The following is a 112,146-nucleotide window of genomic DNA, read 5'->3' on the forward strand; positions in this document are numbered from 1 at the left end:
CGTCGTCGGGAATCAGCCGCCCCATCTCGAAGATGACCTCCGCACGCGCAAACGCGGCCTGGCCCGCGTCGGTCATCGTGACGCCGCGCCCGGCCGGGCGCAGTAACTGGTGCCCGAGCGATTTCTCGAGCTCGCGCACCTGCGCGCTGATCGTCTGCACGGCCATGTCGAGCCGGCCGGCGGCGCGCGCGAAGCCGCCTTCCTTCACGACGACCCAGAAGTAGTACAGATGTCGGAAATTGAGCATCGGATCGATATATCGAAAAAACCGAACTTAAAGTCAGATTCTCTCTGATTTTTACGAAGTTCGGGGCGGCATATCATCTGGCTTTCCACTTTCGTATCGGCCCATTTCATGGACTACCTGCTGACGCTTGCCGCCGACCCCGCCGTCTGGGCCGCGCTCCTGACGCTCGTCGTGATGGAAGTCGTGCTCGGCATCGACAACCTGATCTTCATCTCGATCCTCAGCAACAAGCTGCCCGAGGCGCAGCGCGCCCGCACGCAGCGCCTCGGCATCGCGCTCGCGCTGGTGATGCGTCTTGCGCTGCTCGGCAGCGTCGCGTGGATCGCGAGCCTGACCGAACCCGTGTTCACGCTGTTCGACCACGCGTTCTCGTGGCGCGACATGATCCTGCTGTCGGGCGGCCTGTTCCTCGTGTGGAAGGCGACCACCGAGATTCATCACCACGTGTCGCATGACGGCGGCGCGGGCGGGGCGAGCGGCGCGGCCAGCCTGACGGTATGGGCCGCGATCGGCCAGATCGTGATGCTCGACATCGTGTTCTCGATCGACAGCATCGTGACCGCGATCGGCATGACCGAGCACATCCCGATCATGTTCGTCGCCGTGATCGTCGCCGTGGCCGTGATGCTGTTTGCCGCACAGCCGCTCGCACGCTTCATCGATCGCAACCCGACCATCGTGATGCTGGCGCTGTCGTTCCTGGTCGTGATCGGCATGACGCTGATCGCCGAAGGTTTCGGTTCGCATGTGCCGAAGGGGTACATCTACGCGGCAATGGCGTTCTCGGCATTCGTCGAGGGCATGAACATGCTGGCGCGGCGCGCGAAGGCGAAGCGTGCGGCGCAAGGGGAAGGTGACTGAGCCGCTGCGCGTGACGCCGGCCGCCGCGGCGGCCGGCTCGCGCGCCTCGTACGGAATCCAGACGAAATTCGCACGGAAAGGAGAAACGCGATGAAATGCCCTGTCTGCAAGACGCCCGACCTGCTGATGGCCGAGCGCCAGTCGATCGAGATCGACTACTGTCCGACGTGCCGAGGCGTGTGGCTCGATCGCGGCGAGCTCGACAAGCTGATCGCCCGCGAAACCGGCGATGCGCCGGCCCGCCGCGACGATTCGCCGACGCAGCACAACGCACCGGCGCAGCGCGGTCGCGACGATGGCTGGGGGCGCGACGGCCGCTCGCACGACGATCGTCACCGGCACGACGGCCAGCGGCGCAAGAAGTCGGTGTTCGACCTGTTTGACTTCGATTGAATCCGGATACGGCGTGCCTGCACGCGCGCCGGTCGATAAAAAAGCCCCGCCCGGCGCGATGCCGGGCGGGGCCTTTTTCATGCGCGTCGCGACACGTCACATCGCGACCCGCACCAACGCTCACGCGTTGCCGGCCGTCACGTCGATGCGGCGCGGACGCGTTTCCTCGCGGCGCGGAATCGTCAGGGTCAGCACGCCGTCGCGCAGGTTCGCGTCGATCCGCGACGTGTCGAGATCGGCGCTGAGCACGAACGACCGCGCATAGCGTGTCGAGCGCATTTCGGCGTGTCGCACGCGCAGGTCTTCCGGCGTATCGAGGTGCGTACCGGCTTCGATCGTCAGCGTCGTGTCGTGCACCTTCACGTCGAGGTTCTCGCGCGGCACGCCGGGCAGGTCGGCGCGCAGCGTGACGCCGCGATCGTTCTCGACGATGTCGACGGCCGGCGTGATCGCGGGCCGGTGCGCGGCTTCGGCAGCAGCAGGGTGAACGGTGTTCGTGTGGCGCTCGACCAGGGTCGGGTTCGTATTCATGTCGGTATCCTGAAGATTACTGAACGGTGATCGCACGCGGCTTCGCGGCTTCGCGCCGGCCGACGCGTATCAGCAGGCAGCCGTTTTCGTAGCGCGCGCTGACCTGGTCGGGATTCGCGTCGCGAGGCAGTTCGACGACGCGGCGGAACGCGCCGTGAAAGCGCTCCTGCGCGTAGGTCCGCACGTCTTCGCCTTCGGTACGCGGCACCGGCTTGCGCTCGCCGCTGATCGTCAGCAGGTCCTTGTCGATCGACACGTCGAAATCGCCTGCGGCCATGCCGGGTGCGAATGCAACGATCTCGATCGCGTCGTCGGTGGCGCCGACGTTGAGTGCGGGAAAGGCGCCCGGACGCACCGCGCGGATGCCGGACGGGCGCTCGCCGAGCAGGTTCGCCACTTGCCGCTGCACGCGGGCGAATTCGTCGAACAGGTCGTTGCCGAAATGGATACCGCTCATGTTGGTCCTCCTGAACAGGGAACACGGGAGACGTGACGGCGCGACGCCTGCGGCGGGCGCGACGGGTGGCTCCACTGGATCGAAACGGGGGCGCTGCAAGAGATGAAGCACGGCCCGACGACGGTTAATTAGTGGCCGCTGCCGCGTATTTCAAGAGGGAATCTGCAATCTGCGTCAACGCATGCGCACAGGATTCGATGCGACAATCGCCGCGAGATATCTGCAGACCAACCACACGGGACAACCATGGACATTCGACGTATCGCGATCGTCGGCGCCGGCGTGATCGGCGCGAGCTGGGCGGCTTTCTACCTGACGCAGGGTTTCGACGTTGTCGCGACCGATCCGGCGCCGCAAGCCGACGCGCGGCTGCGCGACGCGCTGGCCGCGTTTCTCGGCGAGCGGGCCGCCGAACTCTCCGCGCGGCTGTCGTTCGACGCCGATCTCGTGCGCGCGCTCGCCGGCGTCGATTTCGTGCAGGAAAACGGCCCTGAGCGCCTCGATCTGAAGCGCGCGCTGTACCGGCAGATGGACGACGTGCTGCCGGCACACGTGCCGATCGCATCGAGCTCGTCGGGGCTGAAGATGTCCGACATCCAGACCGCGTGCGCGAAGCATCCGGAGCGCTGTCTGATCGCGCATCCGTTCAATCCGCCGCACCTGATTCCGCTCGTCGAGCTGGTCGGCGGCGATGCGACCGGCCAGGACGTGATCGCGCGCGTGAAGGATTTCTACGATGCGCTCGGCAAGCAGACGATCGTCCTCAACAAGGAGATGACCGGCCATGTCGCGAACCGGCTCGCGGCCGCGCTGTTCCGCGAGGTGTATCACCTCGTCGGCGAAGGCGTCGTGAGTGTCGCCGATGCGGACAAGGCCGTCGCGTGGGGGCCCGGCCTGCGCTGGGGGCTGATGGGGCAGTGCCTGACCTACCACCTCGGCGGCGGCGCGGGCGGGATCGCGCACTTCCTCGAACACCTGTCGGGGCCGATCACGAGCTGGTGGGACGACCTCGGCACGCCTTCGTTCGATCCGGACGTCGATCGCAGGCTGAACGACGAACTGCGCGCGATCCAGGGCGAGCGTTCGATGCAGGAACTGGCGGCCGAGCGCGACCGTCTGCTCGTCGAATTGATCGACGCGCGGCGCCGCAGCTTCCTGCCCTGAGCGCGCCGGAGCGTCAGCGGTCCGGCTATTGCTGCGACGTCGATTGCGGCGCGGGCGGCGTCTGGGCCAGCCACGCGGGGCTCGCGGCCTGCACGAGTTCGCGGTTGCGTGCTCGCGTCGCGGCATTCGGCGGGTAGTTGCTGTCGTTCGTCGGCAGCTCGCCGTCGAGATAGGCCTGCTTGAGCTGGGCGATGACTTCCGCGCGGGTCAGGCCCGGCGCGGACGCAGCGGCGTCGGTCTGGGCAAAGGCGGGGGACAGCAGGGCGGCTGCGGCGGTCGCGACGGCGAATCGCAAAACGTTCATGGCGGGCTCCGATCAAGGGGACGGGGAACCGGAGGTGCGCGGCGGTTTGCCGTGCATTCCGATGGGTCCCATTGTCGCGAGCGGGTGCTGCGCGGACGATGACGCGTTCCGGGCAAAGCTGTCAGGTGCGGGCGCGGCCGCGCAGGCGTGCGGCGCCCGGTGTCGTCACAATTCGGCCGCCGCCGCGATCAGCGTCGCTTCGAGCGCGAGTGTGGAGCGCGATGCGGCCGCCGGCCGGTCGATCACGTATTCGAGTTCGCCGAGCTCGGGCAGCCCCGCGTCGAGCCGCGCGAGCCCGGCCGGGATCACGTAGCCGGCAAACGCGCTGACCCCGAGCCCCGCGCTCGCGGCCGCGCGCAACACCGCGACGCTGCTGCTCACGACCGCAATCCGGTACGGCCGTCCGACGGCCTCGAGCGATTCGAGCACGCGGCGGCGCGACACGCTCGGTTCCGGATGCATCGCGAGCGGCAGCACGGTCTCATGGCCGGTGAGCCGCGATTCGGGGCCGGTGCACCAGTACAGCGGTTCGCTGCGGATCACGCGGCCGCGCCGGCTGCCGGCGATGCGCTTCGCGAACACGAGATCGTGCCGGCCTTCGTCGAGCGCGTCGAACAGGTCGCCCGACAGCCCGGTCGAGATCGCGAGCTCGACGTCCGGGTTGCGCTGCACGAAGCTCGCGAGCGCGGCAGTCAGGTGCGCCGAAGCGAAATCCTCCGACATCGCGAGCCGCACCTTGCCCGACAGCGGCGGCCCGCACACCGACGTGACGGCTTCGTCCATCAGTTCGAGGATGCGCACCGCGTAGCGGAACAGCGCGTCGCCGTGCTGCGACAGGTGCACGTTGCGCGTGTCGCGCTCGAACAGCGGCCGGTCGAGCAGCTCCTCGAGGCGGCGGATGTGCTGGCTGACGGTCGATTGCGACAGGCTCACGCGCTCGGACGCGGCGGTGAAGCTGCCGGACTGGGCGACGGCGACGAAGCTGCGCAGCAGCTCGGGCGGTAACGGGCGCATTGCTAAATCCACTGAATCGGTTTCGACAACTTCATAAATGGCCGGATTGGGCGGCGCTAGTATCGGATCACGCGCCGGTGCGTGCCCGCAGCGGGGCGTACCGGACGCGTAGCCCGCGTCGTGCCGGCGGCTGCTTCGTTCAGTCTACGGCATCCGGCGTCCGGGCCGAAACCGCATCATCCCATCGACCGCCCGAGAACGGGCCCGCCAGACGGGCCGCCGGGCCGCGGCGCACCGCCGCAGGAGACAAGTCCGCGCCCGGGACCGGCGTGCGGGCCCGGTTCCTGCACGCGTCCGGCGCCCGTCACGAAGAGACTGGAGACGACTCATGATCATCTACGGAACCGCGCTGCTGGCGTTTTGCCACCTGGCCGGACTGTTCCTCGGCGACCTGCTCGGCAGCGCGATCGGCGTGAAGACCAACGTCGGCGGCGTCGGCATCGCGATGCTGCTGCTGATCTGCCTGCGCCTGTGGCTGCACCGGCGCGGCTGGATGCCGAAGGAGACCGAGGCCGGCGTCGGTTTCTGGGGCGCGATGTACATCCCGGTCGTCGTCGCGATGGCCGCGAACCAGAACGTCGTCGCCGCGCTGAAGGGCGGCCCCGTCGCGCTGCTGGCGGCGGTCGGCGCGATCGCGATCTGCGCATGCTGCATCGCGGTACTGGTGCGCACCGGGCGCGACGACACGGCCTTCGCGGGCGTGCCGCAATTCGAAGAACAGTAACGGAGGCCGCCATGCTGCAGATGCTCGAAAAAACCGTCGCCCACAACGGGCTCGTCGCGTCGTTCGCACTGGTCGGCCTGATCATGTGGCTGTCGTCGATCGCGTCGCGCAAGCTCACGTTCGGCCGCGTGCACGGCTCCGCGATCGCGATCGTGATCGGTCTCGTGCTCGCGTACGTCGGCGGCGCGTTCACCGGCGGCGAGAAGGGAATCGCCGACGTGCCGCTGTTCGCGGGCGTCGGCCTGATGGGCGGCGCGATGCTGCGCGATTTCGCGATCGTCGCGACCGCGTTCGAAGTGCAGCCGGCCGAGGCGCGCAAGGCCGGGCTCGTCGGCGTCGTGTCGCTGCTGCTCGGCACCGTGCTGCCGTTCATCGTCGGCGCGTGCATCGCGCGCGCGTTCGGCTATACCGATGCGGTCAGCATGACGACGATCGGCGCGGGCGCCGTCACCTACATCGTCGGGCCCGTCACGGGCGCGGCGATCGGGGCGAGCTCCGACGTGATCGCGCTGAGCATTGCGACCGGGCTCGTGAAGGCGATCATCGTGATGGTCGGCACGCCGGTCGCGGCGAACTTCATGGGCCTGAAGACGCCGCGTTCCGCGATGATCTTCGGCGGCCTCGCGGGCACCGTCAGCGGCGTGAGCGCGGGGCTCGCCGCGACCGACCGCCGGCTCGTCCCGTACGGCGCGCTGGTCGCGACGTTCCATACGGGCGTGGGCTGCCTGCTCGGCCCGTCGGTGCTGTACTTCACGACGCGCGCGCTGGTCGGCGCATGAGGCCAGGCGGTGCGGCCTGCGCGTGCGGGCCGCATCCATCGCGGCGTCCTCTGAGTCGCATTCGTCAACATCATCAATCGGCGGCGGCGCCAGGCTTAGAATGCCGCTGAACCATCGAAGCGGGAGAACTGTTCATGACGGGATGGAATCACGCGCGGCAGGCGCGCGATGCACGGCTCGCGGCCGGCGCGGCTTACGCGCAGGGCAAGCGGGTCGATGCGCGCGACACCGTCGCGTTGCTCGAAGCGGTGCTGCGGCCCGGCGACCGCGTCTGCCTCGAAGGCGACAACCAGAAGCAGGCCGACCTGCTCGCGACGGCGCTCGCCGACGTCGACAGCGCGAAGATCCACGACCTGCACATGGTGCAGTCGGGCGTCGTGCTGCCCGAGCATCTCGATGTGTTCGAGCGCGGCATCGCGAAGCGTCTCGACTTCGCATATTCGGGCCCGCAGTCGCAGCGCATCGCGAAGCTGCTGTTCGGCGGCAAGATCGCGCTCGGCGCGGTGCACACCTATCTCGAGCTGTTCGCGCGCTACTTCATCGACCTCACGCCGCAGGTCGCGCTGATCGCCGCGGTCAGCGCCGATCGCGACGGCAACCTGTACACGGGCCCGAACACCGAGGACACGCCGACCGTCGTCGAAGCCACCGCGTTCAAGGACGGCATCGTGATCGCGCAGGTCGACCGCATCGTCGACAAGGTGCCGCGTGTCGACATCCCGGGCGACCGCGTGCACTTCGTCGTCGAGGCCGGCCGGCCGTTCTACGTCGAGCCGCTGTTCACGCGCGATCCGGCTGCGATCACCGAAACGCAGATCCTCACCGCGATGCTCGCGATCAAGGGCATCTACCAGCCTTACGGCATCAAGCGCCTGAACCACGGGATCGGCTTCAACACGGCCGCGATCGAGCTGCTGCTGCCGACCTACGGCGAGAAGCTCGGGCTGAAGGGCAAGGTCTGCACGCACTGGGCGCTCAATCCGCACCCGACGCTGATTCCCGCGATCGAGTCGGGCTGGGTCGAGCAGATCCACTGCTTCGGCTCCGAGGTCGGGATGGACGACTACATCCGCGAACGTTCCGACGTGTGGTTCACGGGCCCCGACGGGTCGCTGCGCTCGAACCGCGCGTTCTGCCAGACGGCCGGCCTCTATGCGTGCGACATGTTTATCGGCTCGACGCTGCAGATCGACCTGTGCGGCCATTCGTCGACGGTCACGGCCGAGCGGATCGCGGGCTTCGGCGGCGCGCCGAACATGGGCAGCGACGCACGCGGCCGGCGCCATCCGAGCGAGCCGTGGCTGAAGGCCGGCGCGGAAGCCGACCCCGACACGCCGGCGGCGCTGCGGCGCGGCCGCAAGCTCGTCGTGCAGATCGGCGAGACGTTCGGCGACAAGAACGTGCCGATGTTCGTCGAGAAGCTCGACGCGCTGAAGCTTGCCGACAAGCTGCAGCTCGACCTCGCGCCGATCATGGTCTACGGCGACGACGTCACGCACATCGTCACCGAGGAAGGGATCGCGAACCTGTTGATGTGCCGCGACAAGGACGAACGCGAGCATGCGATCCGCGGCGTCGCCGGCTATACGGACGTCGGCCGCGGCCGCGACCGGAAGATGGTCGAGCGCCTGCGCGAGCGCGGCGTGATCCGCCGCCCGGAGGATCTCGGCATCGATCCGCTCGACGCCGACCGCCGCTGGCTCGCCGCGCGTTCGATCAAGGATCTCGTGCACTGGTCGGGCGGGCTCTACGCGCCGCCGGCCCGGTTCCGCAACTGGTGAGGAAGAGGGCATGGAACAGTTGAACTATCGCTTCACCGCGCGCGAACGCGCGAAGGGCGAGCAGGCCGCGGCGCTCGTCGGCGTGGTCGCGTCCGGCAATCTCGAGGTGCTCGTCGAGCGCGTGCTGCCGGGCAACGAATGCGAGATCGACATCCGCACCGCGGCGGTCGGTTTCGGCGCGGTATGGCAGGCCGTCGTGTCGGATTTCGTCGAACGGCGCACGCCGGGCGGCCTGAAGCTGTCGATCAACGACGGCGGCGCGCGGCCCGACATGGTGTCGTTGCGGCTCGCGCAGGCCGTGCGCGCGATCGAGGGGGAGGCATGATGAGCGACGTGATCCACGACGCGCCGGCGTTCGTCGCGAACGGCGCGAGCTGGTACGAAGCGTCGGCGCGGCAACGCATCGACGGGCTGCTCGACGCGGGCAGTTTCAGTGAATTCCTCGGGCCGGCCGAGCGCGTGACGAGCCCGCACCTGCCGCTGTTCGACCTGCCGCAGCAGTTCGACGACGGGATGGTGGTCGGCCACGGCCGGCTCGACGGCCGGCCGGTGTTCGTCGCCGCGCAGGAAGGCCGCTTCATGGGCGGCGCGTTCGGCGAAGTGCACGGCGCGAAGCTCACCGGGCTGCTGCGCGCCGCACGCGAAGTCGGCAAGCCGGTGCTGATCCTGTTCGATACGGGCGGCGTGCGGCTGCAGGAAGCGAACGCGGGCGAGCTTGCGATCGCCGAGATCATGCGTGCGCTCGTCGAAGCGCGGGCAGCCGGCGTGCCGGTGGTCGGGCTGATCGGCGGGCGTGCGGGCTGTTACGGCGGCGGCGGATTGCTCGCCGCGTGCTGTTCGGCGCTCGCGGTGTCGGAACAGGGGCGCATCAGCGTGTCGGGCCCCGAAGTGATCGAGACCAATCGCGGCGTCGAGGAATTCGATTCGAAGGATCGCGCGCTGATCTGGCGCACGATGGGCGGCAAGCACCGGCGGCTGATCGGCGGTGCCGATCGTTACGTGGCCGATACGCCGGACGCGTTCCGTGCGGCGGCGCTCGACCTGATCGGCCGCGCGCCGGCGTTCGACGCGGCGATGCTGCGCGCGGAACAGGCGCGTCTCGAAGCGCGTGTCGAACGGTTCGGCGCGTGCAAGGATGCGCGCGACGTGTGGCGTACGCTCGGGGCCGACAAGCCGGAAGCGATCCCGGGCATGCCCGACGACGCATTCGCGAAGCTCGCCGACCAGTTACAGGAGCCGCAGCATGACGCTCGATGAAGTCCTGAATTCGCTGTTTCCCAACGGTCATTCGATCGCGCGCGATGGCGGCCTGCTGACCGGCCACGCGGAACTGGCCGGCACGCGCGTCGACGTGATCGGCGTCACCGACCGCTTGCCGTTCGGCATCGACGAAGCGCTGACGCTCGCGTCGCGCGTGCTCGACACGATCGCGCGCGGCGGTGACACGCCGATCGTCGTGCTCGTCGACAGCGACAGCCAGCGGATGAGCAAGCGCGACGAACTGCTCGGCCTGAACGAAGGGCTGTCGCACCTCGCGAAGTGCCTGATGCACGCGGATCTCGCCGGGCACCGGACGATCGGCGTGCTGTACGGCCATACGGCGGCCGGCGCGTTCATCGCGACCGCACTCGCGACGCGCACGCTGCTCGCGGTGCCGGGCGCCGAGCCGGAGGTGATGGACCTGCCGTCGATGTCGCGCGTGACCAAGCTGCCGATCGACGTGTTGAAGGAGATGTCGCGTTCGACGCCGGTGTTCGCGCCGGGGCTCGACAACCTCGTGAAGATGGGCGCTGTCGACGCCGTGCTCGATCCGGCCCGCGCGCTCGACGCACAGGTCGGCGAATGGCTCGGCAAGCCGTTGGATCGCGTCGACCGGCGTGCGTCGCGCGGCCGGCCGGTTGCGACCGACGTCGCGCAGCGCGTCGAGGCACTCGCGCGTGCCGCACGCTGAGCCGCCGCTGCGCCGTCACACGCTCGTCACGCTGACGGCGGCCGGGTGGGGCGCGGCATTCGCGCGCGACCCTGCACTTGCGGGCGATCCGCTCGTGCGCGCATGGGCCGAACGCGGCTGGCCGTTGATCGTGCGCCGTGCGTCGCCGGATGAAGCCGATGCCGGCCGCGTGCCGCTCGGCCTGCCGCTGCCGCCTGCGGCGGGCAAGCGGCGCATTGCGCTGAACGTCGCCGCCGACGCGCTCGCGACGGTCGGCCCGCTGCCCGCGCTGGCCGGCGTGCTCGCCGCCGCGCCCGACGCATGGCACGTGCCGTTGCGCGCGCTCGACGCGCTCGGCGCGCGCTGCGGCGTGCCGGGCCGCGTGTTCGGCAGTCTTGCGTGGCAGGCGCTGACGGGCGAGCCGTACCTGGCCGCATCGTCCGATCTCGACATCGTGTTTCCGCTGCCGGCCGCCGAGTCGCTCGCCGCGCTGCTCGACGGCCTCGCGGCGATCGACGCGCGTGCGCCGATGCGGATCGACGGCGAGTTGCTGCGCGCCGACGGCGCGGGCGTCAACTGGCGCGAACTGCACGCGCGGCTGCCCGACGTCGCGGTGAAGACCGCGATCGGCGTCGAATTGATGACGGCCGACGCATTCACCGGAGCCGCACGATGAGCGCATGGGCTGCCTGTCGCGTACCGGCGCCGTCCGATGCGGAGCGTATCGCCGCGCTGGCCGAGCGCAGCCTCGTGCTCGAGATCGAAACCTTTCCGAAGCCGGGCCTCGTCAGTCACGTCGACAGCGGCAGTCACACCGACATGGACGCTGCGACGTTCGCGCGCAGCGCCGCCGTGCTGCGGCCGTACTTCGCGGAGCTGGCCGACGCGGGCGCGCGCGACGCGGACATGACCGTGCTGCGCAAGATCGGCCTGCGTGCCGAACACGCGATGCTCGCCGCGACCGGCGGCGTCAATACGCATCGCGGCGCGATCTTCGGGCTCGGGCTGCTGTGCGCGGCCGCGGGCCGGCGCGCGATGCCGGGCGCCGTACCGGACGGGACGACGCTCGGCGCGTTCGTCTCCGGCCGCTGGGGCACCGATATTCTCGGCGGCCCGCGCTTGCCCGACAGCCACGGCGAGCGGGCCAGCCACCGCTACGGCGTCGGCGGCGCGCGTCGTGAAGCGGCAGACGGCTTCGCGACCGTGTACGCGGTCGGGTTGCCCGCGTTGCGCCGCGCGCAGCGCGATCTGCCGGACGACCCGGAGGCCGCGCGCGTGGCAGCGTGCTTTGCGCTGATCGCCGCGCTCGACGACACGAATCTGCTGCACCGGGGCGGGCAGGGTGGCCTCGATTTCGCGCGGGCGACCGCTCGCGCGTTCGTCGCACGCGGCGGCGTGCGGGCGCGCGACTGGCGGCTGCGCGCGGCCGCCGCGCACCGTGCATTCGTCGCGCGCCGGCTGAGCCCGGGCGGCGCGGCCGACCTGCTTGCGATGAGCGTATTCGTCGATGCGCTCGAAGCCGACGGGGGCCCGCGATGACGCTGGCCATCCTCTGTTCAGGACAAGGCGCGCAGCGCGCCGACATGTTCGACCTGACGGGGGCCGCGCCGCAGGCCGATGCATTGTTCGCGTACGCCGGCCGGCTCCTTGGCGACGATCCGCGCACATGGGTCCGGCAGGCCGGGCCGGACGCGCTGTGCGAGAACCGCGCTGCGCAGATCCTCTGTACGGTCCAGGCGCTCGCGGCCGCCGCGCTGCTCGACGCGGCGTGGCCGCGCCGGCGCTGCGTCGCGGGCTACAGCGTCGGCGAGGTCGGCTCCTGGAGTGTGGCGGGGATGATCGAGCCGCACGACGCGCTCGATCTGGCCGACGCGCGTGCACGCGCGATGGATGCCGCAAGCGGCGGCGACGAGCGGATGGTGTTCGTGCGCGGCCTGACGCGCGCGCAGCTTGCGCAACTGTGCGACGGCCGCGATGCGGCCATCGCGATCGCGAACCCCGGCGATGCGTTCGTGGTCGCGGGGCGGCACGCGGATGTCGAGGCAGTGGCCGACGACGCGGCGCGTGCCGGCGCACAGCGCGTGGCGCCCGTCTGCGTGCGGATCGCGTCGCACACGCGCCGGCTCGCGGCGGCCGTGCCGGTATTTCACGCGTCGCTCGCCGCGGCGCACGTGCGGCGGCCGTTGCCCGGCACGCGGCTGTTCTCGGGGATCGACGGCGCGTCGGTGCTGGATATCGACGCGGGCCTCGACAAGCTCGCGCGGCAGATCGCGGAGCCGGTCGAGTGGGCGGCCTGTCTCGCCGCCTGCGTGGAGGCCGGCGCCACCGCGTTTCTCGAACTCGGCCCCGGGCGGGCGCTGGCCGAGATGGCCGGCGGCGCGTATCCCGCGTTGCCCGCGCGCAGCCTCGCGGATTTTCGGTCCGTCGACGGCGTGACGAGCTGGCTCGCGCGCGTCGCGGCCGGTTGATCGACCGTCTGAAATACGGCCCGGAACACAGCCGCCAGGCCCTCGTTCCGCATTGGGTGTTGCGCCGGCGCAGCAGCGTCGCAGGCGCCCCTTGCCACGCGAATTGGCGCCGCTACAATGGCGCCCGCCATGAGACCAGCCGCCTTCTTTTTCGCCGTGTTCTGCTGCGTGACGAGCGTCCACGCGAGCCAGATTCCGTCCGACGCCGCATCGGTCGGCACGTACTTTTCGTATGACAACGCGGCGGCCGACGCGACCGTCGACCTGATCGAACAGGCGCAGCGCCGCGTGTTGCTGGCCGGCTATACGCAGGTGCCGCCGGTTGTCGCGAGCGCGCTGCGCGCGGCCCGCGCGCGCGGGATCGAGGTACGCGTGGTGCTCGTGCGCACGCCGCGCGCGGGCCGGTACAGCGGCGCCGGCTATCTGAAATCCGCGGGCATCGACGTCGCGATCGATTCGCGGCATGGCGACCCCGCACCGCGCTTCGTGATCGTCGACGACAGCGTCGCGCTGACGACGCTGTCCGACGGCGCGGCCGCGCATGCCGAGACGGTGAACGTGTTCCGGCGTGCCCCCGAACTCGCGCAATCCTACGCGCAGTCTTTCTGGCGGCTATACCGGCAGGCCGGCGGCCTCTGACCCTTGCCTGCGGCGTGTCCTGCGCCGGTGTGACCCTGCTTGCATCGGCGCGGCCGATGAACCATGCTCGATGACAGGCGCCGGCGCGGGTTCCGCGCATCCGGCGCAACGGCAGGGAGCCGATCGTGACCGAATATTTTGCCGATCGCGCCGATGCCGGCCGCCAGCTGGCCGACGCGCTGCGCGAATACGCGGGGCGCAGCGATGTCGTCGTGCTCGCGTTGCCGCGCGGCGGCGTGCCCGTCGCGTATCCGGTCGCCTGCGCGCTGCGCGCGCCGCTCGACGTGCTGGTCGTGCGCAAGCTCGGCGTGCCGCACGATCCCGAGCTCGCGATGGGCGCGATCGCCACGGGTGGCGCGATTCACCTGCAACGTTCGGTGCTCCGCTCGATGGGGGTCTCCGACTCGCAACTCGCCGACGTGATCGTGCGCGAAACGGTCGAACTGCATCGTCGCGAAGCGTTGTATCGCGGCGCCGTGCCGCCGTTGCCGGTGGAAGGGCGCATCGCGATCGTCGTCGACGACGGTGTCGCGACCGGCGCATCGATGTGCGTCGCGCTGCAGGCATTGCGCGCGCGGCGCCCCGCGCGGGTCGTGGCGGCTGCGCCGGTTGCGCCGGCGGGTACGCGGCACGTGTTCGACGGCCTGGCCGACGCGTTCGTCACGGTGTCGCAGCCGCTGCGGTTCTTCGGGATCAGCCAGTTCTACGCACGCTTCGAGCAGACGAGCGACGACGAGGTGCGCGCATGGCTCGACGCGGCCCGGTCCTGACGCGTCGTCACGTTCGCCGGATGCGGCGCGGGCGCGGGCGCGGCCGGCCGGCCTCGGCCAGCGCGAACACGCGCTGCAGCGCCGGATGGACGGTGCCGTGCCAGCGCGCCCCGATAAACAGCCCGTAGTGATCGCAATCGTCGACGTCGATACGGTGACGCTCGCCGGCCGACAGGCCGCTGCACAGGTCGAGCGCCGCGTGCGTCTGGCCGGCGCCCGTGACCGTGTCGCAGGCGCCTTCGACGGTCAGCAGCGCGACGCCGCGCAGCCTGGCCGGTTCGACGCGCCGGCCGCCCACGTCCCACGTGCCGGTCGCGAGACGCATGCGCTGGAACACGATGTCGACCGTATCGAGGAAATAGTCGGCCGGCATGTCGAGCAGCGCCGTGTATTCGAGCAGCGCACGCCGCGCGCCGGCGAGCCCGGCCAGGTCGAAGCGCGATGCGGCCAGCGCGTAGGCCTCGATCAGCGTCAGGAAGCGTTTCGGATACAGCAGCGCGATCTCGCCCTGCTGCAGATAGGTCGGGAACACGTGGCGGCCGTGCCCCGCGAAGCCGGGCGGCACGATGTCGATCAGATGACGCCGGCACCAGTCGAGCGAATGGCTGGCGGCGGCGGTGCCGAGCGCGCTCGGATTCAGGCGCGCATCGAGCGGGCCGCCGATCAGCGTGACGCTCGCGGGCGGCGCGAGGCCGCGCGCGGCACGCAGTGCGAGTGCGCCGAGCGCCGGTACGGTTGCCTGGCACACGGCGACGACGTGCAGCGGCCGGCCGTCGTGCTGGAGTGCGTCGACGAAGCCGTCGAGCATCGCGACATATTCGTCGAGCCCGAAACGGCCTGCCGCGAGCGGCACGTCGCGCGCATTGCGCCAGTCGGTCACGCAGACGTCGCCGTCGGCGAGCAGCGTCTCGGCGGTTTCCCGCATCATCACGGCCGCGTGCCCGGCGAGCGGCGCGCACAGCAGCACCGTGCGGCGCGCATCGGCGTGCGCGAAGCGCCGCAGGTCGCAAAACGGCGTATGCGCGACGATCCGCTCGCCGATGGCGGGCCAGTCGATGTCGAAGCACGGCGGGGCGGCCGGCGGCCCGAGCAGCGGTTCGAACAGGTCGTCGTAGCACGACGACGCGGCGTGCGGCAGCGAGGCCGCGGGCCACGCATCGAAGGCGTACCGTGTCGCCGCGCGCCAGGCGCGCATCCATTCCCGCTGCTGCTCGACGAGGGCATACCACATGGCGGACCTTGGGGCGGAAGGGGCGTGAACTTGCATTATGGTCACTGTGGCCGGGCAGCGGGAGCCGGATGAGGCCCTAGGCGGCACCGCGCGACGCTGCTACAGTCGTCGGTCCCATTCTCCTCAAGCGGAGCGTTTGCGATGAAGCTGATCGGCATGCTGGATTCCCCGTTCGTGCGCCGCGTCGCCATTTCGGCGAAGCTGCTCGACCTGCCGTTCGAACACGAGTCGATCTCGGTGTTTCGCCATTTCGAGCAGTTCAGGACGGTCAACCCGGTCGTCAAGGCGCCGACGCTCGTGACCGGCGACGGCGCGACGCTGATCGATTCGTCGCTGATCGTCGACTATCTCGATCACCTGGTGGCGCCGGAGCGGCGCCTGCTGCCGGACGCCGCCGAGCCGCGGCTGCGAGCGCTCGTGCCGGTCGGCTTCGCGCTGGCGGCCGCCGAGAAAACCGTGCAGGTCGTCTACGAGCAGGCGCTGCGCCCGTCCGACAAGCAGCACGCGCCGTGGATCGAACGCGTACTGAGCCAGCTGGAAGGCGCGTACGGCGCGCTGGAGCCGCTCGTCGCGGCCGCGGATGGCTGGTTCGGCGGCGCGCGGCTGCTGCAATCCGACGTGACGGTCGCGGTGGCCTGGCGTTTCACGCAGTTCATGGCGGCCGATTATCCGGTGCTTGCGCGGATCGATCCGGCCCGTTATCCGGCGCTCGCCGCACATTCGGCGCGGGCGGAAGCGCTGCCGGCATTCGTCGAAACGCCGCTCGTCTAGGCGCTGCAGTGCGGCGCAATGCCGCGCCACGCCGCGTTTCGTCGTCCGTCCGGCCTTGTCCGGCAGGCCGCTGCCGATTGTTCGCAGCGGCTGACAAGTGACTTCGCATTCGCGCTGTTTATCCGGAAGCGGCCGGTCCCTAAAATCCACTCCATCGAATCACGCCTTGCCAGATGGAGCCGATGATGAAAGCCTTGATCGAATCGAGCCTGTACCACCCGTCCGTCGTGTTGCCGCTTGCCGCGCTGACACAGCTGATGGTCGAGCGCGACTTCAATCTCGGCCAGGTCGGGTTGATCATGGTGACGCGCGGCGCCCAGGCGGCCGTGTCGCGTTCGCGCGCGCTGATCTTCTGCCGTCATTGCGAAGTGCGCGCGTGAAAGCGTTCGCGTCGAAAGGATAAAAAAATGCCCGGCCGGCGCAAGCCGGTCGGGCGGATCGGGTTCGATCGGGCCCCGGCTTCGGCCGGGGCTTTTTCATGGGGCGGCGCTCAGGCGCGTGCCGGCGTCGCGACGCCATACATCTCCGGCGCGTCGTCCTCTTCGCGCAGCTTGCGCGCAAGCTGGTGCGCCTCGCGGCGCGTCGCGACGGCGGGCGGCGAGCCCTTCAGCGGCTGGCGCGCGGTTTCGGCGAGCGCGACGACCGATACGATGCCGATCACGGCGGCGCCCATCATGTAGTACGCGGGCATCATCAGGTTGTGCGTCACGTCGACGAGCCACGCGGTCATCAGCGGCGTCGTGCCGCCGAACAGCGACACCGACACGTTGAAGCCGATCGCGAGCGCGCCGTAGCGGATCTCGGTCGGGAACAGCGCGGGCAGCGCCGACGGCATCACGCCGGTGAAGCACGACAGCAGCACGCCGAGGATCAGCAGACCGCCGAACACCGACGCGGTGGTGCCCGCATGGATCAGCATCATCGCCGGCATCGACAGCACGAGCAGGCCGACGCAGCCGGCGAGCATCACGGGCTTGCGGCCGATCTTGTCCGACAGGCGGCCCGCGTACAGCGTCATCGGCATCATCAGCACCATCACGATCAGCACGAGCACGAGGCTGTGCGATTCGTCGAAGTGCAGCGTCGACGACATGAAGCTCGGCAGGTACGACAGCACCATGTAGTCGGTCACGTTGAAGATCAGCACGAGGCCGACGCACAGCAGCAGTGCACGCCAGTTGCGCATCAGCGTTTCGCGGAAGCGCGCTTTCGGCACGGCCTTGTCCTGGGCTTCACGTTCTTCGGCCTGGCGCTTGAACGCCGGCGTTTCCTCGAGCTTCATCCGGATGTAGAGGCCGATCAGGCCGAGCGGGCCCGCGATCAGGAACGGCACGCGCCAGCCCCACGACAGCAGCGCTTCCTGCGACAGCGACGCGGTGAGCAGCGCGACGACGCCGGCGCCCAGCACGTACCCGATCAGCGTGCCGAATTCGAGGAAGCTGCCCATGAAGCCACGGCGCTTGTCGGTCGAGAATTCGGCGATGAAGGTGGCCGCGCCGCCGTATTCGCCGCCGGTCGAGAAGCCCTGCACGAGGCGGGCGACCAGCAGCAGCACGGGCGCCATGATGCCGATCGACGCGTAGCTGGGGATCAGGCCGATCGCGAAGGTGCCGACGGCCATCATGATCATCGTCGCGGCGAGCACGCGCTGGCGGCCGATACGGTCGCCGAGCGGGCCGAACACCATGCCGCCGAGCGGGCGCACGAGAAACGCGGCCGCGAACGTGCCGAAGGTCGCGAGCAACTGCGCGGACGGGCTGCTGGACGGGAAGAACACCTTGCCGAGCGTGACGGCGATGTAGCTGTAGACGCCGAAGTCGAACCATTCCATCGCATTGCCGATGGCCATCGCGCTGACGGCGCGCTTGAGCAGGCTCTGGTCGACGACGGTAATGTCGTCCGCGGCGAGCGGAGCTTCACCGGACGGCGAAGCGGAGGAAGAAGCAGCGGTCGGGCTGACGTGTGTTGCGGTCAAGGTCATGCACTCCTTTGACTGCGCCGGAACGGGCGGGCCGTCCGACACGGTTTGCCGGCGAGCGCGGTGTCGCGTGCTGCGCGTCGGGGCAAACCTTTAAGCACTTACTGCACAACGGGCGGTAAAGGGCCGTAAGGGGCTGCTTCGACGCGGGCCCGATGGGCCGTCGCGACAGTGCGCTCATGAAGAATGGGCCGCGTGATGCAGGCGGCAGATGCCGGTGCGGACGATGTGTCCGGCGCTCCGGCAACGCCCCGGAGGGGCAACGAAACGAGAAAAGCGGGCCTGTCGGGCGGGCTTTCCTGTGGATGCAATTTCGGTCGAAGCGCCGGCCCGCAACGCGCGGACGGACTTCTCTCGAAATCGAATAGACAGAGATTGAATGTTGAAACAGGCGACATGATAGCACGATGACGGATGATCGTGCAAATTGCCGGGAAACGCCCGTCTGGCGGGGCGTTCGGCGCGGCCTGCTCGGGTATGATCGGCGGCGCGCGGCGGGGCCGTGCGGCCCCCGGGAGCAGGGGGCGAATTCGCGAGAAACCGGATGACCGAACTGATGAAGATCGCGGCGCTGTTCGCCGCCACCGCGCTGGCCGAAATCGTCGGCTGCTACCTGCCGTGGCTCGTGCTGAAGGGCGGCCGCCCGGTCTGGCTGCTGGTGCCGGCCGCACTGTCGCTCGCGCTGTTCGCGTGGCTGCTGACGCTGCACCCGAGTGCGGCGGGGCGCACCTATGCCGCGTACGGCGGCGTGTATATCGCGGTGGCGCTGGTCTGGCTGCGGGTGGTCGACGGCGTCGCGCTGACCCGCTGGGACGTGGCCGGCGCGGTGCTCGCGCTCGGCGGGATGGCCGTCATCGCGCTGCAGCCGCGCGCGTAAGCGCGGCCGCAGTGCGTGCGGCGGGCGTCAGGCCGATTCGGCGGCGCCCGCGTCGGCGGACTGGCGCCACACGCAGGTGCCCTTGACCGACTTGTCGAGCTCGTCGAGCTGCGCCTGGTGCGCGGCGAGCTCGTCGTCGCTCGCGGCCACCACGGCCAGGTCGAGCGCGGCGAGCGATACGCGCTGCCCGCTCGCGGCGCCGCCGCCCGCGCCCGCGTCGTCGAGCATGTCGATCACGAGGCTTTCCTGGCCGCGCGTCATCGCGAGATACACCTCGGCGAGCAGCTCCGAGTCGAGCAGTGCGCCGTGCAGCGTCCGGTGCGCATTGCTGATGCCGAAGCGGTCGCACAGCGCGTCGAGCGAGTTGCGCTTGCCGGGGAACATCTGCTTGGCCTGCACGAGCGTGTCGATCACGCCGCCGCACTGTTCGGTGAACGGCGGCAGGTTGAGCCGCGCGAATTCGGCATCGAGGAAGCCAAGGTCGAACGGTGCGTTGTGGATGATCAGCTCGGCGTCCTTCACGAAGTCGCGGATCTGGTCGGCGACTTCCGCGAATTTCGGCTTGTCGCTGAGGAATTCGGTCGTGAGGCCGTGCACGGCCAGTGCCCCCGGATCGCTGTCGCGCTCGGGGTTCACGTAGAAGTGCAGGTTGTTGCCGGTGAGCTGCCGGTTCAGCAGCTCGACGCAGCCGATTTCGATGAGGCGGTCGCCGGTGCGGGCGTTCAGGCCGGTGGTTTCGGTATCGAGAATGATCTGGCGCATGTCGGGGGAAACGAAGAAAACAGGGGAGCGGCCGGCGTTCAGGCCGTGAGCGATTCGACGCCGCGATTCGCGAGCGCGTCCGCGCGCTCGTTTTCGGGATGGCCCGCGTGACCCTTGACCCAGCGCCACTCGACCTCGTGCTGCGCGACGAGCGCGTCGAGCCGCTTCCACAGGTCGGAATTCTTCACGGGCGTTTTCGCCGCGGTGACCCAGCCTTTCTTCTTCCAGCCGTGGATCCACTCGCTGATGCCTTTCTGCACGTATTGCGAGTCGGTATGCACGACCACCTGGCACGGCCGCTTCAGCGCTTCGAGCGCAGCGATCACGCCCATCAGCTCCATGCGGTTGTTGGTCGTGTTCGGCTCGCCGCCGAACAGTTCCTTCTCCTGGTTGCCGTAGCGCATCAGTGCGCCCCAGCCGCCGGGGCCGGGGTTGCCCTTGCAGGCGCCGTCGGTATAGATGTCGATGGTATCGGTAGTCATGAATGTTCTTGATGGGTAGTCGGGGAAGCCGCCGGCGTCAGGCCCGGTGCGAGCACGGGCTTCTTCATCTTGATCTGGCCGACGAGACGCATGCCGCGCACGCGCTTGACGGCCGTCACCATGTAGACGGCGCCGAAGATCGGCCACCAGCGGTCGCCGGCGGCCTCCATGAAGCCGTAGCGGCCCAGCCACTTGTCGGTGACGAGCGGCGGCCGGTAACAGCCGAAGCGGCCGCGTTCGAGGTCGAAGCCGAGCAGCTTGATCCAGTCCTTGAGCCGGATGAACGCGATCTGGTCGCGCGTGGCCGGCACGAACGGGCGGTTCGCCATGCGCCCGAACGATTGCCGCATGCCCCACAGGCTGAGCGAGTTGAAGCCGGTGATCACGAGCTGGCCTTCCGGCATCAGCACGCGCTCGGCCTCGCGCAGCAGGCGGTGCGGATCGGACGTGAATTCGAGCGTGTGCGGCATCACGATCAGGTCGACGCTCTGCGACTCGAACGGCAGGTCGAGCAGGTCGCACCAGGTCGTGCTGCGATCGGCGGGTGCGTGCTCCGCCGCGTGCGCCTCGCGCGCCCACGGAAACTGGTAGGGCGCGCTCGCGCCGCTCGCCGGATCGAGCACGAGGCCGCGATACGGCATGCGGTTCTCGCGCAGCGCGTCGAGTTGCGGCAGGCCGAGCTGCAGCGCATGAAACCCGAAGACGTCGGACACGATCCGGTCGAGCTGCGCCTGCTCCCAGTCCAGCACGTAGCGGCCGGGAGGCGAGTCGGTCCAGGCGGGCCAGTCTATAATTTGACGATCAGACATAACGATGATTGCGCGCCCATGAACGAGCTGGAATACGTGCCGGTTCCGGCATTCGATGACAACTATATCTGGCTCGTCTCGGACGGCCGCGATGCGATCGCCGTCGATCCGGGTGAAGCCGCGCCTGTACGCCGGGTTCTTGCCGAACGTGGCTGGCGGTTGACCGCTATTTTACTCACGCACCACCACGCCGACCACGTCGGCGGTGTCGAGGCGCTGCGCAATAGCCAACCGGACAATGCTCCGCTGACCGTTTACGGCCCTGCGGCCGAAGCGATCGGTGTGGTCACGCGGCCGCTTGCGGGCGGCGATCGCGTGACGCTCGACGCACCGGCCGTCGAATTCGACGTGCTCGACGTACCGGGTCACACGCGCGGCCACATCGCCTATTTCCAGGCGGCCGGGCAGCGCAACGCGGCGCCGCACGTGTTCTGCGGCGACACGCTGTTCTCGTGCGGCTGCGGCCGCCTGTTCGAGGGCACGCCCGCCCAGATGCTCGCTTCGCTCGACGCGCTCGCGGCACTGCCGGGCGACACGCGCGTGCATTGTGCACACGAATACACGCTGTCCAATATCCGCTTCGCGCTCGCGTGCGAGCCGGGCAATGCGGCGCTTGCCGCGTGGCGCGACGAAGCGCAGGCGCTGCGCGCGCGCGGCGTGCCGACGCTGCCCACTACGATTGCACACGAGCGTGCCGTTAACCCGTTCATGCGGGCGGACAGCGCGGCCATTCATGCCACGCTCGAGGCCGAGCTGCACGAAACAGTGCCGGATCGTCTGGCGGCATTCACGCTGATGCGCGAGTGGAAAAACCGGTTCCGATGATGATTTCCGGAGGACTCCAAAGCTCAAGCGGTGTCTGTAAAAATTGCTCCAAATGTAGGATTTCGCTGAGTTTTCGGTGTTTTTATTGACGTGAAGCACGCACTTCCGTAGTATCGCCTGCAATTTCCAGCCGTCGGAAGCCGAGATTTTCATGCGACTTATATTGAGTGCGATGGTGGTCCTGCTACTCGCCGCTTGTGCGAGCCAGGCCCCTGTCGCCAACAACGCCGCCGATTCGCAGGCGACGTCCAACTACCTCCGTAAATCAGCCACCGCCAAAGAAACTGTCGACGTCGACAAGCAATCGGTCGGCGATCTGACCAGTGCCGACTCCGATCTGTGGGGGCGCATCCGCCGCGGCTTCCAGATGCCCGACCTGCAGAGCGACCTCGTCGACATGCAGACGACCTGGTACACGCAGCGGCCCGATTACGTGCAGCGCATGACCGAGCGCTCGCAGAAGTACCTGTATCACATCGTCGAGGAGCTCGAGGCGCGTCACATGCCGACCGAGCTCGCGCTGCTGCCGTTCATCGAGTCCGCGTACAACCCGCAGGCGCTGTCGGTCGCGAAGGCGGCCGGCATGTGGCAGTTCATGCCCGGCACGGGCCGCACGTACAACCTGAAGCGCAACATGTGGCAGGACGAGCGCCGCGACGTGCTCGCGTCGACGAGCGCCGCACTCGACTATCTGTCGCGCCTGCATGACATGTTCGGCGACTGGTATCTGGCGCTGGCCGCGTACAACTGGGGCGAGGGCAACGTGCAGCGCGCGATTGCGCGCAACCAGGCGGCCGGCCTGCCGACCGACTACCAGAGCCTGCGGATGCCGAACGAGACGCGCAACTACGTGCCGAAGCTGCAGGCGGTGAAGAACATCATCGCCAGCCCGCAGCAGTACGGGCTGGCGCTGCCGGATATCCCGAACCACCCGTACTTCGTGACGGTGACGACGTCGCGCGACATCGACGTGGCGGTGGCTGCGAAGCTCGCGAACCTGTCGCTCGACGAGTTCCGCTCGCTGAACCCGTCGTTCTCGAAGCCCGTGATCCTCGGTGCGACCGATCCGCAGATCCTGCTGCCGTTCGACAACGCGTCCGCGTTCGAGAAGGGCCTGAAGGCCTACAACGGCCAGCTGTCGACGTGGACCACCTATACGGTCAGCGAACGTGCGCGCCCGGCCGCGATTGCCGAAAAGATCGGCGTCGACGCCGATACGCTGATGTCGGTCAACAAGATTCCGGCGGGCATGCGCCTGAAGCCGGGCTCGACGATCGTCGTGCCGCGCGGCGATGACGACGACGAGGACATCAGCGCAGACGTCGCCGAAAACGGCGCGCTCGCGATGGAGCCCGACGTACCCGATACGCGCAAGATGCTGATCCGCGTGCGCCGCAAGCAGTCGATGGCGGCGATCGCCGGCCGCTACGGCGTGTCGGTCGGTCAGCTGAAGGCGTGGAACCGCACGCACCGCGATCTCGCGATGCCGGGTCAGGCGCTCGTGCTGCACGTGCCGGTCGGCCGTTCGGTGCCGGCGGAACCCGGTCCGGAGCGGATCGCGACATCGGCCGGCGGTGCGCACATCGAGCGCGCAAGCCTGGCAGTGGGCGGCAAGTCGCACGGCGCGAAGCGCGGTGCTGCAAAGCCGGCCGCCAAGTCGGCGAAGGCAGCGCCGGCCAAGGCTGCTACCCACAAGGGCAAGAAGAAGTAACGCGGCGGCCACGCGCAGCGGCCGGCCGGTCCGGTTCCCGCAATTGCGCTATCATCCGACGAATTGCGACGAAACGCCGTCACCGAGGTGACGGCGTTTTCGTTTGTGCGCGGCGCGGGGGCGCCGCGTCGCGCGTCTTCATATGACAAGGGGAAGTGATGTCGTCGGTGCAGGTGAGGGTGCTCGCGCTGTTTTCGGTCGGGTATTTCGTGTCGTATGTGTTCCGCGGCGTCAATCTGGGCTTCGCGCCGTTCGTCACGCACGAGCTCGGGCTGTCGGCTGCCGATCTCGGCCTGCTGACCAGCCTCTATTTCCTCGGCTTCGCGGGTGCGCAGATTCCGGCCGGCGTGATGCTCGACCACTTCGGCCCGCGCCGCGTGACGGCCGGCATGCTGCTGTTCGCGGCGGCCGGCGCGGCGGTGTTCGGCGCCGCGCACAGTCTCGGCACGATGATGGTCGGCCGGCTGCTGATCGGTGTCGGCGTGTCGGTGTGCCTCGGCGCGGCGTTCAAGGCGCTCGCGCAGCATTTCCCGGTCGGCCGGCTGCCGCTCGTCAACGGTCTCGTGATGGCCGTCGGCGGCCTCGGCGGCGTGATGGTCGGCTCGCCGCTGACCTGGCTGCTCGGCTGGACGAGCTGGCGCGCGATCTGTTTCGGTCTCGCGGTGCTGACGGTGGTCGTCGCGGCGTCGATCGGCCTGGCTGCGCCCGAGGCGCCCCGGGTACGCCACCAGGGCAGCCTCGTCAGCCAGTTCAAGGGCACGTGGCACATCCTGAGCAGCCGCGCGTTCTGGAGGATTTCGTCGTTCTCCATCGTCACGCAGGGCGTGTTCTATGCGATGCAGTCGCTGTGGGTCGGGCCGTATCTGCGCGATGTCGCCGGGTTCGATGCGCCGCACGCCGCGCGCCTCGTGTCGGTGCTCGGCTTCGCGATGATGGCCGGCTGCGTCGGCTTCGGCGCGGCGGCGCGCGTGCTCGAGCGGCGCGGCGTGTCGGTCTACGCATTCTGCGGCGTCGGGATGGCGCTGTTCGTCGCGACGCAGGTCGCGATCGTCGCGCGCGTGCCGCTGCCGCCGGCCGTGCTGTGGGCGGCATACGGGATGTTCGGCGGGGTTGGCATACTGACCTATGCGGTGATGGCCGGGCACTTTCCCGCTCACCTGATCGGCCGCGCGAACACGACGCTCACGCTCGTGATCTTCCTGCTGATTTTCGCGTTCCAGATCGGTGTCGGCGCGGTGCTGTCGCACTGGCCGGCGGTCGACGGCCGCTATCCGGCCGCCGCGCACTTCACCGCATGGGGCGTGCTGCTCGCGCTGCAGCTCGCGAGCGCGGTCTGGTACGTGTGGCCTGCGCGCGGCACTGGCCAAGCGCACTGATCCGGCGGTACGCTGACGGGTAGGGCGGCCGCGGAAACGGGGCCGCAGCGCGTTGCGCCGCGCGGCGCGTGCATGATCGGACGGCCATATCGATTGAAGATAAGGCCATTTTCAGGCTATAATTTGAAAGTTTGTGCTGATCAACCTCGCACCCTAGCGCCTACCTCATTCATCCCGTTCATCCGCCGCACGCCGCCTGCCGGGCGATGCCGCGAAGCCTCGTGCGCCACGCGCCGGGTTCGCGACTCGACAGCGCAGGCCGCGTCCAGCAAGCGACCACGCGCGCCCACGCAGCGCGGCGCTCGCGCGGCAGGGTAAACAGGTCGGCAGCAGGGTGTTCCCCAAGGAGCCTCCCGTGTTGCCGTCTTTTTCTCCCGCCTTGCTTGCACTCGCCGACGGCACGGTCTTTCGTGGTTATTCGATCGGGGCCGAAGGCCACACGATCGGCGAAGTCGTGTTCAATACCGCGATCACCGGCTATCAGGAAATCCTGACTGATCCGAGCTACTCGCGCCAGATCGTCACGCTCACCTACCCGCATATCGGCAACGTCGGCGTCAACGCCGAAGACGTCGAAGCCACGAAAGTCCATGCCGCCGGCCTGATCATCCGTGATCTGCCCACGCTCGCATCGAACTTCCGCATGGACCGCACGCTCGGCGATTACCTGCGCGACGAAGGCATCGTCGCGATCGCCGGCATCGACACCCGCAAGCTGACCCGCATCCTGCGCGACAAGGGCGCGCAGAGCGGCTGCATCCTGGCGGGCTCCGATGACGAAGCGAAGGCGATCGAGCTCGCGCGCTCGTTCCCGGGCCTCGCGGGCATGGATCTCGCGAAGGTCGTGTCGACCGCCAAGCCGTTCGAATGGAAGCAGACGGAATGGCGCCTCGAAGGCGGCTACGGCATGCAGGAAGCGCCGAAGTACCGCGTCGTCGCGTACGATTTCGGCGTCAAGTACAACATCCTGCGCATGCTCGCGGAGCGCGGCTGCCACGTGACGGTGCTGCCGGCACAGGCCAGCGCGGAAGATGCGCTCGCGCTGAATCCGGACGGCATCTTCCTGTCGAACGGCCCCGGCGATCCGGAGCCGTGCGATTACGCGATCGCGGCCACGAAGCAGTTCATCGAACGCGGCGTGCCGACCTTCGGCATCTGCCTCGGCCACCAGATCATGGGCCTCGCCGTCGGCGCGAAGACGCTGAAGATGAAGACGGGCCACCACGGCGCGAACCATCCGGTGAAGGATCTCGGCGACGGTCGCGTGGTGATCACGTCGCAGAACCACGGCTTCGCGGTCGACGCCGATTCGCTGCCGGCCAACGCACGCGTGACGCACGTGTCGCTGTTCGACGGCACGCTGCAGGGCTTCGAGCTGACCGACAAGCCGGCCTTCTGCTTCCAGGGCCACCCGGAAGCGTCGCCCGGCCCGCACGACATCGGCTATCTGTTCGACCGTTTCACCGCGCTGATGGACGCGGCGAAGCAGCGCAACGCTTAAGTCACTGACGCAACCGAAGGACGGGAGATTCGCATCATGTTCGGCCACGCACTCGGCATCACGGATATCTGGACCTACGTGTTCGGCGTGATCTTCATCATCCTGCTGCCGGGGCCGAACTCGATGTACGTGCTGTCGCTCGCGGCGCAGCGCGGCGTGAAGGCCGGTTATCGCGCGGCCTGCGGCGTGTTCGTCGGCGATACGGTGCTGATGGTGCTGTCCGCCGCGGGCGTCGCGTCGCTGCTGAAGGCGAACCCGCTGCTGTTCTCCGTCGTCAAGTACGGCGGCGCCGCGTATCTGCTCTACATCGGCATCGGCATGCTGCGCAGCGCGTGGCAGAAGCTGCGCGCGCCGGCGAATGCGCCGGCCGGGGCAGCGCCCGCGGTGGACGGCGAACGGCCGTTCCGCAAGGCGCTGATCGTGAGCCTGCTGAATCCGAAGGCGATCCTGTTCTTCATCTCGTTCTTCATCCAGTTCGTCGACCCGGCATTTCCGCATCCCGCGCTGTCGTTCGTCGTGCTCGGGGCGATCGCGCAATGCGCGAGCTTCCTGTACCTGAGCACGCTGATCTTCGCGGGCGCGCGGCTCGCCGAGCATTTCCGCCGCCGCCGCAAGCTTGCGGCAGGCGCGGCGAGCAGCGTGGGCGGCCTGTTCATCGGTTTCTCGGTGAAGCTTGCGCTCGCGACCATGAGCTGAGCGCTGCCGGCCGACCCACGACAACGATTACTTATTGAATTCACAAGCCATGCCAAAACGCACAGACATCAAGAGCATCCTCATCATCGGCGCCGGCCCGATCATCATCGGCCAGGCGTGCGAGTTCGACTATTCGGGCGCGCAGGCTTGCAAGGCGTTGCGTGAGGAGGGCTACAAGGTCGTTCTCGTCAACAGCAACCCGGCGACGATCATGACCGACCCGAACACGGCCGACGTGACCTACATCGAGCCGATCACGTGGGAAGTCGTCGCGCGCATCATCGAGAAGGAGCGCCCGGACGCGATCCTGCCGACGATGGGCGGCCAGACCGCGCTGAACTGCGCGCTCGACCTGCACCACCACGGCGTGCTCGAGAAGTTCGGCGTCGAACTGATCGGCGCGTCGCCGGAAGCGATCGACAAGGCGGAAGACCGTCAGAAGTTCAAGGAAGCGATGACCAAGATCGGTCTCGGTTCCGCGAAGTCGGGCATCGCGCATTCGCTGGAAGAAGCGACCCAGGTGCACGCCGAGATCATGGCGCTCACCGGCGGCAGCGGCTACCCGGTCGTGATCCGTCCGTCGTTCACGCTCGGCGGCTCGGGCGGCGGCATCGCGTACAACCGCGAAGAGTTCGAGGAGATCTGCAAGCGCGGTCTCGACCTGTCGCCCACGCGCGAGCTGCTGATCGAAGAGTCGCTGCTCGGCTGGAAGGAATACGAGATGGAAGTCGTGCGCGACCGCGCCGACAACTGCATCATCGTCTGCTCGATCGAAAACCTCGACCCGATGGGTGTGCACACCGGCGACTCGATCACGGTCGCGCCGGCGCAGACGCTCACCGACAAGGAATACCAGATCCTGCGTAACGCATCGCTCGCGGTGCTGCGCGAGATCGGCGTCGATACGGGCGGCTCGAACGTGCAGTTCTCGATCAACCCGAAGGACGGCCGCATGGTCGTCATCGAGATGAACCCGCGCGTGTCGCGTTCGTCGGCGCTCGCATCGAAGGCGACGGGCTTCCCGATCGCGAAGGTCGCCGCGAAGCTGGCGGTCGGCTACACGCTCGACGAGCTGAAGAACGAAATCACCGGCGGCCAGACGCCGGCGTCGTTCGAGCCGACGATCGACTACGTCGTCACGAAGATCCCGCGTTTCGCGTTCGAGAAGTTCCGTGAAGCCGATTCGCGCCTGACGACGCAGATGAAGTCGGTCGGCGAAGTGATGGCGATCGGCCGCACGTTCCAGGAATCGTTCCAGAAGGCGCTGCGCGGCCTCGAAGTGGGCGTCGACGGTCTCGACGAGAAGTCGACCAACCGCGACGAGATCGCGATCGAGATCCACGAGCCGGGCCCGGACCGCATCTGGTACGTCGGCGATGCATTCCGCATCGGCATGACGGCCGCGGAAATCTTCGCGGAAACCGCGATCGACCCGTGGTTCCTCGAGCAGATCGAGCAGATCATCCTGAAGGAAAAGGCGCTGTCGGGCCGCACGCTCGCGTCGCTGACGTTCGACGAGCTGCGCTACGTGAAGCAGAGCGGCTTCTCCGACCGCCGCCTCGCGAAGCTGCTCGGCGCGACGCCGGAAGACGTGCGCAAGCGCCGCGTCGAACTGAACGTGCGTCCGGTCTACAAGCGCGTCGATACCTGCGCGGCCGAGTTCGCGACGAAAACGGCGTACATGTACTCGACCTACGAGGAAGAGTGCGAGGCGCAGCCGACCACGAACAAGAAGATCATGGTGCTGGGCGGCGGCCCGAACCGGATCGGCCAGGGCATCGAGTTCGACTACTGCTGCGTGCACGCGGCGCTCGCGATGCGCGAGGACGGCTACGAAACGATCATGGTCAACTGCAACCCGGAAACGGTGTCGACCGACTATGACACGTCCGACCGCCTGTACTTCGAGCCGCTGACGCTCGAAGACGTGCTCGAGATCGTCGACAAGGAAAAGCCGGTCGGCGTGATCGTCCAGTACGGCGGCCAGACGCCGCTGAAGCTCGCACTCGACCTCGAGGCGCACGGCGTGCCGATCGTCGGCACGTCGCCGGACATGATCGATGCGGCCGAAGACCGCGAACGCTTCCAGAAGCTGCTGCAGGACCTCGGCCTGCGCCAGCCGCCGAACCGCACCGCGCGCGCCGAAGACGAAGCGCTCGCGCTGGCAGACGAAATCGGCTACCCGCTCGTCGTGCGTCCGTCGTACGTGCTCGGTGGCCGCGCGATGGAAATCGTCCACGAGCCGCGCGACCTCGAGCGCTACATGCGCGAGGCCGTGAAGGTGTCGAACGATTCTCCGGTGCTGCTCGACCGCTTCCTGAACGACGCGATCGAATGCGACGTCGACTGCATCTGCGACGGCGAAGCCGTGTTCATCGGCGGCGTGATGGAGCACATCGAGCAGGCTGGCGTCCACTCGGGCGACTCGGCATGCTCGCTGCCGCCGTACTCGCTGTCGAAGGAAACCGTGGCCGAGCTGAAGCGCCAGACGGGCGCGATGGCGAAGGCGCTGAACGTGGTCGGCCTGATGAACGTGCAGTTCGCGATCCAGCAGGTGCCGCAGGCGGACGGTTCGAAGCAGGACATCATCTACGTGCTGGAAGTGAACCCGCGCGCGTCGCGCACGGTGCCGTACGTGTCGAAGGCAACCAGCCTGCCGCTCGCGAAGATCGCGGCGCGCGCGATGGTCGGCCAGAAGCTCGCGCAGCAGGGCGTCACGAAGGAAGTCGAGCCGCCGTACTTCAGCGTGAAGGAAGCCGTGTTCCCGTTCGTCAAGTTCCCGACCGTCGATCCGGTCCTCGGGCCTGAAATGCGTTCGACCGGCGAAGTGATGGGCGTTGGCCAGACGTTCGGCGAAGCGCTGTTCAAGTCGCAGCTCGCGGCCGGTTCGCGCCTGCCGGAGTCGGGCACGGTGCTGCTGACCGTGATGGACGCAGATAAACCGAAGGCCGTCGAAGTCGCGCGCATGCTGCACGACCTCGGCTACCCGATCGTCGCGACGAAGGGGACGGCTGCCGCGATCGAAGCGGCCGGCGTGCCGGTGAAGGTCGTGAACAAGGTGAAGGACGGCCGTCCGCACATCGTCGACATGATCAAGAACGGCGAGATTGCCCTCGTGTTCACGACGGTCGACGAGACGCGCCAGGCGATCGCCGATTCGCGTTCGATCCGCATGAGCGCGCAGGCGCACAAGGTCACGTACTACACGACGATGTCGGGCGCGCGCGCGGCTGTCGAAGGTTTGCGCTACCTGAAGGATCTGGAAGTCTATGATTTACAAGGTCTTCACGCTCGCCTAAACTAAGCAGTCAGTTACCTGTCGAAGCAACACGTGCCGCGATTAGGCGGTGTTTCCAGTGCATCGGAAACGCGCTTAATCGCGGTGATTTTTTTTAAAGCCGTTTTTAGCGATTGAGCCGTTTATGAGCACCATTCCGTTGACAAAGCGTGGCGCAGGGCAACTGCGCGATGAATTGCAGCGCCTCAAGTCCGTCGAGCGGCCGGCCGTGATCAACGCGATCGCGGAGGCACGCGCACAGGGCGATCTGTCCGAAAACGCCGAATACGATGCCGCGAAGGAAAAGCAGGGCTTCATCGAGGGTCGCATCGCGGAACTCGAATCGAAGCTGTCCGCCGCGCAAGTCATCGATCCCACGGTGCTCGACGCCGATGGCCGCGTGGTGTTTGCCGCGACGGTCGAACTCGAGGATCTCGAGTCGGGCGACACCGTCAAGTACCAGATCGTCGGCGACGACGAAGCCGATATCGATCACGGCCTGATCTCGGTCAGCTCGCCGATCGCGCGCGCACTGATCGGCAAGTCCGAAGGCGACGTCGCGGCCGTGCAGGCGCCGAGCGGCGTGCGCGAGTACGAAATCATTTCGGTCAGCTACGTCTGAGACGGGGCGACGTGATGCCGCATCGCGTGTTCCGTCTGCTGTCGGCCGTGTGGGTCGGCAGCCTGCTGACGATCGGGTATGCGGTCGCGCCCGTATTGTTCAAGACGCTGGAGCGGATGACGGCCGGATCGGTCGCCGCCCAGCTGTTCCGTATCGAGGCGATCCTCGGTGTCGTGTGCGGCGTGCTGCTGCTCGCGTTGTCGAACCAGCAGGTGCGGCGCGGCAGCAGCGAATATCGCCGCGTGCGCTGGGTCGTTGCCGCGATGGTCGTGTGCGTGCTGGTCGGGTATTTTGCGCTGCAGCCGTTCATGAACGCGCTGCGGGTGGCCGCGATGGATGCGGGCACCGATATCGCGAACTCGCCGTATGCAAGCCGCTTCGGGATGCTGCACGGCGTCTCGAGCGTGTTCTATCTCGTCGAGAGCGTGCTGGGGCTGATGCTGATCTGGCGTCTGCCGGCGCGCGACGCCTGAGCGCCGCGCGGGCAGGGCGGCACGGGATGCCCCGTGCCGCATGCGTGATTACTTGTCCTGGAACGGCCGCTTGGTGCTGGCCTGGCGCTTTTTCGCACGCTTCACGGTGCCGCCGGCCGTCACGCGCTCGTTGCCGCGCACGACGACCTTCGTCGGCTTCGGGCGGCGCACGGGGCTCGCGTTCGGCGACACCTTGACGACCTTGACCGTGCGCGGTGCGCGGCCTTTCTTGTCGTCGACGGCTTCGGCCGCGCTCGGCAGCGTGCCGGCACGACGGCCGCGGGCCGGGGCCGCTGCGGCGGCTTCCGGCTTCCAGATCACCAGCAGCTTGCCGATGTGCTGGATCGGCGCCGCGCTCAGACGGTCGCAGATCTCGTCGTAGATCGCGATGCGTTCGTCGCGTTCGTCGCCGAACACGCGGATCTTGATCAGCTGGTGCGCATTGAGGTGCACCTTGATTTCCTTCAGCACGGCATCGGTCAGCCCTTCGGCGCCGATCAGCACGACGGGCTTGAGCGCATGGGCCTGGGAGCGCAGCGCGGAGCGCTCGGCGGGAGAAAGCGAAAGGGCGGGCATGGAAATGTCGAAATCTAAATAAGGGCGCGCTGACTGAATGGCGATTGCGGGAAGTTACCGCGTCAGCCGTGCGCCGAAACCACGTAAAATCGCGGCTTGGGCCCGAAAAGGGGCCGCAGCCGCGCGAAGAAGACGCGTATTATCCGCTAAAAGCGCGGCTTCACGAAGCAATTGGCAGCAATCTCTCTCTCGAATGGCAAAAAACCGCTTCAACCAGCACTGGCTGCACGACCACATCAACGACCCGTACGTCAAAATGGCGCAGCGGGAGGGCTATCGCGCGCGTGCCGCGTACAAGCTGAAGGAAATCGACGAACAGGACAAGCTGATCCGTCCGGGCCAGGTGATCGTCGACCTTGGCGCCACGCCGGGCAGCTGGAGCCAGTATGCCCGCAACAAGCTCGCGCAGGGCAAGAAGCGTGACGCGGAGCGCGAAGGCGGCATCGACGGCACGATCGTGGCGCTCGACATCCTGCCGATGGAGCCGATCGCCGACGTTCACTTCCTCCAGGGCGACTTCCGCGAGGACGACGTCCTCCAGCAACTCGAGGAAGTGCTCGAAGGGCGCGAGGTGGACCTTGTTATTTCCGACATGGCCCCCAACCTCTCCGGCGTGGCCTCGGCAGACGCGGCGCGCATCGAGCATCTCTGCGATCTGGCGCTCGAATTCGCGCAGAACCATCTGAAGCCGGACGGTGCGCTGCTCGTGAAATGCTTTCACGGCAGCGGCTACAGCCAGATCGTCGAGAAGTTCAAGCAGCAGTTTAAGGTTGTCGCGCCGCGCAAGCCCAAGGCATCCCGCGACAAATCGTCCGAAACGTTCATTTTGGGTCGGCAGCTGAAGCATCCGCGTTGATGCGGGGCACGATGCCGCAAACGGGCTCCGGCCCTTGCCAGACAAGCGAAGCGCTATCGCGCCGGTTGTCAATGCTTATGGCGAGGGTGGTCGGACTGGATTAGAATGACCGAGGGGCGCCGCAAGGAAAATGTAGGCGCTCGTCTACGAGTGAAGGAGTGGTGCTTTGAACAACAATATGTTTTCGAAGGCAGCGGTGTGGCTGGTGATCGCACTGGTGCTGTTTACGGTGTTCAAGCAGTTCGACAAGCCCCGCGTCCAGGAAGGCGTGTCCTATTCGCAGTTCATGGACGACGCCAAGAGCGGCAAGGTCAAGAACGTCATCGTTCAGGGGCGTAACCTCACCGTCACTCCGGCTGATGGCCAGAAATACCAGATCGTGTCGCCCGGCGACATCTGGATGGTTGGCGATCTGATGAAGTACGGCGTGCAAGTCAGCGGCAAGGCCGACGACGAGCCGAACGCGCTGATGTCCGCGCCGTACTACCTCGGGCCGACGATCCTGATCATCGTGTTCTGGTTCTACATGATGAGGCAGATGCAGGGGGGCGGCAAAGGCGGCGCATTCTCGTTCGGGAAATCGCGTGCGCGGCTGATCGACGAGAACAACAACGCGGTGAACTTCTCCGACGTCGCGGGCTGCGACGAAGCGAAGGAAGAAGTGTCCGAGCTCGTCGACTTCCTGCGCGATCCGCAGAAATTCCAGAAGCTGGGCGGTCGCATTCCGCGCGGCGTGCTGCTCGTCGGTCCTCCGGGTACCGGCAAGACGCTGCTGGCCCGCGCGATCGCGGGTGAAGCGAAGGTGCCGTTCTTCAGCATCTCGGGTTCGGACTTCGTCGAAATGTTCGTCGGCGTCGGCGCGGCCCGCGTGCGCGACATGTTCGAGCAGGCGAAGAAGCATGCACCGTGCATCGTGTTCATCGACGAAATCGACGCGGTCGGCCGTCATCGCGGCGCCGGCATGGGCGGCGGCAACGACGAACGCGAACAGACGCTGAACCAGATGCTCGTCGAAATGGACGGCTTCGAGGCGAACTCGGGCGTGATCGTGATCGCCGCGACCAACCGTTCCGACGTGCTCGACAAGGCGCTGCTGCGTCCGGGCCGTTTCGACCGCCAGGTCTATGTCGGCCTGCCGGACATCCGCGGCCGCGAGCAGATCATGCGCGTGCACCTGCGCAAGGTGCCGATCTCGAACGACGTCGATGCCGCAGTCATCGCACGCGGTACGCCGGGCTTCTCGGGCGCCGATCTCGCGAACCTCGTGAACGAGGCAGCGCTGTTCGCCGCACGCCGTGGCAAGCGCATCGTCGAGATGCAGGATTTCGAGGACGCGAAGGACAAGATCTTCATGGGTCCGGAACGCAAGTCGGCCGTGATCCGCGAGGAAGCGAAGCGCGCAACCGCCTATCACGAGTCGGGCCACGCGGTGATCGCGAAGCTGCTGCCGAAGGCCGACCCGGTGCACAAGGTCACGATCATTCCGCGCGGCCGTGCGCTGGGCGTCACGTGGCAGCTGCCGGAGCATGACAACGAGACGTACTCGAAGGACTACCTGATGGATCGCCTCGCGATCCTGTTCGGTGGCCGCGTGGCGGAAGAGCTGTTCATGAACCTCGTCAGCACCGGCGCGTCGGACGACTTCAACAAGGCAACGCAGACGGCGCGTGCGATGGTCGCCCGGTTCGGCATGACCGATGCACTCGGGCCGATGGTCTACGTCGACGACGAGAACGACGCATCGCCGTTCGGCCGTGGTTTCACGCGCACGATTTCGGAAGCGACGCAGCAGAAGGTCGACTCGGAAATCCGCCGCGTGCTCGACGAACAGTACAGCCTTGCGCGGCGCCTGCTGGACGAAAACCGCGACAAGGTCGAAGCGATGACGGCTGCGCTGATGGAGTGGGAAACGATCGACGCCGATCAGATCAACGACATCATGGAAGGCCGTCCGCCGCGCTCGCCGAAGAGTTCGCCGGCTGTTGGCGGCGATTCGTCGGGCGGTGGCAGCAGCGCCGAGGTCAAGCCCGGCAACGCGCCGGCGCCGGCTTCGCCGGCGGCGTAATCCCTCCGCTTTAGCACCGTTCACGGGCTGGTGTGGCTTCACACCGGCCCGTTTTGCATTCATCCACGCCAGTCGCTCGTGTCCGATTCCGCAGTGTCCCCGTCCATTCCCGCGCCACTCCAGTGCGGCCGCTTCGAGCTGACGTTCGAACGCCCGCTCGTGATGGGCATTCTCAACGCTACGCCCGATTCGTTTTCCGACGGCGGCCGCTTCCTTGCGCGCGACGATGCGTTGCGCCAGGCCGAGCGGATGATTGCCGAAGGTGCGGACCTCCTCGACATCGGCGGTGAATCGACGCGCCCCGGCGCGCCGCCCGTGCCGCTCGACGAGGAGCTCGCGCGCGTGATCCCGCTCGTCGAGGCGCTGCGACCGCTGAACGTGCCGCTGTCGATCGACACCTACAAGCCGGCCGTGATGCGCGCGGCGCTGGCCGCCGGCGCGGACCTGATCAACGACATCTGGGGGTTCCGCCAGCCGGGCGCGATCGACGCCGTGCGCGACGGCAACAGCGGGCTGTGCGCGATGCACATGCTCGGCGAGCCGCAGACGATGCAGATCGGCGAACCCGACTACGGCGACGTCGTGACCGACGTGCGCGACTTTCTCGCCGAGCGCGCGCAGGCGCTGCGCGATGCAGGGGTGGCGGCGGAGCGGATCTGCGTCGATCCCGGCTTCGGGTTCGGCAAGGCAGTGGTCGACGACAACTATGCGCTGCTGGCCGCGTTGCCGGACACGGCGCCTGCGCGGCCCGACGGGCGCGCGTATCCGATACTCGCGGGCATGTCGCGCAAGTCGATGCTCGGCGCGGTGATTGGCGGCAAGCCGCCGCTGGAGCGCGTCGCGGCGAGTATCGCGGCCGCATTGTGCGCGGTCGCGCGTGGCGCCGCGATCGTGCGCGTGCACGACGTCGCGGCGACGGTCGATGCACTGAAAGTCTGGAATGCCGTGCGCGAAGCCGCGCGGCAACGATAAGTCAGAAAACGAAGGAGGAAGGACCCCATGGGACGTCGATATTTCGGCACGGACGGCATTCGCGGCACGGTGGGCGACGCGCCCATCACGCCGGATTTCGTATTGCGCCTCGGCTATGCGGCCGGCAAGGTACTGGCCGGCTCGGCCGACGTCGCGGCAGGCTCGCGTCCGACCGTGCTGATCGGCAAGGACACGCGGGTGTCGGGCTACATGCTCGAAGCCGCACTCGAGGCCGGGTTCTCGGCGGCCGGCGTCGACGTGATGCTGGCCGGCCCGATGCCGACGCCGGGCGTCGCCTATCTGACGCGCGCGCTGCGCCTGTCGGCCGGCGTCGTGATCAGCGCGTCGCACAACCCGTATCACGACAACGGAATCAAGTTTTTCTCGGCTGACGGCAACAAACTGCCCGACGACACCGAAGCCGCGATCGAAGCGTGGCTCGACAAGCCGCTCGAATGCGCGTCGTCCGACGGTCTCGGCAAGGCGCGCCGCCTCGACGACGCAGCCGGACGCTACATCGAGTTCTGCAAGAGCACGTTCCCGGCCGCGTTCGACCTGCGCGGGCTGAAGCTCGTGATCGATTGCGCGCACGGCGCCGCGTACCAGATCGCGCCGCACGTGTTCCACGAACTCGGCGCGGATGTCATCCCGATCGGCGTCGCGCCGAACGGCTTCAACATCAACGACGGCGTCGGGGCGACCGCGCCGGACGCGCTGGTGCGTGCGGTGCGCGCGAACCACGCCGATCTCGGCATTGCGCTCGACGGCGATGCGGACCGCCTGCAGGTCGTCGACGCGGCAGGGCGCCTGTACAACGGCGACGAGCTGCTCTACGTGCTGGTGAAGGACCGGATCGCGACCGACGGCAAGGTCGACGGCGCGGTCGGCACGCTGATGACGAACCTCGCCGTCGAAGTCGCGCTGCAGCGCGAGGGCGTGAAGTTCGTCCGTGCGGCGGTCGGCGACCGCTACGTGCTCGAGCAGTTGCGCGAGCACGGCTGGCAGCTCGGCGCGGAAGGGTCGGGGCACATCCTGTCGCTCGACCGGCACTCGACCGGCGACGGCATCGTGTCGGCGCTGCTCGTGCTGGCCGCGCTGAAGCGCAGCGGCCGCACGCTCGCGCAGATGCTCGACGGCGTCACGCTGTTCCCGCAGAAGCTGATCAACGTGCGGATGAAGCCGGGTGCCGACTGGAAGGGCAGCGCATCGATTCGCGCGGCGATCGATGCAGCCGAAGCCGCGCTCGCCGGCAGCGGCCGCGTGCTGATCCGCGCCTCGGGCACGGAGCCCGTGCTGCGCGTGATGGTCGAAGCGCAGCAGGCCGCCGATGCGGTGCGCCACGCAGAGACGATCGCGGACGCGGTGCGCGCTGCGACAACCTGAAGCAGGTTGCCGGTGCGGGGTGGGGTTGCCGCCCGCGCACCGGCATCTCGCGAGACGGCAAGCGGCGCCCTCGAGGCGCCGTCATTTCGTCAGACGCAAAGGTTTGCGATATTAATAGAAGCGTGTTTCCACGCACGCATTCGTTCGACCAGATAAATACTCCGACCCCGAATCTCCGGCCGCTGCCGGCGGGGGCTTCCCGCGCTGCCGACGCTGCGCTACGATCCGCCGGCGCACCCGCGAAACGGGTGCCCGCGACGTCCTTCCCGGGCAGGCAATTCTTGCCGCCATTGCCGCTTCGCCGCCGTCCAGACAGCGCCCGCGCAGCGCCCGCTACTCCCTTTCAACCAGTCATGTTACTGTCACGCCAGTTTCATCGATTGTCACATTACCGTCATGAGCAGCCCCTAACCTTCGCGGTGCCGTAGTCATCCGCTCACACACTGGAGGTCTCATGAAATTGATGCAAACCGCGATTGCCGGCCTGGCTGGCGCGCTTTTCGCCGTCGCCGCCCACGCTGCCGACATCACGGGCGCAGGCAGCACGTTCGCGATGCCGATCTATACGAAATGGGCTGCCGACTACCAGCAGTCCGGCGGTTCGAAGGTCAACTACCAAGGTATCGGCTCGTCGGGCGGCCTGAAGCAGATCGTCGCGAAGACGGTCGATTTTGCCGGTTCGGACGCTCCGCTGAAGGATGACGAGCTCGCGAAGGAAGGCCTGTTCCAGTTCCCGACGGTGGTCGGCGGCGTGGTGCCGGTCGTCAACGTGCCGGGCCTGAAGGCCGGCGAACTGACGCTGTCGGGCCCGGTGCTCGGCGACATCTACCTCGGCAAGATCAAGAAGTGGAACGACCCGGCGATCGCCGCGCTGAACCCGAAGGTCAAGCTGCCGGATACGGACATCGCCGTGGTTCGCCGCGCTGACGGTTCGGGCACGAGCTTCATCTGGACGAACTACCTGTCGAAGGTCAACGACGAGTGGAAGTCGAAGATCGGCGAAGGCACGACGGTCAACTGGCCGACGGGCACGGGCGGCAAGGGCAACGACGGCGTCGCAGCCTTCGTGCAGCGCCTGCCGGGCGCGATCGGCTACGTCGAATGGGCGTACGCGAAGAAGAACAACATGGTCTACACGGCCCTGAAGAACTCGACGGGCACGGTGGTCGAGCCGAAGACGGAAACGTTCAAGGCCGCTGCTGCAGGCGCGAACTGGTCGAAGTCGTTCTACCAGATCCTGACGAACCAGCCGGGCAAGGAAGCATGGCCGGTCGTCGGCGCGACGTTCGTGCTGCTGCACGCGAAGCAGGAAAAGCCGGAGCAGGGCGCCGAAACGCTGAAGTTCTTCAGCTGGGCGTTCAAGAATGGCGAGAAGGCTGCTGACAGCCTCGATTACATCTCGCTGCCGTCGGCTGTCGAGACGGAAATCCGCAAGCAGTGGAAGGCGAAGGTGACGGACGCTTCAGGCAAGCCGGTCGCCGCCGAGTAAGCAATGCAGCGGTTCGCTGCCCGGCCGTGCCGGTCGGGCAGTGTGTGCGGTAAAGCCGGGCGTTATGGCGCCCGGCAATCAAAAGCAGGCACCCATGTCTGATATTTCCTACACGTCCTCCCGATCGCCCGACGGTGCGCAGCACGCGCCGAGCCGTCTCGGGGATGTCCTGTTCGGCGGCCTCGCTCGGCTCGCCGCGATCGTGACCCTGCTGCTGCTGGGCGGGATCATCGTTTCCCTGATCATTGCGTCGATGCCGACCATCCAGAAGTTCGGCCTCGGCTTCCTGTGGCAATCCGAGTGGGATCCCAACTCGGACGTCTACGGCGCACTCGTGCCGATCTACGGCACGATCGTGACGTCGGTCATTGCGCTCGTCATCGCGGTGCCGGTCAGCTTCGGCATCGCACTGTTCCTCACCGAATTGTCGCCCGTCTGGCTGCGCCGTCCGCTCGGCATCGCGATCGAGCTGCTCGCCGCGATTCCGTCGATCGTGTACGGCATGTGGGGCCTGCTCGTGTTCGCGCCGATCTTCGCCGAATACTTCCAGAAGCCGCTCGGCCGCCTGTTCAAGGACGTCTGGGTGCTCGGTCCGCTCACGTCCGGCCCGCCGATCGGCATCGGCATCCTCGCGGCCGGCGTGATCCTCGCGATCATGATCATCCCTTACATCGCGTCGGTGATGCGCGACGTGTTCGAGGTCACGCCCGTGCTGCTGAAGGAATCGGCGTACGGGATCGGCTGCACGACCTGGGAAGTGATGTGGAAGGTCGTGCTGCCCTATACGAAGACCGGCGTGATCGGCGGCGTGATGCTCGGCCTCGGCCGCGCGCTCGGCGAGACGATGGCCGTGACCTTCGTGATCGGCAACACGAACCTGCTCGACAGCGTGTCGCTGTTCGCGCCGGGCAACAGCATCACGTCGGCGCTCGCGAACGAATTCGCCGAAGCGCAACCGGGCCTGCATACGTCCGCGCTGATGGAACTGGGCCTGATCCTGTTCGTGATCACGTTCATCGTGCTGTCCATCTCCAAACTGCTGTTGCTTCGTCTCGAGAAGGGAGAGGGCAAGAAATGAGCGAGCCCATCATGAATTTCCCGGGGGCCGACGGCGCCGTGCTCGAAGCGATGCGCAACCGCCTGCAGCGCAAGCGCAAGGCCGTCAACGCGATCGCGCTCGCGGCGGCGCTCGGTGCGATGGCATTCGGCCTGCTGTGGCTCGTGTGGATTCTCTACACGACGATCCACCTCGGTATCGGCGGTCTGTCGCTGCAGCTGTTCACCGAATCGACGCCGGCACCGAACACGGAAGGCGGCGGTCTCGCGAACGCGATCGTCGGCAGCCTGCTGCTGTGCGGTTTCGGCACGCTGGTCGGCACGCCGATCGGCATCCTCGCGGGCGTCTATCTCGCCGAATACGGCCAGAAGAACCTGCTGGCAAGCACGATCCGCTTCATCAACGACATCCTGCTGTCGGCGCCGTCGATCGTCATCGGCCTGTTCGTGTACGCGATCGTCGTCGCGAAGTCGGGGCGCTTCTCGGGCTGGGCCGGCGTGATCGCGCTCGCGCTGCTGCAGATTCCGATCGTGATCCGCACGACCGAGAACATGCTGAAGCTCGTGCCGAACGCGCTGCGCGAAGCGGCCTTCGCGCTCGGTACGCCGAAGTGGCGCATGGTGCTGAAGATTACGCTGCGCGCATCGGTCGGCGGGATCGTGACGGGCGTGCTGCTCGCGGTCGCACGGATTGCCGGCGAAACGGCGCCGCTGCTGTTCACGGCCCTGTCGAACCAGTTCTTCTCGTGGGACATGAGCCAGCCGATGGCGAACCTGCCCGTCACGATCTACAAGTTCGCGATGAGCCCGTTCGCAGAATGGCAGTCGCTCGCATGGGCGGGCGTGTTCCTGATTACGCTCGGGGTGCTCGGACTCAACGTCCTGGCGCGCTCGATCTTCTCGAAAAAGTAACGGCGGAGCAATCCGATGAATATGGCAGAGAGCCACCTGAATCCCGTCGAGCGCACCGCTGCGCCCGCCGGCACGCATGACGCGGCGAACGATCGCCCGCTCGCGCCGCTGAACGCGAAGATCGAGGTCAACAACCTCAACTTCTTCTACAACAAGTTCCATGCGCTGAAGAACATCAACCTGCGCATTCCGGACGGCAAGGTGACCGCGTTCATCGGTCCGTCGGGTTGCGGCAAGTCGACGCTGCTGCGCACGTTCAACAAGATGTTCGCGCTCTATCCGGAGCAGCGCGCCGAAGGCGAAATCCTGATGGACGGCGAGAACCTGCTGACGACGAAGCGCGACATCTCGCTGCTGCGCGCGCGCATCGGCATGGTGTTCCAGAAGCCGACCCCGTTCCCGATGTCGATCTACGACAACATCGCGTTCGGCGTGAAGATGTTCGAAAAGCTCACGCGTTCGGAAATGGACGATCGCGTCGAGTGGGCGCTCACGAAGGCCGCGCTGTGGAACGAAGTGAAGGACAAGCTGGGCCAGAGCGGCTACGGCCTGTCGGGCGGCCAGCAACAGCGTCTGTGCATCGCGCGCGGCATTGCAATCCGTCCGGAAGTGTTGCTGCTCGACGAGCCGTGCTCGGCACTCGACCCGATCTCGACGGGCCGCATCGAAGAGCTGATCGCGGAGCTGAAGAGCGACTACACGGTCGTGATCGTCACGCACAACATGCAGCAGGCCGCACGCTGCTCGGATTACACGGCCTACATGTACCTGGGCGAACTGATCGAGTTCGGCGAAACCGAAAAGATCTTCATCAAGCCGGTACGCAAGGAAACGGAAGACTACATCACCGGCCGTTTCGGCTGATGACGGAGAACAACAGCCATGTCGGATAAACATCTGTCGAGCCAGTTCGACGCGGACCTGAATGCCGTGTCGTCGAAGGTGCTGGAAATGGGCGGGCTCGTCGAGTCGCAGATCGTCGGCGCGATGCACGCGCTGAACGAATTCGACCGCGATGCCGCCGAGAAGGTGATCGCGAACGAAGAGATCCTGAATACGATGGAAGTCGACATCGACCAGGAGTGCGGCAACATCATCGCGCGGAGGCAGCCTGCTGCGCGTGACCTGCGCCTTTTGATGTCGATTTCGAAAACGATTACGAACCTCGAGCGCGCCGGCGACGAAGCCGAGAAAATTGCGAAGCGCGTGCGCCGCCTGGTCGACGAGCCGGCCGCGCGCACGGTCAACATCGCCGAGATCAAGGTGTCGGGCGAGATGGCCGTGACGATCCTGCGCCGCGCGCTCGACGCGTTTGCACGCCTCGACACGGTCGCGGCCGCGCAGATCGTCAAGGACGACAAGGAGATCGACCTCGAATTTCGCGCGTTCGTGCGCAAGCTCGTGTCGTACATGCAGGAAGATCCGCGCACGATCTCGGTCGGTCTCGAGTACCTGTTCATCGCGAAGGCGATCGAGCGGATCGGCGACCACGCGAAGAACATCGCCGAATTCATCATCTACATCGTGAAGGGCACGGACGTGCGGCACCAGCCGCGCGACACGCTCGACCGTGAAGCCAATAGTTAACACGACCCAGCACAGGAAAAAAGAGGTGCCGATGCCCAGCAACATTCTCGTCGTTGAAGATGAGCCCGCGATTTCCGAACTGATCTCGGTGAATCTCCAGCACGCCGGTCACTGCCCGATCCGTGCGTACAACGCCGAACAGGCGCAGAACCTGATCAGCGATGTGCTGCCCGATCTCGTGCTGCTCGACTGGATGCTGCCGGGCAAGTCCGGTATCGCGTTCGCGCGCGACCTGCGCAACAACGAACGGACCAAACACATTCCGATCATCATGCTGACTGCTCGCGGCGACGAGCAGGACAAGGTGCTCGGCCTCGAAATCGGCGCGGACGACTACGTGACGAAGCCGTTCTCGCCGAAGGAGCTGATGGCGCGGATCAAGGCCGTGCTGCGCCGCCGCGCGCCGCAGCTGACCGAGGACGTCGTGTCGATCAACGGCCTGCGTCTCGACCCGGCCACGCATCGCGTCGCCGCGCACGGCGACGGCAGCGAGATCAAGCTCGATCTCGGTCCGACCGAGTTCCGCCTGCTGCATTTCTTCATGACGCATCCGGAACGCGTGCACAGCCGCACGCAACTGCTCGACCAGGTGTGGGGCGACCACGTGTTCGTCGAGGAGCGTACCGTCGACGTGCACATCAAACGATTGCGCGCGGCCTTGAAACCGGCCGGTTGCGATGCGATGATCGAGACCGTGCGCGGCAGCGGCTACCGGCTCGCCAAGCACGCGTAACGTATCCGGACATGCCGTGTGCCGCGGCATGCCGTTCATTCTTTCGGACGCTGAATCATGAACATCATCTGGGCGCGCTTTCTGGTGTCGCTCGTGCTGCTCGTGCTGATCGGCGTATTGGTCGGCGTCTTCGCCGGCCCGACCGCGGGCCTCGTGTTCGTGGTCGTGATGCTGATCGCGCAGGGCTTTTTCAGCACCTTCCATACGCAGCGTCTGTGGCGCCTGCTCGACGCGCCGGTCTACGGCGAAGTGCCGAGTGCGCCGGGCATCTGGGGCGAGATCTACTATCGCCTGCACAAGCTCGCGAAGCAGTGGCATGCGCAGGTGCGGCAGGTCGAACAGCAGCATTCGCGCTTCATCCAGGCGATCCAGGCGTCGCCGAACGGCGTCGCGATGCTCGACGACCACGACCAGATCGAGTGGTGCAACGCGATCGCCGAGGTTCATTTCGGCCTCGATGCGAAGCGCGACCTGCGCCAGCACATCACGAACCTGGTGCGCCATCCCGATTTCGTCCGCTACCTGAATGCGCAGCATTACGACGAGACGCTCTTGATGCGCGGCATGGGCGATTCGCGACAGAACGTGCTGGCCGTGCAGGTGTTCCCGTACGGCGAGAACCGCAAGCTGCTGCTCACGCAGGACATCACCGAGCTCGAGCGGACCGACGCGATGCGGCGCGACTTCGTCGCGAACGTGTCGCACGAGCTGAAGACACCGCTCACCGTGCTGTCGGGCTTCCTCGAGACGATGCGCGAACTGCCGCTGAACGAGGAAGACCGCGCGCGCTATCTCGACATGATGGAGCAGCAGGCGTCGCGGATGCGGCACATCGTGACCGACCTGCTGGTGCTCGCGAAGCTGGAAGGCGAGAGCAAGCCGCCGCTCGATCGCGCGATCGACATGCGCGCCGTGTTCGATCATCTGAAGGAGGACGCGCAGACGCTGTCGAACGGGCATCACGACATCGCGTTCTCGATCGACGAGACGCTCGGCGTCACGGGTGCGCAGACGGAGTTGTTCAGCGCGTTCGCGAATCTCGTCACGAACGCGATCCGTTATACGCCGGACGGCGGCAAGATCGTCGTCACGTGGCGGCGCGAGGGCGCGCAGGGCGTGTTTTCCGTCACGGACAGCGGCTTCGGGATTCCGGCCGCCGACCTGCCGCGGCTCACCGAGCGCTTCTACCGTGTCGATCGCAGCCGCTCGCGCGATACGGGCGGCACGGGCCTCGGGCTCGCGATCGTCAAGCACGTGCTGCAGCGGCACGACGCGCATCTGTACGTGCAGAGCGAGGAAGGACGCGGCAGTACGTTCACCGCGCGGTTCCCCGGTTCGCGCATCATCGCGATCCGGCCGGCGGCTTACGAAGCATGATTGCGTAGCGGCATGTCCGGTCAACAAAAAAGCGCAGCCCGCGGGCTGCGCTTTTTTTTCGATGGCCGTGCGGCGCGCGACCGGCGCGCCGCGGCCGCATTACGAGCAGAATTTCGCGAGCAGCCCGAGTTGCGCGTTGCGGATCGTCTTGCCGGCGCGGCGGCGGCGGTAGTGGCCGTCGCTGTGCATCTGCCACGCCGACTGGTTGTCGCCGAGGCACACCGACAGCCCTTCGGCGATCACGCGCCGCTTGAGCTTGCGCTCGCGGATCGGGAATGCGACTTCGACGCGGCGGAACAGGTTGCGGTCCATCCAGTCGGCACTCGACAGATAGACGTCTTCGGCGCCGCCCGCGTGGAAGTAGTAGATCCGGTGGTGCTCGAGGAAACGGCCGACGATCGAGCGCACCGTGATGTTTTCCGACAGCCCCGGCACGCCGGGCTTCAGCGCGCAGACGCCGCGCACGATCAGGTCGACCTTGACGCCGGCCTGCGACGCTTCGTACAGCGCGGCGATCACCGACGGCTCCAGCAGCGCGTTCATCTTCGCGACGACGCGCGCGCGCTTGCCGGCGCGCGCATTGTCGATCTCCACGCGGATCGCGTCGATGATGCGCGGATGCAGCGTGAACGGCGACTGCCACAGCTCGTGCAGCGTGAGCTCGCCGCCGATCCCCGTCAGTTGCTGGAACACGTGATGGACGTCCTCGCAGATCTTCTGGTCGGCCGTCATCAGCCCGAAGTCGGTGTAGAGGCGTGCGGTGCGCGGATGGTAGTTGCCGGTGCCGAGGTGCACGTAGCGGCGCAGCGACGCCTTGCCGGCCTGAACGACGCGCCGCACGATCAGCATCATCTTCGCGTGGCACTTGTGGCCGACCACGCCGTACACGACATGCGCGCCGACGGCTTCGAGCTGCGACGCCCAGTTGATGTTGGTTTCCTCGTCGAAGCGCGCGAGCAGCTCGACGACGACGGTCACTTCCTTGCCGTTGCGCGCGGCTTCCATCAGCGCGTCCATCAGCGGCGAGTCGGTGCCGGTGCGGTAGATCGTCTGCTTGATCGCGACGACGCTCGGGTCTTTCGCGGCCTGCTGCAGCAGTTCGAGCACGGGCTGGAAGCTCTCGTACGGGTGGTGCAGCAGGACGTCGCCGTTGTCGATCGCGTCGAACATCGTCGGCGCGTTCGTGACCGCGGCCGGAATCGACGCGGTGAACGGCGTGAACTTCAGGTCGGGGCGGTCGACGAGATCGGGAATCTGCATCAGCCGCACGAGGTTCACGGACCCGGCCACGCGATAGCAGTCCTTGTCGCCGAGCTCGCTTTCCTCGAGCAGGCGCCGCACGATATGCGGCGGCGTGTCGGCCGACACTTCGAGGCGCACCGCGTTGCCGAGGTGGCGCGCGGGCAATTCGCCCTGCAGCGCGACGCGCAGGTTCGTGATTTCGTCTTCGTCGACGAACAGCTCGCTGTTGCGCGTGATGCGGAACTGGTTGCAGCTCTTCACGACGAGTTGCGGGAAGAGTTCGCCGACGAAGCGCTGCATGAACGAGCTCAGCAGCACGAAGCCGTGCTCGAAACCCGACAGCGCATGCGGCATGCGCACGACGCGCGGCAGCGCGCGCGGCGCCTGCACGATGCCCATCACGGCCTGGCGGCCGAACGCGTCGCGGCCTTCGAGCTCGACGACGAAGTTCAGGCTCTTGTTCAGCACGCGCGGGAACGGGTGGGCCGGATCGAGGCCGATCGGCGTCAGTACGGGCAGCAGCTCGTCGAGGAAGTAGTGCCGCGCCCATTCGAGCTGCTCGTCGTTCCACGTGTCGCTCGCGTGGAAGTAGATGCCTTCCTGTTCGAGCGCGGGCAGCACGGTTTCGTGCAGCATCGTGTACTGTCGATGGACGAGCCGCTGCGCGCGTTCGACGACGAGGTCGTAAGCATGCTGTAACGACATGCCGTCGGGCGTCAGCGCGCCGGGGTTGTCGCGGATCTGCTCCTGAAGGCCGGCCATGCGGACTTCGAAGAATTCGTCGAGGTTGCTGCTGGTGATGCAGATGAAGCGGAGGCGCTCGAGCAACGGGACTTGAGGATCGGCCGCTTGGGCCAGCACGCGCTCGTTGAAACCGAGGATGCCGAGTTCACGATTGAGAAGCGGGTAACGGACGGACATCGGCAGAGTAGGGGGTGATTCAGGCGATGATTCGAAAGGACGCTCGGAAACTCTCACGGTACGATGACGTGCTGATGACAATAATGGTTTTATATCGGCAAATTCTACGCTGTAACCCTTTCGTCTCATAAATGTTTCGGCGATATGGAATCAAGCAGTGTGCATGCCCGTGAAGCGTGGCAACGGCAAGCGTTCCACGCTTAAAATGTCGCCTTTGATTGATCGCCCTGGGCTGCCGGTCCGGCTGCCGCGGGTGAACGCGCACGGAGCCCCCTTCTGATGGTTACAACTCCCCACTTGCTGGCTGCCGTGGATCTCGGCTCGAACAGCTTCCGGCTGATCGTCGGCCGCGTCGAGGAAACGCCGGCGGGCAGCCAGATCTATCCCGTCGACGCGCTGCGCGAGCCCGTTCGGCTGGCCGCGGGCCTGTCGAGCGACAAGATGCTCGATCGCGCGTCGCAGGAGCGTGGCTGGGAGGCGCTCAAGCGGTTCGGCGAGCGCCTGCGCGATTTCCATCCCGACCACGTGCGCGCGGTGGCGACCAATACGCTGCGCGTCGCGAAAAACGCGGGCGAATTTCTCGGCGAGGCCGAATCGGCACTCGGGTTCCCGATCGAAGTGATCGCGGGCCGCGAAGAAGCGCGGCTGATTTATGCGGGCGCCGCGCACTCGGTGCCGGCGAGCGCCGGCAAGCGGCTCGTCGTCGACATCGGCGGCGGCTCGACCGAATTCATCATCGGCTCGCACTACACGCCGATCGTGATGGAGAGTCTGTATATCGGCTGCGTGAGCCACAGCCGCACGTTCTTTCCGGCCGGCAACGTCGACGAATACACGATGCGGCAGGCCGAACTCGCGGCCAAGCGCGAGATCCAGATCATTTCGAGCGAGTACAAGAAGGCGGGGTGGGACCAGGCGATCGGTTCGTCCGGCACCGCGCGTGCGCTCGCGGAACTCGTCGAGGCGAACGGCTTCAACGATCCGGGCATCACGCACGGCATTTCGCGCGGCGGCCTCGAGCGCCTGAAGCGTGCGCTGATCAAGTCGGAGAACGTCAACCGGCTGAAGCTGATCGCGCTGAAGCCCGATCGCGTGCCGGTGCTCGCGGGCGGCCTCGCGATCATGCTCGCGGTGTTCGAGGAACTCGGCGTCGACTATGTCGATACGACCGACGGCGCGCTGCGCCTCGGCGTGCTATACGACCTGCTCGGCCGGACGCAGCACGAAGACATGCGCGCCGTAACCGTCGAGGGCTTCACGCGCCGCTACGGCGTCGATCGTGCGCAGGCCGAGCGGATCGGCGCGCTCGCGGGGCGTTTCTACGACGAGCTCGAGGAAGACGACGAGGCGCGCGAGGAAGGGCGGATGTTCATCGGCTGGGCGGCCGCATTGCACGAGATCGGCCTGTCGATCTCGCACAGCGCGTATCACAAGCATTCTGCCTATATCGCGAGCAACGCGGACATGCCGGGTTTTTCGCGTACCGACCAGGCGCGGCTCGCCGCGCTCGTGCTCGGTCATGCAGGCAAGCTCGGCAAGCTGTCGCAGGCGCGCGAGGTCGAGTGGCCGCTGCTGTTCTGCCTGCGGCTCGCGGCGCTGCTGTGCCGGCGCCGGACCGATGCGGGGCTGCCCGACATTTCCGTTTCGCAGATGAAGAAGGGCGGGTATGAAGTGCGTTTGCCGAGCGCATGGGTCGAGCAGAACCCGCTGACCGACTACAGCCTCAGCCAGGAGGCGGCGGAGTGGGAGAAGGTCGGTATCCCGTATCGCGTGGTGTACACGGGCGCGTAACGGGCCGATTGCAGGGCCGCGAGGCCGTTGAACGGAAGGGTGGTGGCGGCGCCCTCAGGCGTGCCGCACGGCCGTCCTGACGGCGCGCTCAATCCGACGAGCAGACGATCGCGGTCAGGAACGGGAACGCCTGCTTGACGGTCGCGTCGCTGCCGGCCTTGCGCACGGCTTCTTCCACCGAACTCTTCGTGCCGCGCACCACGACGCCGTAGGCCCAGTCGCCAATCGGCGTGCCGTCGCCCGGGCGGAAGATCGGGTCGTTCGCCTGATAGCCCAGCACGACATAGACGCCGAAACCGTATGCGGTCAGCGAGCGGTTCGTGCGGAACGCGTTCACGGAATTCGATTCGACGTGCATCGGCTCCGACTGGATGTCGCCGGCGGCGAGCAGCGGCGCGACGAACTTGTGGCCGGTCGAATGGCAGTCGAGCGCATCGTCGAGCGCCTTGGCCGACGCGTGGCCGGCGGTCGCCAGCGCGAGCAGCGACGCGCAGAGGGCGGTCTTGAGAATGTTGTTTTTCATGCGCGGGTGCGGGTTGTTCACGCGCATTATCGCGTGTTCCCGAAAGTGCCGCGCGCGGGTTGCGGGCAGAGGCGCGTGCGTTGTCGCGTCGGCGCCCCAATGAATCCCTACAATGAATTGAAGTGCGCGAGCCGGGAATCCGTGCGGGTGGTTCAGGGCCCAGAAACGGAAAAGGGGCTACGGTGTTTAACCGTAACCCCTTGATTCCTTGGTCGGAGCGATAGGATTCGAACCTACGACCCTCTGATCCCAAATCAGATGCGCTACCAGGCTGCGCTACGCTCCGACGAGCCAAAGATTATATCGGTACATATCCGATTCGGTCAATCACCGTCTGCGGGTAAATGCCGCGGCGGCGAACCGGCCGCGATTTGGCCGCAATTTGCGACAATCCACCGGATGATCGGCCGGCCCGTGCGCATCGGCGCGCGGCCGCTCGCCGAAGCAAGGAGAACATCATGATGAACCTGATCCTGTGGCGCCATGCCGAAGCCGAAGACTACGCGACGAGCGATCTCGCGCGCCAGCTGACCGTCCGTGGCCGCAAGGACGCGCAGGCGATGGCCAAATGGCTGCGCGGCCGGCTCGAAACGAACAGCGTGATCCTCGCGAGCCCGGCGGCCCGCACCGTGCAGACGGTCGAGGCGCTGACCGACCAGTACCGGACCGTCGACGCGCTCGCCCCGGGCGGCAGCGTCGACGACGTGCTGGCGGCGGCCGGCTGGCCGGAGGGGATCGCACCGACGGTCGTGATCGTCGGACACCAGCCGACGCTCGGCAGCGTCGCCGCGCAGCTGATCGCCGGCGGCGACGACAGCTGGAGCGTCAGGAAGGGCGGAATTGTGTGGCTCGCAAGCCGCACGCGCGACGGCAGCCGGCAGGCCGTTTTGCGGGCGGTATTGACGCCCGAACTGGTGTGAAGCCCGGCTGAATTGGTTTGAAGGGATTGATCATACGGTTTCGCAAGCTTTCTGCTAAAGTCATTTCGGCGACACGTCATTGAAAGGACACGGTCGTGCCACATAACGGTCACGGCCGATTACTACATTGGCGGGCATGTCGCCTTATTCCTTACGACCAGGAAAGCCTAATGCGAGAACTGCCGACGCCTACGCTCCCTTTTGCCTCGCTGCCCCTCGACACGTCGCGGCGCCACCTGCCGCGCGCCAGTGAAACCGTCACATCGGAGTATCGCCTGCGCGCCGCATGGGCGCGTACGGAAGACGAGTTGCGGGAAGCCCAGCGCTTGCGCTACAGCGTGTTCGCCGAAGAGATGGGCGCGCAGGTCAGTGGCCCCTCCGGTCTCGACGTCGATCCGTTCGACGCGTACTGCGACCACCTGCTGGTTCGCGATCTCGACACGCTGAAGGTTGTCGGCACGTACCGCGTGCTGCCGCCGCACCAGGCGGCGCGTGTCGGCCGTCTGTACGCCGAAGGCGAATTCGACCTGTCGCGCCTTACGCACCTGCGCGGCAAGATGGTCGAGGTCGGCCGCTCGTGCGTGCATAGCGATTACCGCAGCGGCGCCGTCATCATGGCGCTGTGGGGCGGTCTGGGCGCGTACATGATGCAGAATGGCTACGAGACGATGCTCGGCTGCGCGAGCGTGTCGATGGCCGACGGCGGCCATTATGCGGCGAACCTGTACCAGTCGCTGTCGGCCGGGTCGCTGACGGCGCCCGAGTACCGCGCGTTCCCGCACACGGCGCTGCCGGTCGACGAACTGCAGACGGGCACCGTCGTCGCACCGCCGCCGCTGATCAAGGGCTACCTGCGTCTCGGCGCGAAAATTTGCGGCGCACCGGCCTGGGATCCCGATTTCAACTGCGCGGATTTCCTGACGCTGTTCCGCCTGTCGGACATCAACGCGCGCTACGCCCGCCACTTCCTGGGCTGAGCCGTCCGAATCGCGTCGCGCCCGTCGTGGCGCGCGCAAGCGAACGCCGCCGCGCGGTCAGTGCCGCGCGGCGGCGTTCGTGTATCCGGTTGGCGAGCGCGTATCGGGCCCCGTTAATTTCCGCGATACGCAGCCGCTATCGTGCCGCAGGACGGCACGTTTGCGAACGGCCCGAGGACGGGCCGGACCGCAGCGCGGCTCGCTCAGTGCTTGCGCCGCCAGTCGAGCAGGTGATGCTCCGCCATCCAGTGGTGGATCATCCCTTCGCCGTCATGGCTCCGCTTGTATTCGCGCGACTCGAAGTACGACAGCGCGACCAGCACCATCAGGCCGATGAACAGGCCGATCAGGCCTGCAATTTCCTCAGACGACATGGCAGCCTCCTTTCCACGGCACAGCGCCATGCGTACATAGTAGGACATGCGCGGCGCGACCCTGAAACCGGATTTCCGCTAGACTCGGCGCGGTCCGGCGCGCGATAAGGCACGCCGCTTTCCGGAGCCATACCCGATGACCCGTTTCATGCTGGCCGTGCTGGCCGCATCCCTCCTTGCCGCCTGCACCAGCGATCCTCGTCAGGCGCGCCGTGGCCACCCGCCGGAAGATCCGGCCGACTATCACGGCGTGCCGACCGACATGACGCCGCCGTCGATGCTCGACGCGCCGCCGCCGAAGCCGGTGCAGTAACGCTCGCCGGGCCCGGTGTCAGGCGCGTGCCGTTGACGCGGCATGCGCGTCGGCGCCGATGTGCCGCAACAGCCCCGGCAGGTAGCACGCGAGCGTTGCGCCGCGCGCGGCCATGAACAGCAGCAGCGCGAACCAGAGTCCGTGATTGCCGAGCGTGCTGACGGCGGCGAGCGTGGCCGCGATGAAGATCGAGAACGACACGACCATCGCGCGCATCAGCGATTGCGTCTGCGTCGCGCCGATGAACACGCCGTCGAGCAGGAAGCCCCAGACCGACACGATCGGCGAGATCGCGGCCCACGGCAGGTAGCGCAGCGCGACGGCACGGATCTCGGCCTGGTCGGTCAGGCGCGCGACGATCCAGCCGCCCGCCGCCCAGTAGACGAGCGCGAACAGCAGCGCGCCGAGTGCCGACCAGAACAGCGTGACGCGCACGGCCTGCCGGAATGCGCGACGGTCGCGCGCGCCGGCTGCCGCGCCGACGAGCGCCTCGGCCGCATGCGCGAAGCCGTCGAGGCCATACGCCATGAAGGTCTGGAAATTCAGCAGCAGCGCGTTCGCGGCAAGCGTCGCGTCGCCTTGTTTCGCGCCGAGGTGCGCGAACCAGCCGAAGGCGCCGAGCAGGCACAGCGTGCGCAGGAAGATGTCGCGATTGAGTACGATCAGCCGCTTGAGCGCGACGCGGTCGGCGAGCGCGCGTACCGCGAGCGGCGCCAGGCCGCGCGGGCGCAGCCGCCACAGTATCCACGCGCCGAGCGCGAAGCCGCATGCGTCCGCGGTGGCGGTCGCGGCGCCGATGCCGGCGATGCCCCAGCCGAAGCCGTACACGTAGAGCAGCACGGCGCCGATGTTCACCGCATTGATGAACACCTGCGCGACGAGCGCGAGCCGCACGCGCTGCATGCCGAGCAGATAGCCGAGCACGACGTAGTTCGCGAGCGCGAACGGTGCGCTCCAGATCCGTGCATGGCTGTACGCGAGCGCCGTCGCGCGCACGGCATCGCTGCCGCCGAGCGCGGACAGCGCGAACGACAGCAGCGGCACCTGCAGCGCCAGCACCGCGGCGCCGAGCGCGAACGCGACGATCAGCGCGCGCAGCAGGTTCAGGCGGATCCCGGCGTCGTCGCCGGCGCCGTGCGCCTGGGCGACGAGGCCGGTCGTCCCCATCCGCAGGAAGCCGAAACCCCAGAACACGAAATTGAAGAACAGCCCGCCGAGCGCGACGCCGCCGAGGTACTGCGCGCCGTCGAGGTGGCCGGCGACGGCCGTGTCGACCGCGCCGAGGATCGGCTGGGTCAGGTTCGCGAGGACGATCGGGAACGCGAGCGCGAGGACGCGCCGGTGCGTGACGGTGGCCGAGCCGGTGCCGGCCCCGTGCGGTAACGCGGATTCGGACATGGCGGACGCGTCAGGCGCGTTCCTGCACGCAGACCCATGGCGAGACGACGACCGCCCACAGCTCGGGGTTGCGCGCCGCGTAGTCGGCGGCGGTTTCGGACGGCATGCGCGCGACGAGGCCGGCCGACAGCCAACGCGTGACCTGTTCGGCATCGTCGCTGGCGACCGCTTCCGCGACGCTGACGAGATCGAGGTCGCGCGCGACGGACAGCAGCTTGCCCTGCGCGAAGAAGCGTTCGAGATCGCACCAGTCGATCTTGGCGGTCTCGCCGAGGAGTTTGGCGTAGAGCGGGCTGTGCGACGCGCCCGCGGCGGCGTGGTGTTCGGAGGACATCGGATTCTTGGAAAGACTGCGTGGCGCCACTATAAACCATCCGGCCGGGCAGGCCGAGCGTGCGGCGGGCCGCTCACGCGTCGCGCAGCGCGCGGCGCACGATCTTCCCGGTCGAGGTCATCGGCAGGCTGTCGACGAACGCGATCGCGCGCGGATACTCGTGCGCGGCGAGCCGCGTGCGCACATGCGCCTGCAGCGCGCCGACGAGCGCGTCGTCGCCGGCGTGGCCGGGGTTCAGCACGACGAACGCCTTGACGATTTCGGTACGCGTCGCGTCGGGCACGCCGACGACGGCCGCCATCCGCACCGCCGGATGCGTGAGCAGGCAGTCCTCGATCGGCCCCGGGCCGATCCGGTAGCCGGCGCTCGTGATCACGTCGTCGTCGCGGCCGACGAAGCGCACGAAGCCGTCGGCGTCGATCGTGCCCGTATCGCCGGTGAGCAGGTGGTCGCCCGCGAACTTGTCGCGCGTCGCGTCCGGGTTACGCCAGTATTCGATGAACATCACCGGGTCCGGGCGGCGCACCGCGATGCGGCCTTCCATGCCGGGCGGCAGCGGCGTGCCGTCCGCATCGACGATCGCGACCGCGTGCCCGGGCACTGCCTTGCCGATCGCGCCGGGCTGCGCGTCGAACAGCGCCGCGCACGACGACAGCACCATGTTGCACTCGGTTTGCCCGTAGAACTCGTTGATCGTCACGCCCAGCGCGTCGCGGCCCCAGGCGGTCAGCTCGGTGCCGAGCGATTCGCCGCCGCTCGCGACCGATTTCAGCGACAGCGCGTAGCGTTCGCGCGGTGCCTCGACGGCGCGCATCAGCTTCAGCGCGGTGGGCGGCAGGAAGGCGTGGGTGACGCCGTGACGCGCCATCAGCGCGAACGCTGCGTCACCGTCGAATTTTTCGAAGCGGCGCGCGAGCACCGGCACACCGTGATGCCATGACGGCAGCAGCACGTCGAGCAGTCCGCCGATCCATGCCCAGTCGGCGGGCGTCCAGAACAGGCGCGCGTCGCGCGGGAAGCATTGCTGCGACATCTCGACGCCCGGCAGATGGCCGAGCAGCACGCGATGAGCGTGCAGCGCGCCTTTCGGTTTGCCCGTCGTGCCGGACGTGTAGATGATCACCGCCGGATCGTCGGCGGCCGTATCGGCCGGCACGAAGTCCGGCGTTTCGGCGGCAAGCGCCGTGTCGTAGCGCTGTACGCCCGGTGCGTCGGGCGCGTCGTCGCCGATGCAGTAGACGGTGTGCAGCGCCGGCAGTTGCGCGCGCAGCGGCGCGATTTTCGCGTAGCCGGCCGCGTCGGTCACGAGCGCGGCGGCCTCGCTGTTCGCGAGCCGGTACTCGAGCGCATCGACGCCGAACAGCGTGAAGAGCGGCACCGCGATCGCGCCGAGCTTGTAGGCGGCGAGGTGCGCAATGGCCGTTTCGGGACCCTGCGCGAGAAAGATGCCGATCCGGTCGCCGCGTCGCAGGCCGGCTCGCGCAAAGCTGTTCGCGAGCCGGTTAGAAGCATTCTTCAGGTCGTCGAACGTGATCCGAAAAACGTCGCCTTGCGCCGTTTCGTGGATCAGCGCGAGGCGTCCGCTGCCGTCGGCCCATTTGTCGCAGACGTCCACGCCGATGTTGTAGCGCGCCGGAATGTCCCACTGGAAGCGGGAGAGCAGGTCGTCGTAGCGGTCGGCGTCGGGCAGCATCGCGTTGTCTCCTGGGTGTCGAACGTCGCGTCGGTCGCGCGGCTTACATCAGCGTTTCACGCAGACGAACCCACAATGGTGTCTGCTGATAGGGAATGTTCGGACTCGTCCAATAGCCAAGGCTCAGTGCACGATTCCACAATGACGCATAAGATCACGACAAAACAGTGATGTGACCATGGATTTGCTTCTGATAGCTGCGGGGTTCAGCCTGATCGGAATCGGTGTGCTGGTGGCGTTTGCTCGTCACGTCGATCCGTTGTCCGGCCGTTTCACCGGACGTCTGCGCAAGCGCTGACTCAACTTTTCCCGTTTTTCGCCGCGACGGCACGCGATGCGCGCCGGCATCGCGTGTCGCCTGTCGGGCGCTCAGCGCGCCGGCAGGTAGCGTGACGGGTCGATCGAGCGGCCGCCGTAGCGCAGCTCGAAATGCAGCGCGACGCGCTCGCTGTCGCTGTTGCCCATCTCCGCGATCGACTGCCCCTGTGTAACCGACTGGCCTTCCTTCACCAGCAGCGCGCGGTTGTGCGCGTAGGCGGTCAGGTAATCCGCGTTGTGCTTCAGGATGATCAGGTTGCCGTAGCCGCGCAGCCCGTTACCGGCATAGACCACCACGCCGGGCGCGGCCGCAACCACCGGCGTGCCCGGCGCGTTCGCGATGTCGATCCCCTTCGATTTCGAGCCGTCGAACGTGCGGACCACATTGCCGGCCGCCGGCCAGATCAGCGCAATGCTCGTGGCCGGCTTGACGGCCGATTCGACCGGCGCGGAAGGTGCCGGGCGCGCGCGGCCGGCGCTGCCGGTGCCGGTGGTCGACGGCGTCGATGCAGTGGTCGTGCCGGGCGGCGGCGCGACGCGCAGCACCTGGCCGACTTCGATCGCGTCGGGGTTCGCCATCTGGTTCCAGCGCACGACGTTCTGTACCGACGTGCGGTTGTCGCGCGCGATCTTGTAGAGCGTGTCGCCACGTTCGACGCGATAGAAACCGGGGCCGACGGGTGCGGAGCCGCACGCGGCGAGCAGGGCGGCGCAGGCGGCTGCGAAGAGTCGCTTCGTTGTTGTTCCGAACATTGAACCTCGCAAAACCCTGCCGCGCGTGACGCGGCAGGCAACACAAAACGTCCGATTTTAACGGGTTCGACCCGCGCACCGCAGTTTCGGTCGTTGCCGGGGCCGTCGCGTGCCGGTTCGGCGCGCGGCAAATCAGCCCGCGAGCGGGGTCACGCGAATCCGCAGCGCGGCCGTTTCGGTCGCGCCCGGCGCGAGCATGCGCAGCCCGAGACCGTTGTGGATCGCGTCGGGCAGGCCGAGCCACGGCTCGACGCAATAGAAGTCCGACTCCGGTTTTTCGGTCCAGGTCGTGACCGCGTACCACGGGATCGAGCCCGGTACGTCGAGCGCGATCTCGATCGTGCGGCGGCGGCCCGGCATCACGATGCGCACCGGCGTGGACGGTTCGCCGTCGAGGCAGTGGAAGCGGTCGAGGATGTCCGGATTGTCGAGGCGGTAGTGCGCTTCGCCGGGTTCGAGCGGGCTGATCGAACCGCCCGGGCGCTGCTGGCAACGGCGGGTCGGCGGCAGCTCGAGCGTGGTGTCGGCCCGTTCGCCGTGCGGCAGCGCGAAATAGAAGTGGTGGCCGGCGTAGTAGGGCAGCGGTGTGTCGCCGCGATTGGTCGTCGTCAGCGCGACGTCGAGCGTGTGCGCGTCGGCCAGCCGGTAGGTCGTCTCGAACCGGAAATCGAACGGATAGCTCGCGCGCAGCGCGTCGGTTGCGTCGAGCGTCATCGACAGGGCGGCGCCGTCGGTCGACGGGTGCGCGTCGAACGGCAGGTCGCGCGCGAAGCCGTGCATCGGCAGGTCGCGGACCACGCCGGCGGTGTCGCGCCAGCGGCCGAGTTCGCCGTCGACGCGGTGGCGGCCGAGGAACGGGAACAACAGCGGATTGCCGCCGCGTACGCGTGCGAGGTTGCTCCAGTCGGCCGTTTCCGGCCAGAAGATGACCGGTTCGCCGTCGACGTGCCAGGACAGCAGGCGGCCGCCGAATTGCGGAGCGACCCGGACGAGCGACGGGCCGGCGTGAAGTTCGTGGATATCGTGTTGCTGGAAAGTCGGCATGGCGAATCGGGTTGGGCGGGTGGACGGAGCAACGCGCGTTCCATTATCGGGCCGCGACGGCTCGGGGAAAACCCTTCTCGGGAAATTGCGAGTTTTTAACATTGTCAACGGTCCGGATAATGCCTCTAAACCGGTGAGGTTGCCGGGTCATGACACTTCGAGGAGGGGGCCATGGATCTGGCAATGGCAATGGGTATCGCACTGTTCGGGATGTTCACCGGCAGCACGGTATTATTTTTCTATCAGCTCGGCCGCTGACGGCAATTCCTGCCGAAGTCGACAGGCCCGCCATGCAAATGGCGGGCTTTTTGCTTTCTACATGCTTACAAATTGCAAGCGTTTGTGTGCATTGCCGCAATAACCTGCCAAATGCCTTGGCGCAGTAATCCTGGCTCGGCATAATCGGGGCGCGTTTTTTCGGACGCGCATCGCGTCGTCCGTCTTTCTTCCCGCTTAATCTCGACTAAAAGGACCGACGCGTGAGTCTCTGGTTTCTGGTATTCCTGAGCGTCCTGCAGGGCGTCACCGAACTCTTTCCCGTCAGCAGTCTGGGCCATACGCTGCTCGTGCCGGCGCTGTTCGGCATGCATATCGACAAGCACGCGCCGCAACTGCTGCCGTTCCTCGTCGCTCTTCACCTCGGCACCGCGCTGGCGTTGCTGTGGTACTTCCGTGCGCGCTGGATCGCGTTGATCGGCGGCTTCTTCGCGCAGCTCGGCGGCCGCAAGAACGACGACGGGCACCTGATGTGGGCGCTGATCATCGGTACGATCCCGACCGGCATCGTCGGGCTGCTGCTCGAGAAGCGTATCGAACGCGTGTTTCACGACCTGCGGATCGTCGCGATCGCACTGATCGTGAACGGCGTGCTGCTGTGGCTCGGCGATCGCATCCAGCGCAGCCGCGCGCACCAGGCGCCCGAAAAAATGACCTTCAAGCAGGCGTTCTTCGTGGGTCTCGCACAGATCGGCGCACTGATTCCGGGTTTTTCGCGTAGCGGGCTGACGATGATCGCCGGCAATGCGGCCGGGTTGACGGCCGAGAAGGCCGCGGAATTCTCGTTCCTGCTCGGCACGCCGATCATCTTCGCGGCGGGTGTGCTCGAACTGCCGAAGCTGTTTCATGCGCGCGGCCAGCTCGCCGATGCGCTGCTCGGCGGCGTGCTGACGGCGATCGCCGCGTACCTGAGCGTGCGGTTCCTGATGCGCTACTTCGAAGGGCGTGGCCGGCTCGCGTCGTTCGGCGTGTATTGCGTGATCGCCGGCGTGTTCTGTCTCGGCTGGTTCATGCTGCATCCGCAGCCGCTTTAAGGGTGGGATGGCTCGCCTCGCGTGATGTGGCGCGATGATCGGGTATAATTTCGGGCTCGGTTCCATACCGGGCCCGTTTTGTTTCGGGGCTTCGAGTGAGGTGGTGCGGTTGCCTTTACGCGCGACTCGAATGCCCGACGCCGAATGCGGTCCGCGTCAGGCCGTGTCTTTTCTCCCCGACCGCCCTTAGCTCAGTTGGATAGAGCAACGGCCTTCTAAGCCGTAGGTCACACGTTCGAATCGTGTAGGGCGGGCCAGTCAGATCAATGGGTTGCGGCGGTTTTCTTCCCGCGATGATTCAACGCATGTTGTCGTGTAAGCGTCGTGTCGGCATTTCGATCAACGCGAGCTAGTGCGCGTCGGCTTAGCGAACGCTGTGTAGGGACTTTCTGTTGGCAACGGCGGCGCGTCGATAGCGTGCTGGCCGCGCGGACTCATGCCAAATGCGTCGGGCAGGCCGGTGGCTTTCTCGTGCATCGCTCACTGCGCGTAGCGTCCGATGCGCGTTGCTACCGTTCGTCCCGGTTGAAATTGCCCATCCTTCGCGATCCGGCATTTCGCGTAATTGCACCTCTGCAGCGAAGTTTTCGGCGAGCCGTTCGAGCACGCGCAAATCAGACGCCGTCAACAGACCCTGGCCCACCACAAGCGACGCGATTCGCATTAACGACGCTGCTTATTGCAGACTTTTTCTTGACTCGCCGACGAGGAAAATGGCGGGCGCATCTCGAAACCCGGGGGAAACTGCTTTACGCGAACCGGCTGAATTTGGGGGCGCAAGTTGACCTGCTGAACCGCCGCGCATGGATCCACGCGATTCCGGCAAACTGCCGGAAGCTCATGGATCGGTGAGCAACAGACGCGTGTTTACTTATCCAGATAGATATAGAGTGAAACAAGTGCGGTTGCCATTATCGCCGCGGCCATGAGCAAGCGGAACCGTGGAGCGAGCCGCACGGTTGCGTGCATGAAGCCGGTGTTCAGGCGGGCCGGCGATATGAGAAAGGATGTGTACCAGATCAAGAAATTCAAGCAGAACGCCATCGCGAACATCAGGCCTGATACCGTCACACGCACATAGGTGTGCAGTGTGCTGGCATCCTGCGGGGCGGTGAAGCAAATCCATTGGCCGAGAAGAAGCCCGAGCATCAACGCCCCGAGTGCGTAGGTATTCTGTAGCACCTGATATGCGGCGATCGCAAGCCACCTCTGACGAGGAAGCGCAATCAGCAGGCCGACAAGGATCATCCCAAGCACCGCAAAGACGTTCCAGATATGTGGCCCGATGCCTTCCTGGATTGCTGTTTGCAGATATTTGACTGATCGATGGCTACCGAGCCAGTCAGTTAAGACTACTCCGGTTATGGCTGGTAGCGTCCAAGCTGCGAGAACAATGGCGGCTTGCTTCCAAGCGCAACGGGGCAAGAAGTCCGAACGTTTGAAGTCGCGGGTGTGATGCCGAATCCAGCTTCGGGTTCGATTCAGCAGTGTCCGAAAAACTGACGGGGTTGTCGTGCTTTGCATTGGGTGTGTCGTTCGGAAGAGCGACGGCGAGAGTGGTCAATGGCGTTTGTGCAATCCGTCGCGCGTGAGATCACGCCGATTATCCATAAAAATATCGCGTGATCCAAGCTGGAGTCTGAATTCGTTTGGAATTCCCAAGGTCTCTCTCTTGCCTGTTGCTGGAGAGGCCGTTATGAAAAAGACAATCAGGGCCGAAATTCGTGGTGTCACTCTCGCGACATCTTGCTCGGCGTACTCGACCTGCATCAGCTGTCCGAGTTTGCAAGCATGCACGGGCCAGAGCGGTAACTCATATAGCGTCGACAGGTTGGGCGGCTTGACGGCCGTGAGCGGTTACAACGGGCAGACGGGCAGTTCGTGGCGTGAGACGGCGAGCACGCGTGGCAACACGACTACGATCAATGGCACCGACCGCCGCGAACGGACAGAGCTGAAACGAAACCGTCCAGAATTTCGGAAACGGAAATCGATCGATATCCGGTGTCAATTCGAAAGGGAATACATTCAACCGCTACTGCACGACGTACGGCGGTCACTGATCCTGCGTATACCTCGCGGCAAACGATGTATCGGCGGTGCTTTGGTCATGCAGTGTGCTCAATGAGCCCAGTGCGACATTACGCACCGTCGTGTATTGAGCGGCAGAAGGTATCGCGAAATTTCAAGCTCTAATGCTTCGCGTCGAGCGCCGTTTCGTCTGATGAATTCGAGTGTTGGTTTGCGGCAGTTTCTTATTGATTTGACTTATTGCGCAGCATTCGCGCGACGTGTAGTCTCGGTCCCGGAGATCTGGCGATTAGTCCAAACATGGCATCGCACGGGGAAAATAATGAATATCAATATCAAGAAGGGATGCTCGAGCACATCACTTGCTGTTGTCGCATCTGCAGTGGTGTTTCTGTCGGGCTGTGCTTCCTCGTTTATCGTCAGGCCGCAGGCGTCTTCCAGTTCCGACGGCAATCCACGAAATTCGGCTCTATCTGCAGGCGCCGCAGCCGACTTCGACGCAAGCAAGCTATCTCCACCCTCTGGATATCAGCCCCTTGATCCAGCTCCCGTAGCGGTCAGGCCCATCGGCGGGAAGGCTGCCAAGCCAGAAGACATTCTGAATGCCTTGCCCGACGAAACGATGAGGCTCGCCGTTGGACAAATCGACGTAAATGGAAATGTAACTTACGGCCCCGTGAGCATGAGTGTCGAGAATGGTAGATATATCGTCACGGTCGACTACATAAAATCCAATACCTATCCGCTGTTCGTAAAGAAGACCGACGCACGTCCGGACGGGTCATTTCGCGCCACCTTCGTTGACGATGGAAAGCTAGCTGACCTCGCCGTGCCTGTCTATATCGGTGTGGGATTGCGCGTAACGGCGACGCTCAATACCACGAAAGCCGGGGTTAACCTTGGCAACCTGATCGCGATCGGTGCCGCTGCGCAAGCCAGCCAATTGTCAGGAACGCTCGTCGTGCAGACACTTGGCCTGACGGGAGAGAACATCTCTACTGCATTGCCCATTCCATCCGATATTAGTCTCGCCTCGATTCAAAGTGCGATCCAGGCACTCGGCACAATGAAAGCCAAGTTGTACGACACGTCCAAAACCCATGTCGAGCCGCGTGTGGTCGGCGTCTACAACAACATCGGGGGTAGCACGAACGAAACCATCAACGGGATCATCTCCGGCGTCCTTGCCAAGCCACTGCCGCTTGATGTCCCGGTCGAACGGCCAACCAAGGCGAAGGTCGCTGCAAAATAGGATCCCATCAGGTATCCGCAATCGAGTCCGACACCTTGTTGGCCTTTTACTCCACCGTCACCGATTTCGCCAGATTCCTCGGCTTGTCGATATCCGCGCCGCGCAAGCACGCCGCGTGATACGCGAGCAACTGCAACGGCACGACGTGCAGGATCGGCGACAACAGGCCGTAGTAATCCGGCATCCGCAGTACCGACACGCCTTCGCTGTTGTCGATTCGCGTATCCGCATCGGCGAACACATAAAGCTGCCCCCCGCGCGCCCGCACTTCCTGCATGTTCGACTTGAGCTTTTCGAGCAGCGCGTCGTTCGGCGCGATGGTCGCGACGGGCATCGTATGCGTCACGAGCGCGAGTGGCCCGTGCTTCAGCTCACCGGCCGGATAAGCTTCCGCGTGGATATACGAAATCTCCTTCAGCTTCAGCGCGCCTTCGAGCGCGATCGGGTAGTGCAGCCCGCGCCCGAGAAACAGCGCGTTTTCGTGCTGCGAGAATTCCGCCGCCCAACGCTCGATTTGCGGCTCCAGCCCGAGCACGTCTTCGAGCGCACCGGGCAGTCGCCGCAACTGCATCGTGTAGCGCGCGAGCTGTGCGTCGTCGACGTAGCCGCGCAGCCGTCCGAGCGTCACGGCGAGGATGAACAGCGCGACGAGCTGCGTCGTGAATGCCTTGGTCGACGCGACACCGATTTCCGGGCCGGCCCGCGTCAGGAAGCGCAGGCCGGTCTGGCGCATCATCGCGCTGGTCGGCACGTTGCAGATCGCCAGCGTATCGATATGGCCGAGCGCCTGCGCGTACTTGAGCGCGGCGAGCGTGTCGGCGGTTTCGCCGGATTGGGACACGCTGACCACCAGCGTGTTCGGCATCGCGAGCGCATCGCTGTAACGGTACTCGCTCGCAATCTCGACCTGAGCAGGGATGCGTGCGATCGTTTCGAGCCAGCGGCGCGCGGCCAGGCCGGAATAATGACTCGTGCCGCACGCGAGAATCAGCACGTTGTCGATCTGCTCGAACGCACGCGCCGCATCAGGACCGAATACGGCCGGATCGAACAACCCAGCATCCGGGATCGTCGCGGCCACCGCCTGCGGCTGCTCGAAAATCTCCTTCTGCATGAAGTGCCGGTATGGCCCGAGTTCGACCACACCCTGCGCGGATGAAACGGTTTGTATCGCGCGTTCGATCGGCGCGCCGGTGCGATCGAGCACCCGCACGCCACCTGGCGTCAACTCGACGATGTCGCCTTCCTCGAGAAAGATGAAGCGGTCGGTGATGCCGGCAAGCGCGAGCGCATCGGACGCGAGAAAGCACTCACCGTCCTTCACGCCGACGACAAGCGGCGAGCCGGCCCGCGCGCCGATCAGCCGCTGCGGCTCGTGTTTGCTGAACACCGCGATCGCGTAGGCGCCGTGCAACTGCGACGTCGCATCGCGCACGGCGGCGAGCAGGTCGCCGCGATACTTGCTGTGGATCAGATGCGCGACGACCTCGGTGTCGGTCTGCCCGTCGAATTCGTAGTGCTCGTCAGACAGTTGCTTGCGCAACGTTTCGTGGTTCTCGATGATGCCGTTGTGCACGAGTGCGATCTCGTCGCGCGAAAAGATCGGGTGCGCGTTGCAGGTTGCCGGTGCGCCGTGCGTTGCCCAGCGCGTGTGCGCGATGCCGGTGCTGCCGGTCAGGCCGGCGCTGCGTACGTGCGCGTCGAGATCGGCGACGCGCGACATGCTTCGTTCGCGGCGCGCCTGGCCGTCGACGACCGTCGCCACCCCACATGAATCGTAGCCGCGATATTCAAGGCGGCGCAAACCTTCAATCAGAATCGGAACGATGTCCCGTTGCGCGACCGCGCCGACGATGCCACACATGACACGTCTCCTTCCCTGTCAATCCTGTTGGACCCCATGCACGCTGTGTCAGCGCGACGCAGTCTCCGTTGCCTCCGCCGTCGTGAAGCCGCATTGAGCGGGCGCGACGGGGTCGGCCATCCTGCTTTCGAATGCGAGATAAAGCGATTCCTCCAGTACGTTCCAGTGCGCGCCGTGCCGGTACGGGCCCGATCGCGCATGCCAGCAGGCGACCGTGCTCCAGTCGTTCATCTTGAAGGCGACCAGTGCGATCAGCCCCCACGGGTAATCGCTGCCGGCGAGTTGCAGCCAGGTCTTGCCGTATTTCTGCATCCACTGCGCGTAGATCGTCTCGTTCGACTGGTCGGGAACACGAATCCCGGACAGGAGCGGGAAGATCTGCGCGACTTTCGCCGGGTAGAAGCTCGTATCGCTGATGCGTTGCGTGCTCGCGCGAAAGCCGGATTGCGTGCCGCGCCAGAACACCTTCAGGATCGCGGACGAGAGCCGGTCGGCGCGCTGGCTCCACGGGCCCGCATGCGTGTAGTCGGCATGCCGGACGTAGTACGCGGCGAGCGCCTGGAACGCGCTGTGTACCTCGACGTTGTCCATCAGCAGCGCGACGTGCAGGGTCGACGAGATCTGATAGACGCCGGCCGGCTTGCTGAGCAGCGTGTCCAGATGCGCGCCCGCGCGGTTCAGGCTGAGTTCCCACGCGGCGGGCATGCCGTCGGGCGGCGCGAAGCGGGAGAGCAGCTCGATCCACGTCGCCATCATCGAGTCGTCGGCGTCGGCTTCCGCGCATGTGCTGTACTGGCCGCTCTTCACGCAGTAGCGATCGAAGCCGCCGTCGGGGCGCTGACGCGGCAACAGCCACGCGATCCACGCGAGTGCGGCCTGGTGGGCGTCGAGCCCGGCGTCGGCGGCGGCGAGCAGCGCCTTCGCCGCAAAATACGGATCGATGCCGGCGCCATTCAGGCGCACGGTGATCGCGCCGTCGGGGCGCTGGTACAGCCCGTTGAGCTGGAGTTCGGCGGCGCTCGCATGCAGCGCGAAGCCGAATGCCGAGACACAGCAGGCAACGCACCACAGACGGCATAGCCGGGCGGTGGCCGCCAGGCGTGCGCGTGCGGCCGGGAAAAGCGCGGGCCGGTTCATGATCGGGGGCTCCTGCGCGGTGGTCCTGCGCAAATCCCGCCGGGCGCGGCGTTGGCCGCGTCGCGCGCCGGCGGGTGGGTCGACGTTGCGGCTCAGTTCACCTTGGCGCTGGTGAACTTGATGCTGGTGCCGCTGTTCGCGGTGACGAGCCAGTATGTCGAGTCGGTGATGACGACGCTGCCGATGCCTTGTGTGATGACGGGCAGGGCGAAGCCCTTCTTCGGCAGCAACCAGGTCATGTTCGCGAGGCTCGTCGGGTGGCTGGCGGCGAATGACCAGCTACTGCCCGTGTCGGTGGCCGACCACGTGACGTTCAGGCGTGCGCGATCGAAGATCGTGATGTCACTCATCGTGTACCACTTGAACTGACCGAGCAGCTTCAGCGTATTGGCTTGCGAGAAGATCGCGGACAGTGTCGACGTGTAGGACGAAGCGCCGAGCGGGTGCGCATAGATCAGCCGGCTCGTGCGGTTTGCGACCACGAAGTTCATCAGGGCTGCGTACCAGTTGTTCACGTCGCTCGTCGGCACCGCATACTGCTGGAACTCCTCGAACGTCGCGTACTTGCCGAACGGCATCACGGGGTAAGCCCACAGGCCCGGGTTCAGCAGCGCGCCGTTGCGGTATGCGCGGGTCGGTGCCGAGCCGGTGTGGCCGGTGAAGTAGTACCCGTTGAAGCCGTTGGCTTCGAGCCAGTTGACCGACCAGGTCGGCGTGTTGCCTTCCGGCGCCGCGTATTCGACGTCCGGCTGGCCCGTCGCTGCCTGGATGGCCTGATGGTTCATCACCAGATACTGCGTGAACGTGCTCGCGTTCGTTTCGCTGGCATTTGCCCCCCAGTAGTCGTGAATCCAGCCGCCGTGGCTGCCGACGTGATGGCCCTTGCTCAGGAAGTACTTCACGAGGCTCTGCGCGGTGGGGTTGTTGGCGAGGTTCACGCCGTCGCCGTCGCCGAAGGCCGCTTCGTCAGGGCCGGCCGTGATCACGAGCGAGAACGGCCCGTTGTTCCACACGCCGAGGTTCTTCAGCTGGAGCGCAGGCTGGATCTGGTCGCCCGCACAGAAGTGCCAGTTGAACACCAATCCGGCCATCGCCTTCGGCAGCGGCGACAGCGACGGCAGGTTCAGCATCTGCGTGCCGAAATAATGCAGGTAGCCGTGGATCAGCATCCCGTCGGTCTGGCCGTCGAGGTAGGCGAGCGGCAGGTTGACGAACAGCACGCCGCCGTTGCCGTACGTGTTGTAACCGGACACGAGCCCGAACGTCGGAGACGTCAGGATCGTCGTGCCGGTGTACGTGCCCTGCGTGACGAAGCTCGGATAGGTGAGGAAGCCGTACACGTAGCCGGAGATGCCTTCGAGCGTGTCGGTGGTCGTCGCCATCGTGGACGCGAGCGCGGTGGCCGCCTTGCCGGTCGTCGTGCTGACGAGCGAGTTGGCGCTATACGTGCCGGACTTCACGAGCTTGCCGTTCGCGACGCCGTTCAGCTTCGGGGCCGTCTGGTTCAGCACGCCGCTGCCTGCAGGCGACGTGTCGTACTGGAACCATGCGCCGTGGTTGTAGTTGGCGAGGCCACCGGGGTTCGACGGGCTGCCGGACAGATAGAGCGCGGTACCGGTCGTCGGCTTCGACGAGTTGTTCGACTTCGAGTTGCTGGTGGTCGCCGCGGCCATGACGCTGGCGGTCGTCGTGGTCGAAGCCGTCGTGGTCCACGTCATGGACTTGCCGGGAGGCACCTGGAGCGTGCGCAGCCAGCTGCTCATGCCGGTCACGTTGCCGAGACCGATCATGTTGCCGCCCAATTGGTCATACAGTACGTAGTCCACACCGACCATGTTGCTGAAACGAGATTTCGGGCTCACGTAGAAGCCGGCCGAATTCAGCACGCCGAAATCGTAGACGAGCATCACCTTGCCGCCGTTCAGCGCGTAGTTCTGGATCGCCGTGACGAGCGTGTCGTCGGCCGTCGTGTGCACCTGGTCCGGCAGGATCAGGCCGGGATACTGCGATAGCGACGCGCCGGCCGCCATGAACTGGCTGTCGGTCATGACCGTGATCTGCAGCCCTTCCTCCTGCGCGGTGTCGAGCCATGCGGACACACGCGGATCGGGCAGCGTCAGCGTATTCGGCACCAGCAGGATGAGCTGGTTGGTGGCCGCCTGAACGCCGCCCGGACTGAATGCGAACGCCAGCGCGAACAACGCGAACAGGATCCGCAAGAACTTGCCTGACTTTGCCAACATGGTGTGCTCCTCGCTCAAGGGATGGGGGCGCGCGGCAACCGTGATGCGCGTGCGGCCAGGTCGTCCAATCCTGCCCCGTAAGTGTGTGCGGCTGTCCGGTTCGTCGGGCATCGAGCGGTGCTTGTCGAAAGCAGCCGGACATGCGCAAACGTGCACGTTTGCCGCGCTGCCTTCGCCGATGAGAGGACTCGATGCGACGAAATGAAAGAAGCGAACAACGTGCCATTTGCCGTGGAAGCCCGGTCCTGCTGGCTTCTTGCGGCGCGGGGCGGATGCGGTGGTCGCAAACGCAACGGATTCGTTTCATCGCTGATACGGCGCGTTTGTACGCGATATCAGCAGACGGAATCGCGGTCGCGCGTCAGTGCGCCGGGCCAGCTTGCGCAGTAGGTGTAGAGCGTGACGAGCAGGCCGATCAGCAGTGGCCCGCCGAGCAGGAAATAGCAGAACGGCAAGAACAGCAGCGAGCCGTGATGGATGATCATCGCGTGCAGCAGCATCACGAACGGCAGCGCGAGCACGAAGTAGCCGAGCACCAGCAGCGATGCGGCGGTCTTTTGCAGCAGCGAGAAATCGAGCGGGTAGTACAACGCGGCCATCACCAGCGGGATCAGCGCGATCGCCGCGCCGTTCAGCACGAACATGTCGCGCAGGTGCAGCAGCGGGACATACGGGAACGTGCCGGGCGAGAGCCAGAAGTATGCGCAAATCAGCAACTGGGTGAAGCTCGCGATACGTAACAGATATGCAACGGGCAGCCAGTTGGTGCGCCGGATGAACGACGCGGCGAAGCCGGCCGCGCAGAGCGCGGCGGTGACGGCCAGCAGCACGCCGCCTGGCATCCGGGCCGCGACGTCGATCGACAGCAGCGGCACGCGTGGCGCGTCGGGCGGATAGCCGATCACGACCACATGGAGCGCCGGATCGATCTGGTGCGCGCCCCAGACCATGACCGCGCGCCAGTAGCGCCAGGCCAGCGGCAGTCCGAACCACAGCGATGCATACAGCGCGGGCGTCAGCAGTGCAATCGACGACAGCCAGCGCTGCGGATACGCGTGGATGCGAAGCGAGCGATCGACGGGAGGACGGACGGGATGCGTCTGCATGGCGCCCGCCCGGTTACCAGCGATAGAACACGCTCAGCTCGCCGCCGATCCGTGAGTAGTACGGGTTGTGGTAGTAGTCGAATTCGACCTGCGTGCCCCACTTGCGCGTGAACCAGTAGCGCCATTTCGCTTCGATCTCGTGACTGCGGAAATCGGCGATCTGCGAGCCGGAGCCGGTGACCTGATAGGCCTCGCGGCCGAACCCGCCGCGCAGCACGATCACGCTCTTGCCGACTTCGCCGTAGGTGACGGCGCCATAGTAGGCGGGCGCCTTCACCGAACCGGGCGAATCGACCGTGTAGTTCGTGCCCGCCTCGAAAATCCACTTCGGCAGCGCATACCAGATCACGCCGGCGTGATAGAGCTGATCGCGGTGGCCGCTGCGGTTCCACGCGTAGCCGGCGCCCAGCGACACGACCAGCGAACGATCGGACAATAGCTTGCGATTGATCGACAGGTCGACGCGTGCGCTCGGCAGGATCGTCCCCGACGTGGTGCCCGCGAAGCCGATGCCGCCGAACCAGTCGGGCCCCATGTCCTGCACGTAGGTCAGCGCGCCGAGCTGCGTGTTCTCGCCGAAGCGGTGCAGTTGCGCCAGTTCGCCGAGCACGGTGCGGCCGCCATCCTGATAGACGCCGCGCAGATGCACGCCGTACCAGTCGCCGTAGCCGTGCGTCAGGTGTGCGCTCGAATAGCCGAGCGACAGTTCGGTATGCGTCTCTTTGGGCGCCTGCACGTGTGTGACGACTGCATCGGGCAGCGGTGGCCGGTTCGTATCGTCCGGCGTGAACTCGGCGAGCGATACGCCGTCCGGGAGGCCGTCGGCGCTCACGCGTACGAATGTGGACTCGTCGCGCGGCCGTGGCGTAATGACGGTCCCGGCGTCCGGCGATTGCGCAGGTGGCATCGCGGCGGCGTCGTCCTGCGGTGCCGCCAGTACCGGGGGCGCGCCGAAGGCGACGCCGCACAGCATCGCGAGGGCGGCAACCGGCACGCGCGGGCCGCGATGGCAGGGGCGATCGGACATGAGGGCGCTCCTTAACGGGATGCGTGGAACCAGCCGCTGCGCCACGCGACGAGGTCGCCGTGCACGCAGGCATGGCCGACGACCGAGACGTCGCGCGCGCATGCGCTGACAGGGTGACCGGCGACACCGATGCGCGCGCCCGTCAGCCGCAGCAGGCCACCGGCCGACACGACGCCGTCGATGCAGCTCGCGTTCGCGAGCAGCACGTCGTCGCGCGCGAACACGGCGCCGTGCAGCAACGCGTGACGTTCGAGTTCGACACGATGCGCCTTGACGCTGCCGCGCAGCACGCAGCCTTCGCCGAGTACAAGCGTGCCGTCGACGATCAGGTTGCCTTGCACGACCGTGTGCGCGGGCAGGCGAACGTCGCAGTTCAGCAGGTAACGGCCGTGCAGGAAGCGATGCGGTAGCGATGCGAAATGGCGGGTGAGCGAGATTGCGCGACGCGGAGCGGCAGGCGTGCCGGCCGGCCGTGCGCTCGGCGCCGCGCCGAAGACGACCGGTTCGCCATACAGGCACGAGAAGCCGCCGGCGCCGTGCAGGTGCACCGTGTTGCCGACCACGACACCGCGCAGCACCGCGCCGTCGATGTCGATCTGCGGCGCGTGCGCGAGCGTGCCGATCGTCGCGCCGGCGTGAATGTCGATGCGCTCGTCGGCGAACGCATAAGCGGCCCGGGCGCCGTCGTCGAGCGTGATCGCGCGATGAGCGTAGAGCACGTCGTCGCGATGCTCGTCGCGTGCGACGTGGATCGCATCGGCGTGCTGCACGGCGAGCCCGAGCACCTGCCAGGGCAGTGCGGCGGAAGGATCGGCCGGCGGCTCGCCGGCCACGTGCGCGCGCAGCGCGTCGTGCCATCGTGCGGCGAGCAGCGCCTGGTCGACGAACGGGCCGTCGCCGATCGGCAGGGCCGCGACGTCGCTGCGCCGGATCAGTTCATGGAGCATCGGCAGGAACGGCAGGCTGAGTACGCCGGCCACCGGCACCATCACATTGAAGGTCGTCATCGATCATCGCTCCGGTTTCAGTTGCCGGCGAAAACGCTCGGTCTTGTCCCATTTGAGTTCGCGGCGAAATGCAGCGTCGAGCGCGAGCCCCCATAGCGCGGAGACGACCGCGGCGATCGTCACGCAGAAGCCGACAACATTGACCGGCACGAGCCGCAGGCGCGTCGCGCGGCCGTCGAGCCGCGCGGCGACGACGATCTCGAAGAACACGCCGAAGTTGCCGAAGGTGCTGAACGAGAACAGCGCGAACAGCGACACGATCAGGCCGAGCGCGGTCGAGTTGACGCCGTTGAACAGATAGAGCGCGAGCGCGGCGCTCCATGCGATCGCGAGGAGCGCGGGCATCACGAACACGCCGAGCAGCAGCGCACCGTCGAGCCGGCAGCGCCGCGAGATCAGCGGATTGCGCAGCACCGGGACCAGATAGCGCAGCAGCGTCTGGTTGTGGCCCTTCGCCCAGCGCGTCAATTGCCGGGCGCGCACGGCCCAGCGTTCCGGCACTTCCTCATAGCATTCGGCGTGGTTCAGATAGACCGTGCGCCAGTCGCTCAACAGCAGCCGGTAGGTCATGTCGGTATCTTCGGCGAGCGTGTCGTCGCGCCAGCCGCCCACCGCGTCGAGTGCGCCCTTGCGGATGCCGCCGACCGTACCGCCGTACTGCGGTACCAGGCTGAGGTTGTTGCGGGCCTGCTGGTTGACCTGGTAGCCGCCGGCGCGCTCGAGATCGAGGAGCCGCGCGAGCAGGTTGCTGTCGGCGTTCTGCGGCACCACGCGGCCCATCACCGCGCCGACCTCCGGATCGAAGAACGGTGCGACCAGTTCCTTCAGCAGCCCCGGACGTGGCAGGTAGTCGGCGTCGAACACCACCATGATGTCGCCGCGGATGAACTGCAACGCATCCTTCAGTGCGGCCGCTTTGCCCGGCTTGCCGGATTCGCGGTGAAACGGCTGGATGAGGTCGGGCGCGCGTGTCCGGACCTCGTCGATCAGCGCACGCGTGTTGTCGGTCGAGCGGTCGTTGACCGGAATGATCGTCAGGCGGTCGCGCGGGTAGGTCGTCGCCAGCAGCGCCATCAGGCAATCGACGACGACGGCTTCCTCGTTGTGGGCGGCGACGAAGACCGTGAGCCGCGGCCATTCGCCGTGGGTAATCGTCCGGTAGGGCGCGTGTTGCGGCTTGAACAGGCGGTCGAGGCTGAACGCGTAATGCCGCGCGGCGTACACGCACGTCAATAGCGTGAACAGCCACAGGTAGGCGACGCAGGGTATCAGCAGCAGGTCGGGGTCGAGCGCGATACCCGGTGCGACGGCGGGCGGCAGCTCGAGCGAAGCATCGGCGGCGGGCGAGGCCTGCATGGGGATCGAGAGCGGGGCGCTGTCGAGCGCGGTGCGTTCCACCGCGACCGCGGCGTTTGCGGCAGGCATGACGAGCCGGACCGGTTCGACGGCCGCCTGCAATGCGGTGTCGCGCACGATCAGCGAGCAGGCAAGCACGATCAGCAGCAGAATGCCTTGCTCGCAGAGTGACGCCGTCCGCGTTTTCGTCATGTTCCGATCCCCGTGTCCGCGACGACGACCGATGAGAGCTGAAGGCGCTCCGTGGATCGCGCGGATATCAATGGAAAGCGGCGGCGCGTTTGTCGCGCTGGGGCGGATGTCGGCCGCCCCGGACCGACGCGTCGTGTCGCTTTCCGGCTTCGTTGCTTTGGCGTCCCCGTCTGTCTGCTGCCGTGCGAGTGCTTCGGGACGCACCTGTCTGACATTAAGCAAGGCGTGAGCCATCGGCCGCGATGCCCCGCGCAGCAAGGAGCGGGGCGCGGAGCACGGTTGCCGCGGCAGCGGCGGCGACGTGTTTTGATTCACTGACGAATCAGCGTTTGCGCACGACATCCGACCCCGAGCGGCCGGCGCGGTGCATCGAATACGTCGCACGGCGGGCCGTTTGTCTGACGAGTCCATGCCGCTTTGCCGGACGCGGCCTTGCGTGACGCGACATCGCGCGTCGTGCGTCGAATGTGTGTCGGCCAGAATGCCGGCGCGCGTCACGCCGTCTCATGCGAAAAATAGACCGGACTCCGATGTATTTTCCCGCTCCGGATCCGCGTTACACATTCGCAACATTTCCCGCGCATCGATTCGTGTGACGCAAACGCCGCCGCATGCCCGGGAAATCCGGCGTGCGCGGCCGCGACAGGCAACCGGGCGCGCGGCTTGCGCTGCACAGACAAAAGTGGCGAATCGAGGCGACGTAAAGCGCCTCGAAAGATGCACGCGATTCGAGGCACGATCGAACACCGGCATTCCTGCGTCATTCATCGGACGACGTCGTCAGACGGATCGCGCGAGCGGCCGGCTGTTTATCGTTGTCGTGCTCGCCGTGCGATGCGACAGCCCGTAGCAGTTGTGAAACATTCCGTAACGCACCTTATGTGTGCGATGCGCGTCGAATGAAGCGGGCCCGGATCCGGGGCGGCTGGTTTGAATATTGCTGTAGTGGGAGTGCGTGACGAACTGACGTGACGCTCGACACAGCGAGGAACGACTCATGACGTGATGGATCCGTGCAACGGGACGCCGGTAGTACGACGATTCGCGTGGCCCAGACCGCGCGGACAAGACGGCGCGCTCGCCCCGCGACACTGCCGCGTGTTGACCGCGTGCGAGTACGGGAAGCGCCGCCTGAATACATGCTTCGCGCCGCGTGCAGGGTCGTCCGGCGCGAAGTGGCTAAACGAGGATAACGATGAAGAAGATCTTGCTTGTGTTCGGGACTCGGCCGGAGGCCATCAAGATGGCACCGCTGGTGCGTGCGTTGAAGGCGCAAGCGGATGTCGACGCCAGGGTGTGCGTGACCGCCCAGCATCGGGAAATGCTCGATCAGGTGCTGACGCTGTTCGATATCAAGCCCGACTACGATCTCAACCTGATGCGGCAAAGCCAGACGCTGACCGACGTGACGACCGGCATTCTTCAGGCGATCGGCATGGTCTTCGACGACTTGCGTCCGGACGTCGTGCTCGTGCACGGCGATACGACGACCACGCTCGCGGTCAGCCTGGCGGCGTTCTATCGCTATCTTCCGGTCGGCCACGTGGAGGCCGGTTTGCGCAGCGGCGACATCTGGTCGCCGTGGCCGGAGGAGCTGAATCGCCGTGTGACCGACGCGGTGTCGTCATGGCATTTCGCGCCGACCGGGCAGGCACGCGACAACCTGCTGAGCGAGGGCGTGCCGGGTGGGGCGGTCTCGCTGACCGGCAACACCGTGATCGATGCGTTGCACGAGGTCAAACGCATGCTGGACCGTACCAGTGCGCTCTCGGACAAGGTTGCCGCGTATTTTCCGTTTCTCGAGCCGTCGCGGCGCGTCGTGCTGATCACCGGGCATCGGCGCGAAAGTTTCGGCGAACCGTTCCAGCATTTCTGCGAGGCGCTGTGCACGCTGGCGAGCCGCTATCGCGACGCGCAGTTCGTCTATCCGCTGCACATGAATCCGAACGTGAGGGAGCCGGCGCGCGCACGGCTCGGCGGCGTGCCGAACATCTACCTGATCGAGCCGCAGGAGTACCTGTCGTTCGTATTCCTGATGTCCCGTGCGCATTTCATCATCACCGATTCGGGCGGCATTCAGGAAGAAGGGCCGGCGCTGGGCAAGCCGGTGCTCGTCACGCGCGAGACGACCGAGCGGCCCGAAGCGATCCAGGCGGGCACCGCGCGGCTCGTCGGTACCGACCAGGAGCGGATCGTGTGGGAGGCATCGCGCCTGTTCGACAGCGAGAGTGCCTACGAGGAAATGTCGCGCGCGAGCAATCCGTACGGTGACGGTCATGCGAGCGAGCGGATCGTTCACGCGCTGATGCGTACGCCCGGGGTGACCACGAAGACGACGAGCTTCTCGATGGGGGCAGCGGAGATGCCGTTCAACGCGCTCACGCTGGGGCTGCAGGCGTTGCGGTCGCCGTGATGGGGCGTGCGCGGTAGCGCCTTCCGGGGCATTCGACCCGGAGTCGGACGTACAAGGATCCGGTCCGGCCGCAAGGCCGGCCGGATCGTTTCATTGATGCGACCTGGAACGAATTCTCCCGACGCATTCAAAAGTGTTTTCGCGGAAAGTCCCTTTTCCGGTGTGATGCCGTGCACCGATACTTCAGCGGATATCCACCCCGCATCTTCCGGACATCGCATTGACGACCAAATGCGCGATGCCGGGGTTTCCTTGCACGCGAGCGCCGATCGTCCGTGGCGACGCGGACGGCACTGGCGCGGCCTCGACGCCTGCCGCGTCTCACTTCATCCCAATCTCCATGACTCGATCCAATCATCAAGCTTCGTTGCCGGCCCGCTATCGGGCGTGGACCTGGCAAGGCTGCGAGCACCCCGGACAGTTGCGTCTCGAACAGCGGGCGATGCCGGTACTGAAGCGCGGCCAGGTACTGGTCCGCAACCACGCAATCGGCCTCAATCCGGTCGACTGGAAAGTGCTCGGCGGTGCGCTGGTGACCTGGCATCCCGGGCATGTGCCCGGCGTCGACGGCGCAGGCATGGTGGTCGCGGTCGCGGACGACGCGATGAACCATCTGCTGGGCCGTCGGGTGGCGTATCACCAGGCGCTCGGCGAGCACGGGAGTTTCGCGGAATACACGCCGATTGCCGCGTCCGTGCTGTTGACGGTGCCCGAATCGCTGGATTTCGAAACGGCGGCGAGCGTGCCGTGCCCGGCGCTGACCGCCTGGCAGGCGCTCGAGAAAGTCCCGTGTCGCGTGTCGACGGAAATCCTCGTCAGCGGAGCAGGGGGCGCGGTCGGCAACTATCTGGTGCAGCTTGCCGCCGAGCGCGGGTTCGTGGTGTCGGTGTCGAGTCACGAGCGCCATTGGGAGCGCCTGCGCGCGCGCGGCGCAAGCCGATTCCTGAGCGGCCCGGGCGATGAAGCGATCGGCGCGACGCATGAACTGGCGCGGCACTTCCATGCGGTGTTCGACAGCGTCGATGCGCAACACGCTGCCCGGTGGGCGCCGGCGGTTGCCGCCAACGGGCACATCGTCTGTATCCAGGGGCGCTTCGACGCGCCGCCGCTGCCGCCGTTTACATCGAGCGTGTCGCTTCATGAGGTCGCGCTGAACGCGTTGCACGTGTATGGCGACGACGCAGCATGGCTCGAGACGACCGCGGCGGGCAGCATGCTGCTGGCCTGCATCGCGAACGGCCGGATGCAACCCGAAGCGCGCGTCACGGGCGACTTCGACACGTTGCCCGTGCAACTCGAAGGGCTCAAGCAGCGGCAGTTTTCCGGCAAGCCGGTGGTGCGCGTCGGATAGCGGGAGCGATCGACGCGTGTGACACCCCGCATCGGGGCGCATCCGGTGCGGCGGCGCAAAACCGCAGCACATCAGTTAAAGTTGGAGTCCGGCTCATTCCCCATACGATTCCGCCCGTCCGGGCGCGGTCGAAGCCGCGTCGGCGGGACGTCGCGCGCGGGTGCCGGCGGTCCGGCGCGCCGTTTCTGGCAGCCCGGACAGGGGCGCGTTGCTTGCGTGACGGGTTGCATGGGGCAGAATCGGGCCCGCGGGGCGCCCGCTTTCGAGCGGAGTCGTGCGCCCGGCGCGCCCGATACGGTGGTCCCCGGCACGCTGCAGCACCGATCACGCATTGACAGCAGTCCACCAGGCGGTGCCGGAGCGGCGCAGTCGAACGCGCCCGGCACCGTACGAATCCCCACACGGCACCCGTGGTGCGACGCGGGCGCCTCGACCAAGAGGTGAACGATGATTACGCTGACCATCAACGGTAGCGAGCAGCACTTCGACGGCAATCCCGACATGCCGTTGCTCTGGTATCTACGCGACGTCCTCGGCCACACCGGCACCAAGTTCGGCTGCGGCATGGCGCTGTGCGGCGCGTGCACCGTGCATCTCGACGGCGCGGCGATCCGGTCGTGCATCACGCCGGTCGCAGCGGCTGCCGGCAAGCGCGTGACGACGATCGAGGGACTGTCGACGGACCTGACGCATCCGCTGCAGCAGGCGTGGCAGGAACTGAACGTCGCGCAATGCGGCTACTGTCAGTCCGGGCAGATCATGCAGGCCGCGTCGCTGCTGAAGACGAATCCCCATCCGACCGACGCCGACATCGACGATGCGATGTCCGGCAACATCTGCCGCTGCGGCACCTACACGCGCATTCGCGCGGCGATCCGGCTGGCCGTGCGTCGCGGAGGTGCCGCATGAGCGCGCCCGAACTCTCCGCCCGCAACGAAAGCCGCCGTGCACTGCTGCTCGGCTTCGCGTCCGGCGGGCTGTTGCTCGCGTTCGGCGTGCCGTCGCTTGCGCGTGCGGCCGCGCCGGTGCAGCCGCCCGTCAGCGCGAATCCGCAGTATGGCGGCGCGGGAATGCCGCACGGGTTGCGCGACGATCCGAACCTGTTCGTTGCGATTGCACCGGACGGCACCGTCACCATTACCTGCATCCGCTCCGAGATGGGGCAGGGCGTGCGCACGAGTGTCGCGCTCGTGGTGGCGGACGAACTGGGCGCGGACTGGGCACGCGTGAAGGTCGCGCAGGCCGTCGGCGACGAACCGCGCTACGGCAACCAGAACACCGACGGTTCGCGCAGCCTGCGCCAGAGCTTTGCCGCACTGCGCCGCGCGGGTGCGGCTGCACGCACGATGCTCGAGCAGGCTGCCGCCACCGCGTGGGGCGTCGATGTCCGGCAGGTCAAGGTGACGGTGCACGAGGTCGTCGATACGAAGAGCGGGCGCAAGCTCGGTTTCGGCGAGCTTGCGTCGCAAGCCGCCGCGCTGCCGGCGCCCGATACGAAGACCCTCCCGTTGAAAGCGCCGGCCGAATTCCGCTACATCGGCAAGGGTAAGACGGCGCTGATCGACGGACGCGACATCGTCGGCGGCAGCGCGCATTACGGGATCGATACGCGGCTCGACGGCATGCTGTATGCGGTCGTCGCGCGACCGCCGGTGTACGGCGACACGGTAGCGTCGTTCGACGCGTCGGCGGCCGAGAAGCTGCCGGGCGTCGTCAAGGTCGTGCAGCTTGCATCGACGCCGCTGCCGTCCGGTTTCCAGCCGCTTGGCGGCGTGGCCGTCATTGCGCGCGACACGTGGACGGCCATTCAGGCCCGCGCGCAGTTGAAGCTCGACTGGAAGCGCGGACCCCACGCGAACTACGACTCGGCGGAATACCGCAAGACGCTCGAAGCGGCCGCCGCGCAGCCGGGCGACGTGATCCGCAACGACGGCGACGCGACGGCAGCGCTGGCCGGCGCCGCGAAACGCGTGCGTGCGACGTACTACATCCCGCATCTCGCACACGCGACGATGGAGCCGCCCGCGGCCGTCGCGCGCGTGGCCGACGGCCGCTGCGAAGTGTGGACCTGCACGCAGGCGCCGCAAACCACGCGTGACGAAATCGCGAAGGCGCTCGGGTTGCCGGCCGAACGCGTGACGGTCAACGTCACGCTGCTCGGCGGCGGGTTCGGCCGCAAGTCGAAGCCAGACTACGTGGTGGAAGCCGCGCTGCTGTCGAAAGCGGCCGGCGCGCCCGTGAAGCTGACGTTCACGCGCGAGGACGACATCGCGCACGACTACTTCCACGCGGTGTCGCTCGAAGCATTCGACGGCGGGATCGATGCATCGGGGAAGGTAGTCGCGTGGCAGCATCGCACGGTCGCGCCGTCGATCCAGTCGACGTTCCGGGCGGGCGTCGTGCACGAGCAGCCGGGCGAACTCGCGCAAGGGATCGTGGATCTGCCGTTCGCGATTCCGAACGTGCGGATCGAGAATCCGGCCGCGGAAGCGCACACGCGGATCGGCTGGTTTCGCTCGGTCTACAACATTCCGCACGCGTTCGGCATCCAGAGTTTCGTGTCGGAGCTCGCGCATGCGGCCGGCCGCGATCCGAAGGATTTCCTGCTCGAGCTGATCGGGCCCGCGCGGCGTTTCGAGCCGCACCTTGCGGTGAAGAACGTGAACTACGGCGAGGATCCCGCGCTGTATCCGGTCGATACGGGCCGGCTGCGGCGGGTGGTGGAGACGGTTGCGCGCGAAGCCGGCTGGGGGCGCACGCTGCCGAAGGGGCACGGGCTCGGGATCGCCGCGCATCGCAGCTTCGTGTCGTACACGGCGGCGGTGTGCGAGGTGCAGGTCGGCGCGGACGGCAAGATCACGGTGCCGCGCGTCGACATCGCGATCGATTGCGGGCCGCAGGTCAATCCGGAGCGTGTGCGCTCGCAGCTCGAGGGGGCGGTGGTGATGGGGCTCGGCATCGCGTTGCACGGCGAGATCACGTTCAAGGATGGCCATCCGGAACAGCGCAACTTCAACGGCTTCCAGGTGCTGAGAATGAACGAGGCGCCGCGTGAAATCCGCGTGCATCTCGTCGCGCCGGACGACTTCGCGACGCCGCTCGGCGGCGTCGGCGAACCGGGCTTGCCGCCCGTGGCGCCGGCGCTGACCAATGCGATCTTCGCGGCGACCGGCACGCGCATCCGCAGCCTGCCGGTTGCCGATCAGCTCGCGAAGCCGCCGGCGGATTGACGCACAATATCCCCCGCGCCGGGCCGCATCGTGCGGCCCGGTCCGCATCGACCCCTGAACAAGGAGTGTGACGTGGCCTCATCCGATGTCAGTGTGAAGCAGACGGTTTCTCCCGCCGAATGGGATGCACGAGTCAACCTGGCGGCCGCGTATCGCCTCACCGCGCTGTTCGGCTGGGACGATCTCGTGTTCACCCATATCTCCGTGCGCGTGCCCGGCCCGGAACACCATTTCCTGATCAACCCGTACGGGATGATGTTCGACGAGATCACGGCGTCGTCGCTGGTCAAGATCGATCTCGACGGACGCAAGGTGTCCGAATCGCCGTACGAGATCAACCCGGCCGGCTTCACGATTCACAGCGCGGTGCATGCGGCCCGCGACGACGCGCTGTGCGTGATGCACACGCATTCGATCAACGGCGTCGCCGTGTCGGCGCAGGAAGCGGGCTTGCTGCCGCTGTCGCAGCAGTCGCTCGGCGTGCTGGCGTCGCTCGGCTATCACGACTACGAAGGCATCGCGCTCAACGAGGGCGAGAAGGCGCGCCTCGTGCACGACCTCGGCGGCAACACGAACCTGATGCTGCGCAACCACGGGCTGTTGACGGTCGGCGCGAGCCCGGCCGACGCGTTCGTTGCGATGTACTTCTTCGAGGCGGCGTGCATGATCCAGGTCCGCGCGCAGGCCGGCGGCTCGGCGCTGCGGCCGATCGCGCAGCCGATTCTCGACGGCATCAGGCAGCAGATCGCGGCGGTCACGCGCGGGATGGGCGCCGGCGCGCTCGTCTGGCCCGGGTTGCTGCGCCGGCTCGATCGACGCAATCCCGGCTACGCGGACTAGCTTGCCTGCCGTTGTCGTTTGCGAACGACCGTGCTAAATTCCTGCCAGCACTTGCGGTCACGGAACCCTTCATTCGGCTGACAAAGCCGGCACCCCGGGAGGCAGCACGATGAGCCTGTTGATGTCGCGACGCGATCTCGCGTTCCTGCTGTATGACTGGCTCGACGCCGAATCGCTCGTCGCGCTGCCGCGCTTCGCGGAGCACAGCCGCGAGACCTTCGACGCGGTGCTCGATACCAGCGCGCGGATTGCCGAGGATCTGTTCGCGCCGCATGCGGCGCGCGGCGATCGCGAGGAACCGCATTTCGACGGCGAGCGCGTGACGCTGATCCCCGAAGTCGAACCGGCGGTGCACGCGTTCGCGGACGCCGGGCTGATCGCCGCGGGCCATGACGAAGCGCTCGGCGGCATGCGGTTGCCGAAGCTCGTCGAAGCCGCGTCGTTCCTGTTCTTCCAGGCCGCGAACATCGCAACGGCCGCCTATCCGTTCCTGACCGTCGCCAATGCGAACCTGCTCGTCGCACATGGCAGTCCCGCGCAGGTCGACGCGTTCGCGCGCCCGGAGCTGGAAGGGCGTTTCCTCGGCACGATGTGCCTGTCCGAGCCGCAAGCGGGCTCGTCGCTGTCCGACATCGCGACGCGCGCGGATTTCGAGGGCGACTCGCCGCTCGGGCCGCGCTACCGGCTGACGGGCAACAAGATGTGGATTTCCGGCGGCGAACACGAGCTGGCGGAGAACATCGTCCACCTCGTGCTCGCGAAGATTCCCGACGAACACGGCCGGCTGCAGCCCGGTACGCGCGGCATCTCGCTGTTCATCGTGCCAAAGTTCCTGACGGGAGCGGACGGTAGCGCGCAGGGCGAACACAACGACGTCGTGCTCGCCGGGCTGAACCACAAGATGGGCTACCGCGGCACGACCAATTGCCTGCTGAATTTCGGCGAAGGCACGCGCTATCGTCCGGAAGGGCGCGCGGGCGCGATCGGCTACCTGATCGGCAAGCCGAATCAGGGGCTCGCCTACATGTTCCACATGATGAACGAGGCGCGCATCGGTGTCGGCGCGGGCGCGGTGGCGCTCGGCTACACCGGCTATCTGCACGCGCTCGACTACGCGCGCAACCGGCCGCAGGGGCGCCCGCTCGGGCCGGCCGGCAAGGATGCGGCCGCGTCGCAGGCACCGATCGTCGAACATCCGGACGTGCGGCGCATGCTGCTCGCGCAGAAGGCCTATGTCGAAGGCGGTCTTGCACTGATCCTGTACTGCGCGAAGCTGGTCGACGAAGCGCGCGCGCACGACGATGCGGACGTGCGCGCCCATGCCGCGCGCCTGCTCGACATCCTCACGCCGATCGCGAAAAGCTGGCCGTCGCAGTGGTGTCTCGCCGCGAACGACCTCGCGATCCAGGTGCACGGCGGCTACGGCTACACGCGCGACTACGCGGTCGAGCGGCTCTACCGCGACAATCGGCTGAATCCGATTCACGAAGGCACGCACGGCATCCAGGCGCTCGACCTGCTGGGCCGCAAGGTCGCGCAGGACGATGGCGCGCTGTTGCGCGCGCTGGGCGGGCGGATCGGCGCGACCGTCGAACGCGCGCGGCCGCTGGATGCCGGCACGCGCGAGCAGGCCGATGCGCTGGCACGGCGCTGGGCGCGGTTGTGCGACGTCACGCAGCAGTTGGGCACGATCGACGATCCGCAGCGGCGGCTGGCGAACGCGAGCGTCTATCTCGAAGCGTTCGGCCATCTCGTCGTTGCATGGCTCTGGCTCGACGTGACGCTCGCCGCGCACGGGCACGACGATGATTTCCACGACGGCAAGCGTGCAGCGGCCCGCTATTTTTCCCGCTGGGAATTGCCGAAGGTGGATGCGCAGCTCGATCTGTTGTCGAGCGTCGACACGACGCCGCTCGACATGCACGACGCGTGGTTCTGAACGGTATCGCACCGACATTCCGGAATGCTGACGATGTCGCGAACGCCGCCTCCGGTGACCGTCGGACATTCGTCTTGAACCGGCCGCGCGGGGGTATCCCGCCGGCCGCACCGAGGCGCGGCCATGCCGCGCAAGGAGAGAGAAGCGCATGAAAGCCCTGTTGTGTACCGCATTCGGCCCGATCGACAGCTTGCGTATCGAAGATGTGGCGATTCCCGAACCGGCTGCCGGCCAGGTCCGGATCCAGGTGAAAGCCGCGTCGCTCAATTTTCCCGACGCGCTGATCGTGCAGGGGTTGTATCAGGTGAAGCCGGCGTTGCCGTTTTCGCCGGGCGCCGAGTTTGCCGGCGTGATCGACGCGGTGGGCGAGGGCGTCACCGCATGGCGGCCCGGCGATTCGGTGGTTGCATTCACCGGGCACGGCGGGTTCGCCGAGCAGTGCGTGGCCGACGTGCACCAGATCGCCGCGCTGCCGCCGGGAATGGCGTTCGAGCAGGGTTCGGCGCTGGTGCTGGCCTACGGCACGTCGCTGCACGCGTTGCAGCAGCGTGCGCGCCTGCAAGCGGGCGAGACGCTGCTGGTGCTGGGTGCGGCGGGCGGCGTCGGGATCGCCGCGATCGAGATCGCGAAGGCGCTTGGCGCGCGCGTGATCGCGGCGGCGTCGAGCGCGGACAAGCTGGCGCTGTGCCGCGAAGCAGGTGCCGACGAGACGATCGACTATGCGGCCGAAGACCTGCGCCGCCGCGTGGACGAACTGACCGGCGGGCGCGGCGCCGACGTCGTCTACGATCCGGTGGGCGGTGCTTGCAGCGAAGCGGCGCTGCGCGCGACCGCGTGGCGCGGCCGGTTCCTCGTGGTCGGCTTTGCGGCCGGCGAGATCCCGAAGATCGCGCTGAACCTCGCGCTGCTCAAGGAGCGCGACATACTCGGCGTGTTCTGGGGCGATGCGATGCGCCGCGACCCGGCGCAGCATGTCGCGAACATGCGGTTGCTCGCCGAATGGTTCGCGGCCGGCAAGGTGCGTCCGGCGATTACCGAGCGCGTGTCGCTGGCCGGTGCCGCCGATGCGATCGCACGGATCGCAAACCGGCGCGTGAAGGGCAAGGTGGTGATCCTGCCCGGCGCATGATCGGGGCCCGGTGCGCGGCGGCGCGATGCGCGTCGCGCGTGCGGTGACGGCGCGCGCAGTTGCGGCGCGCGTGCGGCTGCATTGGCGGCCGCTACGTGACCCGGTTCAGTTCCTCGAAGCCCACGACGAGCGCGTCGAGCAGATGGCGAACGGCGGGCACCATCCCGCGCCGGGTCGGGAAGATCGCGTGGACGAGCGCCGTCGGTGCCGACAGCGCGGGCAGCAGGTGGAGCAGCCGGCCGGCCTGAAGGTCGGCGTTCACCAGTTCGCGCGGCAATTCGGCGACGCCGATACCGTCGAGCGCGGCAAGGCGCAGGGTCGCCAGATCGTCGGTCGCCAGTCGCGGCCGGTGGGCGAAGGCGAGGGCGCGCCCGTCGGCGTCCGTCAGGCTCCACACGAACCGGTCGCCGCTGCCGGCAGTCGACACCGTTGGCCAGTCCTTCAGGCTGTCGATCGACTCGGGCGCCGGAAAGCGGGCGGCCAGTGCCGGGCTCGCAACGAGAATCCGGTACGACAGTCCCAACTGCCGAACGGCGAGATCGGTGTTCTCCAGCGGCGGAACCCGCGCACGAATCGCGAAATCCAGCCCTTCCTCGATCACGTCCACGCGCCGGTTGGTTGCATCGAGCCGCACCTGAACCTGCGGATGGCGCTCGATGTAGCGTGCGACGATCGCGGCGACACCCGAACTCAGCAAACCGACCGGGCAACTGATGCGCACGGTGCCCTGCGGCTGCGTGCGCGTGCGATCCACGATGTCCTTCGCGGCTTTCGATTCGGCGACCAGCGCGACGCAATGCTGATGGAACTGCCGCCCGGTTTCCGTCAGCGACAGGCTGCGGCTCGTGCGATTGAGCAGCCGCACGCCCAGTTCTTCCTCGAGCGCGCGAATGCGCCGGCTGAGCTTCGACGTTTGCGCGCCGAGGCTGCGGGCGGCCGCCGTAAAGCTCCCGTGTTCCACCACTTCCGCGAATAGCCGGAGATCGTTCAGGTCGGCGATGGGGTTCATGGCGGCGGCTCCGTTCGAATCGATCGTTCTACTGGGGGCAATGATACGTTGCCATTCAGGAGATATGCGATCGATCTTTGCGAAATTAGCATTCATTCCACGTTCGGTGCCGCGCAGAAACCGGCAAGGCACCGCCAGGCAACCGCCCGCCGTCCGGGCAGCAGGAACAGGAGTCGAACATGTTGACGCATCGGCGTTGGGCATCGCTGGATACGGCGAATCACGGCTGGCTGCGCGCGAAATTCCATTTCGCGGTGACGGCCGACTGTACGCCCGGGCACGCGCCGCTGGGCCCGCTGATCGTATGGAACGACGACGAGATCGCCGTCGGCAGCGGGTTCCCGATGCACGGGCACCGCGACATGGAAATCATCACGTACGTGCGGCAAGGCGTGCTCGGCCATCGCGACACGCTGGGTTCCGAAGGCACGATCCGCGCGGGCGGCGTGCAGGTCATGAGCGCGGGCACCGGCATCCGGCATGCGGAGTTCAACGGCGGCGACACACCGCTCAAGGTCTACCAGATCTGGCTGCTGCCGCGAGCGAATGGCGGCGCGCCCGGGTGGGGCACGAAGCCGTTTCCGAAGGGCGACCGGTCCGGGCGTTTCGTCGTGCTGGCGAGCGGCTACGCCGGCGACGACGGCGCGCTGCCGATCCGTGCCGACGCGCGCGTGCTCGGCGCAACGCTGAGGGCGGGCGAGCGGGTCGGACACGCATTGGGCGCATCGCGCCGCGCGTATCTCGTTGCGGCATCGGGGCGCATCGACGTGAACGGGGAACGCGTGGGATCGCTCGACGGGGTCGCGATCACGAACGAGGCCGCGCTCGACATCGTCGCGCTCGAGGATTCCGAGCTGGTGATGGTGGACGCCGGCTGAGTGCCTTGATTTTTTTTAGTCTGCCGAATCATTTCATTTCAGGAGTGCATCATGAATCGTTACACGTATCTTCCGCTGCTCGGCCGCATTCTGATCGGCGCGCCGTTTCTGATGAGCGGGTTGAGCAAGCTGGCCGCGCACGCGACCACCGTCGGCTACATCGCCTCCGTCGGCCTGCCGGCGCCATCGCTCGCATTCGTGGTCGCGGTGCTCGTCGAGGCGGGTGGCGGGCTGCTGCTGATGGCGGGTTACCGGGCCCGCCCGGTGGCGCTGGCGATGGCGCTGTTCAGCCTCGTGACGGCCGTGTTCTTCCACCACAACTTCGCCGACCAGAACCAGATGATTCACTTCCTGAAGAACGTGATGATGGCCGGCGGCCTGCTGCAGATCGCGTACTTCGGCGCGGGCGCATTCAGCCTCGACGCACGGAACGCACGTGCCGCATTGCGTGTCGCTGCGGCGGCATGAGCGGGCCGGCCCGCATGTGTGGTCGGGGCGAACCGGCCGCGCGCAGGGCGAACCCGCTGTCCGGTTGAACCGCGCAGGCCCTGCACGGCAGGGGCCAAGCCGGTTCAATCCTTCGGCAGACGCAAGGTGTCGAGCGCGTCCTGCGAAAACTCGACCCAGAACCGCTCGTTCGCAATGCCGGCCTGCAGCACCAGATGCTGCAGGCGCTTCGCGCGCGAATCGTCGGGCGCCGAAAAATCGCGCGCCTCGATCTGCAGATACAGGTCGAGCTTCTCCTGGTGAAGCGCGATGCGCCGCCTGATTTCGTCCTCGAGGCCGGACGGGCCGAGTACCGCTTCTGCCCGCAGGCGCACCATCAACGCCTCGCGCAGCGGCGTCGGATCTTCCTGTTCGGCGATCCAGCGCCGAAGCTCCTTCTTGCCGGCGGGCAGGATCCGGTACGCGCGCTTGCGGCCACGCCCCGATTCGGCGGGCAGCGATTCGATCCAGCCCGTTTCCTCGAGACGCCCCAGCTCACGATAGATCTGCTGATGCGTCGCCTGCCAGAAATAGCCGATCGAACGATCGAAGCGGTCGGCGAGCTCGGACCCCGAACCGGGACGTTCGGCGAGTGCGGTGAGGAGTGCGTGAGGCAGGGACATGTCGGATCGGAGGAGGCCGCGGAATGAATCGCATCTTGCCATATCGGGGCCACAGTACAAGCCAGGGATCATGTTTATGCAACGTGTTGCATAAACGAGGGCGGTGAACTACCATCTGTGCAACTTGTTGCATAAAAAATGGAGCCCCCCGATGACACCCCGTTATCCGCATTTGACGACCCCGCTCGAACTCGGCTTCACGTCGCTCAGGAACCGCGTGTTGATGGGGTCGATGCACGTTGGCCTCGAGGAAGCGCCGAACGGCTTCGAGCGGATGGCGGCGTTCTATGCCGAGCGCGCGCGAGGCGAGGCCGGCCTGATTGTCACGGGCGGATTCGCACCGAACGAGCGCGGCCGTCCGGCGCCGGGCGGCGCGATGCTGACGACCGAGGCGGAAGCCGAACGTCATCGCGTCGTGACGCGCGCGGTGCATGCGGAGGGCGGCAAGATCGCGCTGCAGATCCTGCACTTCGGGCGCTACGCGTATCACCCGGCGCTGGCGGCGCCCAGCGCCTTGAAGGCGCCGATCAACCCGTTCACGCCGCATGCGTTGAGCAGCGACGAAGTCGACGAGACGATCGCCGATTTCGTGCGATGCGCGGCGCTCGCGCAGCATGCGGGCTACGACGGGGTCGAGATCATGGGGTCCGAAGGCTACCTGATCAACGAATTCATCGCCGCGCGCACGAACCATCGCGACGACGCGTGGGGCGGCGCGTACGACAACCGGATCCGCTTCGCGGTCGAGATCGTGCGGCGCGTGCGCGCGCGCGTGGGCACGAACTTCATCGTCATCTACCGACTGTCGATGCTCGATCTCGTCGAAGGCGGTTCGACGCTCGACGAGGTGATCCGGCTCGCGCAGGCGATCGAGGCGGCCGGCGCGACGATCCTCAATACCGGCATCGGCTGGCACGAGGCGCGCATCCCGACCATCGCGACCAAGGTGCCGCGCGCCGCGTATGCATGGGTGACGCGGCAACTGATGGGCAAGGTCGGCATCCCGCTCGTCGCCACGAACCGGATCAATACGCCGGAAGTCGCCGAACAACTGCTTGCCGACGGTTATTGCGACATGGTGTCGATGGCGCGGCCGTTTCTCGCCGATGCCGAATTCGTCCGCAAGGCGCGGGAAGGGCGTGCGGACGAAATCAACACGTGCATCGGCTGCAACCAGGCGTGCCTCGACCACACGTTCAGCGGCAGGATCACGTCCTGCCTCGTGAATCCGCGGGCATGCCATGAAACCGAGCTCGTGATCCGCCCCGCACGGCAGCGCAAGCGGATCGCCGTGGTGGGCGCCGGGCCGGCGGGCCTCGGCTTCGCGGTCACGGCGGCCGAGCGCGGTCATGCGGTGACGCTGTACGAAGCCGCCGCCGAGATCGGCGGCCAGTTCAACATCGCGAAGAAGGTGCCCGGCAAGGAAGAGTTCAACGAAACGCTGCGCTATTTCCGCCGGCAGATCGAATTGCGCGGCATTACGCTGCACGTCAATACGCGCGCGACCGCCGAGATGCTGCTGCAGGGCGCTTTCGACGAAGTGGTGATCGCGACGGGCATCGTGCCGCGCACGCCGCCGATCGACGGCGCCGGGCATCCGAAGACGCTCGGCTATCTCGACGTGCTGCGCGACGACAAGGCCGTGGGCCGCCGTGTCGCGATCGTCGGCGCGGGCGGCATCGGCTTCGACGTCGCGGAGTATCTCGTGCATCGCGACGGCGGCGAGCGTGGCGACGCGGACCGGTTCTTCAGCGAATGGGGCGTCGACCGGTCCTATGCGCATGCCGGCGGCCTGGGCCGTGCGCAACCCGAGCCGGCTGCGCGGCAGGTGCATCTGCTGCAGCGCAAGGCGTCGAAAGTCGGCGACGGGCTCGGCAAGACCACCGGCTGGATTCACCGCACGGCGCTGAAAGCGCGCGGCGTCGGGATGTCGTCGGCGGTGACGTACCGGCGCATCGACGACGAAGGATTGCACGTGACGATCGACGGCGTCGAACAGACGCTGCCGGTGGACAACGTGATCATCTGCGCGGGGCAGGAGCCGTTGCGCGAACTGGCCGTGCAACTGGAGGCGGCCGGATGCAAGGTTCACGTGATCGGCGGCGCATACGAGGCCGCCGAGCTCGACGCGAAGCGTGCGATTCACCAGGGCACGACGCTCGCCGCGACCCTTTGAGACCGCTCGTTTCTTTTCCATCCGACGATACAGGAGACTTCGATGACGCACGCACCGCTCAATGTTCATCCCGCTGTTGCGAAATCGCTCGACGCGTGGCACGCGATGATCGAAAACAAGGACTTTGGCGCGCTGGATGCGATCGTCCATCCGGATGCCGTGTTCCGTTCGCCGATGGCGTTCAAGCCGTACGGGCCCGCGCCCGCGCTGTTGATGGCGCTGCGTACGGTGATCACGATCCTGCAGGATTTCACGTATCACCGCCAGTTCGTCACCGACGACGGCAAGAGCGTGGTGCTGGAGTTCAGCGCGGCCGTCGGCGACAAGGCGCTGAAAGGGATCGACATGATCCGCTTCGACGACGACGGGCTGATCGTCGAATTCGAGGTCATGATCCGGCCGTTCAATGCACTGCAGGCGCTCGGCGCGGAAATGGGCGCGCGGCTCGGGCAGCAGTTGCCGACGTTCAAGATCGGCGGTTGAGCGGGGCGGCGGCTGCCGTGTCGCCCGGCCCGCCGCCGCCTGTCGTTAAGCCCGCGTCAGCCGCTCGACGAACCAGTCGCACACGAACGCGGTGCGCTCGGACGCGTGGTTGTAGATCGTATGCTCGCCGTCTGGCCAGACCTCGAGCGTCGCATCGCTGCCCGTCGCCGCATCGAGAAACGGCTGCTGGTCGTCGAGCCGGATCAGCGGATCCTCGCCGCCGTGCAGCACCAGCAGCGGGCACGCGATGCGGTCGCGTCCGGACGAGAAGCTCATCCGCGCGAAGTTCGCCGCCACCGCGTCGGGATCGTCGTTGCCGAGCATCGCCGCGGCCTGTTCGACGAACGTGCGGAACGGCAGCAGCGACGGCGCCGCCAGCGCGCCGTTCACGCAACAGGCCGCGATCCGCCGGTCGCTCGCCGCGGTCGAAGCGGCCCACAATCCGCCGATGCTGTTGCCCCAGATACCGATCGGCCCGGGCACGCGTTCGGCGACGTGATCGACGAAGCGCCGATACGCCGCGCTCATATCGACGTCGACGAAGATCCGCTGTTCGAGCCGCGTTTCGCCCTGGCCGGGCCCTTCGGCGAGCAGCGTGGCGATGCCGCGTGACGCGAGCGCGCGTGCGATCGGCCAGTACGCGAAGCCCCAGCCGCTCTGGCCACCGAACACGATCACGGTGCCGCGCAGGTGTTCCACCGGCGGGCGAACCAGCCAGCCGATCAGGCGGGCATCGCCGAACGGCACTTCGACGCGTTCGATCCGTTTGTCGGACCAGCGCGCGAGTCCGTACGACGCGTCGACGAGCCGCGCATAGAGCGCGCGCTTGCGCGGCACGTCGTGGTTGAACGCCATCTGCGCGAACAGCAGACCGGCGATGGCCATCGCCTGCGCGTCGGCGGCGGTGACAAGATGGCCGGCATCAGCCGCCTGCGTGGCGCGCGCGAGCTGCGCGTCGGCGAGCGCCTCGGCCGCGACATCCCAGGGCTCGCCGGCCGACGTGCGTGCGTGCAGTGCGATCGCGTCCGCGTAGTCCATTCCGCAATCGAGCAGGCGCGTGACGGGCATCGCGCGTTGCAGGGACAGCGCGAATGGTGACAGTTCGGTCGTCATGCGTGCATCTCCGTTACGAGGCGTGTGCGGTGGTGGCCATGGCGGCGGACGGTTCGCCGGACGGCGCCGACCAATGCAGCTTGTCGCGCAGCGCATCGACGAGCGCGCCGAGATCGCGCAGGTCGGCCACCGAACCGAACACGAGGAAATCGGGCCGCCGGATATACGCGCCGATGCCGTGCGCATCCATGAACGCGCGCTGTTCGCCGTCGAGATCGATCACCGCATCCGGCGCGCACACGTCGTCGGCCAGCACGGCCACGTGACAGCCGAGCTGCGCGAGGAACGCGCGCTGCGCGTCGTCGAGATGGCGGCAAGGGTGCTCGCGCGTGACGAGCTGGAAGCCCTGGCCGACCACGTCGTCGAAGCGGCCGTCGGCCGCGCCGCGCCGTGCGCGCCCTTGCGGTGCCGGTGCGCCGGTCGTCGGCAGCAGCGTGCCGTCGGCTTCGGCGTGCAGGATGCCATGGCCGAGCTTCGGGAACGGCGGCATCGGCGGCATGTTGCCGGAGCGGAATGCCGCGTCACGCTCGGCCACCTTGCGCGGATCGTCCTCGTTGACGACCTGGCCGAGAAACAGCGACATCTGCGTGATCGCGGTCACGTGCGGGCGGCGCTCGGCTTCGTACGTGTCGAGCAGGTCGGCGAATGCGCGGCCGGTCAGCACGAGATCGAGCTTCCACGCGAGGTTGATGCCGTCGCGCATGCCCGAGCATGCGCCTTGCCCCATGTACGGCATCATCGTGTGCGCGGCATCGCCCGCGAGCAGCACGCGGCCGGAGCGCCAGTGTTCGGCCATGCGCGTCTCGAACGTGTAGACGACATGGCGCAGCAGCTTCAGGTCGTCCGGGCCGTAGCCGTAGTGGTCCTTCAGCCACTTCCAGCCGGCTGCCTCGGTTTCCCATTCGGCCGTCGATTCGTCCGGCAGCACGCGCAACTCGAAACGCGTGCGCTTCGTGCCGATCGGCATGTGCATGTACGCACGTGCCGGATCGCAGTAGATCGTCGTGCGCGCACAGCCGTCGCCGAGATCGCGCTTGTTTTCCGAATCGAGATTGAGCCAGCGCTCGTTGTAGCCGAAGTCGGAACGTTCGATGCCGAGCGTGCGGCGTACGAGGCTGTTCGCGCCGTCCGCGCCGATCAGGTAGCGCGCACGCATGGTGCGCGGCTGGCCGGTCCATTGCGCATCCTGGCCGCCGCGCCACGGGCGTGCCGTGAGCGTCACGCCGTCGTCGTCCTGCTGCAGCGTGTCGACTTCCCAGCCGCGCAGGATCGTTACGTTCCGGAAGGTGCTGGCGCGCGCATCGATCGCATCCTCGATGTCGGGCTGGTAGATCGAGATGTGCGCGGGGTAGCCGCATGCGCGGCCGGTCCAGTTCAGTTCGAGCAGCAGGTCGCCGTTCGCGTCGCGGTAGTGGTAGGTATCGACGGCCTTCGCGTTGCGCAGCGCATGATCGACGTCGGCGCTGGCCTGCACGATGCGCGCGGTTTCGCCGTCGATGTGCGTGAGGCGAGGCAGCCCGTAAGGCGTCGGCCAGCGTTCGAGGACGATCACGCGGTGGCCGGCGCGGCCCAGCATCGATGCGGCGACGAGGCCGGTCGGGCCGTAGCCGACGATCGCGACGTCGCACGACTCGACGGCACCGTGACCTTGGCCGCTCGGTTCGGTATTCATGTGGGTTGTCTCCATGACGGGTTCGTTTGTTGGTGTGTCGTGTGGGCGCCTCAGTGCGCGGTCGAGCCGGGCAGGTTGCCGTCGAAGGCATCCTGCAGCAGCGCGCGCAGGCCGTCGCGTTCGATCGGGCGCGGGTTCCAGTACGGATTGGCGGCCGCGAGATCGGCCGCGCGATCGAGATCGGTTTCCTGCATGCCGATCGCTTTCAACGAAACCGGTGCGCCGTTGTCGAGCGCCAGTGCGTAGAGGCCGCGCGCCGCGTCGTTCGTGCCGATCGCGCGGGCGATCCGCTGCATCGCGTCAGGCGCGTGCGCCGCGTTGTATGCGAGCGCATGCGGCAGCACGACCGTGTGGGTCGGCGCGTGCGGCAGATTGAAACTGCCGCCGAGCGTGTGACAGAGCTTGTGGTGCAGCGCCATGCCGACGTTGCCGAGCACCATTGCGCACAGCCAGGCGCCGTAGAGGGCGTCGCTGCGCGCGACGAGATCGGCGGGATCGCGCCGCACACCGGGCAGGCCGTGCGCCAGCGCGCGAATGCCTTCCTCGGCCACGAGGCTCATGACCGGATTCGCGTTGTTCGCGTACAGGCCTTCCGCTGCGTGCGCGATCGCATTGAGGCCGCTCGTCACCGACAGCTCGACTGGCAGCGTCACGGTGAGCGCGGGATCGTAGATCACCGTCTTCGGCAGCACGCGTGCGTCGGTGCCGGTGCGCTTGAGGCCGGCTTCGGTCAGCCCGTAGATCGGCGTCATTTCGCTGCCGGCGTACGTCGTCGGTATCGCGAGGATCGGCAGGCTGCTTTCGAGCGCGATCGCCTTGCCGAGGCCGATCGTCGAGCCGCCGCCGATCGCGATCGCGCAATCGGCGTCGCATGAACGGGCGAACGCCTGCGCATCGCGGGCGATCTCGATCGGCACGTGCATCGTCGCGCGGTCGTACAGCCCGGCGGCACGCGCGCCGAGTCGCTCGACGATGTGTTGCGCGAGCTCGCGCTGCTCCGGCGTGCAGAGCACGATCGCCCGTTGCGCGCCCAGTTCCAGCACTTCGCGTTCGAGGTGGTCGAGGCTGCCCGCGCCGAATATCACGCGTGCGGGGCGTGCCTGGTAGATGAAGTTCATGTCGTCGTTACTCCGTTGCGTAGTCGACCTGATGGCGCGCGATGCGCAGGCCTGTCAGTGCGTCGCGTACGCGTGCGTGTTCGGGATGCGCCGCGTAACCGTCCAGTGCTTCGCGCGATTCGAAATCGGCGACGAGAATCAGGTCGCACGCGTAATCGGTCGCGCTGAAATCCGCGCCGACCTCGAGGTGCGTCATTCCCGGAATCCGGCCGCGCAGGCTTTCGAACGCAGTTTTCACGCTGGCGCGCGCCTCGGCGCGCTCGAGGTCGGTTGCGCCGGCAACCTTCCACATCACGACGTGCCGGATCATGCGGCACGCTCCGCGGGATTCAGCACGAAGTCGTAGTCGAGCGTGTAGAACGGCGTGTCCATCCGCGATCTGTCGGGCGCGATGCCCGGCGCATGCCGGACCCAGTCGGCGACGAGCGTCGAGCGCACGCCGAATACCGCGTCGGAGTCGAGATAGCGGTCGCCGTCGCGGAACACGTGCGTGATCAGCGTTTCGTAGCCGCGTGCCTGGATCATGAAGTGCAGGTGTGCGGGGCGCCACGGGTGGCGGCCGAGCGCATCGAGCATCGCACCGACGGGGCCGTCGTGCGGAATCGGATACGGCTCGGCGAGGATCGAGCGGAACGCGTAACGGCCGTCGGCGCCGCTGCGCAGCCGGCCGCGCGCGCGATGCGTGACCGACCCGTCGCGGGCCGGCTGCTGCACGTCGTAGTGGCCGTCCTCGTCGGCTTGCCAGACCTCCAGCGACGCGTGCGCGATGGGCGTGCCGTCGATGCCGCGTACATGGCCGGACACGAAGCAGGGCTCGCCGCATGCGCCGTTCGCGATGTCGTCGAACATCGCGAATTCGGGGCTGCCGTCGACGTAGAACGGGCCGAACACGGTCGCCTCGGTGCAGCCGGCCGGTTTCGCGTGGTTCTGCGCGGTGACGAGCGTGGACAGCCCGAGCACGTCGGACAGCAGGATGAACTCCTGGCGCTTGTCGTCGGTGATGTGGCCGACGGCCGTCAAAAAGCCGATCGCCGATTGCCATTCGGCCTCGGTGAGCTTCGTTTCGCGGGCGAATGAATGCAGGTGCTGGACGAGGCTCGTCATGACCGTGCGCAGCCGCTCGTCGCGACAGCCGGAGAGCGACGCGATCACGGCCTGCGTGATGGTGTCTTCGTTGAGATTGCGCATAGGGGTTGTCTCCTGATGTCGTTCGATGGCGCGTTGACGTAACATTAATTCCTCCCGGGATCGTAAAAAAGATGATTTGGAGGAGTTTTGTTCTCCGCCAGGTGGAAGAATCGAACGCATGGACAAGTGGACGCAGATCGAGTTTTTCGTACAGGTGGCCGAGCTGGGCAGCCTGTCGAAGGCCGCCGAACGGCTCGGCATGTCGAGCGCGGCGGCGAGCCGCTGCCTGAATGCGCTGGAAGAGCGGCTGGGCGCGCGGCTCGTCGAGCGCACCACGCGCCGGCTGTGGCTGACCGACGCGGGGCATGAGTACCACCGGCGGTGCGTCGCGATCCTGACGGAGTTGTCGGAAGCCGATGCGGCCGTCAACCAGGCGAGCGTCAACCCGGCCGGCACGCTGCGCGTGACGGCGTCGGTGTCGTTCGCGTCGATCTACATCGCGCCCGCGCTGCCCGAGTTTCACCGGCGCTATCCGAACCTGAACGTGCAGATCATCGCGGCAAACCGCTACCCGGATTTCATCGAGGCCGGCATCGACGTGGCGATCCGTACGCGCGAGCACGAGGCCGATTCGGGCATCACCGTGCGCAAGCTCGCCGAGACGCGGCGCGTGCTGGCCGCGTCGCCCGGGTATCTGGCAAAGCACGGCGCGCCGGCGACGCCCGATGCGCTGGGCGACCACCGGCTGCTGGTGTACAACCTCGCGAACGATCCGTACGTGCTGCATTTCCGTCACGGCGCGAAGACGCAGTCGGTCACGATCAAGAGCGTGCTCGATGCGAACGAAGGGCAGGTGATCCGTGCGGCGGCGCTCGCCGGGCTCGGCATCCTGATCCAGCCGCTCTACATCGTCCACGACGACATCGTCGCCGGGAAACTCGTGCCCGTGCTCACCGACTGGCAACTGCCGGCGCTCACCGTCAACATCGCGTACCAGAGCCGCCGCCATCAGCCGGCGAAGATCCGTGTCTTCACCGAGTTCCTGATCGAGCGCTTCGAACGCCTCGGGCTCGCGCGCAAATGGAAGGAAGTCGGCCGCTGATCGCAAGCCGGCCCGGCGCTGTCGCGCATTTCTCCGCATGACGGAGAACTGTTCTCCCGATCGTCGTCTTTTTCGCCGCTGTCGTGCGATTTACATTGCGTCTCCCCGGGCCAGCAGCGCCCGGCTCGCGATTACACGATAACAATCCGGTCTGGAGACGACATGAAACATGCATTGCGACGAGTGCCGTTGGCACTCCTGATCGCCGGGGCCATTCACGTGCCGGCGCTGGCCACGGAGGGCGGCCAGATCAGCTATCCGTTCGGCGTCAACACGGTGCTGAACGGGCTGCTGCCGCCGCCCGGCAACACGCAGTACTTCAACTATTCGCTGTATTACTCGGCGAACCGCTTTGCCGGGCCGGACGGCGGCAGCGCGGTGCCGGGGTTCCACCTGAGCGTCGTCGCGGAAACGCCGCGCGTCGTGCATACCTGGGGCGCGGCGTTCGGGCCGTTCTCGCTGTCTAGCAGCGCAATTGTGCCGATCGTGCACCTGCATCTGTCGACGCCGGGCGGCACCGGCAACCGCACGTCGCTCGGCGACGTGATTCTCGAGCCCTTCATGGTCAATTACGCGAATGCGTCGAAGACGTTCTTCGCGTTCTTCTCGCCGTCGTTCGCGGTGCCGAGCGGTGCGTACTCGGTGAACCGGATCGCGAATCCGGGGCTGAACACGTATGCGTTCCTGCCGTATCTCAGCACGACGTGGTTGCCGGGCCGCGACTGGGAGATGTCGACGACCACGCTGGTGGAGCTGAATTCGCCGAACCACGCGACGCGTTACCACTCGGGCGCGGTCGCTGTGCTCGACTACCTGATCGGTTATTCGATCGGCCGGCGCGTGCAAGTGGGCGTGCAGGGCACGTTCCTGAAGCAGTTCACCGACGATACGCAGGACGGCGTGAAGGTCGGCTCCGACGGCTTTCGCGGGCAAACCGTCGCGATCGGTCCGCAGTTGCGCTACATGTGGGGGCCGGCGTCGGGCGTGATCGTGAAGTATCAGCACGAGTTCGCGGTGCGCAACCGGCCGCAGGGCGACAAGCTGTGGGTGCAGTTCAGTTTCCCGTTGTAAGCGCGCGGTGAAGGGGGAAGCTGACAAAACCCTGACGAATCAAGTTGATATAATGTATCATCAGAGGTTTTCGTCGCCGGCGGCTGGCGACGACATCCAACGAAGATCGATACGACGTGACGAAATCCGGAAACCACCCGGCGCGCGGGGAGCGGCACCATGCCGCGCCGCGCCGGAACACGGGCGCCTGGCGTGCATGCGCGGCGCGCAGCTGCACGACGCTGCTGGGCTGTGCAATGGCCACGTCCGGCGTGCTGGCCGCCGAAGCCGCGGCCCCCGCGCCGGACGACCGGCGCGCGCTGCCGGCCATCAACGTCACGGCTTCATCCGCACCGGCCGATCCGCTGACGCAGCCGCTCGAAACGGGCTCGCGGCTCGGGCTGGCAAGCCTCGATACACCCGCGAGCGTCGAAACCGTCACGGCCGACACGATCGAAGCACGCGGCGATCGCACGGTGCTCGATGCGGTCACGCGCACGGCCGGCTTTTCGAGCGCGATGGCGCCCGGCACCGGCGGCACCGCATTGAGCGTGCGCGGCTTCAGCGGGCAGGAATCGGTGATGACGCTGCTCGACGGCGTGCGGCTGATGCCGGCGGCCGGCACGATCACGTTTCCGTTCGATACGTGGTCGGTCGAGCGCATCGAGGTGCTGCGCGGCCCGGCGTCGGTGCTGTACGGCGAAGGGGCGATCGGCGGCGTCGTGAACGTCGTGCCGAAGCGGCCGCAGCGCGAGAGGGAGACGACGCTGCAGGCCGGCGTCGGCCCCGACGGCGCGAAGCGCTTCGGGTTCGATACGACGGGCGCGCTCGGCCCGCGGCTGTCGTACCGCTTTTATGCGAGCGATGCGCGCGCGAACGGGCTGGCCGAACGGGCCGATACGCATACGACGGCAATCGGCGGCGCGCTGAAATTCGACGTGAGCCCGCAGCTCACGCTGACGCTCGACTACGACTACGGCCGCCAGATGCCGGCGACGTACTATGGCGTACCGGCGCCGAACGGCGTGCTCGATCCGTCGCTGCGCAAGCTCAACTACACCGTCGGCGATGCGACGATTTCGTACTATGACCAGTGGACGCGCCTGTCGGCCAGCTACCGGCCCACGGCCGGCGTGACGATCGACAACCAGCTCTACTACCTGACGTCGAACCGCCACTGGCGCAATGCCGAATCGTATGCGCTCGATCCGGCGACGGGACGTGTCACGCGCAGCGACTATCTCGACATCGGCCACCACCAGCGGCAGATCGGCGACCGGCTGAGCGCGCGCTTCGACGGCATGCTGTTCGGCCGCGCGAACCGCTTCGTCATCGGCACGGAGTTCAGCCAGATCACGTTCAGCGGGACCAACAACTCGCCGTACGGCGGCGCATCGACGGTGGCCGCGCACGGCTTCGATCCTGGCGTGTTCACGAGCCCCGATCCGACCGTGCCGCAATTCAGCACGCGGGCGCGACAGGCCGCGGTGTTCGCGGAGAACCGGCTCGAAGTGCTGCCGCGGCTCGCGTGGGTGAGCGGCCTGCGCTACGACCACATCGCGTTCAGCCGCGAGCAGGCGGCGACCGGGGCGGGCTTCGACAAGCGATTCGCGAACGTCGGCTGGCGCACCGGTTTCGTGTTCGAGGTTGCGCCGACGCTCAGCGCATACGCGCAGTACACGACGGGCGCGGAGGGGCTCGGCTCGCTCGTGACGCTGTCGGCATCGCAGGCGAACACCCGGCTCGCGACCGGCGAACAGTGGGAAGCCGGGCTCAAGCAGACGCTGCTCGACGCTCGCGCGTACTGGACGTTCGCCGTGTACGACATCACGAAGCGCAACCTGCTCAGCACCGATCCGTTCAATCCCGCGCTGCGCCAGCAGGTCGGCCGGCAATCGTCGCGCGGCGTCGAGCTGACGGGCGGCGCGCGGCTGCCGCACGGCTGGACGATCGATGCGAACGTCGCGCTGCTGCGTGCGCGCTACGACGCGTTCAACCAGACGGCCGGCGGCGCGACGGTGTCGCGTGCCGGCAACGTGCCGTCCAACGTGCCGCAGCAGACGGCGAACCTGTGGCTCGGCTGGGCATTCGCCGAGCGCTGGCAGGCGAATGCGGGCGTGCGCTACGTCGGCGCGACCTACGGCGACGATGCGAACCGCGTGCAGGTGCCGTCGTATACGGTGTTCGATGCATCGCTGCGCTGGCAGCCGACGTCGCGCACCGAGCTCGCGCTCTACCTGCGCAATCTCGCGAACCGCACGTATGCGGTGACGACGTCGAACGGCGGCGAGCAATGGCTGCTCGGTCCGTCGCGTTCGGCGGAGCTCGTCGCGACGATGCGCTTCTGATGCGGCGCGACGTGCATCCCGTTACCCGCATGCTCGACATCGAGCGCGTGAGCTGGTCGCCCGGCGGTGCGGTCACGGTGCTCGATTCGGTGGCGCTGACCGTTGCCGCCGGCGAGTTCGTCGGGCTGGTCGGTCCGAACGGCAGCGGCAAGACGAGCCTGCTGCGCTGCGTGTTCCGCTACGCCCGGCCCGACGCGGGCCGTGTCGCGCTCGATGCGCAGGACGTGTGGCGCATGCGACCGCGCGCGGTCGCACAGCGCATCGCGGTGCTGCAGCAGGAGGCGCCGGACGATTTCGGGCTGACGGTGGACGAACTGGTCGGCATGGGCCGCACGCCGCACAAGCGGCCGTTCGACGCGGAATCCGCCGACGATCGCCGGATCGTCGAGTCCGCGCTGCACGACGTCGGCCTCGTCGAGCGCCGCGCGCAACGCTTCGCGTCGCTGTCGGGCGGCGAGAAGCAGCGCGCGCTGCTGGCCCGTGCGCTCGCGCAGCAGCCCGAACTGCTGCTGCTCGACGAACCGACCAACCATCTCGACCTGCGTCACCAGCTCGAACTGCTCGCACGCGTGCGCCGCCTCGGCATCGCGACGCTTGCGACGATTCACGACCTCAATCTCGCGGCTGCGTATTGCGACCGGCTCCACGTGCTCGCGCACGGCCGGGTCGTCGCGTCCGGCGTGCCGGACGACGTGCTGACCGAAGCGCTGCTGCGCGACGTGTTCGGCGTCGCCGCGCTCGTCGATCGCCATCCCGTCACGGGCCGGCCGCGCATCACGCCGCTTCATCCGGAATGACCGCCATGCCGTTTCCTTTGTCCTCTGTTGCACGCCGGCTGGTTGCCGCCGCCGTGCTCGGCTGTGCCGCCGCTCGCGCGGGCGCCTATCCCGTCACGGTGCGCAGTTGCGACCGCGACGTGACGTTCGATCGCGCGCCGACGCGCGCGGTGAGCAACGACGTGAACCTGACCGAGATGATGCTCGTGCTCGGCCTGAAGGACCGGCTCGTCGGCTATACGGGCATCGGCGGCTGGAAGACGGGCACCGCACGCGTGCGCGACGCATTGCGCGGGGTGCCCGAGCTGGCGAGCCAGTATCCGTCGCTCGAGGTGCTGGTCGCCGCACGCGCCGACTTCTATCTCGCGGGCTGGAACTACGGGATGCATGTCGGCGGCCCGGTGACGCCCGCGACGCTCGCGCCGTTCGGCATCCGCACGTACGAGCTGACCGAGTCGTGTTCGCACGTGATGAAGCAATCGGCCGCGTCGTTCGACGACGTGTTTCGCGACCTGAACACGCTCGGCCGGATCTTCGGTGTCGATGCGCGTGCCGCGCAGGTGGTCGCCGCGATGCGGACGCGTCTCGCGGCGGTGTCGCGCGCGATCGGGCAGCCTGCGCCGCTGCGCGTGTTCGTCTACGACAGCGGCACCGACAAGCCGATGACGGCAGGCGGGCTCGCGATGCCGACCGCGTTGCTGGCGGCGGCCGGCGCGCGCAACGTGATGGACGACCTGCCGCGCAGCTGGACGCAGGTGAGTTGGGAGAGCGTGGTCGCGCGCGATCCGCAGGTGATCGTGATCGTCGACTATTCGGCCGTGACGGCCGCGCAGAAGCAGCAGTTCCTGCTGAGTCAGCCGGCGCTTGCGCGCGTGGCCGCCATTCGCGACCGGCGCTTCGTCGCGATTCCGTACGATGCGGCGACGCCGGGCCCCGAGAACGTCGCGGCGGTCGAGACGCTCGCGCGCGCACTGTATCCGGCCGCATTCGCCGGGCCGGCGCGATGAGCGTGGGCGGGCGGGTGGCGCGGCCCGGCATGCGCGTGGCGCTGCCGGTGCTGGCCGTGCTGCTGAGCGTGTCGATCGTCGTGTCGGCCGCGTTCGGTCCGGCGCCGGTCGCGATGCCGGATGCGGTGCGGATCGTCGCCATGCACGTCGCGTCGGCATTCGGCGAGGCCGGTGCATTTGCGCCGGGAGCGGGAGACGACAGCATCGTGTGGCTGATCCGGATGCCGCGCGCACTGCTGGCCGCGATCGTCGGCGCGACGCTGGCGGCGGTCGGCGTCGCGTTGCAGGCGGCGACCGCGAACCGGCTGGCCGATCCGCACCTGCTCGGCGTGAGCGCAGGCGCGATGCTCGGCGCCGTCACGGTCACGGTGGTGGTGGGCGCGGCATTCGGCCCGTTCACGTTGTCGGCCGCCGCGTTCGCCGGCGCGCTCGCGGCAACCGCATGCGTCGTCGCGCTCGCGCATCGGGGCGGCCGGCTCGAATCGGACCGGCTGCTGCTCGCGGGCGTGTCGGTGTCGTTCATGATGGCCGCGTTCGGCAACCTGTTGCTGTATCTCGGCGACCAGCGCGCCGCGTCGTCGGTGCTGTTCTGGATGCTCGGCGGCGTCGGGCTCGCGCGCTGGGATCTGCTGCCGGTGCCGGCCGTATGCGCGGCGCTCGCCGGCGGCGCGCTGTACGCACGCCGGCGGGAACTGAATGCGCTGATGTCGGGCGATGTCGCCGCGGCGTCGCTCGGCGTGCCGAGCGCGCGGATGCGGCGCGAGGTGTTCGTCGTCGCATCGTTCGCGACGGGCGCGATGGTCGCGGTGAGTGGCGCGATCGGCTTCGTCGGGCTCGTGACGCCGCATCTGTGCCGTCGCGTCGTCGGCGCCGAGCACGGCCGGCTGCTGCCGGTCGCCGCGCTGACGGGCGCGATCCTGCTCGTGTGGGCCGATGTCGCGGCCCGCACGCTTGCGGCGCCGGAGGATTTGCCGATCGGCATCGTGACCGCGATGTTCGGCAGCCTGTTCTTCGTCGCGTTGCTGCGCCGCCGCTGAGCGGCGCAATCCCGTCAGATCCGGTGGGCGACGGCGGGGCGGCCGCCCGCCGTGCAACTCATCGCGACGGCGTGGCCGTGCGCTTGCCGTCGCCGGGCGTGCCGGCACGTGAATCGATGCTCGCCACGTCGAAGAGGCTGTCCGGCAGTGTCAGCGGGGGCAGCGTGATGACGAAGCGTGCGCCGCCGAGCGGCGAATCCTCGAGCCGCACGTCGCCGCCGTGCACCTGCGCGACGCGCCGCACGATCGCGAGCCCGAGCCCGAAACCGCCGGTCTGCCGGTCGCGGCTGGAGTCGAGCCGCTGGAACGGCTCGAACACGCGCGCGCGTTCGGCGGCTGGAATGCCGGGGCCGTCGTCGTCGACACTGAGCACGAGCGCGCCGGTCGCGTCGCTGGCAGCGGCCAGCACGACCTTGTGCGATGCGTAGCGTGCGCCGTTGCGGATCAGGTTCAGCAGCGCGCGGGCGACGAGCTTCGGGTCGCACACGTGGGTCGCGGGCGCGCCGAGCGCCGAGACGTCGAGCGTGATCCCGCGATCGGCGACGTCGTTCGCGACGTTGCCGGCGACGCTGTCGATCAGCGCATCGACGACGATTTCCATCGGCGCGAGCTCGCTCGCACCCTGTTCGAGCCGGCCGATCGTCAGCAGTTCGGTGACGAGTTCGTCGAGTTCGCGCACGTCGCGCCGCAGTGCATCGCGGCGCTCGCGCATCCGTCCCGTTTCGTCGGGCTCGGCAAGCAGCGCAAGCCCGAATTCGAGCCGTGCGAGCGGCGTCTTCAGCTCATGCGAGATACCGTGCATCATTTCGCGCTGCTGCTTGATCGACGCCTCGATGCGCGCGGCCATGTCGTTGAACTGCTGCGACAGGTCGTAGATGTTCGACTTGCCCGACAGCTTCACGCGCGTCGACAGCGTGCCGGCGCCGAACGTGCGGGCCGCTTCCTGCAGCCTGCGAATGTCGCGCCAGTGATAGTGAATCCACAGCACCACCGCGAACAACGTCGCGAGCGCGAGCAGCATGTACGCATAGATCCGGATGTCGAGGTCCGGCGGCTCGATCGGGCGCGCATGCAGCACCGAGCCGTCCGCGAGCGGCATGTAGTAATCCTTGCCGTTGTAGCTGATCGCGATCCTGCCGGCATCGAGATCGCGCAGCGGCGCGCCGTTCAGTTGCGCGCGCGCGTCGGCCATCGACATGAAGCCGAACCCTTCGTTGCCGTGCAGCGCGAGTTCGCGCAGCGCGAGCGCGCGCTGCGCGCCCGGATGGCGCTCGAGGTAGTCGTTCAGCACGAACGAATAGGTCGTCAGCGAGTCGCGCTGCGCCTGCGCGACCCGCTCGTAGAAGATCCGGTCGAACGCCAGCTGGATGAAGACGATCGATGCGGCGACGCACACGATCACGATGAGGTACAGCCTGATCAACGGGCGCAGCATTTATTCGTCCCACGCGGAAGGGCTGAACAGGTAGCCGCGACCCCAGATCGTCTTGATCTTGTGCGGCTCCGACGACGCGTCCTCGAAGCGGCGGCGCAGCTTCGAGATGCCGGAATCGACCGAGCGGTCGAGCCCGTCGAATTCGATCCCGCGCAACTGCTTCAGGATGTCGTCGCGGCTCAGCACGGTGCCGGCTGCGCGCGCGAGGATCAGCAGCAGGTTGAATTCGGCCGTCTTCAGGTCGACCGGCTCGCCGCGCCACGTGACGGTGCGGTTCGGCGGCGAGATCGTCAGTTCGCCGAACACGAGCGCGTCGGGCGCGGCAACGGGTGTTTCGATCGCGGCCGGCTGCGCGCGGCGCAACAGCGCACGGGCGCGCGCGACGAGCACGCGCGGTTCGAGCGGCTTCGTCACGTAGTCGTCGGCACCCGTCTCGAGGCCCGCAACCTGGTCGTACACGTCCGCGCGTGCGGTCAGGATCAGCACGGGGATATTCGTGAACGCGCGAATGCGCCGGCAGACTTCCATGCCGTCGAGATTCGGCAGCATCAGGTCGAGTATCACGAGGGCCGGCTGGTGCTCGCGCACCGCCGCGACGGCGAGGTCGCCGCGCCGTACGACCGTCACCGCGAATTCGTAGCCGTCGAGGTATTCGCGGACGAGCTGCGCGAGGCGGTCGTCGTCCTCGATCAGCAGCACACGGTATTTGAGCGGATTGTCGTTCATGGTCTCCTCAGGATGCACGCGCCATTTCACACCCGGCAGGCTGTTGCGCGGCGTGGCACGCGAATTCTATCCGGCGTTCCGGAGGCGGGGACAGCGGCACGACAATCTCGAACAATCGAACACAATTGAGCACAGATTCTCCGCAGATTCTGGACAGTCTTGGGGCAGGGCGGCACCTAGACTGCGGGCTCCGTCACTCTTATCTCAATATTGTGCGCCCATTACTTCGCCGCTACCGCTATTGCGTGCCGCTCGCCGGCCTGACCCTCGCCGCCGCCGCCCACGCGGAAAACCAGTATTCGCTGTCGCTCGGCGGCGGTTTCGCACCGCGCTACCAGGGCAGCAACCAGTATCGCGGCGTCGTTGCGCCGTCGTTCTCCGCGAAGTTCGGCAACGGCTTCTTCATCGACGGCACGCAGGGCGCCGGCTATCGGCTGGACCTGCCGCATGGGGTGTTCGTGTCGGCGGCCGTCAGCTACGACGCGGGCCGCGCGGACGAGAACCGCTTCGACCTGCCGGGCTCCGACTACCTGAAGGGCATGGGCCGGATTCCGGGCTCGGTGCTCGTCGGCGTGCGTGCAGGCGTGACGCTTTTCAATGCAGCCGAGCTGAGCGTCACGATCGATTCCCCGGTGACGCACACGTCGCGCGGCGTGTCGGGGCACATGGATCTCGCGGTGCCGGTGTTCAAGACGTCGCAGCACGAGATCGTCGTGACGGGGACCGTGCATGCGGGCTCGGGACGCTACATGCAGACGTTCTACGGCGTGACCGACGCACAGTCGATGACGAGCCGGTTCCGGCCGTATTCGGCGAGCGGCGGAATCGACAGCGCGTCGATGGCGGTCGCGTGGAACTGGACGCTGTCGCAGCACTGGTCGGTGCTCGCGACCGGCGGTGTGACGCGGCTGCTCGGCCGTGCCGGCGACAGCCCGATCGTCCAGTCCCGCAGCAACTACTACGGCATTGCAGGCGTGACCTACACGTTCTGAGCGTGCTGCCGCGGCAGGCGTGACCCGGCGCAATCGCCGTGCATGCGCGGTCGCGCTGCATGGCGTGCGGTAACATGCAGGCGGCTTCGGCAGCAGGCCGAACCCGCGGCTGCGGTGCGCCGAATCGGCGCGGCCGGCGCGCGCGAGGCTGCGGTTGGCCGGCCGGCATCTTCCGGAAACGGCCGGCGGCGCGGAACCGATCATGCATGCAACGCCCGCTCGGCGAGGAACGCCGCACCAGTGTCGCCGGGCGCGAAAGGGAGAAACCGATGAAGAAGACGATCGCGATGATGACGGCGCTGGTTGCGAGCGCAACGTTTGCGGGATGTGCGGACATGAACACGAAAATCTCGAGCGCGGGCGGCACGCCGGCGAATGGCGGGCCGGCGGGCGCGGCGCAAGCCTGCAAGGCGGACGCCGGGCCGGACGATGCGCTGGTCGGCAGGACCGAGGCCGATGCGAAGGCGCAACTGGACGGCTGCCTGTGGCGTGTGCTCGAGCGCGATGGCCAGTCGCTGCCGGGCACGATGGATTACCGGCCGGAGCGCCGCAATCTCGGCATTCGCGGCGGGAAGGTGATCTGGGTGCGGCGCGGGTGACGGCGGCTGCCGGCGTGACGCGCCTGTGCGTATCGTCGCCGGGCACGTGCCGCCCGGCCCCGCGGGTCGTGCGGGGCCGTCGATGAGTGTCAGGGCAGGGGCGCTCGCTTTGGCGCTGACGATGCCGGGCGTGCTCGCCGCGTGCGGTCCGCATGATGGCGAAACGGCGGCGACGCGGCGCACCGTATGCATCACCGGATACAACGAGTACGACCGCAAGCTTCACGAATTCTGGCTCGACAACGAGCACCGGTCGGGATGCTTCGGCAATCCGTCGGCGCGGGATGCGGGCGAGGCCTTCGGCGGCGGTGGCGGGTTCGCCTGCGGCTGCAAGGTCACGCCGGGGCAGCAGGTGAAGCTGTCCTGGCTATTCGCGCAGCCGCTCGACGACATTCAGCGCGGTATCCCGGCCGAGCACAAGACGATCGACGTGACGATTCCACAGCCGGAATCGGCGACGTCGCGTTACCTGCGCGTGTATTTCAGGAACAACGGCACGGCCGAACTGCAGTGGGTGGACGACATGAACGCGCCCGAGCTGCCGCCGACTGCGCAGCAATGATCGCCGCGCGACGCGCGCGATCGACGGCGCGTCACTTCGAGATGTACCACAGTGCGTCCGTGCTGACGCGTGCGGGCTGAGCGGCCGCAGCCGGCGCCTGGACCGGTGCGGGCGGCGGCGTGTTCGACGTGATCGCCGTCGGCAGCGTGGCGGGAAGGTTCGCCGTCGATGGCGAGGCCGCCGTCGTGCCCGACGTCGACGGCGTATTCAGATACCACAGCGCGTCGGCCGACGCCGTGCGTTTCGCCGGCGTACCGGTTGCCGTGTTCGTGGCCGCATTCGTCGCCGTACCGGCGGCCGGCTTCTTCGATGCCGCGGCCGGGGTCGCACCTGCCGTACCGGCCTGCGCGGTCATGCCCGCGGCCGCTGCACTGCGCTGCGCGCGCGCTTCGAACGCGCCGAGCTGGAAGATTAACGTTTGCGCGGGACGCGTCAGGACGGCATACGGAAACTGCAGCTCCCATGACATCAGCACGCGCCCGGCCGACGTCTCGGTGAAGATCGCCGGCACGTGCTTCATGTCGCTGAACTGCACGTAGATCCGCGCACCGTCGTCGAACACCTGGGTCGGCTTGGCCTGGTCGGCGCCCGTGACCGACCAGCCGAAGTTGTACGTGCCGGCCGGACCGGCGGGGCCGCCCTGCGGCGGCGGAGGCGGCGGGGCCGGAGACACCGTGCGCGGGCGCGTGACCGTCGACGCCGGCACGCTCAGGCTCGCGAACGGGTTGTACGCCTGTGCCTGTTGCGGCGGCGTAAAGGAAGGGGGCAGGATAGGCATGGGGGTATCCGGCGAATCCGGCATGGTCCGGATTGCATCATAGACCTTGCGCGCATACGCGAGGCGCTTGTCGGGCGACGCGGAGTTGTACGCGCCGATCGCGTTCCAGTTGGGGCCGAGCTGGCGGATGTTCTGCGACAGGATCCACGCGCCGACATACGCGTTCGTGCACGCATCGAACAGGCTTTCCCGCGTGATGCCCTCGCGCGCGAGCGTCGGCAGCCACGTGCTGTTGATCTGCATCAGCCCGATGTCGACCGTGCCGTTGGTATTCGTGTTGACCGCTTTCGGATTCATCCCCGATTCGACCTGCGCGATGCCGCGCATCAGGCTGACGCTCACGTGCTGGAACGTGGCCGCGTCGTCGAGGCAATCGGCCCGCGCGACACCGTGCAGCGCGCACGACATCGCAATCGTCGAGGCGATTTTCAGTGTTTCGCGGCTGATCGAACAGGTGGTATGACGCGGCATGGCAGGATGGGGCGGAATCCGGCCGCCCGGTGCAAGGAAATTACGCAGACGCGAAGTGTGCCATAGCGAGCAGACAAATGGCTCGCGTCAAACTTTCCTTTGCATTTGCCCGGGCGTTCGTCGCGCCTTTTTATCGCGCCGGATCATGCGGTGCGACGATCTCCGGCCGGTAAAAATGGCCGGTATTTGGCGCGAGCGCCAATACGATGGCGGCGACCGAAACCTGACGCGTTACGTCAGTCGTGGGGTGAAGCCGGCGACGAATCGCGCGAAAGGGAAATCGCCCGGCGGCGATTGGCGCGGTGAACGCACGCGATATAAAAAAACGGCGGCCGAAGCCGCCGTGTGCGCAATGCGGATTCGACCGGCCGCGCGCCGCGCAGCCGGCCGTTCGACATCAGAAGCGGTGACGCAGGCCGAGGTTGACCATCGTCTGCGAACTCGTGCCCGCGTAACCGTACGAGCCGATCGATGCCTGCGCGGCCATCGAGCCGCCCTTGCCGTCGCCGGTCTGGCCGCTCGCGTGCTGATAGGCCGCGGTCAGGTAGACGTCGGTGCGCTTCGACAGGTTGTAGTCGGCGCCGGCCGATACCTGGTGATAGGTCGCCGACGTGTCGCCGCCCGAGCGCGTGTAGCTGTAGCCAACGCCGACGAGCAGCGCATTCGTCGCCTGGTAGTTCACGAAGCCTTGCCCCGTGTTGTAGTGCTCGTTCGAGCCGAACACCGAGCTGGCGTCGCGGCGGTACTGCGCGTTGCTGTAGCCGAGGCCGAACGTGAACGGGCCGGCGACGTACTGGCCCGCGATGCGCGCGATGCCGATCGAGTGGGCGCTCGCATAGCCGTTGTTGATCGGGCCGTCGAAGGTGCCGTCCGACGAGCTGGTCCAGCCGTTGCGCAGGCCGCTCGACGCGGGGCTGTTGGTCGCATGGAAGTAGCCGCCCGCGACGCTGAACGGCCCGTTGTTGTACGACACGGCAGCCGAGTACGACTGCGCGGCGCCGGTGCTGCCGGCAATGCCGCCGAACGAATACATCGCCGAGAACTGCAGGCCCGAATAGACGGCCGACGTGTACTTCACCGCGTTGTCGACGCGGAAGCTGTTGTCGTAGTTGTCGACGTCGCCCGGCGTCGCGAATACGCTGCCCAGATAGTTGTCGGCGGTGATGCCCTGCACGAGATCGACGAGCGGATCGTACTGGCGGCCGAACGTGAGCGTGCCGTAGCGGTCGCTCGTCAGCCCGACGAACGCCTGCCGGCCGAACATGCGGCCGCCCTGGCCTTGCCGGCCGTTGCTCGGGTCGAAGCCGTTCTCGAGCTGGAACAGCGCCTTCAGCCCGCCGCCGAGATCCTCGGTGCCTTTCACGCCCCAGCGGCTGCCGGCCAGGTTGCCTGCGCTGCTGTTGCCGAGCATCCACGCGTTGTCCTTGCCCTGCGCGTGGTTCACATAGGTGATCGACGTGTCGATCACGCCATACAGCGTGACGCTCGACTGCGCATGCGCGACGGGTATCGCCGCGAACGACGCGACGGAAATCAGCGAGAGGGTCGTGCGTTTCATTTCATCTCCTTGCGCATTGGCTTGTGTTCGTGATCCGGAATGGCAGGAGACTACAGAGCCGGAATAAAACGGCAAAAATGAAATTCTCCGGTGTGGTCTGATGCAGACGGAGACGTTCTTCGAAATTCACCATTGAGGGATTTGAATTATTGACGATCGCGTATCAATTGGTTTTCATTTCGCGATTTTCTCAGGGCATTTTGCGTCGCGCGTGATAATTCCGGGTGATTTTCGGGGGAATTGCCGTCGGCGGAATATTGTTATTGATCCGTCAAATCATTATTTAATGAATTGAATTGGCCAGGCTGTAACGAATGTGATAAACGCGCGCCGCGCGCGACCGCCGGCGGCATCGCGTCGTCGTGATCGGTCGCCGCCTCGTGGTCGTCGCGCACCGAAACCCGGGCTGCAAGCTTACTTTTGTATATAATAATCATTCTCATTTACAGAATCGTTGACGCCTGCGCACCCCGGAACCCGGCCATGTCCGCTGACAAGCTGTCTCTCCATCGAGAAATCGACGCCCTCTATGCCGGCCATCACGCGTGGCTGCGCGGCTGGCTGAGCCGGAAGCTCGGTTGCGCGCACCGCGCGGCCGATCTGGCGCACGACACCTTCATGCGCCTGCTTGCACGCGACGAGCCGATCGGCGCCGACGAGCCGCGCGCGTTCCTGACGACGGTCGCGCAGCGCGTGTTGAGCAATCACTGGCGGCGCGAGCAGATCGAGCGTGCGTATCTCGACGTGCTCGCGCAGCGCCCGCAGACGTATGCGCCGTCGCCGGAAGAGCGGGCTGTCGTGCTCGAGACGCTGCTCGAGATCGACCAGCTGCTCGACGGCCTGCCGCTCGCGGCGAAGCGCGCGTTCCTGCTCGCGCAGCTCGACGGGCTCACGCAGGCCGAGATCGCGCGCGAACTCGGCGTGTCGCTCGCGACGGTGAAGCGCTATCTCGTGAAGGCCGGCACGCAGTGTTTCTTCGCGATGGCGGCCTGACCGATGGCCGCCCCGGGAGCGCCGGCGGTCCCGCCGCACGTCGCGCGTCGCGCAGTCGAATGGTGGGTCGACGGGCAGTCCGGCCGTCAGGACGAAGCGTTCGCCGCGGCGCTCGCGCGCTGGCGCGCGGAGGATCCGTCGCACGACGCGGCCTGGCGTCATATCGAAACGATGCAGGGCTGCTTCGGCCGGCTCGCGGCCGGGCTCGACCCGCAGGCCGCGCACGCGGCGCTGCTGCCGCCGCGTGCGAGCCGCCGCCGCGCGGCCGTGAAGGCGCTGGCCGTGCTGCTGTTCGCGGGCGGCGCCGCGTGGATGGCCGAGCCCGCGCGGCGTGCGGCGATCTGGCCGGCCGACCTGCGCACGGCGGTCGGCGAGCGGCGCACGGTGACGCTCGCGGATCGCACGGTCGTCGTGCTCGATACCGACACGGCGCTCGACGTGCGTTTCGACGCCGCAGCGCGCCACCTGCGCCTGCTGCGCGGCACGATCATGGTGACGAGCGGCCACGACGATCGCGTGCCCGCGCGGGCGCTGGTCGTGGCGACCGCGCAAGGCGAGCTGCGGCCGCTCGGCACGCGCTTCGCGGTACGGCAGCGCGACGATGCGACGCGCATCGAGGTATTCGCCGGCGCCGTGCGCGTACAGCCGGCCGACGGTGCGGCTGGCGCGCGCGTGATCGCGGCGGGAGAGGGCGCGGAGTTCACGCGCGACGCGATCGATGCACCGGCGCGGCTCGATCCGTATGCGTCCGCGTGGACGGGCGGCATGCTCGTCGCGTCGCGGATGCGGCTGGCCGATCTCGTCGCCGAGCTCGACCGTTATCGCCGCGGCACCCTGCGCTGCGATGCTGCCGTGGCCGACCTGCGCGTGTCGGGCACCTTTCCGCTCGACAATCCCGCACGCGTGCTCGACACGTTGAAGGCGACGCTGCCGATCGACGTTACCTACCTGACGCGTTACTGGGCGACCGTCGTGCCGGCCCGTTCGTGAGCTCATCGAAAAAAACTTTCGCCGGCCTGAGCTGTTTCTCGATGTTCGCGTGACATGGGTATTGAAAGCAGCACTGGCCCATCGCCCACCGACTCTTCGATCATGGTTTCCATCCGCCTCACGTATCGGCGCCGTCCGGCGCCCGCCCGTCACCTGCCGCGCGCATCGCGCCCGGCCGCGCCGGGCCGTCTTGCATGCCGACTGGCCGGCGCCGTCCTGCTGTCGGCGCTGCTGCCGCTCCCCGCGCTGGCCGACACCGGCGCCGACGCGGCGCCCGCCGCGCAGCCTGCGTCACGCCGCGCGTTCGACATTCCGGCCGGCCAACTCGAAGCGGCGCTGAACCGGTTCGGGCGCGAGGCGGGCATCCTGCTCGCGTTTCCGGCCGAGATGACGGCCGGGCTGACGAGCGGCGGCGTGCGCGGCCGGTTCGACGTCGACGGCGCGTTCGACCGCCTGCTGGCCGGCACGGGGCTCGTCGCGCTGCGCCAGCCCGGCGGCGGTTACACGCTGACGCGCGCCGGCGGTTCGGCGGCCCGGCCCGTGGCGGCGGGCGCCGCGCCGGCCGCCGAGTTGCCGGCGATCGACGTGCGCACCAGCGCGTTGCGCGCCGAAAGCTATCGCGCGCCGAAGGAAGCCGGCGTGCTGCGCTCGGAGATTCCGTTGCTCGACACCGCACAGGCCGTCAACATCGTGCCCGCGCAGGTATTGCGCGACCAGCGGCCGCGCAATCTCGACGACGCGCTCGGCAACGTGAGCGGCATCACGCAGGGCAACACGCTCGCGGGCACGCAGGACACGATCATGAAGCGCGGCTTCGGCGGCAACCGCGACGGCTCGATCATGCAGAACGGCATGCCGCTCGTGCAGGGCCGTGCGTTCAACGCGGCGGTCGACAGCGTCGAGGTGCTGAAGGGGCCGACGTCGCTGCTGTACGGGCTGATGGATCCGGGCGGCATGATCAACGTCGTCACCAAGCAGCCGCAGCTCAAGCGTTACAACGCGATTTCGCTTGGCGCGTCGACGTTCGGGCACGGCAAGAACGGCGGCAGCGTGACGTTCGATTCGACCGGGCCGGTCGGCGATTCGCGACTCGCGTACCGGCTGATCGTCGACCAGTCGAACGAGCAGTACTGGCGCAACTTCGGCGAGAACCGGCAGACCTTCGTCGCGCCGTCGCTCGCATGGTACGGGCGCGATACGCAGGTCGCGGTGTCCTACCAGTACCGCAAGTTCCATTCGCCGTTCGATCGCGGCACCGCGCTCGATCCGCGCACCAATGCGCCGCTCGACATTCCCGCGCGGCGGCGGATCGATGAGCCGTTCAACAACATGGACGGCGAATCGCATCTCGCGCAACTGACCGTCGATCACCAGTTCAACGCGGACTGGAGCGCGCACTTCGGCTACAGCTACAACCGCGAAACCTACGACGCGAACCAGTTGCGCACGACGGGCGTCGATCCGGTGAAGGGCACGATGACGCGCAGCAACGATGCGACGCACGGCTCGCTCAGCACCGACAGCTACGGGATCGGCTACGTGAACGGCAAGCTGACGCTCGCGGGGATGCGGCACGACGTGCAGGTCGGCTTCGATACCGAATACCGCCGCATCTATCGCAAGGACATGCTGCGTCAGGCCGTGAAGACGCCGTTCAGCTATGTCGATCCGGTGTACGGGCTGCTGCCGCCGTCGAGCACGGTGTCCGCGAGCGACAGCGACCAGACCGACACGCTGCACGATGCGTCCGCGTTCTTCCAGGACACCGTTCACCTGACCGACAAGTGGATCGTGTCGGGCGGGATCCGCTACATCACGTACAACCAGGTCGCGGGGCGCGGCCGGCCGTTCAAGGCGAACACCGACCTCAGCGGCTCGAAGTGGCTGCCGCGCGCGGGCATCGTCTACAAGTGGACCGATGCGTTCTCGCTGTACGGCAGCTATTCGCAGTCGCTGAAGCCGTCGTCGTCGATCGCGCCGATGACGGGCTACATCATCGACGGCGCGACGCCGCCCGAGGAAGCGACCGCGTGGGAAGTGGGCGGCAAGCTCGACCTGCCGGGCGGGATGACCGGCACGCTTGCGCTGTTCAACATCGACAAGAAGAACGTGCTCGTGTCGCAGTACAACGACGCGACGAAGCTGACCGACTGGCGCACGTCGGGCAAGGCGCGCTCGCGCGGTGTCGAGCTCGACGTGTCGGGCAAGATCGGCGAACGCGTGAACGTGATCGCGAGCTATGCATACATCGACGCGAAAACGACCGAGGATCCGCTGTATGCGGGCAACCAGCTGTGGAACGTCGCGCGCCACACCGCGTCGCTCGCGGCCGTCTACGACTTCGGCACGGTGACCGGCGGCGACGACCTGCGCATCGGTGCGGCCGCGCGCTATGTCGGCGCACGGCCCGGCGATTCGGCGAACAGCTTCACGCTGCCGTCGTACGTGCTCGCCGACGCGTTCGCGACCTACGACACGCGGATCGGCAAGCAGAAGCTGTCGTTCCAGCTCAACGTGAAGAACCTGTTCAACCGCACCTACTACCCGTC

The 112,146-nt window shown here is 67.1% G+C and carries 104 protein-coding genes and 2 tRNA genes (2 of these 106 cut by a window edge); 66 read left to right on the forward strand and 40 right to left on the reverse strand.

The features are described 5' to 3' along the window. Positions 1-247: the 5' portion of a LysR family transcriptional regulator gene (locus tag ACWMMN_RS06425; protein ID WP_174992048.1), read on the reverse strand. The gene continues 647 nt to the left of window position 1, outside the view; only the first 247 of its 894 coding nucleotides appear in the window; its start codon is at positions 245-247; its stop codon lies beyond the left edge, outside the window. Between the two features lie 108 nt (positions 248-355). Between ACWMMN_RS06425 and ACWMMN_RS06430 the strand changes: the two genes are divergently transcribed. Next, the gene (locus tag ACWMMN_RS06430) at positions 356-1,108 is read left to right on the forward strand and encodes a TerC family protein (protein ID WP_059235088.1); all 753 of its coding nucleotides are present in this window, start codon (positions 356-358) and stop codon (positions 1,106-1,108) included. A 90-nt stretch (positions 1,109-1,198) separates the two neighbouring features. Continuing rightward, positions 1,199-1,501: a TFIIB-type zinc ribbon-containing protein gene (locus ACWMMN_RS06435; protein WP_059235086.1), complete on the forward strand. Its 303-nt coding sequence runs from the start codon at positions 1,199-1,201 to the stop codon at positions 1,499-1,501. Positions 1,502-1,621: 120 nt separating this feature from the next. Here the strand turns inward: ACWMMN_RS06435 and ACWMMN_RS06440 are convergent, their stop codons facing one another. Together ACWMMN_RS06440 and ACWMMN_RS06445 are read right to left on the reverse strand one after the other, a co-directional pair. After that, positions 1,622-2,032 carry an Hsp20/alpha crystallin family protein gene (locus ACWMMN_RS06440; RefSeq protein ID WP_486423115.1) on the reverse strand — a complete coding sequence of 137 codons (411 nt, stop codon included), beginning with the start codon at positions 2,030-2,032 and terminating at the stop codon, positions 1,622-1,624. A gap of 16 nt (positions 2,033-2,048) precedes the next feature. Next, entirely contained in the window at positions 2,049-2,489 is a 441-nt protein-coding gene (locus ACWMMN_RS06445) for an Hsp20/alpha crystallin family protein (RefSeq protein WP_059235082.1), read from the reverse strand. A gap of 246 nt (positions 2,490-2,735) precedes the next feature. Here ACWMMN_RS06445 and ACWMMN_RS06450 point away from each other — a divergent pair, with 246 nt between their 5' ends. After that, a complete protein-coding gene (locus ACWMMN_RS06450) occupies positions 2,736-3,653 on the forward strand; it encodes a 3-hydroxyacyl-CoA dehydrogenase NAD-binding domain-containing protein (protein ID WP_059235080.1) in 918 nt (305 codons plus the stop codon). Between the two features lie 25 nt (positions 3,654-3,678). Here ACWMMN_RS06450 and ACWMMN_RS06455 read toward each other — a convergent pair whose 3' ends face one another. Both ACWMMN_RS06455 and ACWMMN_RS06460 read right to left on the reverse strand, forming a co-directional pair. Then, a complete protein-coding gene (locus ACWMMN_RS06455; protein WP_059235078.1) occupies positions 3,679-3,957 on the reverse strand; it encodes a DUF4148 domain-containing protein in 279 nt (92 codons plus the stop codon). Between the two features lie 165 nt (positions 3,958-4,122). Beyond that, complete coding sequence (locus ACWMMN_RS06460; RefSeq protein ID WP_059235076.1) at positions 4,123-4,971, reverse strand: LysR substrate-binding domain-containing protein; 849 nt, start codon at positions 4,969-4,971, stop codon at positions 4,123-4,125. Between the two features lie 328 nt (positions 4,972-5,299). Here ACWMMN_RS06460 and madL point away from each other — a divergent pair, with 328 nt between their 5' ends. The 11 genes from madL (at position 5,300) to ACWMMN_RS06515 (ending at position 14,062) form a co-directional block, all read left to right on the forward strand. Beyond that, a complete protein-coding gene (madL, locus tag ACWMMN_RS06465; RefSeq protein ID WP_486423116.1) occupies positions 5,300-5,695 on the forward strand; it encodes a malonate transporter subunit MadL in 396 nt (131 codons plus the stop codon). Between the two features lie 11 nt (positions 5,696-5,706). Beyond that, positions 5,707-6,474: a malonate transporter subunit MadM gene (madM, locus tag ACWMMN_RS06470; RefSeq protein WP_059235073.1), complete on the forward strand. Its 768-nt coding sequence runs from the start codon at positions 5,707-5,709 to the stop codon at positions 6,472-6,474. Positions 6,475-6,608: 134 nt separating this feature from the next. Further along, a complete protein-coding gene (gene mdcA, locus ACWMMN_RS06475) occupies positions 6,609-8,255 on the forward strand; it encodes a malonate decarboxylase subunit alpha (protein WP_486423117.1) in 1,647 nt (548 codons plus the stop codon). Between the two features lie 10 nt (positions 8,256-8,265). Further along, entirely contained in the window at positions 8,266-8,580 is a 315-nt protein-coding gene (mdcC, locus tag ACWMMN_RS06480) for a malonate decarboxylase acyl carrier protein (protein ID WP_174992053.1), read from the forward strand. Continuing rightward, positions 8,577-9,512, forward strand: a complete 936-nt coding sequence (locus tag ACWMMN_RS06485) for a biotin-independent malonate decarboxylase subunit beta (protein WP_059235067.1) — start codon at positions 8,577-8,579, stop codon at positions 9,510-9,512. Before mdcC ends, ACWMMN_RS06485 begins: the two co-directional genes overlap by 4 nt. Beyond that, positions 9,499-10,206: a biotin-independent malonate decarboxylase subunit gamma gene (mdcE, locus tag ACWMMN_RS06490; RefSeq protein ID WP_256085774.1), complete on the forward strand. Its 708-nt coding sequence runs from the start codon at positions 9,499-9,501 to the stop codon at positions 10,204-10,206. Before ACWMMN_RS06485 ends, mdcE begins: the two co-directional genes overlap by 14 nt. Continuing rightward, entirely contained in the window at positions 10,193-10,861 is a 669-nt protein-coding gene (gene mdcG, locus ACWMMN_RS06495; RefSeq protein ID WP_486423118.1) for a malonate decarboxylase holo-[acyl-carrier-protein] synthase, read from the forward strand. Before mdcE ends, mdcG begins: the two co-directional genes overlap by 14 nt. Continuing rightward, positions 10,858-11,724: a triphosphoribosyl-dephospho-CoA synthase MdcB gene (gene mdcB / locus ACWMMN_RS06500; RefSeq protein WP_059235063.1), complete on the forward strand. Its 867-nt coding sequence runs from the start codon at positions 10,858-10,860 to the stop codon at positions 11,722-11,724. Before mdcG ends, mdcB begins: the two co-directional genes overlap by 4 nt. Then, positions 11,721-12,653, forward strand: a complete 933-nt coding sequence (locus ACWMMN_RS06505; protein WP_256085775.1) for an acyltransferase domain-containing protein — start codon at positions 11,721-11,723, stop codon at positions 12,651-12,653. The genes mdcB and ACWMMN_RS06505 overlap by 4 nt, the downstream gene beginning before the upstream one ends. Before the next feature lie 117 nt (positions 12,654-12,770). After that, positions 12,771-13,292, forward strand: a complete 522-nt coding sequence (locus ACWMMN_RS06510) for a phospholipase D-like domain-containing protein (protein WP_059235059.1) — start codon at positions 12,771-12,773, stop codon at positions 13,290-13,292. A 125-nt stretch (positions 13,293-13,417) separates the two neighbouring features. Then, on the forward strand, positions 13,418-14,062 hold the full coding sequence (locus tag ACWMMN_RS06515; RefSeq protein ID WP_059235057.1) for a phosphoribosyltransferase: 645 nt from the start codon (positions 13,418-13,420) through the stop codon (positions 14,060-14,062). Positions 14,063-14,069: 7 nt separating this feature from the next. On the opposite strand, the gene ACWMMN_RS06520 is transcribed toward ACWMMN_RS06515, so the two are convergent. Beyond that, a complete protein-coding gene (locus ACWMMN_RS06520) occupies positions 14,070-15,293 on the reverse strand; it encodes a polyhydroxyalkanoate depolymerase (RefSeq protein ID WP_256085776.1) in 1,224 nt (407 codons plus the stop codon). Positions 15,294-15,434: 141 nt separating this feature from the next. Here ACWMMN_RS06520 and ACWMMN_RS06525 point away from each other — a divergent pair, with 141 nt between their 5' ends. Beyond that, entirely contained in the window at positions 15,435-16,064 is a 630-nt protein-coding gene (locus ACWMMN_RS06525) for a glutathione S-transferase family protein (RefSeq protein ID WP_256085777.1), read from the forward strand. Positions 16,065-16,237: 173 nt separating this feature from the next. Beyond that, complete coding sequence (locus ACWMMN_RS06530; protein WP_486423119.1) at positions 16,238-16,444, forward strand: hypothetical protein; 207 nt, start codon at positions 16,238-16,240, stop codon at positions 16,442-16,444. A gap of 110 nt (positions 16,445-16,554) precedes the next feature. Here ACWMMN_RS06530 and proP read toward each other — a convergent pair whose 3' ends face one another. Beyond that, positions 16,555-18,045, reverse strand: a complete 1,491-nt coding sequence (proP, locus tag ACWMMN_RS06535) for a glycine betaine/L-proline transporter ProP (protein ID WP_059235048.1) — start codon at positions 18,043-18,045, stop codon at positions 16,555-16,557. A 541-nt stretch (positions 18,046-18,586) separates the two neighbouring features. On the opposite strand from proP, the gene ACWMMN_RS06540 reads away from it, so the two are divergent. Then, a complete protein-coding gene (locus ACWMMN_RS06540) occupies positions 18,587-18,919 on the forward strand; it encodes a YnfA family protein (protein ID WP_059235046.1) in 333 nt (110 codons plus the stop codon). Between the two features lie 27 nt (positions 18,920-18,946). On the opposite strand, the gene dnaQ is transcribed toward ACWMMN_RS06540, so the two are convergent. From dnaQ to ACWMMN_RS06555, 3 genes are read right to left on the reverse strand one after another with little or no spacing between them, the layout of a single operon-like run. Beyond that, entirely contained in the window at positions 18,947-19,681 is a 735-nt protein-coding gene (gene dnaQ / locus ACWMMN_RS06545) for a DNA polymerase III subunit epsilon (protein ID WP_059235044.1), read from the reverse strand. A gap of 38 nt (positions 19,682-19,719) precedes the next feature. Continuing rightward, positions 19,720-20,163 carry a ribonuclease HI gene (gene rnhA, locus ACWMMN_RS06550; protein WP_059235042.1) on the reverse strand — a complete coding sequence of 148 codons (444 nt, stop codon included), beginning with the start codon at positions 20,161-20,163 and terminating at the stop codon, positions 19,720-19,722. Then, positions 20,160-20,972 carry a class I SAM-dependent methyltransferase gene (locus ACWMMN_RS06555; RefSeq protein WP_059235039.1) on the reverse strand — a complete coding sequence of 271 codons (813 nt, stop codon included), beginning with the start codon at positions 20,970-20,972 and terminating at the stop codon, positions 20,160-20,162. The genes rnhA and ACWMMN_RS06555 overlap by 4 nt, the downstream gene beginning before the upstream one ends. 18 nt (positions 20,973-20,990) lie before the next feature. On the opposite strand from ACWMMN_RS06555, the gene gloB reads away from it, so the two are divergent. The 8 genes from gloB to ACWMMN_RS06595 all read left to right on the forward strand — a co-directional run bounded on the left by gloB (position 20,991) and on the right by ACWMMN_RS06595 (position 31,453). Beyond that, on the forward strand, positions 20,991-21,797 hold the full coding sequence (gene gloB / locus ACWMMN_RS06560) for a hydroxyacylglutathione hydrolase (RefSeq protein WP_486423120.1): 807 nt from the start codon (positions 20,991-20,993) through the stop codon (positions 21,795-21,797). A gap of 151 nt (positions 21,798-21,948) precedes the next feature. Further along, entirely contained in the window at positions 21,949-23,508 is a 1,560-nt protein-coding gene (locus ACWMMN_RS06565; protein ID WP_059235036.1) for a transglycosylase SLT domain-containing protein, read from the forward strand. 158 nt (positions 23,509-23,666) lie between these two features. Further along, positions 23,667-24,884, forward strand: a complete 1,218-nt coding sequence (locus ACWMMN_RS06570) for an MFS transporter (protein ID WP_059235033.1) — start codon at positions 23,667-23,669, stop codon at positions 24,882-24,884. A 355-nt stretch (positions 24,885-25,239) separates the two neighbouring features. Continuing rightward, complete coding sequence (gene carA, locus ACWMMN_RS06575; RefSeq protein ID WP_059235031.1) at positions 25,240-26,385, forward strand: glutamine-hydrolyzing carbamoyl-phosphate synthase small subunit; 1,146 nt, start codon at positions 25,240-25,242, stop codon at positions 26,383-26,385. Between the two features lie 36 nt (positions 26,386-26,421). Beyond that, positions 26,422-27,081, forward strand: coding sequence for a leucine efflux protein LeuE (gene leuE, locus ACWMMN_RS06580; RefSeq protein WP_486423121.1), 660 nt, complete (start codon positions 26,422-26,424; stop codon positions 27,079-27,081). 49 nt (positions 27,082-27,130) lie between these two features. Next, on the forward strand, positions 27,131-30,385 hold the full coding sequence (gene carB, locus ACWMMN_RS06585) for a carbamoyl-phosphate synthase large subunit (protein WP_059235027.1): 3,255 nt from the start codon (positions 27,131-27,133) through the stop codon (positions 30,383-30,385). 118 nt (positions 30,386-30,503) lie between these two features. Continuing rightward, entirely contained in the window at positions 30,504-30,980 is a 477-nt protein-coding gene (gene greA / locus ACWMMN_RS06590) for a transcription elongation factor GreA (protein ID WP_059235025.1), read from the forward strand. A 14-nt stretch (positions 30,981-30,994) separates the two neighbouring features. After that, positions 30,995-31,453, forward strand: coding sequence for a DUF4149 domain-containing protein (locus ACWMMN_RS06595; protein WP_021163361.1), 459 nt, complete (start codon positions 30,995-30,997; stop codon positions 31,451-31,453). 48 nt (positions 31,454-31,501) lie between these two features. Here the strand turns inward: ACWMMN_RS06595 and ACWMMN_RS06600 are convergent, their stop codons facing one another. Then, the gene (locus ACWMMN_RS06600; RefSeq protein ID WP_059235023.1) at positions 31,502-32,029 is read right to left on the reverse strand and encodes a YhbY family RNA-binding protein; all 528 of its coding nucleotides are present in this window, start codon (positions 32,027-32,029) and stop codon (positions 31,502-31,504) included. Positions 32,030-32,222: 193 nt separating this feature from the next. Between ACWMMN_RS06600 and ACWMMN_RS06605 the strand changes: the two genes are divergently transcribed. The 11 genes from ACWMMN_RS06605 to phoR all read left to right on the forward strand — a co-directional run bounded on the left by ACWMMN_RS06605 (position 32,223) and on the right by phoR (position 44,459). Continuing rightward, positions 32,223-32,885 (forward strand): RlmE family RNA methyltransferase, encoded by a 663-nt coding sequence (locus tag ACWMMN_RS06605; RefSeq protein ID WP_059235021.1) that lies wholly within the window; start codon positions 32,223-32,225, stop codon positions 32,883-32,885. Positions 32,886-33,051: 166 nt separating this feature from the next. Beyond that, a complete protein-coding gene (gene ftsH / locus ACWMMN_RS06610; RefSeq protein WP_486423122.1) occupies positions 33,052-34,950 on the forward strand; it encodes an ATP-dependent zinc metalloprotease FtsH in 1,899 nt (632 codons plus the stop codon). Between the two features lie 78 nt (positions 34,951-35,028). Then, the gene (folP, locus tag ACWMMN_RS06615) at positions 35,029-35,922 is read left to right on the forward strand and encodes a dihydropteroate synthase (RefSeq protein WP_448007459.1); all 894 of its coding nucleotides are present in this window, start codon (positions 35,029-35,031) and stop codon (positions 35,920-35,922) included. Between the two features lie 27 nt (positions 35,923-35,949). Beyond that, complete coding sequence (glmM, locus tag ACWMMN_RS06620) at positions 35,950-37,305, forward strand: phosphoglucosamine mutase (protein WP_059235014.1); 1,356 nt, start codon at positions 35,950-35,952, stop codon at positions 37,303-37,305. A 454-nt stretch (positions 37,306-37,759) separates the two neighbouring features. Continuing rightward, positions 37,760-38,794, forward strand: a complete 1,035-nt coding sequence (pstS, locus tag ACWMMN_RS06625; protein ID WP_256085780.1) for a phosphate ABC transporter substrate-binding protein PstS — start codon at positions 37,760-37,762, stop codon at positions 38,792-38,794. A gap of 94 nt (positions 38,795-38,888) precedes the next feature. After that, positions 38,889-39,872, forward strand: coding sequence for a phosphate ABC transporter permease PstC (pstC, locus tag ACWMMN_RS06630; protein ID WP_059235009.1), 984 nt, complete (start codon positions 38,889-38,891; stop codon positions 39,870-39,872). Further along, entirely contained in the window at positions 39,869-40,762 is an 894-nt protein-coding gene (gene pstA / locus ACWMMN_RS06635; protein ID WP_059235007.1) for a phosphate ABC transporter permease PstA, read from the forward strand. Before pstC ends, pstA begins: the two co-directional genes overlap by 4 nt. Positions 40,763-40,777: 15 nt before the next feature. Then, a complete protein-coding gene (gene pstB / locus ACWMMN_RS06640) occupies positions 40,778-41,626 on the forward strand; it encodes a phosphate ABC transporter ATP-binding protein PstB (protein ID WP_034186662.1) in 849 nt (282 codons plus the stop codon). A gap of 18 nt (positions 41,627-41,644) precedes the next feature. Next, a complete protein-coding gene (phoU, locus tag ACWMMN_RS06645; RefSeq protein WP_059235005.1) occupies positions 41,645-42,349 on the forward strand; it encodes a phosphate signaling complex protein PhoU in 705 nt (234 codons plus the stop codon). A 31-nt stretch (positions 42,350-42,380) separates the two neighbouring features. Next, a complete protein-coding gene (gene phoB, locus ACWMMN_RS06650) occupies positions 42,381-43,082 on the forward strand; it encodes a phosphate regulon transcriptional regulator PhoB (protein WP_006750313.1) in 702 nt (233 codons plus the stop codon). Positions 43,083-43,139: 57 nt separating this feature from the next. Then, on the forward strand, positions 43,140-44,459 hold the full coding sequence (gene phoR / locus ACWMMN_RS06655; RefSeq protein ID WP_059235003.1) for a phosphate regulon sensor histidine kinase PhoR: 1,320 nt from the start codon (positions 43,140-43,142) through the stop codon (positions 44,457-44,459). 99 nt (positions 44,460-44,558) lie between these two features. Here phoR and ppk1 read toward each other — a convergent pair whose 3' ends face one another. Beyond that, entirely contained in the window at positions 44,559-46,622 is a 2,064-nt protein-coding gene (gene ppk1, locus ACWMMN_RS06660; RefSeq protein ID WP_059235001.1) for a polyphosphate kinase 1, read from the reverse strand. Between the two features lie 279 nt (positions 46,623-46,901). Here ppk1 and ppx point away from each other — a divergent pair, with 279 nt between their 5' ends. Beyond that, on the forward strand, positions 46,902-48,413 hold the full coding sequence (gene ppx / locus ACWMMN_RS06665; protein WP_486423123.1) for an exopolyphosphatase: 1,512 nt from the start codon (positions 46,902-46,904) through the stop codon (positions 48,411-48,413). 88 nt (positions 48,414-48,501) lie between these two features. On the opposite strand, the gene ACWMMN_RS06670 is transcribed toward ppx, so the two are convergent. Then, a complete protein-coding gene (locus ACWMMN_RS06670) occupies positions 48,502-48,936 on the reverse strand; it encodes a hypothetical protein (protein ID WP_059236827.1) in 435 nt (144 codons plus the stop codon). A gap of 209 nt (positions 48,937-49,145) precedes the next feature. Then, a tRNA-Pro gene (locus tag ACWMMN_RS06675) sits at positions 49,146-49,222 on the reverse strand. 172 nt (positions 49,223-49,394) lie between these two features. On the opposite strand from ACWMMN_RS06675, the gene sixA reads away from it, so the two are divergent. Both sixA and ACWMMN_RS06685 read left to right on the forward strand, forming a co-directional pair. Then, a complete protein-coding gene (gene sixA, locus ACWMMN_RS06680) occupies positions 49,395-49,856 on the forward strand; it encodes a phosphohistidine phosphatase SixA (protein WP_174992063.1) in 462 nt (153 codons plus the stop codon). A gap of 170 nt (positions 49,857-50,026) precedes the next feature. Then, entirely contained in the window at positions 50,027-50,833 is an 807-nt protein-coding gene (locus ACWMMN_RS06685) for a GNAT family N-acetyltransferase (protein ID WP_034206968.1), read from the forward strand. 203 nt (positions 50,834-51,036) lie between these two features. Here ACWMMN_RS06685 and ACWMMN_RS06690 read toward each other — a convergent pair whose 3' ends face one another. Next, positions 51,037-51,207, reverse strand: coding sequence for a hypothetical protein (locus ACWMMN_RS06690; RefSeq protein ID WP_174380017.1), 171 nt, complete (start codon positions 51,205-51,207; stop codon positions 51,037-51,039). Positions 51,208-51,343: 136 nt separating this feature from the next. Between ACWMMN_RS06690 and ACWMMN_RS06695 the strand changes: the two genes are divergently transcribed. Then, positions 51,344-51,520, forward strand: a complete 177-nt coding sequence (locus tag ACWMMN_RS06695) for a hypothetical protein (protein ID WP_174992064.1) — start codon at positions 51,344-51,346, stop codon at positions 51,518-51,520. 18 nt (positions 51,521-51,538) lie between these two features. Here ACWMMN_RS06695 and ACWMMN_RS06700 read toward each other — a convergent pair whose 3' ends face one another. The 5 genes from ACWMMN_RS06700 to ACWMMN_RS06720 form a co-directional block, all read right to left on the reverse strand. After that, on the reverse strand, positions 51,539-52,918 hold the full coding sequence (locus ACWMMN_RS06700; protein ID WP_486423124.1) for an MATE family efflux transporter: 1,380 nt from the start codon (positions 52,916-52,918) through the stop codon (positions 51,539-51,541). A gap of 10 nt (positions 52,919-52,928) precedes the next feature. Continuing rightward, the gene (locus ACWMMN_RS06705) at positions 52,929-53,252 is read right to left on the reverse strand and encodes a DUF2288 domain-containing protein (RefSeq protein WP_059234990.1); all 324 of its coding nucleotides are present in this window, start codon (positions 53,250-53,252) and stop codon (positions 52,929-52,931) included. 73 nt (positions 53,253-53,325) lie between these two features. Beyond that, a complete protein-coding gene (locus ACWMMN_RS06710) occupies positions 53,326-54,945 on the reverse strand; it encodes an acyl-CoA synthetase (protein ID WP_486423125.1) in 1,620 nt (539 codons plus the stop codon). 369 nt (positions 54,946-55,314) lie between these two features. Next, positions 55,315-56,016 carry a peptidoglycan DD-metalloendopeptidase family protein gene (locus ACWMMN_RS06715; RefSeq protein ID WP_059234987.1) on the reverse strand — a complete coding sequence of 234 codons (702 nt, stop codon included), beginning with the start codon at positions 56,014-56,016 and terminating at the stop codon, positions 55,315-55,317. A 132-nt stretch (positions 56,017-56,148) separates the two neighbouring features. Beyond that, positions 56,149-57,060 carry an aldose epimerase family protein gene (locus ACWMMN_RS06720; protein ID WP_486423126.1) on the reverse strand — a complete coding sequence of 304 codons (912 nt, stop codon included), beginning with the start codon at positions 57,058-57,060 and terminating at the stop codon, positions 56,149-56,151. 479 nt (positions 57,061-57,539) lie between these two features. Here ACWMMN_RS06720 and ACWMMN_RS06725 point away from each other — a divergent pair, with 479 nt between their 5' ends. Beyond that, positions 57,540-58,370, forward strand: a complete 831-nt coding sequence (locus ACWMMN_RS06725) for an undecaprenyl-diphosphate phosphatase (RefSeq protein WP_059234982.1) — start codon at positions 57,540-57,542, stop codon at positions 58,368-58,370. A 180-nt stretch (positions 58,371-58,550) separates the two neighbouring features. Further along, a tRNA-Arg gene (locus tag ACWMMN_RS06730) sits at positions 58,551-58,627 on the forward strand. Positions 58,628-59,237: 610 nt separating this feature from the next. Here the strand turns inward: ACWMMN_RS06730 and ACWMMN_RS06735 are convergent. Next, positions 59,238-59,894, reverse strand: a complete 657-nt coding sequence (locus tag ACWMMN_RS06735; protein ID WP_059234980.1) for a hypothetical protein — start codon at positions 59,892-59,894, stop codon at positions 59,238-59,240. A gap of 829 nt (positions 59,895-60,723) precedes the next feature. On the opposite strand from ACWMMN_RS06735, the gene ACWMMN_RS06740 reads away from it, so the two are divergent. Next, the gene (locus ACWMMN_RS06740) at positions 60,724-61,653 is read left to right on the forward strand and encodes a hypothetical protein (RefSeq protein WP_155627160.1); all 930 of its coding nucleotides are present in this window, start codon (positions 60,724-60,726) and stop codon (positions 61,651-61,653) included. A gap of 46 nt (positions 61,654-61,699) precedes the next feature. Here ACWMMN_RS06740 and glmS read toward each other — a convergent pair whose 3' ends face one another. The 7 genes from glmS to ACWMMN_RS06775 form a co-directional block, all read right to left on the reverse strand. Continuing rightward, positions 61,700-63,517, reverse strand: a complete 1,818-nt coding sequence (gene glmS / locus ACWMMN_RS06745; protein ID WP_486423127.1) for a glutamine--fructose-6-phosphate transaminase (isomerizing) — start codon at positions 63,515-63,517, stop codon at positions 61,700-61,702. Positions 63,518-63,565: 48 nt separating this feature from the next. Next, the gene (locus tag ACWMMN_RS06750) at positions 63,566-64,654 is read right to left on the reverse strand and encodes a hypothetical protein (protein WP_174992068.1); all 1,089 of its coding nucleotides are present in this window, start codon (positions 64,652-64,654) and stop codon (positions 63,566-63,568) included. Between the two features lie 92 nt (positions 64,655-64,746). Next, positions 64,747-66,897, reverse strand: coding sequence for a polysaccharide deacetylase family protein (locus ACWMMN_RS06755; protein WP_342704001.1), 2,151 nt, complete (start codon positions 66,895-66,897; stop codon positions 64,747-64,749). Positions 66,898-67,232: 335 nt separating this feature from the next. Beyond that, the gene (locus ACWMMN_RS06760) at positions 67,233-68,003 is read right to left on the reverse strand and encodes a hypothetical protein (protein ID WP_059234970.1); all 771 of its coding nucleotides are present in this window, start codon (positions 68,001-68,003) and stop codon (positions 67,233-67,235) included. A gap of 13 nt (positions 68,004-68,016) precedes the next feature. Beyond that, positions 68,017-69,030 (reverse strand): YaiO family outer membrane beta-barrel protein, encoded by a 1,014-nt coding sequence (locus tag ACWMMN_RS06765; RefSeq protein ID WP_174992070.1) that lies wholly within the window; start codon positions 69,028-69,030, stop codon positions 68,017-68,019. Positions 69,031-69,041: 11 nt separating this feature from the next. Beyond that, positions 69,042-70,037 carry a bactofilin family protein gene (locus ACWMMN_RS06770; protein WP_059234966.1) on the reverse strand — a complete coding sequence of 332 codons (996 nt, stop codon included), beginning with the start codon at positions 70,035-70,037 and terminating at the stop codon, positions 69,042-69,044. A 3-nt stretch (positions 70,038-70,040) separates the two neighbouring features. Next, positions 70,041-71,585: a glycosyltransferase family 2 protein gene (locus ACWMMN_RS06775; RefSeq protein WP_059234964.1), complete on the reverse strand. Its 1,545-nt coding sequence runs from the start codon at positions 71,583-71,585 to the stop codon at positions 70,041-70,043. Between the two features lie 1,195 nt (positions 71,586-72,780). Here ACWMMN_RS06775 and wecB point away from each other — a divergent pair. From wecB to ACWMMN_RS06810, 7 genes are all read left to right on the forward strand, one after another. Further along, positions 72,781-73,998 carry a non-hydrolyzing UDP-N-acetylglucosamine 2-epimerase gene (wecB, locus tag ACWMMN_RS06780; protein ID WP_059234962.1) on the forward strand — a complete coding sequence of 406 codons (1,218 nt, stop codon included), beginning with the start codon at positions 72,781-72,783 and terminating at the stop codon, positions 73,996-73,998. A gap of 340 nt (positions 73,999-74,338) precedes the next feature. Then, the gene (locus ACWMMN_RS06785; RefSeq protein ID WP_342704005.1) at positions 74,339-75,349 is read left to right on the forward strand and encodes a zinc-binding dehydrogenase; all 1,011 of its coding nucleotides are present in this window, start codon (positions 74,339-74,341) and stop codon (positions 75,347-75,349) included. A 447-nt stretch (positions 75,350-75,796) separates the two neighbouring features. Continuing rightward, positions 75,797-76,258 carry a (2Fe-2S)-binding protein gene (locus ACWMMN_RS06790; protein ID WP_059234957.1) on the forward strand — a complete coding sequence of 154 codons (462 nt, stop codon included), beginning with the start codon at positions 75,797-75,799 and terminating at the stop codon, positions 76,256-76,258. Next, on the forward strand, positions 76,255-78,579 hold the full coding sequence (locus ACWMMN_RS06795) for a xanthine dehydrogenase family protein molybdopterin-binding subunit (protein WP_486423128.1): 2,325 nt from the start codon (positions 76,255-76,257) through the stop codon (positions 78,577-78,579). Before ACWMMN_RS06790 ends, ACWMMN_RS06795 begins: the two co-directional genes overlap by 4 nt. A 72-nt stretch (positions 78,580-78,651) precedes the next feature. After that, on the forward strand, positions 78,652-79,419 hold the full coding sequence (locus ACWMMN_RS06800; protein WP_174992072.1) for a class II aldolase/adducin family protein: 768 nt from the start codon (positions 78,652-78,654) through the stop codon (positions 79,417-79,419). A 109-nt stretch (positions 79,420-79,528) separates the two neighbouring features. Beyond that, a complete protein-coding gene (locus tag ACWMMN_RS06805) occupies positions 79,529-81,358 on the forward strand; it encodes an acyl-CoA dehydrogenase (protein WP_486423129.1) in 1,830 nt (609 codons plus the stop codon). 148 nt (positions 81,359-81,506) lie between these two features. Then, positions 81,507-82,487 carry an NADPH:quinone oxidoreductase family protein gene (locus ACWMMN_RS06810; protein ID WP_256085801.1) on the forward strand — a complete coding sequence of 327 codons (981 nt, stop codon included), beginning with the start codon at positions 81,507-81,509 and terminating at the stop codon, positions 82,485-82,487. A gap of 91 nt (positions 82,488-82,578) precedes the next feature. On the opposite strand, the gene ACWMMN_RS06815 is transcribed toward ACWMMN_RS06810, so the two are convergent. After that, positions 82,579-83,496, reverse strand: a complete 918-nt coding sequence (locus tag ACWMMN_RS06815; RefSeq protein ID WP_486423218.1) for a LysR substrate-binding domain-containing protein — start codon at positions 83,494-83,496, stop codon at positions 82,579-82,581. A 179-nt stretch (positions 83,497-83,675) separates the two neighbouring features. Between ACWMMN_RS06815 and ACWMMN_RS06820 the strand changes: the two genes are divergently transcribed. After that, positions 83,676-84,374 (forward strand): pirin family protein, encoded by a 699-nt coding sequence (locus tag ACWMMN_RS06820; protein ID WP_486423130.1) that lies wholly within the window; start codon positions 83,676-83,678, stop codon positions 84,372-84,374. A 51-nt stretch (positions 84,375-84,425) separates the two neighbouring features. Continuing rightward, the gene (locus tag ACWMMN_RS06825) at positions 84,426-84,842 is read left to right on the forward strand and encodes a DoxX family protein (protein ID WP_059234945.1); all 417 of its coding nucleotides are present in this window, start codon (positions 84,426-84,428) and stop codon (positions 84,840-84,842) included. Positions 84,843-84,946: 104 nt separating this feature from the next. Here ACWMMN_RS06825 and ACWMMN_RS06830 read toward each other — a convergent pair whose 3' ends face one another. Continuing rightward, positions 84,947-85,483 (reverse strand): PadR family transcriptional regulator, encoded by a 537-nt coding sequence (locus ACWMMN_RS06830; protein WP_059234943.1) that lies wholly within the window; start codon positions 85,481-85,483, stop codon positions 84,947-84,949. A gap of 151 nt (positions 85,484-85,634) precedes the next feature. Between ACWMMN_RS06830 and ACWMMN_RS06835 the strand changes: the two genes are divergently transcribed. Then, on the forward strand, positions 85,635-87,659 hold the full coding sequence (locus tag ACWMMN_RS06835; RefSeq protein ID WP_486423131.1) for an oxidoreductase: 2,025 nt from the start codon (positions 85,635-85,637) through the stop codon (positions 87,657-87,659). A 42-nt stretch (positions 87,660-87,701) separates the two neighbouring features. Beyond that, positions 87,702-88,142, forward strand: coding sequence for a nuclear transport factor 2 family protein (locus tag ACWMMN_RS06840; protein ID WP_059234939.1), 441 nt, complete (start codon positions 87,702-87,704; stop codon positions 88,140-88,142). A 45-nt stretch (positions 88,143-88,187) separates the two neighbouring features. Here ACWMMN_RS06840 and ACWMMN_RS06845 read toward each other — a convergent pair whose 3' ends face one another. The 5 genes from ACWMMN_RS06845 to ACWMMN_RS06865 are packed head-to-tail and all read right to left on the reverse strand — an operon-like array spanning position 88,188 to position 93,233. Further along, the gene (locus tag ACWMMN_RS06845) at positions 88,188-89,255 is read right to left on the reverse strand and encodes an alpha/beta hydrolase family protein (protein ID WP_059234938.1); all 1,068 of its coding nucleotides are present in this window, start codon (positions 89,253-89,255) and stop codon (positions 88,188-88,190) included. Between the two features lie 13 nt (positions 89,256-89,268). After that, positions 89,269-90,927, reverse strand: coding sequence for a bifunctional 3-(3-hydroxy-phenyl)propionate/3-hydroxycinnamic acid hydroxylase MhpA (gene mhpA, locus ACWMMN_RS06850; protein ID WP_486423132.1), 1,659 nt, complete (start codon positions 90,925-90,927; stop codon positions 89,269-89,271). Between the two features lie 50 nt (positions 90,928-90,977). Further along, on the reverse strand, positions 90,978-92,045 hold the full coding sequence (locus ACWMMN_RS06855; protein ID WP_340623994.1) for a maleylacetate reductase: 1,068 nt from the start codon (positions 92,043-92,045) through the stop codon (positions 90,978-90,980). Between the two features lie 7 nt (positions 92,046-92,052). Further along, the gene (locus ACWMMN_RS06860; protein WP_486423133.1) at positions 92,053-92,355 is read right to left on the reverse strand and encodes a Dabb family protein; all 303 of its coding nucleotides are present in this window, start codon (positions 92,353-92,355) and stop codon (positions 92,053-92,055) included. Continuing rightward, positions 92,352-93,233 (reverse strand): intradiol ring-cleavage dioxygenase, encoded by an 882-nt coding sequence (locus ACWMMN_RS06865; RefSeq protein WP_486423134.1) that lies wholly within the window; start codon positions 93,231-93,233, stop codon positions 92,352-92,354. The genes ACWMMN_RS06860 and ACWMMN_RS06865 overlap by 4 nt, the downstream gene beginning before the upstream one ends. 118 nt (positions 93,234-93,351) lie before the next feature. On the opposite strand from ACWMMN_RS06865, the gene ACWMMN_RS06870 reads away from it, so the two are divergent. The 6 genes from ACWMMN_RS06870 (at position 93,352) to ACWMMN_RS06895 (ending at position 100,493) form a co-directional block, all read left to right on the forward strand. After that, positions 93,352-94,275 (forward strand): LysR family transcriptional regulator, encoded by a 924-nt coding sequence (locus ACWMMN_RS06870; protein WP_256085811.1) that lies wholly within the window; start codon positions 93,352-93,354, stop codon positions 94,273-94,275. Between the two features lie 162 nt (positions 94,276-94,437). Further along, complete coding sequence (locus ACWMMN_RS06875) at positions 94,438-95,346, forward strand: SphA family protein (RefSeq protein WP_486423135.1); 909 nt, start codon at positions 94,438-94,440, stop codon at positions 95,344-95,346. A 236-nt stretch (positions 95,347-95,582) separates the two neighbouring features. Then, positions 95,583-97,673, forward strand: a complete 2,091-nt coding sequence (locus tag ACWMMN_RS06880; protein ID WP_256086039.1) for a TonB-dependent receptor — start codon at positions 95,583-95,585, stop codon at positions 97,671-97,673. Then, on the forward strand, positions 97,673-98,470 hold the full coding sequence (locus ACWMMN_RS06885; protein ID WP_059234926.1) for an ABC transporter ATP-binding protein: 798 nt from the start codon (positions 97,673-97,675) through the stop codon (positions 98,468-98,470). Before ACWMMN_RS06880 ends, ACWMMN_RS06885 begins: the two co-directional genes overlap by 1 nt. Continuing rightward, a complete protein-coding gene (locus tag ACWMMN_RS06890) occupies positions 98,467-99,456 on the forward strand; it encodes an ABC transporter substrate-binding protein (RefSeq protein WP_486423136.1) in 990 nt (329 codons plus the stop codon). Before ACWMMN_RS06885 ends, ACWMMN_RS06890 begins: the two co-directional genes overlap by 4 nt. Then, complete coding sequence (locus ACWMMN_RS06895; RefSeq protein WP_059234922.1) at positions 99,453-100,493, forward strand: FecCD family ABC transporter permease; 1,041 nt, start codon at positions 99,453-99,455, stop codon at positions 100,491-100,493. Before ACWMMN_RS06890 ends, ACWMMN_RS06895 begins: the two co-directional genes overlap by 4 nt. Positions 100,494-100,551: 58 nt before the next feature. On the opposite strand, the gene ACWMMN_RS06900 is transcribed toward ACWMMN_RS06895, so the two are convergent. Both ACWMMN_RS06900 and ACWMMN_RS06905 read right to left on the reverse strand, forming a co-directional pair. Next, positions 100,552-101,928, reverse strand: a complete 1,377-nt coding sequence (locus tag ACWMMN_RS06900; RefSeq protein ID WP_059234921.1) for an ATP-binding protein — start codon at positions 101,926-101,928, stop codon at positions 100,552-100,554. Continuing rightward, a complete protein-coding gene (locus ACWMMN_RS06905) occupies positions 101,929-102,654 on the reverse strand; it encodes a response regulator (RefSeq protein WP_059234919.1) in 726 nt (241 codons plus the stop codon). It abuts the gene before it with no gap. Between the two features lie 245 nt (positions 102,655-102,899). On the opposite strand from ACWMMN_RS06905, the gene ACWMMN_RS06910 reads away from it, so the two are divergent. From ACWMMN_RS06910 to ACWMMN_RS06920, 3 genes are all read left to right on the forward strand, one after another. Further along, a complete protein-coding gene (locus tag ACWMMN_RS06910) occupies positions 102,900-103,646 on the forward strand; it encodes a MipA/OmpV family protein (protein ID WP_174992113.1) in 747 nt (248 codons plus the stop codon). 269 nt (positions 103,647-103,915) lie between these two features. Next, positions 103,916-104,245, forward strand: coding sequence for a hypothetical protein (locus ACWMMN_RS06915; protein ID WP_059236824.1), 330 nt, complete (start codon positions 103,916-103,918; stop codon positions 104,243-104,245). An 82-nt stretch (positions 104,246-104,327) separates the two neighbouring features. Continuing rightward, positions 104,328-104,807, forward strand: a complete 480-nt coding sequence (locus tag ACWMMN_RS06920) for a hypothetical protein (protein WP_486423137.1) — start codon at positions 104,328-104,330, stop codon at positions 104,805-104,807. A 31-nt stretch (positions 104,808-104,838) separates the two neighbouring features. Here ACWMMN_RS06920 and ACWMMN_RS06925 read toward each other — a convergent pair whose 3' ends face one another. The 3 genes from ACWMMN_RS06925 to ACWMMN_RS06935 form a co-directional block, all read right to left on the reverse strand. Beyond that, the gene (locus ACWMMN_RS06925; protein WP_486423138.1) at positions 104,839-106,056 is read right to left on the reverse strand and encodes a transglycosylase SLT domain-containing protein; all 1,218 of its coding nucleotides are present in this window, start codon (positions 106,054-106,056) and stop codon (positions 104,839-104,841) included. Between the two features lie 397 nt (positions 106,057-106,453). After that, the gene (locus ACWMMN_RS06930; RefSeq protein ID WP_059234912.1) at positions 106,454-107,614 is read right to left on the reverse strand and encodes a porin; all 1,161 of its coding nucleotides are present in this window, start codon (positions 107,612-107,614) and stop codon (positions 106,454-106,456) included. Positions 107,615-107,874: 260 nt separating this feature from the next. Then, a complete protein-coding gene (locus ACWMMN_RS06935; protein WP_486423139.1) occupies positions 107,875-108,057 on the reverse strand; it encodes a hypothetical protein in 183 nt (60 codons plus the stop codon). Positions 108,058-108,097: 40 nt separating this feature from the next. Between ACWMMN_RS06935 and ACWMMN_RS06940 the strand changes: the two genes are divergently transcribed. The 3 genes in view from ACWMMN_RS06940 to ACWMMN_RS06950 are tightly spaced (at most 54 nt apart) and all read left to right on the forward strand, a layout consistent with a single transcriptional unit that may run on beyond the window. Next, complete coding sequence (locus ACWMMN_RS06940) at positions 108,098-108,607, forward strand: sigma-70 family RNA polymerase sigma factor (RefSeq protein ID WP_059234910.1); 510 nt, start codon at positions 108,098-108,100, stop codon at positions 108,605-108,607. 3 nt (positions 108,608-108,610) lie between these two features. Next, positions 108,611-109,597, forward strand: a complete 987-nt coding sequence (locus tag ACWMMN_RS06945; RefSeq protein WP_486423140.1) for a FecR domain-containing protein — start codon at positions 108,611-108,613, stop codon at positions 109,595-109,597. 54 nt (positions 109,598-109,651) lie between these two features. Then, a protein-coding gene (locus ACWMMN_RS06950; protein ID WP_486423141.1) for a TonB-dependent siderophore receptor crosses the window boundary here: on the forward strand, positions 109,652-112,146 show its 5' portion. It continues 73 nt past the right edge of the window; the window shows 2,495 of its 2,568 coding nt (coding positions 1-2,495); the start codon lies at positions 109,652-109,654; its stop codon lies beyond the right edge, outside the window.

It is taken from the genome of Burkholderia cepacia complex sp. TUM26381, from assembly GCF_057439935.1.

Coding starts and splice junctions, on each gene's coding strand:
- ACWMMN_RS06710 (WP_486423125.1), bottom strand. CDS start 54,945: ATGCTGCCCGACGCCGACCGCTACGACGACCTGCTCTCCCGCTTCCAG.
- ACWMMN_RS06860 (WP_486423133.1), bottom strand. CDS start 92,355: ATGATCCGGCACGTCGTGATGTGGAAGGTTGCCGGCGCAACCGACCTC.
- ACWMMN_RS06485 (WP_059235067.1), top strand. CDS start 8,577: ATGATGAGCGACGTGATCCACGACGCGCCGGCGTTCGTCGCGAACGGC.
- rnhA (WP_059235042.1), bottom strand. CDS start 20,163: ATGACTACCGATACCATCGACATCTATACCGACGGCGCCTGCAAGGGC.
- ACWMMN_RS06670 (WP_059236827.1), bottom strand. CDS start 48,936: ATGAAAAACAACATTCTCAAGACCGCCCTCTGCGCGTCGCTGCTCGCG.
- phoB (WP_006750313.1), top strand. CDS start 42,381: ATGCCCAGCAACATTCTCGTCGTTGAAGATGAGCCCGCGATTTCCGAA.
- ACWMMN_RS06705 (WP_059234990.1), bottom strand. CDS start 53,252: ATGTCCTCCGAACACCACGCCGCCGCGGGCGCGTCGCACAGCCCGCTC.
- mhpA (WP_486423132.1), bottom strand. CDS start 90,927: ATGAATACCGAACCGAGCGGCCAAGGTCACGGTGCCGTCGAGTCGTGC.
- proP (WP_059235048.1), bottom strand. CDS start 18,045: ATGACCTTGACCGCAACACACGTCAGCCCGACCGCTGCTTCTTCCTCC.
- ACWMMN_RS06845 (WP_059234938.1), bottom strand. CDS start 89,255: ATGACGACCGAACTGTCACCATTCGCGCTGTCCCTGCAACGCGCGATG.
- madL (WP_486423116.1), top strand. CDS start 5,300: ATGATCATCTACGGAACCGCGCTGCTGGCGTTTTGCCACCTGGCCGGA.
- ACWMMN_RS06540 (WP_059235046.1), top strand. CDS start 18,587: ATGACCGAACTGATGAAGATCGCGGCGCTGTTCGCCGCCACCGCGCTG.
- ACWMMN_RS06765 (WP_174992070.1), bottom strand. CDS start 69,030: ATGTCCGATCGCCCCTGCCATCGCGGCCCGCGCGTGCCGGTTGCCGCC.
- ACWMMN_RS06795 (WP_486423128.1), top strand. CDS start 76,255: ATGAGCGCGCCCGAACTCTCCGCCCGCAACGAAAGCCGCCGTGCACTG.
- greA (WP_059235025.1), top strand. CDS start 30,504: ATGAGCACCATTCCGTTGACAAAGCGTGGCGCAGGGCAACTGCGCGAT.
- ACWMMN_RS06700 (WP_486423124.1), bottom strand. CDS start 52,918: ATGTCCGAATCCGCGTTACCGCACGGGGCCGGCACCGGCTCGGCCACC.
- ACWMMN_RS06885 (WP_059234926.1), top strand. CDS start 97,673: ATGCGGCGCGACGTGCATCCCGTTACCCGCATGCTCGACATCGAGCGC.
- wecB (WP_059234962.1), top strand. CDS start 72,781: ATGAAGAAGATCTTGCTTGTGTTCGGGACTCGGCCGGAGGCCATCAAG.
- ACWMMN_RS06750 (WP_174992068.1), bottom strand. CDS start 64,654: ATGAACCGGCCCGCGCTTTTCCCGGCCGCACGCGCACGCCTGGCGGCC.
- ACWMMN_RS06930 (WP_059234912.1), bottom strand. CDS start 107,614: ATGAAACGCACGACCCTCTCGCTGATTTCCGTCGCGTCGTTCGCGGCG.
- ACWMMN_RS06595 (WP_021163361.1), top strand. CDS start 30,995: ATGCCGCATCGCGTGTTCCGTCTGCTGTCGGCCGTGTGGGTCGGCAGC.
- ACWMMN_RS06440 (WP_486423115.1), bottom strand. CDS start 2,032: ATGAATACGAACCCGACCCTGGTCGAGCGCCACACGAACACCGTTCAC.
- ACWMMN_RS06900 (WP_059234921.1), bottom strand. CDS start 101,928: ATGCTGCGCCCGTTGATCAGGCTGTACCTCATCGTGATCGTGTGCGTC.
- ACWMMN_RS06825 (WP_059234945.1), top strand. CDS start 84,426: ATGAATCGTTACACGTATCTTCCGCTGCTCGGCCGCATTCTGATCGGC.
- ACWMMN_RS06855 (WP_340623994.1), bottom strand. CDS start 92,045: ATGAACTTCATCTACCAGGCACGCCCCGCACGCGTGATATTCGGCGCG.
- ACWMMN_RS06945 (WP_486423140.1), top strand. CDS start 108,611: ATGGCCGCCCCGGGAGCGCCGGCGGTCCCGCCGCACGTCGCGCGTCGC.
- ACWMMN_RS06715 (WP_059234987.1), bottom strand. CDS start 56,016: ATGTTCGGAACAACAACGAAGCGACTCTTCGCAGCCGCCTGCGCCGCC.
- ACWMMN_RS06435 (WP_059235086.1), top strand. CDS start 1,199: ATGAAATGCCCTGTCTGCAAGACGCCCGACCTGCTGATGGCCGAGCGC.
- ACWMMN_RS06740 (WP_155627160.1), top strand. CDS start 60,724: ATGAATATCAATATCAAGAAGGGATGCTCGAGCACATCACTTGCTGTT.
- glmS (WP_486423127.1), bottom strand. CDS start 63,517: ATGTGTGGCATCGTCGGCGCGGTCGCGCAACGGGACATCGTTCCGATT.
- phoU (WP_059235005.1), top strand. CDS start 41,645: ATGTCGGATAAACATCTGTCGAGCCAGTTCGACGCGGACCTGAATGCC.
- ACWMMN_RS06460 (WP_059235076.1), bottom strand. CDS start 4,971: ATGCGCCCGTTACCGCCCGAGCTGCTGCGCAGCTTCGTCGCCGTCGCC.
- ACWMMN_RS06915 (WP_059236824.1), top strand. CDS start 103,916: ATGAAGAAGACGATCGCGATGATGACGGCGCTGGTTGCGAGCGCAACG.
- ACWMMN_RS06530 (WP_486423119.1), top strand. CDS start 16,238: ATGGAGCCGATGATGAAAGCCTTGATCGAATCGAGCCTGTACCACCCG.
- ACWMMN_RS06790 (WP_059234957.1), top strand. CDS start 75,797: ATGATTACGCTGACCATCAACGGTAGCGAGCAGCACTTCGACGGCAAT.
- ACWMMN_RS06520 (WP_256085776.1), bottom strand. CDS start 15,293: ATGTGGTATGCCCTCGTCGAGCAGCAGCGGGAATGGATGCGCGCCTGG.
- pstC (WP_059235009.1), top strand. CDS start 38,889: ATGTCTGATATTTCCTACACGTCCTCCCGATCGCCCGACGGTGCGCAG.
- pstA (WP_059235007.1), top strand. CDS start 39,869: ATGAGCGAGCCCATCATGAATTTCCCGGGGGCCGACGGCGCCGTGCTC.
- mdcA (WP_486423117.1), top strand. CDS start 6,609: ATGACGGGATGGAATCACGCGCGGCAGGCGCGCGATGCACGGCTCGCG.
- ACWMMN_RS06755 (WP_342704001.1), bottom strand. CDS start 66,897: ATGTTGGCAAAGTCAGGCAAGTTCTTGCGGATCCTGTTCGCGTTGTTC.
- ACWMMN_RS06770 (WP_059234966.1), bottom strand. CDS start 70,037: ATGACGACCTTCAATGTGATGGTGCCGGTGGCCGGCGTACTCAGCCTG.
- ACWMMN_RS06450 (WP_059235080.1), top strand. CDS start 2,736: ATGGACATTCGACGTATCGCGATCGTCGGCGCCGGCGTGATCGGCGCG.
- ACWMMN_RS06690 (WP_174380017.1), bottom strand. CDS start 51,207: ATGTCGTCTGAGGAAATTGCAGGCCTGATCGGCCTGTTCATCGGCCTG.
- madM (WP_059235073.1), top strand. CDS start 5,707: ATGCTGCAGATGCTCGAAAAAACCGTCGCCCACAACGGGCTCGTCGCG.
- ACWMMN_RS06430 (WP_059235088.1), top strand. CDS start 356: ATGGACTACCTGCTGACGCTTGCCGCCGACCCCGCCGTCTGGGCCGCG.
- glmM (WP_059235014.1), top strand. CDS start 35,950: ATGGGACGTCGATATTTCGGCACGGACGGCATTCGCGGCACGGTGGGC.
- ACWMMN_RS06925 (WP_486423138.1), bottom strand. CDS start 106,056: ATGCCGCGTCATACCACCTGTTCGATCAGCCGCGAAACACTGAAAATC.
- sixA (WP_174992063.1), top strand. CDS start 49,395: ATGATGAACCTGATCCTGTGGCGCCATGCCGAAGCCGAAGACTACGCG.
- ACWMMN_RS06805 (WP_486423129.1), top strand. CDS start 79,529: ATGAGCCTGTTGATGTCGCGACGCGATCTCGCGTTCCTGCTGTATGAC.
- ppx (WP_486423123.1), top strand. CDS start 46,902: ATGGTTACAACTCCCCACTTGCTGGCTGCCGTGGATCTCGGCTCGAAC.
- ACWMMN_RS06785 (WP_342704005.1), top strand. CDS start 74,339: ATGACTCGATCCAATCATCAAGCTTCGTTGCCGGCCCGCTATCGGGCG.
- ACWMMN_RS06920 (WP_486423137.1), top strand. CDS start 104,328: ATGAGTGTCAGGGCAGGGGCGCTCGCTTTGGCGCTGACGATGCCGGGC.
- ACWMMN_RS06840 (WP_059234939.1), top strand. CDS start 87,702: ATGACGCACGCACCGCTCAATGTTCATCCCGCTGTTGCGAAATCGCTC.
- ACWMMN_RS06830 (WP_059234943.1), bottom strand. CDS start 85,483: ATGTCCCTGCCTCACGCACTCCTCACCGCACTCGCCGAACGTCCCGGT.
- ppk1 (WP_059235001.1), bottom strand. CDS start 46,622: ATGTCCGTCCGTTACCCGCTTCTCAATCGTGAACTCGGCATCCTCGGT.
- ACWMMN_RS06445 (WP_059235082.1), bottom strand. CDS start 2,489: ATGAGCGGTATCCATTTCGGCAACGACCTGTTCGACGAATTCGCCCGC.
- pstS (WP_256085780.1), top strand. CDS start 37,760: ATGAAATTGATGCAAACCGCGATTGCCGGCCTGGCTGGCGCGCTTTTC.
- ACWMMN_RS06835 (WP_486423131.1), top strand. CDS start 85,635: ATGACACCCCGTTATCCGCATTTGACGACCCCGCTCGAACTCGGCTTC.
- ACWMMN_RS06525 (WP_256085777.1), top strand. CDS start 15,435: ATGAAGCTGATCGGCATGCTGGATTCCCCGTTCGTGCGCCGCGTCGCC.
- ACWMMN_RS06775 (WP_059234964.1), bottom strand. CDS start 71,585: ATGACGAAAACGCGGACGGCGTCACTCTGCGAGCAAGGCATTCTGCTG.
- leuE (WP_486423121.1), top strand. CDS start 26,422: ATGTTCGGCCACGCACTCGGCATCACGGATATCTGGACCTACGTGTTC.
- ACWMMN_RS06685 (WP_034206968.1), top strand. CDS start 50,027: ATGCGAGAACTGCCGACGCCTACGCTCCCTTTTGCCTCGCTGCCCCTC.
- ACWMMN_RS06865 (WP_486423134.1), bottom strand. CDS start 93,233: ATGCGCAATCTCAACGAAGACACCATCACGCAGGCCGTGATCGCGTCG.
- ACWMMN_RS06555 (WP_059235039.1), bottom strand. CDS start 20,972: ATGTCTGATCGTCAAATTATAGACTGGCCCGCCTGGACCGACTCGCCT.
- ACWMMN_RS06600 (WP_059235023.1), bottom strand. CDS start 32,029: ATGCCCGCCCTTTCGCTTTCTCCCGCCGAGCGCTCCGCGCTGCGCTCC.
- ACWMMN_RS06695 (WP_174992064.1), top strand. CDS start 51,344: ATGACCCGTTTCATGCTGGCCGTGCTGGCCGCATCCCTCCTTGCCGCC.
- ACWMMN_RS06940 (WP_059234910.1), top strand. CDS start 108,098: ATGTCCGCTGACAAGCTGTCTCTCCATCGAGAAATCGACGCCCTCTAT.
- ACWMMN_RS06875 (WP_486423135.1), top strand. CDS start 94,438: ATGAAACATGCATTGCGACGAGTGCCGTTGGCACTCCTGATCGCCGGG.
- phoR (WP_059235003.1), top strand. CDS start 43,140: ATGAACATCATCTGGGCGCGCTTTCTGGTGTCGCTCGTGCTGCTCGTG.
- ACWMMN_RS06720 (WP_486423126.1), bottom strand. CDS start 57,060: ATGCCGACTTTCCAGCAACACGATATCCACGAACTTCACGCCGGCCCG.
- ACWMMN_RS06735 (WP_059234980.1), bottom strand. CDS start 59,894: ATGCAAAGCACGACAACCCCGTCAGTTTTTCGGACACTGCTGAATCGA.
- ACWMMN_RS06505 (WP_256085775.1), top strand. CDS start 11,721: ATGACGCTGGCCATCCTCTGTTCAGGACAAGGCGCGCAGCGCGCCGAC.
- mdcC (WP_174992053.1), top strand. CDS start 8,266: ATGGAACAGTTGAACTATCGCTTCACCGCGCGCGAACGCGCGAAGGGC.
- ACWMMN_RS06935 (WP_486423139.1), bottom strand. CDS start 108,057: ATGAGAATGATTATTATATACAAAAGTAAGCTTGCAGCCCGGGTTTCG.
- ACWMMN_RS06890 (WP_486423136.1), top strand. CDS start 98,467: ATGACCGCCATGCCGTTTCCTTTGTCCTCTGTTGCACGCCGGCTGGTT.
- ACWMMN_RS06820 (WP_486423130.1), top strand. CDS start 83,676: ATGTTGACGCATCGGCGTTGGGCATCGCTGGATACGGCGAATCACGGC.
- ACWMMN_RS06880 (WP_256086039.1), top strand. CDS start 95,583: ATGGCCACGTCCGGCGTGCTGGCCGCCGAAGCCGCGGCCCCCGCGCCG.
- ACWMMN_RS06815 (WP_486423218.1), bottom strand. CDS start 83,496: ATGAACCCCATCGCCGACCTGAACGATCTCCGGCTATTCGCGGAAGTG.
- ACWMMN_RS06565 (WP_059235036.1), top strand. CDS start 21,949: ATGCGACTTATATTGAGTGCGATGGTGGTCCTGCTACTCGCCGCTTGT.
- ACWMMN_RS06905 (WP_059234919.1), bottom strand. CDS start 102,654: ATGAACGACAATCCGCTCAAATACCGTGTGCTGCTGATCGAGGACGAC.
- ACWMMN_RS06570 (WP_059235033.1), top strand. CDS start 23,667: ATGTCGTCGGTGCAGGTGAGGGTGCTCGCGCTGTTTTCGGTCGGGTAT.
- gloB (WP_486423120.1), top strand. CDS start 20,991: ATGAACGAGCTGGAATACGTGCCGGTTCCGGCATTCGATGACAACTAT.
- ACWMMN_RS06870 (WP_256085811.1), top strand. CDS start 93,352: ATGGACAAGTGGACGCAGATCGAGTTTTTCGTACAGGTGGCCGAGCTG.
- pstB (WP_034186662.1), top strand. CDS start 40,778: ATGAATATGGCAGAGAGCCACCTGAATCCCGTCGAGCGCACCGCTGCG.
- mdcB (WP_059235063.1), top strand. CDS start 10,858: ATGAGCGCATGGGCTGCCTGTCGCGTACCGGCGCCGTCCGATGCGGAG.
- ACWMMN_RS06810 (WP_256085801.1), top strand. CDS start 81,507: ATGAAAGCCCTGTTGTGTACCGCATTCGGCCCGATCGACAGCTTGCGT.
- dnaQ (WP_059235044.1), bottom strand. CDS start 19,681: ATGCGCCAGATCATTCTCGATACCGAAACCACCGGCCTGAACGCCCGC.
- ACWMMN_RS06760 (WP_059234970.1), bottom strand. CDS start 68,003: ATGCAGACGCATCCCGTCCGTCCTCCCGTCGATCGCTCGCTTCGCATC.
- carB (WP_059235027.1), top strand. CDS start 27,131: ATGCCAAAACGCACAGACATCAAGAGCATCCTCATCATCGGCGCCGGC.
- ACWMMN_RS06605 (WP_059235021.1), top strand. CDS start 32,223: ATGGCAAAAAACCGCTTCAACCAGCACTGGCTGCACGACCACATCAAC.
- mdcE (WP_256085774.1), top strand. CDS start 9,499: ATGACGCTCGATGAAGTCCTGAATTCGCTGTTTCCCAACGGTCATTCG.
- ACWMMN_RS06510 (WP_059235059.1), top strand. CDS start 12,771: ATGGCGCCCGCCATGAGACCAGCCGCCTTCTTTTTCGCCGTGTTCTGC.
- ACWMMN_RS06895 (WP_059234922.1), top strand. CDS start 99,453: ATGAGCGTGGGCGGGCGGGTGGCGCGGCCCGGCATGCGCGTGGCGCTG.
- ACWMMN_RS06455 (WP_059235078.1), bottom strand. CDS start 3,957: ATGAACGTTTTGCGATTCGCCGTCGCGACCGCCGCAGCCGCCCTGCTG.